The organism is Chitinophaga solisilvae (assembly GCF_009928525.1).
GTDB classification, from domain to species: Bacteria; Bacteroidota; Bacteroidia; order Chitinophagales; family Chitinophagaceae; genus Chitinophaga; species Chitinophaga solisilvae.
Map to the genome: position 1 here is coordinate 406,019 of NZ_JAABOK010000004.1, position 115,343 is coordinate 521,361.

The following is a 115,343-nucleotide window of genomic DNA, read 5'->3' on the forward strand; positions in this document are numbered from 1 at the left end:
GTACATGTCGGCTGTGTAACATTCACCGTAGGTGCAGCCGGTGTTTGTGGTTGCGCGTTTACAACCGAATTGGTAACTGCAGATACGCAGCCCGCTGTATTCTTCACGGTCACCTGATAAGAACCGCTTGCCCCAGTAAATGTAGCTGCTTGTTGGTAATTGGTGCCATCAATGGAGTAGGTGAGGCTTTCTCCCAGTGGCGCGGTGATGGTAATCGTTCCGTTAGCATTTGCACATGTCGGTTGTGTAACATTCACCGTAGGTGCCGCCGGTGTTTGTGGTTGCGGGTTCACAACCGCATTGGTAGCTGCAGATACGCAGCCATCTGTATTCTTCACGGTCACCTGATAAGAACCGCTTGCCGTAGTAAATGTAGCCGCTTGTTGGTAATTAGTGCCGTCAATGGAATAGGTGAGGTTTTCACCCAGTGGCGCGGTAATGGTAATCGTTCCGTTAGCATTTGCGCATGTCGGCTGTGTAACATTCACTGTGGGTGCCGCCGGTGTTTGTGGTTGCGGGTTCACAACCGCATTGGTAGCTGCAGATACGCAGCCCGCTGTATTCTTCACGGTCACCTGATAAGAACCGCTTGCCGCAGTAAATGTAGCCGCCTGCTGATAATTGGTACCATCAATAGAGTAGGTGAGGCTTTCACCCAGTGGCGAGGTGATGGTAATCGTTCCGTTAGCATTTGCACATGTCGGCTGTGTAACATTTACTGTAGGTGCAGCCGGTGTTTGTGGTTGCGGGTTCATAACTGCATTGGTAGCTGCAGATACACAGCCATCTGCATTCTTCACGGTCACCTGGTAAGAGCCACTTGCCGCAGTAAATGTAGCTGCTTGCTGGTAATTGGTGCCATCAATGGAGTAGGTGAGGCTTTCACCCAGTGGCGCGGTGATGGTTATCGTTCCGTTAGCATTTGCACATGTCGGCTGTGTAACATTTACTGTAGGTGCAGCCGGTGTTTGTGGTTGCGGGTTCACAACCGCATTGGTAGCTGGAGATACACAGCCCGCTGTATTCTTCACGGTCACCTGATAAGAACCGCTTGCCGCAGTAAATGTAGCCGCCTGCTGGTAATTGGTGCCATCAATAGAGTAGGTAAGGCTTTCACCCAGCGGCGCGGTGATGGTAATTGTTCCGTTAGCATTTGCACATGTCGGCTGTGTAACATTTACCGTAGGTGCAGGCGGTGTTTGTGGTTGCGCGTTCACAACCGCATTGGTAGCTGCAGATACGCAGCCCGCTGTATTCTTCACGGTCACCTGATAAGAACCGCTTGCCGCAGTAAATGTAGCCGCCTGCTGATAATTGGTGCCATCAATGGAGTAGGTGAGGCTTTCACCCAGCGGTGCAGTGATGGTAATTGTTCCGTTAGCATTTGCACATGTCGACTGCGTAACATTCACTGTAGGTGCAGCCGGTGTTTGTGGTTGCGGGTTTACAATCGCATTGGTAGCTGCAGATACGCAGCCATCTGCATTTTTCACAGTCACCTGATAAGAACCGCTTGCCGCAGTAAATGTAGCCGCCTGCTGGTAATTGGTGCCATCAATAGAGTAGATGAGGCTTTCACCCAGCGGTGCAGTGATGGTAATTGTTCCGTTAGCATTTGCACATGTCGGCTGTGTAACATTCACCGTAGGTGCAGCCGGTGTTTGTGGTTGCGGGTTCACAACCGCATTGGTAGCTGCAGATACGCAGCCATCTGCATTCTTCAAGGTCACCTGATAAGAACCGCTTGCCGCAGTAAATGTAGCTGCCTGCTGGTAATTGGTGCCATCAATGGAGTAAGTAAGGCTTTCACCCAGCGGCGCGGTGATGGTAATCGTTCCGTTAGCATTTGTACATGTCGGTTGTGTAACATTTACCGTAGGTGTAGCCGGTGTTTGTGGTTGCGCGTTTACAACCGCATTGGTAGCTGCAGATACGCAGCCCGCTGTATTCTTCACGGTCACCTGATAAGAACCGCTTGCCGCAGTAAATGTAGCCGCCTGCTGGTAATTGGTGCCATCAATAGAGTAGATGAGGCTTTCACCCAGCGGTGCAGTGATGGTAATTGTTCCATTAGCATTTGCACATGTCGGCTGTGTAACATTCACCGTAGGTGCAGCCGGTGTTTGTGGTTGCGGGTTCACAACCGCATTGGTAGCTGCAGATACGCAGCCATCTGCATTCTTCAAGGTCACCTGATAAGAACCGCTTGCCGCAGTAAATGTAGCTGCCTGCTGGTAATTGGTGCCATCAATGGAGTAAGTAAGGCTTTCACCCAGTGGCGCGGTGATGATTATCGTTCCGTTAGCATTTGTACATGTCGGCTGTGTAATATTGACCGTAGGTGCAGCCGGTGTTTGTGGTTGCGGGTTCACAACTGCATTGGTAGCTGCAGATACACAGCCATCTGTATTCTTCACAGTCACCTGATAAGAACCGCTTATCGCAGTAAATGTAGCTGCCTGCTGGTAATTAGTGCCATCAATGGAGTAAGTAAGGCTTTCACCCAGCGGCGCGGTGATGGTAATCGTTCCGTTTGCATTTGTACATATCGGCTGCGTAACAGTCACTTTCGGCGTATCTGGTAATGGCAGTACTGCCACAGAAATAATATTGCTCGTACTACTGCACCCGGCTGTAACTACTCTCCTGTACCAGGTTCTTACGGAAGCTGTACCCGGTATGTAGTGCTGACCGCCGGATATGCCTGCAGCCGCGCTGAAGTTATTGAGGCTGTCTGTTGTGCTGGACTCCCAAAGGTAGGTGTATATACCGCTACCGCCCGTAGGTAACCCGCCCCGGAGGGTATCTGGTACTGAACCTGCACATACCTGCTGATAAGCGCTGATGGTATTGTTGCCAAGCTGATTGTAAACAGTCAGTGTATCATACTTCATGTTATTACATCCACTGCCTGAAGGAAGCGCATCACATTCTGCTGCCGGATCGGCAGGTGGTGTTGCATCAGGATTTGTGGCATCCGGATCGGTAACATCCGCCGGTCTTAGTATGCTGGCGTTGGTATTCAGCTGCCCGCCCGGTGGAAGTCCTGTTACTGTGCCTCCGACAGTGAAGGTAATCAGAGCGCCATTGTTCATGTCCAGTGTAGCATCATAAGCGCCGCTGCCCGTTGTCTCTCCCGTAACTGTTGCTGTACCTGTGGTAACCGTGTGAGTAACGGTAATACCAGTGAGGTAGGAAGGGAAGGTAAAGCGGAATTTACTGCCGCTGACATCACTCGGACCATTATTCCTGACAGTCACCTGATACGAAATGCGTCCGTTCAGGCATACGCCGGTTTTATCCGGTATGATGGCTGCCACCTCCAGGTCTGCTTCCCGCAGGATAAGGTTAACCTTACCAGTCAGCGGCGCACTGGCAATATAACTCCAGCTGTCCATGCCATTATTGTCACCGAAATTATCTGTCCATTTATGCCCGTTAACGGAACTGCTTTGTCCTGTAAGATTCCGGACAGGCGAAGAGGGTACGCCAATCAACGGAATATCGCTGTCATCCCAGTACAGGGTATCGCCGGAACTGCCATTGAGTTGTGTTACGATGATACCGGAAGGATTTTTTTCAACATCCAGCAATGGAAAATGTACTTCTCCGCCATGTAATTCTACGGTGATACGTGCCCCATTAATAGTGGCTGCTGCTGCCGGTGTGCCGTTGTTCGTCCGCCCGTCCCAGTAAACGGTATTGGTGCCGACATTGGCAAAACCGGTAAGGAGCTTATCTTCCGGATCACTGTCCTCCCCGTTGTTGTTCAGGTCCAGCCCTATCTGGAAGGCGCCTGATACATTGGTGGTGAAAGTGAAATTTCCGCCCAGCGGAGTAGTGCCCATCACATCCGGTGTTCCTTCTATGCCTGTCCATGTTAAATCGGAGAGGGTACGTACCAGCGGTGTACGCAGCAACCATTCGGAAGGGTTTTCGGCTGATCGTGCAGATGCCGGAAGATCTGAAGCTACCGGGTTGAAAAATAGTTTATGGGTAATGTTGGTGGCATCATCCGGCTGGGTAGGATTATGCACCGGAATAGTGGAAAGTGTAGAACCTATGTCTGCAACGCTTTTGTACAGCGCTTTCCCGTTATTGTCAAGGAACCCGTTGTTATTTACAAAGAAGTAGAAGGCCGCTCCCTGCATGCCGTTGGCATTAACAGCATACCGGTAACCATCATTGGTGAGTATGTAAAATATACCGTTGAAAGAGCCATAGTTTTGCCCTACGTTGGAGGTGTTGCCGGTGAAGATATTCATGTATGCTCTTCCCGGAATGAAGCTGCTGTTCGCAATATCCCGCACGGAAACATCTACGGCCGAAATATACCAGCTGTTGGGGTTTTGTACCCAGTTGGCATTGGCTGCTATAACAGGTGCATTGCCGCCGGCTACCTGTGTGTTGGTAGGCATAAAGGTAATGAGCCAGATACCTTCCTGAGCTTCCTGTACAGGAACAATGTATGGCAGGTACCCCGGATCTGCCGGGTTGACACGCGGCCCCGCCACCTCCTCGGCCCTGGAGGCAATCAGCCCGGTGGTAAGGTCACTGCCAGAGCTGCCGGTGGTGCCATCCGGTGCTACCCAGTTAATAGTACCCTGGCCGATTCCCTGCGCGCTGGAACCCATGTACAGCTTTTCGCCTGCACGCGCATATACTTTTACAGTTACCAGGGAAGGAATCGGAAACGTTGCTGTGGTTACAGTACTGCTTCTCCAGAATGCTCTGCTGCCGCCATTTTGAGATAGCTCTTTACTGCCTTCGCCATGAAGGGTAAGTGTAACGGTCAGGAATAAAAACAGGAAGGGGAATTGTAAAAATAGCTTCATATAAGAATATATTGCAATTCACTAGAGGTTGATTTCTTTAACAAAAGGAGATAGGTGTTTGTTTGATTTATATTTTGAAAATGAGGATAAAGATTTTCTGGAGAGAGAGCTGATAAAAGGTAAAACTGCCTGACTTTCTGTGAAGGTATTTAACCCGGATAGCCATCTTTACCCGGCTGGATAAGATAGTCGGCCTGCATGCATTTCTTCCCGGTAAAAGAGTAAGCTGGCTGTATACAGCAGACTTCATGGATAGCAGCCATCAATGCAATATACATTCAGTGGGGTTATGAAATACCTGATTACCGGTATTTGCTGAAACAGTTATTAACGTATCTTTAAACCACTGTAAGAACCCGTTATAAAGGCAACGTGTAGTAAACAAAATAACCCGGCCAGCCGGCCTGCTGTTACCCGGATTTTCTCACCTTAAATATCCGCATTATGAAAAAGACAACACAGAAAAAACTGCAGTTATCCAGGATTAAGATTGCCAGTCTTAACAAAATTAACCGCGGAGCGGCGAAAGAAGGATTTATCTGCCTTACTTCTCTCAACGACAGCAGCTGCCCGACCTGCACCCGCGCTATTTGCTAGTCGCACACAGGTATTTGTCCGGCAAGCTGTAGGCTGTCTGCCTGAAAGAAGCGACAGATACGGTTTGCCGGTATACCACACCTTCCGTAAAATATTTGTTGCATTGCTGTGAATTCTGGTTATCTTACCTGCTGACCTTACTTTGAACAATGAATGATCGCTGCTGTCATCCGCAACGACAGCTCAAACCTTTACGTTAATGAAAAAAACTGCTTACCTGTTGTCCGCCCTGCTGGCATGGACAGTATCATTGTCTGCACAGCAACCTGTTTACAAACACTCCTTCGGGCCAGACAAAAACTACAACACCTGCAAAGGTATTGCCGGTACTGCCTTGAACCTGGATAAAAATGCCGCGCTGCGCAGTCCCCAGGCATTGATCAATCCGCTGAAAGGCTATCAGGGCTCCTATTCCGTGCAATGCTGGGTAAAGGCAGCGCCTTCTGCCAGCAGCTACGTGTTGTTAACTTCATCAGGAGAAAAGTCCGGCCGCTGGGAACTCGGTGTACAGGAAAGCGGCGCCTGGTACTGGCAACATGCTTCCCGGCGGGGTGCTTACCAATACCGGCCGACAGCAGCGCGACAAAGTATCCGGAATAACAAATGGCATCAGCTGACCTATTGCATGGATTCAGCTAAAAAGGAAGTAAGCCTGTATTACGACGGTACACAGGTGGCGGTATATAATACAGAAGATATTGTATCCACCGGTATGCCTGATACGCTGTGGGCCGGCGGCCGCCCGGAAGGGGATCTGGGCCAGTGGAATACCTTTAACGGCGCAATCGACGAGCTGACCCTCTACCGGGAAGTGCTGACGCCCGCCTATATCCGGCAGACAGCCGGCGTCTTTATTCCTCAGCCGCCGGTAGCGTCCTTGGCCGCGGGCAAACAGCTCCGCGTCATGAACTACAACATCTGGCACGGTGGCAATGAAACCGGCAAGGATACCGGCCCGGAAAGGATCGTGGATGTTATTCGTCAGTCTGGCGCTGATATCATCTCCATGCAGGAAACATATGGTTCCGGAGAAAAAATAGCAGACGCCCTCGGCTACTATTTTTATCTGCGCAGCAGCAATCTCAGTATCATGAGCAGATACCCCATTGAAGCCACTTTACCCGGAGCAGCGGCCTTCTATAATGGTGGTGCCTATATCCGGCTGAATAAAAACCAGCAGATTGCTTTCATCACCAACTGGCTCAACTACCCGTTGGATTACTGGGATATGCTGGAGAAAAACATGCCGCTGAATGCCGATACCCTGCTGCTTCAGATGGAAAAGACCAATGGCAGCCAGCTCCGGAAAAACCTGGCAGTAAACCACGAGGTAATCGCCAACGCAGCCACCGTACCCGTAATTTTCTGCGGTGACCTCAACAGCGGCTCTCATCTGGACTGGACAGAAAGCACCAGACATCTGAATAACGGATTAGTGGTGCCTTTCCCGCAAAGTAAAATAATGCTGGAAGCAGGATTCAAAGACAGCTTCCGCGAAATACACCCCGATCCGCTGAAAGAAAGAGGCATTACCTGGTCGCCGCAGTTCCCACACGCATTTAAAGACCGCATTGATTATATTTATTACACCGGAAAGAAACTGAAAGCACTGCAATCATATACAATTACGGAGCATCCGGTGCATTATCCGTCGGATCATGCGGCGCTGGTCACGGTGTTTGGGTTTTAAATTACGAATTACGAATTGCGAATTACGAATGTAGAAGCGAAGATTAAAACGAAGATTTAAGGTGCTACTTAATACTTATCTCCTTTAATCTTCGTTTTAATCTTCGCTTCTACATTCGTAATTCGCAATTCGTAATTCGTAATTCCCGTTTAAATCCCCTATTATGCAATAAACAACCCAATCTGCCCATTAAAATCCACAGCTTAATCTATTGGTATTCATGATATACCGGAATTGCCGGGCAAAAACATATTGGTTTGTTATTTGAACAGAAGGTTGTTATTATTTCACCATGTAAAATCTATTACTATGGCACAGGAGAATAACAGCTTTATGCTGAAACTGAAAGGTAACTGGAATGAGTTTAAAGGTAAGTTAAAGCAGCAGTATGCAGATCTTACAGATGATGACCTGTTGTATGTGGAAGGAAAGGAAGACGAATTGTTAGGCCGTATTCAGAAGAAGACAGGTAAGACGAAAGAAGAAGTGAAGTCATGGATTGATACCCTGTAAAGATTGACTTGTTTGCTGTCCGGCTGCCGGCAGATAAAAAAGCAGTCACTTGACCTAGGTCAAGTGACTGCTTTTTTATTCTGTGCACTTTTGCATCAGTAAAGCGCTTTACAGATCGTTTACAGAAAATATTAAATTCATGAACATGCGTTATCTCAAGGTGCCGGTGATGGCACTGCTGTCATTATTGTTTGCAGGAAAAGTGTCTGCACAGGCGTCACACAAAAAAGCGTTGCTGATTATTGATGTGCAGAATGATTATTTCAAAGGTGGAAAAATGGAGCTGTCGGAGCCCGATGTGGCAGCGGCCAATATCAGCCTTATACTGGCAGAGAGCCGGAAAAAGGGTATCCCGGTTATTCATGTGCAGCATGCTGCCACAGAGGGTTTCCTGGTAGCCAATACCACCGGCGCTGAAATACATGCTTCCGTTCGTCCGGTGGCGGGAGAGAAAATAATCACCAAGCATTATCCGAACAGTTTTCGGGAAACAACCCTGGCGGAGTACCTGAAGGCCGCCGGTATTACGGATCTTGTTATCACCGGTATGATGACACATGCCTGTGTAGATGCAACTACCAGGGCGGCGAAAGACCTGGGTTTTAACTGCACCGTAATTGCAGATGCCTGCGCTACCAGGGATCTGGAAGTAAATCACCAGCTGGTGCCGGCAGCAGAAGTGCAGCGGTCGCTGATGGGAGCATTGGCTTTTTATTATGCAGCCATTGTTAATACAAAAGAATACCTGAACCGTTAGTGGCTGAAGGACAGGAAGGTAACACTTCGGGGGGCATGTGCACCGGTCGTTGCCTTCCTGCGCGGCAGCCCTGTGGAATAGCAATGCCGGCAAAGGTTCCGGCGCGTGCACAGCAGGAACGCTGCAGGAGGCATTGCACCGGCCTGCCATAACTTTGTGTAAAAACCGTCATGAAATGCCTCCTTTTCCTCTTCCTGTGTATGGCCGTCCGGTACGCGTCCGCACAGTTGCCGCATCCGGGCGGCATTCCGGTGGATACCTTCATTACGCAACCAACAGATACCACCGGCATAGATACCCTGATCTATGACCCTGAGCTGGGTGTGAGCATACATAAGAAAACAGTGCCCTGCCTGAGTCTGGGAGTTAATACAGAAGGCTGGATCACCGTTGTTCCTGCCTCCGGCGGGAGAGGCGCTATGATTATCTATACCTATTTATGCAACGGCGTACCCGTAACCGACACCATTAAAAATGCCGGTACCGGGCAGCATCAGATTGTATTGAAGCAGCAGAAGCCCGGAACAGGTACCATCACCAGCCCTGTTATTACGATAAGGCCCGCATCAGGCGGAGAACCGGGAACCGATACCCTGTATCAGCCAGGAGTACCGGTAACGGCAGGACTCAAAACTGCCCGCCCGCAACAGCCGCTGCCATCATTGCTGACAGACGTGATTACCTCTCCCAATCCCTTTGCCGCTCAACTCACACTTTCCTTTACCTGCCATGAAGCGGGGGCCGTAAACATCGGCATGTATAACGCCTCCGGGCGCCGCGAAAGATATATCAATTACCAGGCGCAGCAGGGCGTTAATAAGGTGAATATCTCCGGAGAAGGACTTTCGTCCGGACTGTATTTTATAAACATAAGCAGACAGGATACGGTGGTGACGATGAAGGTACTGAGATGGTGAGAGGACTTGTGAATTACGAATTGCGAATTGCGAATTACGAATGTAGAAGCGAAGAACTAAACGAAGATTAAAAGAGATGTTTAATGCTTATCTCCTTTAATCTTCGTTTAGTTCTTCGCTTCTACATTCGTAATTCGCAATTCGTAATTCGTAATTCTTCAAGGTAAAATTGTATGTAAAAGAGCGAATATCCCGGGAGTTTTAATGCAAACGTTTGCATATTTTAAAGAAAATATTATCCACCAAAATCAACGTTTGTTATATGAAACCCTTTTACACACTACGGCTGCTGCCGTTATTGCTTACCTCATTGTACATAGCGCCCGCACAGCAGGCAGGTGCGCAGACCGGTACTTCCGCCTGGGTGAAGACCGGCAGCAACGGCAGGCTCGTTTACACGCCCGACGCAAAAGGTAATACCATTCCTGATTTCAGCATGACCGGCTACCATTCCGGAGAGAAAGCCATACCGGAGGTACCGGTAGTAAAAACGATCTCGCCGGTTTCAGGTGATAACCTGGCGCATATACAGGCTGCCATTGACGAAGTAGCTGCCATGCCGTTGCAGAATGGCTTCCGCGGCGCCCTGCTGCTGAAGAAAGGAACCTATTCTGTCAGCAATACTTTACGTATAGGCGTGAGCGGTATTGTGCTGAGAGGCGAAGGCCGCGGAACGGCGGATACCCGGCTCATCGCCACCCGCGCGGCCCAGCACACACTGATTACAATACGCGGCGGCAGCGGCCCGTCCGAAACATCCGGTACCCGCAGAAATATTACGGACAACTACGTACCCATCGGCGCGAAAAGCTTTAACGTTGAATCTGCCGCCGGCTTTAATGCCGGTGATCGTATCAGGCTGGTGAAAACACCTAACGACGCCTGGATCACCCTGTTGGGAATGGCGCCCTATGGCTGGACGCCTGCAGGCTATACCATGCATTACTTCCGGACCATCACTGCCGTATCCGGCAACCGGATCACAGTAGATGCTCCTGTAGTTGATCCCATAGACAAAACCTACGGATCCGGCGCCATTTATAAGTATACCTGGGCACAGAAAATAGAAGAGGCAGGAGTGGAAAATATGCGCATCGAATCTGCCTATGCGTCTGAAGAAGATGAAAACCACGGCTGGACGGCCATCACTACCAACAACGTTGAAAATGCCTGGGTACGCGGCGTAGATGCCTACTACTTCGGATATGGTAACGTGGGCGTACTGAGTGGCTCCCTGCGGGTCAGCGTCATCGACTGCAAAATGACGGACCCGAAATCGCAGGCAACCGGCGGCAGAAAATATCCTTTCCTCATAGATGACGGACAGCTGGTGCTGGTGAAAAACTGCTATGCCCGCAATGGCCGCCACGATTACGTTACCGGCAGCACCACGCCGGGCCCTAACGCTTTTGTGAACTGTACCTCCGAACTGCAACGGGCCGATAACGGCCCTCACCACCGCTGGGCTACCGGCGTACTGTTCGACAATATCACCGGCAACGGTGATCTGCATGTACAAAACCGCAAGCAATCCGGCTCCGGCCACGGATGGGCAGGCTCCCAATGCGTATTCTGGAACTGCACCGGCAGAAAATTCATCGTACAGCAGGCCCCCCAGCATTATAACTGGGCCATCGGATGCAAAGGCACCGTCACGGACGATGGCAACTGGCATGATGGCAATCCCGGCGTATGGGAATCCACCGGCACCTTTGTATCACCCCAAAGCCTGTACGAAAAGCAGCTGGAAGACCGCCTCGGCACCGTAACGCCCCCCTGTGAGCCGGTTACCGCCAGCAAACACGATGGAAATATACCGGCCAACGTACTCGATAATAACCTGAATACCCGCTGGTCTGCCAGCGGCAACGGAGAATGGATACAATTCTGTCTGAATGATACTGTAGCCGTCAGCCGCGTTGACATTGCCTTTTACAGTGGTAACACCCGCAGGTCAACCTTTGACATACAGGTAGGCCTGGACGGACAAACATGGACCAATGCGGCTACAGGTTTGCAGAGCAGCGGCGCTACCCTGGCCCTGGAACCGTTTTCCTTTGCAGCGGTAACGGGCAGGTATGTACGAATTGTTGGCCATGGCAACACCCTGAATGCCTGGAACAGCTATACGGAAGTACGCATCAACCCGGCCGGAACTGCGGCTGCATCCGCCGGCACACCGGAAGAAAATACTACCCATCCCGGCGTACCTGTACAGATTTATCCCAACCCGTTCAATGATCATATTGCAGTGAGCCTCCAGCTCAAAGAAGGAGGCACTACTCAGCTGGGCCTTTATGATCTGGCCGGTAAACCGGTCAGCACTATACAGACAAAATATCTGCCTGCAGGAACACACCGCCTGACGCTGGCCTGCAAAGAAGCGCCGGCAGGCATCTATATCCTGCGTGTGATGCATAACGGAAAAGCACTCAGCCGAAAAGTGGTAAAACTGGAAGGGAAATAATTACATCTGCATAAAAATTATCCACAGTTAAAACAAAAGTCTTACATCCTGCATGTAAGACTTTTGTTTTAATATCCGGTCCGCGCAACAATTTTATTGCCGGTACTGTATTAATGCTGCAGAAACATTGTATCTTTTTTCCCTCATGCCCAAAAGTATTATATGAAAAAGGCTTTTATATTTTTCCTGTTATTGTTCCCCGCATCTGTAGTATGCTCCCAGGATGCCGGTCAGCAGGTCATTTCCGTACCGGTTATTTTTCACGTCATTTATTCAGGCCGTACTCATTCCCGGACAGACGGCGGCAATACACAGGAGAATATTGAAACGGCAAAGCTGTTAACTGAACTGAAAGAGATGCAGGAAGATTTCCTGTTGCTGAATGCTGATACGGCCGAAGTAATAGCTGCCTATAAAGGAATCATCGGTAATCCCCGTATCCGCTTTTATCTGGCTGATACGCTCCTGCAACCGGACGGGGAGAAAGGTATCATCAGGGTACTGAGCCGGCGGAACAAACGTAACCTGTCTTCACAAAGCAGGGTAATAGATCCGCGAAGGTACCTGAATATCTACGTCGGCAATATCGGAAGCAGTTTTGTAAATACGAATCCCTGGAACGATCGGGAGACAGACGCCGTTTACCTGGGATTTGACTGGATAGGACAGCACTATCGCCTGCTTACACATGAAACCGGCCATTGGTGCGGTTTGTTTCATATCTACGGCGGAAAAGGATCCGGTAAAGGCGGCGGATGTAAAACAGATGGCGATGATATTGCTGATACACCGGTACAGAAGAAACCAACCGATATGGATTGTATAAAGTGCCCGCCTGCGGTAGCAGACCAGCATTGTGATGCCGGTGTCCCCTCCAACTATAATAATTTCATGGATTATTCCGGCTGCCGGAAAATGTTTACAGCAGAGCAATCTAGACGTATGCGGGAAAATATAACCGTGCACAGACCTGGGCTGCTGCGGTAATGCCTGTTGCCTCAGTCGATAAAGATATAATCGGTTTCTTCAAAAGCGCCGTTGATGTGATCTGTTTCATCCACCTCTTCTGCTTCACAGATATAATCTGCATCATCTTCTCCGGCGGAAGGTGAGATGCCCGTAATGCAGATGAGCAGCGGATGTCCTATATGCCTGCTGCTGAACATGTACAGGTCTGATACTTCGGGCGCTGCATGGGTGGTAACCCTGATGTGATGTGATACCAGTATGCCCATTTCATTCAGTATTTCGCAGTGAATAAGTAGGTGGCAGGATTCCATAACGCACAAATTTAATGAGTAATCGGAGTTTGTTACTAATATAGTAATATTGACTGCTATACCCCTTCCTGTTGCGGTTTACATAAATGTAAGACAAAAGCCTCCCGGATGAGTACCGGAAGGCTTTCCCGTGGCTGACGTATACGCTTATTGCATTTTCTCCAGCACATAACTCAGCTCCGGATCCTTACCCGCCTGGAAATATTGTACAAATGCAGGCAAAGGTATTTCCTGGTCAGGAATAACGCCATGGCCGTTATCCCTGGTGGCATTGAAGAAATAGACCTCTGTTCTTGGTATCGTCAGTATACTCTTGGTGCCTGGCAGCAGGTAATGCAGGAACCAGGAGGCCGTAGTGGATGCCTCACCGCTGCCTGTTTCCTTTCCGACTATAGTGCCGCGTTTGTTCTGCTGCACAAGTGATGCAAAGTAAGTAGCTGCAGATACTGTGCCTCCGCCGGTGAGAATAAATACCCTGCCGTGAAAGGCGTCTTTGTCCGGCGGGAAATTCTCCAGCAGGCCTTCCATCAGGCGGGCATTGCCTTTGTAGAAACCGGAGCTGTCTTTATCAAACCGCTGATAAAAGAAGTTCCTGTTATTGCGTATATCTTCTTCGGATACCCTCCTGTTGTTATTATCCACTACATATTCCGGATAGGCAATGTCAATTGTTTTGGTCCGGTAGTTATAGACATTCCGGAATGGCTGCGTTGCCAGGAAGGAGTACAGCAGCGCTGAAATACCGGGATCGCCGCCGCCGTTACTGCGGATATCGATGATCACCTGTTTGTATTTGCGTTTATTCACTTCCCGGAAAAAAGTGCTGAATTCCTTGTATGCTTCTGTTTCTCCCAGGCTGAAGGTATTGACGGTGAGCAGCCCGGTTTGATCTTTCTCCAGGTAGTCCGCATAAATATTGTACGCCCGTTGCAGCAGATTCAGCGGAAGTGTGCGCTGGTATTTTGTCTGAAAGGCTGTTGCCGGAGAAACGGCGGCCAGCGTATTTCGGCGGATGTCGTTTGAGCCGGGCGTGATGTAGGATACACGGTAAGATGTGACACCGGGGGCTGTCAGGCTGTAGTAAAACTGAAAGTCATCATACATCCGGTCGGTGCCGGTAGAGATATACCCGTCGCTGGCAGAATGGGATGCCAGTTTTTTCAGTATATCCGTTACCGTTACATCGTTGATGCCGGTTATTTCTGATCCGAAGGGAATGGATGCCCCTTTAATGTTTACAAATATGCGTCCTCGTTCTATTATCACCGGCAGCGGGAAGTACTGCAGGGCGGCAAATACTTCCCGGTTATAGTCATTTGACAGGCGCAGGGACAGGTGGGCATCTCTTACCAGATAGTTCGGAAGGTTCGTCAGCAGTGTATAGAAATCTGCGTGTTGCGTAATTGTTTTCCGGAGAGAATCTGTCTGGTGTCTGAAGGTAACGGAATCGGTGAACTTACAGATATTCGGATGTTGCTTTTGAAGAATGCTGACAATCAGGTCAAAGTCTCCCAGGATTTCCTCCCTGGTCAGTTCCGTAAATTTCTTTTCCTGTGCGGCCAGGGGAGACAGGTATAAGATAGTCAGGGCCATGATGCCCGCAAGATAGATCTGCTTCATATACATAGTTTAAATTGGTATTAACGCTGGCATTTGCACCTGGTATTTCCAGGCGTGCTCTCAGATAATGCTGTTGATGGCGGGTTAAATATTGATTTGCTGCTGACGCACTGTTTCACTGTCACATGACTCCGGTTGCAATATTAAATTAATTGCAACACTGTATCAATATTGTCGGGTCAATATTTTGTTAAAATAAGTAAGGAGTGCTGATGATAATTAATCATTGAAGTAGTGCAGAATGATTTTGCTGATAGTGTCTGCTTTGTTGAAAACCATCAGGTGTCCGCCGCCTCTGATACGGTAGTCCGGGTGCAGGCGTCTGCTGGCTATTACGCGGTCGGCGGTTCCATGTATCTGGATGGTTTTTTCCGGCGCGTCTCTGTTGTCCCAGTGAGCAATGCTTTTCAATGCCCAGCGGAAGAAGGGAACATCGGTGTGATGTAGTAATGCTGTCAGTGTTTTTTTGTCTATGCTCGATCGGGCGCCAAAGTAGCTGTAGGTAAGGAAATTGGCCCGTTTTATCAGGGTGCGGGGAATGATGCGGTGTAAGCCTAGTTTCATAAAGAAGAACTGAATTTTGTTCAGCTCGTCTTTTGTTCTGACAGAAGAGATCAGTATCATCTTCGTCACCTGTATTTGTTTGGATACTTCCACGGCAACGATGCCACCGAAAGAGAGTCCGATGATATACGGATCCTGTGTGGTGATCTGGCTTTTAATCCTGCCTGCATATGCAGTGATAGATTCATTGGGTAATGCAGGAATCCAGGAGATAAATACTTTGTGATAACCGGGTAGCTGCAGGTTCATGAATACACTTGAATCTGCCCCCAGGCCACTGAAAAAATAAATTGTCTTTTGCCCTGCTGCGGCTGTATCCCCGTGAACCTGAGAAAACGCAGTGCTGCTGCAACACATCCATAGAACGAAAAAAATCACTTTCACACTTTGCACTATAAAATTTTTCATCATTAAGTACTGACCTTATTAAATCCTTATTGGCGGGGACTGGCATAGTAACAAACAGGACTACATGGGCGTGAGCAGTATATAAGGGATGAGGGCGGCATGATCCGCTGATTCCGTTGCTTTATATATTATATAATGTAATACAAAATGTAAGCATTTTATGAGATAGCAAGAATCAGGCCGGAACATTGGCGCGTAGCTTTACAGCAGGGGTGGAGGAATGATAGAATGATGACAGCGGAAGGAGGGAGGTGTAAAACCGGCGGGATATCTGCCCGATTGAGATGACTCATTGGCTCAATCGGGCAGCTACCGGAGCACTAACAGCTCAGCGAGCAGCTGGTGCCTGCAAAAGTAGGCTGGCAGCCCAGTGAACAGGTAACACCTGCGAAGGTTGGCTGACAGCCGGCTGAGCAGCTGACGCCGGCAAATGTTGCGCCACCGGCAATCTGTAATTGATCCGGGATGGTCAGGCCCGCAATGGTATTTTTCTGCAGGAGTAGTTTTTTGTGAAGGGCAATTTGTTTCTTTTTCATACATGGAAATTGTGAGGGTTAAAAATCAGGCATAGTATTACCAGGAAAAATGATTCAGGTAACGCTCGTGTATCATTAAAGCAATCATCAGGAACGGGTAACATATCCGGTGACATTGGCAACTGTCGTCAGGATAATCATTCAGGGTTTATTCCGGGAAGAACTGCTACAGGATTATATTTGAAAGTTAAGTTACCGGGCTGCAATGTACATGCGCAGCGGATAAATTAACAGCAGTATAATGAACAGATTTTGATATTTATTTTATGTTTAATCTGTTGAGAAGAAATATTTGTAATTTTCACCTTATTGCCGCATCTCTCCGGCAGGAATAACCAGCTCCTGATTTTATCTGTCGGATCACATCAACCGCTTCCGAAACAGGAATATAAAATTCCTGTTTTGTGCAGGATGCTGTTTGATAAGTATACTGCTGGTGTAACGCGCATCAGTAAAGGTGTAGTGCTGTTAAATCCTTTGTAGTAGCGTATTTCGGGGTGGTGTTGTTAGCCGCATAATATGCATGCGCATCGGTTTTTATGTACAAGGAAAGTATACTGTTCCCGTCGTGTATAGCTTTGATGACATTTTTTTTATGAAAATTTGCTTATTAAAATAAAGTTACTATCTTGTCGCTATAGAGAAGATCCATCCTGTAAATGGATATCCTATGCTGATAAATGGAGCACGCACTTAAGTATTCCAATCGCTGTAAATATAATACAGGTAGTTACCTTAGCCAGCGGGTATACTTAAAACGGGACCAAAATAATTGCATGAACAACTGAAAAATAACTGTTGCTGAAATTTAAGTTTTAAGGAAATAGTTGTGTTATAACAAAAGATAACAATTTCTGATACACACCGATAGTGCCTGGCACCAGGTTTAATCTGTCCGGTCACCCCGGAATAGTGCCGGTTAGTTTTATTGTTTAGTTTTAACCATTTCGTCATGATAGTAAGCAATGTTACTTGCTGTAGCGGTAGCTATATCCAGATCTCCCATAATCCTGAAATCTTTCGAAGTTGATCCGTTTGCATAGTAAAAAACTGTGTGAAAAAAGGATTTGCATCTCCTTTGCTTACAAAGGCTAATACCCATTGAATTTAATGTGACCACTAGTTAAACATGGCAGAACCAGCCATGTCATGCTGATCTCATGCCGGTTAGCAGCTGCCGTGCTGCGTTTGTAGGAACCGGAAATTATTGTTGTATTAAAACCCTGATTTATGAGTTTTGTTCCCGGTTGGTACCTGCTTTACACCAAGCCCAAACACGAAAGAAAAGTTGCACTTCAGTTGACCAGAATGAACATCTCCCTGTTCCTGCCGGAATCCAAAGTAGTAAAACAATGGCACGACAGAAAGAAGGTGATTGAAGCTCCGCTTTTTCCATCCTATGTATTTGTGTTTGTTGACAAAATGGAGCACTATTATAATAGTCTCGATTGCGATGGTGTATTGTACTGGGTCAGGTTTGGCAAAGAAATAGCCCGTGTACGGGAAGAAACCATTAACAGCCTCCGCTTCCTGGTCAATGAAGGACGTAACCTGGAAGTATCCTCCGAACGATTTAACCCCGGCCAGAAACTGGTGATTCACCGCGGCGCTTTTTCAGGTCTTGACTGTGAAGTGGTAGAACACCGGAACGATAAGAAAGTACTGGTGCGGATAAAAATACTCAACCGGAATGTGCTGGCTGATCTTTCTCATAGCCTGATAGCCTAGTATCTCTATGCATTACATCCTGTTTATTATTCATCCTGCGAAAGGCCCTCTGAACAGTACTTTCCGGCTGGCGGCCCTGTTTCAGCAGCGAGGTGGTAAAGTAGCCTATGTGGTTCCTGATACACTGAAGGATTTTATCTGCCGCCAGGGATTTGAAGCAATCGTTGCAGATATTGCAGGCGACCCCGAAAGCCTCCTGCGTATATCTCCCCTCAGGAATAACCATGTCAGATGCGCTATACTGGATGCTGACCAGCTAAGCGCCGGCATTCTCCTGTACCGGTATGCCTTCTCCAAAATTGTAGTGAATACTACCTGTTTGTCCGACAAGGCCCCTGGCATACCGCCTTTCTTCTCTTCCATCATTCCTTCCCGGTCGTGGTATTCCCGGCTGCGCATCGCGCTGACCTGGCATATCTGGTTCACCAAAAAGTGGTGGCGTACGCGCATGGGAAAACTCCTGCACAATTATGATCCTTACCATGAAGCGCTGGCGAAGAAATACAATTTCCCGTTCCGGGAATGTATGAGCTTCGACCGCGCCTGGCTGATCGGATTCAGGAACTACCCGGAATTTATACTCTATCCGCCTGAACTGGATTTTCCCCGTAAAATGCAGCCGCCGGATAAATACTTTACCGGTCCGCTGATCTATCATCCAACGGAAGATGCTCCTTTCGACTGGAGCCGCATCCCGGCGGACAAGCCCCTGGTGTACTGTGCGCTGGGCACTTTGGCCCATGTCTATTATCCGGACTATATCAGCTTCTTCCGCAAACTCATCGCCGTATTCCGCGAACAACCGGATGTGAGCCTCCTGCTCTCCGTCGGAGAACATTGCAGAGAGGAAGAACTGGGGGATATTCCTGCTAACGTTCACGTATATACGAAAGTTCCGCAGATGCAGATACTCCCGCGCTGCAGAATGATGATTACCCATGGCGGCAGTAACTCCATCAAGGAATGTATCTATCACGGCGTGCCGATGCTGATTTACCCGCTGGGGGAAATGACTGACCAGCACGGCAACGCGGCACGGATAGTATATCACCGGCTGGGCGTCAGGGCCAATATCCGTAAAAGCAGCAGCTGTAGTATCAAAAACGATATGGCAGCTGTACTGATGAATAAGGATATCAGGAAAAATATCTCCGGCATGCGGACCGTATTTCATGCCTATGAACAACAGTCGGATATCCTCGCAGACCAGATGGAATCATTTATGTAAAAAAATATAATTCTGAGCTTATGACTTTCCCGCTTATATCCTGCCTGTGCGTTTCTGCCAACAGACCAGGACATTTACGCCATGCAATAGCTGTATTTCTTGCACAGACATACCCCAACAAGGAACTGATCGTGCTTTCCGACAGGTACGATGAAATATACGAACAGATTGTAGCCGCCGCAGCAAGCCCGCTGGTGAGCTATCATTACGTTAACGGAGAAACGCCGCTGTCACAGGGCGAACTACGGAATATCTCCCTGGAACTCGCTGCCGGAGAGTATTTCTGCTGCTGGGATGATGACGACTGGTACCACAACCAGCGCCTGGAAATACAACTGAAATACACGCTGGAAAACAAAAAGAAAGGCACCGTATTGCCCTATTGCATTTTTTACGATCAGGCAGAGAAGCAGGCTTACCTTTCGCTGCCCTTCGTACCGCCGGGAAGTATCCTCTGCGCAAAGGATGCTGTACATGCAGCCAGGCTGTATCCGGCTATTAACAAGATGGAAGACTATGAATTCCTGAAGGGATTGTATGAAGATAATGTACTGTTCCCCCTGATAAAACCACTGCTCTATATCTATAACTATCACGGTAACAACACTACTGATAAAGGTGTTTTTCAGGTGCAGTTTGAAAAAGCGCAACGGTTATCAGCGTCTGCCAGTGAGCTGATCGGTAAAATTCTCAGCCAGGAATACTCCTGCGAAAATGGCTCCGCATTGCTGCAAAGTGAAGCGGTACTCAGCGAACTTAACTATTTTAAAATACATGCCAGTTAAGGCCCCCGAAAAATAACCCTTATTATGAAATCATTCTTCCTATTACTATCCGGCAGGTCTAAAGGATTTTTCCTTTTCATCCTGCTGGTTGGGCTGATGAACAGTATTCTGAATACGACCTTTATGGTAATCGTCGGCCGTTTCATATTCGATGCCAATTTTTATGTCTTTAAGGGATTTGACCACATTGGCTTTGTGGTGCTGCTGCTGACATCGCTGCTGCTGAACTTCCTGTTCAATTTTTACATCATCCGCCTGGGCGCAGGTATTATTCATACCGTGGAACTGAACCTGGTACAACGGGTAAAGCGCGCCTCCTTCATGCAGTTTACTACCATGAACAACAGCGAGTTTTATGCTGCGCTGAGTAACCTGCGTATTCTGGGAGAAGCCCCCAGCGTATTTTTTAACCTCTTTAATTCTGTACTGACAGTACTCTGCTGCGTAGGCTATCTCTACTGGATGTCGCTCATGTATGGTATTATCATGACCCTGCTGATCGGTATTCTGATCGTCAGTTACATGCTGCGCGACCGCATCAGCATGCTGAAGTTCGAACGCCTGCGGAAGCTGCAGGTAGAATACTACAAATACATTCATGACCTGCTGATAGGTTTCAAGGACCTGAAGATGAGCCATGTGAAAAACAGCAGGATTTATGATGAACATATCAGAATGAATAAGGAACTGCAACATACTACGGAGGTAGGATTGAAAAAGAATTTTGCTGCCAGTTCCGTCATATCCACCTATACCTGGTATCTGCTGCTGGGCATTGTGCTGTTTATGATTCCGCGCACTGCTTCCGGCGCAGGACAGATTTCTTCCTTTGTGGTGATACTCCTTTACATCATCGCGCCGCTGACATCCATTACCGCTTTTTTTGAATTTTATTCCAGTCTGCGGAATGCGTTGAAGGTACTGGACGCCATCAATGCCAAATTTCCCGAAACAGCGGCTATACCTGAAGAACAACCCTCCGTCGCTTTATCAGGCCCTGTTGCACAGATACGTTTCGACAATGTCTGCTTTGATTATATTGACAGTGAGCATGGCCGTACTTTCTCCCTGGGCCCTGTAAATCTTGAACTGCAGCAGGGAGAAGTCGTGTTTGTTATCGGCGGCAACGGCAGCGGAAAAAGTACTTTCCTTAACCTGTTAACCGGACTGGTAAAGCCTTCCAGGGGTGTCATTCATTTCAACGGACATCCTGTTCTCGATGAGCTGTATGACGAATACCGGAATAAGCTGGCGGTAGTGTTTTATGATGGCTATCTTTTCCATTTCAATTACGAGCAGTTTACATTGAATGCGGATAACGAAAAACTGGCGCGCTATCTCCGCCTGGTGCAGCTGGATGGTATTGTGAACCCTGACTACCTCCTGGAAGACAGGGACCGGCTGTCCAAAGGCCAGCAGAAACGCCTGGCACTTGTACTGGCACTGATGATGGAGCGAAAAGTACTGATACTTGATGAATGGGCCGCCGAGCAGGATCCTGGTTTCAAACAGTATTTCTACCAGGAAATCATCCCCCTGCTGAAAGAAGAAGGCGTTACTGTCATCGCAATTACACACGATGATGAATATTTCTCCTGTGCCAGCCGTATCCTGAAATTCACTGACGGCAGGTTTATATCTACCAACAGCATAAAAGAAGCCGCGTTACTGGTTTCCCGCCTGCCCGAAAACTGATGACATATGCAACAGCCTAAAATATCCTGTCTCTGTATCTCCGGCTCGCGCCCCCATCTGCTTGAAAATACCATCAGATGCTTCGTGGCGCAGACTTATCCGGAAAAGGAGCTGATTATTGTATCCAGGGGAGAAGACCCGGAATATACGCGTATAACAGCTGCATTTGCAGATAAGGGTGTGCGCTATTATGGTGTGGATGCAGCTGCGGAAACAACACTGGGAGAATTGCGCAATATAGCTTTGCAACAGGCAGGCGGCGATTACTTCTGTGTCTGGGATGATGATGACTGGCATCACGCCCGCCGCCTGGAAATACAGTATAACGCAGCAGTAAGTAATGCAAAGCAGGGAACGGTGCTCGCATACAGTCTCCTGTACGATCAGACAAGAGGAGAAGCCTTTCTTTCAGATCCTGTTTTACCTCCCGGTACCATACTCTGTTCCATGGAAGCGCTGACAGAACAGATGAGATATGCGCCCATCAACAGCGGGGAAGACACACATTTCCTGACCAGCCTGGTGGGCGGCAACCTGCTGTTCCCCCTGGTATGCCCCGTGCTCTATATCTATGTGTTTCACGGTTCCAATACCGTTTCTGCCGCACATTTCAGTAAGATGGTATCTACCGCATTGCCCGCAGGCATAAGTGCGGTAATCGGCGATATCATTGCCGGCCGCCGCTCTGTGGAAGACGCTTCTGCATGGTTAAGCAGCAAAGAGGTACTGCGGGAACTGAATTACTTTAATCCACTTGCCAAAATGTAACCCCCTTGAGAACGTATACCATCCTGTTTTATAACACCATGTGGGGACATCTGGGAGATCTGGACGAACTGCAGATACCTCCTGATATCCGTATTGAAAAAGATATTTCGTTGGCGCCGGTAGCGGATGTTATTGTGTTTCACATGCCCACCCTGGAAAGGGCGCCGCTGCTCACCAAACAGCCGGGGCAGCTGTGGGTGTTCTGGACCCTGGAATGCGATCTTAACTACCCCTACCTGTATACCCCGGAAATACAGGCGCTGTTTGATGTGCACATGACATACCGCCTGAATGCCGATATAACGGTGCCGTATATACTACCCGCCTACCGGGAAGACCTGCGGCGGATGTCTGGCCCGAAAGACGGCTTTGTCAATGCCTTTATTTCAAGCGGCATCAACGGCAGCAAACGGAATGAATATCTGCAGGAACTCATGCAGCTGCTGGATGTACACAGCTATGGCAAGGTATTCAACAACAGGAAGATTACAGGCGATAACGGGCGGCAGACAAAACTGGACATCATTGCCCGTTATAAGTTTACGCTCGCGTTTGAGAACGCCGTGGCAACGGATTATATCACGGAGAAATTTTACGATCCGCTGATTGCCGGCTCTGTGCCGGTATATCTCGGCGCTCCGAATATCCGGGAGCTGGCCCCCGGTAACCACTGTTTTATCAATGTAGCTGATTTTAACACGGCATCAGCGCTGGCAGCATACCTGCTGGAGCTGGACCGTAATGAAGATGAATACGGCCGCTTTTTCGACTGGAAAGAACAGGCCTTTGCCCCGGATTTTTCTGCGTTGCTGGATATGCAGGAGATACCCACTTTTATCCGGCTGTTTGACCTCATCAGAAAGATGAAGGAAGCGAATGAACCCCCAAAAATATGATACCATGAATGAGAGATTACCGCTGATATCCTGCACCTGTGTCACCAGGAATAAACCAGCCATGCTGCTGCGGGTAATACACTGCTTTTTACATCAGTCATATCCTGCGAAGGAACTGATAATAGTTTATGAAGATGATGATGTGGCTACCCATACGCTATTACAGGAAACGCCGTTGTCCGGCGATATCCGCCCGGTATGTGTACCACGAAGCTCCGCGGTGAAACTGGGAGAACTACGGAATATTTCTATCCGCCATGCGGCCGGTGAGTTTATCTGCCAGTGGGATGACGACGACTGGTACCACCCCGAAAGATTAAGCGCACAATACAAGGCATTGATGTTTTCCGGAAAAGACGGCTGCATCATGACCCAATGGACACTCTGGAATGCAGTTGACCGGAAAGCATACCTGTCAAACATCAGAACGTGGGAGGGAAGTATCCTTTGCCGCAAAAGCCGTATGCTGGAAGAAGGATACGTGAACATGCATGCCGGAGAAGACTCCGCTACCATTGTAAGCCTGCTGCAGAAAGACCTGCTTCACCTGCTGACAGATCAGCCCCAGCTATATGTGTACAGTTACCACGGTCATAATACCTGGAACTGGCCCCACTGGAAGGAAATATTCGAATGCAGCACGCAGTTTCCCCGTAACGCGTCCCGCATTATTGATGACATCATGAGCGGCAAAGTCGGACCGGTTGAAAGCGGCAGGTTCCTGACAGACCTGGTCAGTTTTTATCAGGCTAAAATTTCAGGATGATACCGAAAGTAATTCACCTTACATATGCGGGCGGTAAGCTGCCGCCCTTATACCGACAGTGTATCAGACGGGCAAAAAAATTGCATGCGGCGTGGCAGTTTAAAATATACGATGACGCTGCTGCCCGGCAGGTGCTGGAGCAGCAGATGCCGGTTCTGCTGCCTGTTTACGACGGGTATCCAACGGCCATCCAGCGGGCTGACATGTTCCGCGTGGTGGTGGTATACCTCTTCGGCGGCTTCTATCTCGATATGGATATGTACTGCCATACACCACTGGATGAACTATGTCATTTTCAGCTGGTGCTGGCAGAAGAAAAGGTGCTCTCCGAAGAGGAGTGCGGTGCATTGGGACACCTGCACCGGTCCAGGATTGCCAACTACATGTTTGGCAGTATGCCGCAGCATCCTTTCTGGCCCACGCTGCTGAATGCCATGATAGCAAGGTACCGGACAGCTGTGAGCAGCGAAAGGGATATACTCGAAACAACCGGCCCCGGACTGCTCACGGATATTTATCATCAGTCTGCCGCCTTAAAGGAACAGATATGGCTGCTGCGCAATCCGGGTACGCCCTGTATCAACGAATGCTGCGGGGGGCTTTCCTGCCATTTCGGAACATATGCTTCCCATTATCACGGCGGCTCCTGGCGATGGCAGCATCAGCAGCAGCACAGGGCTGCCGGTGTGCCCGCCGTTGTTGATACTGCTGCTGCGGCGGCTGTGCTGGAAGAGCACCTGCAACGTAACCTTGACCGGTTCCGGCGGCAGTCCGGGGCGTTATATGTACTCGAGGCCTATACTTCCGGAGAAGGCCACTATGATGGTCTTACCACCATCTACAACCGGGTGAAAAACCTCGGTGAGGTGCTGCCGGATACGCACAACGTCAGCGATCAGAAAATACTCGTATGCGGCATTCCTTTTCTGTATGAAAAGCAATTGTCTGCCGCCAATACCAATATACTTTTCACCACTTTCGAGTCGGACCGCCTCCCTGCTTACTGGATTGAATCCATCAACCGGCACTATCATCACTGCATTGTGCCGCACGAGGCAATTGCGGGCGTTTTCAGGAAGTCGGGCGTACGGGTGCCGCTGCAGGTCATGCACCAGGGATTTACCCGGTATACGCCTATGCCGGCGCAGCAACATACGTTCAACATCGGTTTCATGGGGGTGCCGGTACGCCGGAAGAATCTTTCCCGGCTTTACAAGGCCTGCAAAATGTTACAGCGGAAGAAAATTCCCGGTATACAGCTGCATGTACATGTATCGGTCATGTATGAATGGGTAGATGATCTGGAGTTTGACAGAATGCGTGCAGATCCTATGGTACGTTGGACTACCGGGAAGTACGATCACCAGGAGATGTCGGCATGGTACGCTAACCTGTCCTGCTATGTGTTTCCTTCCAGCGGAGAAGGCTGGTCCTTTACGCCGAGAGAAAGCATGTTCCTCGGAATACCCACCATCATTTCACCGATACCTGTGCACCAGGAATTGCTGGACAGCGGCTTTTGCTATGCGATGCGCCGCCGTGGATCAGAAAAAGCGGCATTCGGTGTGGAGCGTCATGGGAAATGGGCCTGCATCAGAGAAAAAGATATAGCCGCTGCCATCACGCAGGTGCATAAAAATTATGATGCCTGCAGCGCTGCCGCCAGACGGGGCGCCGATTGGATCAGCGGACAATGGAAAAATGAAGAATTACAGGAAGACCTGCGCCTGCTGGTGTCCTCATTAGTGTAAGGCGGCTGATTTGAAAAACTACGGAAAATGATCACTTGTGGAATAAAACTGACGCACGATGCAGCATTCTGCATCATGGAAGATAATCGTTTGCTATTTAGTATTGAAATTGAAAAGCTGCATAACAACAGGCGTTACTCAAAATTTACCGCTACGCTGGAAGAAATGGAGGCCCTGCTGGGGCGTTACAATATCCGTTTCGCTGATATAGACCGCATGGTGGTAGACGGGTGGGGAGTATGGGAAGGTAATACGGTTACTGAAGACAAACCCTCGCTTTCCATGAAGCTGGCAACAGGCCAGCTGAATCTGGAAGTGGCGCCTTACGGCTTCCTGCTGAAAGGCGACCAGGTGCTGGAAAGAAGACACTTTCACAGCAATGGTTTTCCGTTTTCCTACAGCAGCTATCCGCATGTTTCCGGTCACCTCGTGGGAGCCTACGCCAGCAGCCCCTTTGCGGTTGCACAGGAGAATGCCTTCCTGCTGGTATGGGACGGGGCCACGGCGCCGCAGCTGTTTCACTGGGATGTTATCCGCGGGAAGATGGAAGCGCTCGGTGTGCTCATGCCCGTTACCGGCAATATCTACCCCGGCTTTGCTTCCTGTTATGAACCCTTTACCAGGGAAGGCTTTGATGGAAATGAAGAAAAAGGTATTGCCGGAAAAGTGATGGCATATATTGCCACCGGCAGGGTAGCGGCCGATCTGCTGCAGCGTTTTGAAGAACATTACCGCCACCTGCGGCAGCAGCTCCAGGTGATGACACCGGCTTCCGTTGATGCGTTCACCTGGAAGCTGTCTGATGGCTGGAGAAATCTTGCAGCAGCAGGCGGATACGAAGCACCCGATGTACTGGCCACCTTTCATGCTGCGTTGCAGAAACTGCTGATAAGCTCACTGGAAGCGTGTTTGCATAAGCACCCGGTGAAAGGTCCCGTGAACCTTGCCTATAGCGGCGGCTGCGCGCTGAACATCAAATGGAACAATGCCATCCGTAACAGCCGTCTCGTAGATCATATATGGGTGCCGCCTTTTCCCAACGACTCCGGCAATGCTATCGGCATGGCCTGTTGCGAAGTAACCAATGCACTCGGTATAAAACCGTTACGGTGGAATGTTTACAGCGGCCCGGAAATCGTGGCCAGCACTATTCATCCGGACTGGCAGGAGCGGGAAAACTTTACCACGGCACAGCTGGCACGGCTGCTGGCTGTTACCGGTGCTCCGGTAGTATTTCTGCATGGCGCCGCCGAACTGGGACCCAGAGCCCTCGGAGCCAGGAGCATACTGGCTTCGCCGGCATCTCCGTTCATGAAGGGTATCCTCAACGAGGTGAAGTTCCGGGAACATTACCGGCCGGTGGCGCCTGTTTGTATGGAAGAAGAAGCACCCGCTGTATTTGACCCCGGCATGCCCGATCCCTACATGTTGTTTGAACACCAGGTGAGAAAATCATGGATCGAAAGAATACCGGCTGTCTGTCACCTCGACAATACCGCCAGGGTACAGACGGTAAGCCGTACCGGCCATCCCGTGTTATACAGCCTGTTGTCCGCCTTCCGCGATATTACCGGCATCCCGCTCCTGTGTAATACCAGTGCCAACCTCAATGGCAGCGGATTTTTTCCGGATGTGCGCAGTGTGATGGACTGGGGAAGAACAGACTACATCTGGTGCAACGGCAGCCTGTATTACAGGAAACACCTGTCAGCAGAGCAGCATTGGGAAGAGATCTTGCCCGGTTGTTAAAATTTTCTGAAACAGCGGAACAAGAATAAAAAAAGCACTAAATTGTTTGCTTCCAACATCTGAAGTCACTGAGAGAAGACCCGTATTGAAGCATTACTGTTGGCCTGGTTCGCTTTTCATCTGTATCCTTAAAAATCCACTACCTTGATAAAGTTATATTTCAAACTGGCATATAAGAATCTGCAGAAGAACAGGATGCATGCGCTCATCAGCATATTCGGCCTGTCGCTTGGCCTGTGCTGTGGTATTGTATTGTACCAGTTTATCCGGTATCATTCAAGTTTTGACAGCTATCATAAACATGCGTCAGAGATCTACAGGGTAGTAACAGACCTCCACCTGCAGGACGGAAGTGTTGAATACGATCCGGGTACACCTTTACTGATGGTCGATCAGCTGAGGGAGAACTCCCCGGCGATTGTCAACCAGGTGGTGCTGATGTCGAAGAACTCACTCACCGTATCAGACCAGACCGGAGGAAAAGCCCGCATGTTTGCGGAAGATCAGAACGTAGCCTTCACAGATGCACGCTGGTTTTCCATGTTCGACTATACCTGGCTGCAGGGCGATAGGAACACCGCTATGGATGCGCCGAATGCAGTAGTGCTGACACGCAGTCAGGCAAAAAAATATTTCGGTAGTGTCAATGATGCCATCGGAAAGGACCTCATGTTCAATAGTAAATATCTCGCAACAGTGAAAGGGGTAGTGGAAGATTATCCTTCCAATACCGATTACAAAGTAGATATTTTCGTGGCTATGCCGGCGTATAAGTCACTTTATCCTGATCGTGATTCTACCCTGCGCTCCGGCTGGGGCATGATGAGCTCTGCTAACTGGACTTTCGTGCAGCTGCGCCCGGACGCTTCTCCTGCTACGGTAGACCGGCTGCTGAAAGAACTGGCAAAAAGTAATCTCGGAGAACTGGCCGCAAATTATTCCTTTCACCTGGAACCGATGAAGGACCTGCATTATGACCTGCGCTACGGCGGCGTGATACAGCGTTCCATGCTGACAACATTATTCCTGATAGGATTTTTTATTGTACTGATTGCCTGCGTAAACTATGTGAACCTTTCCGTTGCCCAGGTAACCAAACGTGCGCGCGAGATAGGTACGATGAAGGTATTCGGCAGCAGGCCGGCAGATATATTCCGGCAGTTTATGGTGGAAACATCCACGCTCACACTGATTGCTACATTGCTGGCGGTATTGTGGGCGCTGCTCATCGTTCCGTTCCTGAACAAATGGCTGAGTACTGAGCTGAGTCTCTTTGATATTACACTGCTGCCCGCCATTATTATCCTGGTGCTGGTTGTTATCTTTATCAGCGGCGCTTATCCGTCCATGATCCTGAGCCGTTTCACACCGCTCAGCGCCATCAAGGACAAAGCTGCCTCCAAATCGCCGGGAAAGAACCTGGGGCTCAAATTCCTCGTCATCTTCCAGAACTCGGTAGCGCAGATACTCATCATCTGTACCATCGTTGTAACGCTGCAGGTGAAATTCCTGAAAAACACGAATGTCGGGTTTAACAAGGAAGGCGTAGTACTGATACCGGTGCCGGATGGGGCCGGCGATACCCGCTCTTACCTGCGCAACCAGCTTTCCGGCGTACCGGGACTGAAAGGGATCAGCTTCTGTTTCAGACCGCCGTCAGACGAAATCGTGAGAGGCGGATCTATCAAGTATGATATGCGGCCATGGGAAGATTTCTCTGTGAGGTCCAGCTACGGCGATGCCAGCTATATCCGTACTTTCGGATTGCAGCTGATAGCCGGCCGCAACCTGAGTGAAAGTGATTCTACCGGCGAGGCAGTCGTGAATGAAGAACTCGTGAGTAAGCTCGGTATCAAAAAGAAGGAAGATATCATAGGACATAAACTGGTGGTGGGCGACCTGAATGAACGGCCTGTTTCCATCGTGGGCGTTGTCCGTAATTTCCAGGTAAGACCGCTGATGTATGCCATAGAGCCAACGTTGATTACTACCCATAAGGAGTCGTACAAATATATGGCGGTAAGGATTGATGGGCGTGACCCGATGAGCAGCATCAGCGCCATACGCAATGCGTGGGAATCAGCCTATCCGGCCAATGTATTCCGTTTCCAGTTCTTCGACGACCGCCTGGCCTCCCTGTATCACCGGGAAGAGGTGCTCAACCGGCTGATTAATACCAGCGCGGTAGTCGCCATCTTTATCAGCTGTCTTGGCCTCCTGGGGCTCATTTCCATTACTATCGTACATCGTACAAAGGAAATCGGTATCAGAAAAGTAGTAGGTGCATCTGCCTTCAATATTGCCAGCCTGCTCATTACAGATTTCTTCAAGCTCATTGGTATCGCTATCGTGCTGGCATCTCCGGTAGCATGGATACTGATGCATAAATGGTTATCCAACTATGCCAACCGCATTACCATGGAATGGTACATATTTCTGGCAGCTGCCTGTATTGCGGTTATTATCGCCTTCGCAACGATATACTACCAGGTAATGAAAGCTGTCAGAATGAATACCATCAAAAGCCTCAGACAGCGTTAACGAACCTGTTTTACTGCTGTTAACCCTTTTCTCTTCCTGCCGGGAGCAACCCTTTCATGGTAACGGGTAGCTGCCGGCGGCAAATCCTTATTCAATCATTCGGCATGAAAATACCCCGCATTTTCCATCAGACCTGGAAGAACAATGATCTTCCGGATGATTTCCGGCTGTTTATGAATACATGGAAAAAACACCATCCTTCCTGGGAACATGTATTGTGGACAGATGAAATGAACCGTCTTTTCATCAGGGAAAAATATCCCGGCTTCCTGCCGGTGTATGACAGCTATGAAACCAACATTCAACGGGTAGATGCTGTCAGGTACTTTATCATCAACAGTTTCGGCGGTGTGTACGTAGATCTCGACATGGAGTGTGTACAGCCCCTGGAACCACTGCTGGCGGCACATACCTGTGTGCTGGGCCAGGAACCTGCCGCACATTGCCAGTTGCATAACAAACAGATGATTATCAGCAATGCGTTCATTGCGGCAGCGCCGGCGCATCCGTTTATCCGGAAAGTATGTACGGAGATGTTTACCGGTATTGCTGCACCCGATGATCAGAACGACTATATCCTGGAGTCCACGGGTCCCTTCCGTATCACCACTATATACGAACAGATGGAAGCCGCAGGCAGACCAACGCTGGCCTCCTTCGATCAGTTATATCCGCTGACCAAAGATGAACTGCAAAGTTGTCCGAACCGTAAACAGCTTTTAAAAAAATATGCATCGCAACTGAATACCGCCTATGCCATCCATTACTATTGGGGAACATGGTGGAAAGGCGACCGGAAACTACCGCTCCTGGAGCGGATATGGAAACACATTTCTTCCCCGCACCGTACCACAGATTGTTGAACATGAATAAATCAAATTAACGTGAAAACATTTAACATCCTAGCAATTAACTTCAACCATGATGGATCCGCTGTCATCCTCTCCGATGGCAGGATCTCCGCTTTCCTTAATACTGAGCGCTTTTCAAAAAAGAAAAAACATCCCGGCATAAGAGAGGCCGACCTCAACCAGCTCCTGAAGCAGGCAGGGTTGCAACTGGAAGATATTTCCCTGATGATACTATGTAATATTCACAGCATGGATTCAGACGATATTCCAAAGTTATACGGATCTTCCCTGAAGGAGTCCTGGTTCGATTTCTGGGTGAACCAGACTTTAGACAAGGTATGGATCAACGGGCTGGAATTACCCTGCCTGGTAAACCCGGACCATCATCTGCTGCATTGTTCCCTGGCATACTATACTTCTCCTTTTGACAGCGCCGTCTGCTTCTCCTGGGATCCTACCGGCTTCGGTGTTTTCATCGGAAAAGATAATAAAATGACCAAGGTGAGATATGATATTAAAACACACTTCACCTGCTGGTGGTATAATGAAGTGGCCAGCCAGCTGTTTGATACAGGCATCATCGGAGCTGGAAAGGTAATGGGGCTTGCTCCTTACGGCCATCCCGGCAGCCTGCAGAACAAACGCCTGGAGGATTTTGCAGACATGGAAGAATTTTTTGCCTTGTCAGACAACGGCGGTAATCCGGTGATGGTAGAGGCCAACGGCCGCCAGCTCAATGCCACCCTTGCCTATAACGTACAGGCACTGATGGAACAGCAGCTGGGAGATATCATGAACGATCTCTGTAAAATTGCAGCGGATAACGGCGTTGCTGCCAACATCTGCCTCAGTGGCGGCGGCGCGCTCAACTCTGTCGCCAACCAGGTAGCCTTCAGGAATTCAGCATTTGAACGTATCCATCTGCATCCTGCCTGCGGCGACGACGGTACTCCTATCGGAGCAGCCATGTGGTACTGGTTCAATCAGCAGGACCACCCGCGTATTAAGTATACTAACCGTGATATGATGTATTCCGTTACTTCCTATGAAGATAAAATAGAACAGGCGCTCAGCCTGCCGGAATATGAAGGACGTATCAGGGTAGAAAGAACAACGGACTATATCAGGCAAACAGCCAAGCACCTGGCTGATGATAAAATTATTGCATGGTTCCAGGATGGCAGCGAAATAGGTCCCAGAGCGCTGGGCAACCGGAGCATCCTGGCCAACCCCCGCAATACGGACATGAAAGATATTCTGAACAGCAAGGTGAAGTTCCGCGAAGGTTTCCGTCCGTTTGCTCCCAGCGTACTCAATGAGTTTGCAGCAGAATGGTTCGGCCTGAGCGACAGCCCCTTCATGCTGCGCGTATGCGATGTACTGCAGGATAGCATTCCGGCGGTGAGTCATGTGGACAAAACCGCCAGGATACAAACAGTTTGTGAAAAAGATAACCCTGACTACTACACGCTCATCAGCAACTTCCATAGTATTACCGGTATCCCGCTGGTGATCAACACTTCTTTTAATATCAAAGGAGAGTCTATCGTGGAAACGCCGCAGGATGCCATTCATTGCCTGCTCAACACACAGATCGATTACCTGATATTCAGGAATTTTATTGTGTCCAAATGTGCATGATGAATATTCCCGACAGCTATTACTCCATTCAAACCTTGAAATATGTATTATCTTGATTCAAGTCATATCGCATCCCTTCCCCTGGATTGGCCGGCGTTGACAACCACCATCCGCCACGCTGCAGCAGCTGTCAGCAACGGTACCTATGTGCAGCCACTGAAACCCTACCTGCGTTTTGGCGATCCGGTAAACCGCATTATTGCCATGCCCGCCTATATCGGAGAAGGCTTTGATGTGGCCGGTATCAAGTGGATAGCGAGCTTTCCCAACAATATTAAGAAAGGTATCCTGCGCGCCAATTCTGTGACTATTCTGAATGAAGCAGCTACCGGCGTACCGTTCTGTATTATTAATTCGCCGCTTGTCAGCGGCATACGTACTGCTGCTGTATCCGGCCTTATCCTGGAGGAAGTAACCCGGTACAGATCGCCTGAAAAGCGCTTCCGGGTTGGTATTACAGGCTTCGGGCCTATAGGCCGCCTGCACCTGCAGATGGTAGACGCCTTACTCGGAGAAAGAGTAACTGCCTATGACATCTATGATGTGAACGGAGTAGAAACAGACAGTATTCCCGCACATCTGAAAGAGAAGGTGACGGTTTGCCATAACTACGAAACTGCATTCAATGACGCTGATATTTTTATCACCGCCACGGTGGCAACGAAAAGATATATCACCGGAAAACCGGTGCAGGGAAGCCTGCAGCTGAATGTATCCCTGCGCGACTATGACAGCAGTATCCGGCAGCATATCAACCGGATGCTGGTCGACAACTGGGAAGAAGTATGCCGCGAGAATACAGATATTCACTGCATGCACGAAGCCGGATTATTGCAACAGGAAGATACCCTCGACCTGGCGGATATCTTTGGCGGTAACAGGCTGGCAGATCTCCGCCCGGATGAAACAGTTATGTTCAACCCTATGGGCATGGCTATTTTCGACATGGCCATCGCACATTATTTCTATCACTATGCCCGTGAAATGAAAACAGGTATTGCCCTGGGAGAAACCCTGGCAACAGAAGCCTGACCCTTGCCCTGACTGCAGCGGCGAGATGTTTGTTACCCGGTTCCACTGCACACAGCACCCTGATCTCTCATCACCACTTTACCCGGCCATATGCTGCGAAGAACAACCGTTCGGGCAGCATATGCCTTGCCGGATATTATCAGCATTTAATTAAATACAACAAGATGAATCCACTCATACAAAGCCTCGAAAAACTGGCCCCGCGCATCGGTAAATCTCCATTGATGAAACTGGATGCACCTAATATCAACCTCATGGTAAAACTGGAATATACCAACCTGACCGGCAGCGTGAAAGACAGGCCGGCCTATAATATCCTGTACGAAGGCATCCGGAAGGGCCAGATCAACGAGGATACCATTATCATGGAATCCAGCTCCGGCAATTTTGCCATCGCCCTGGCTACCATCTGCCGGGAACTGGGCCTGCGATTTATTCCGGTGATAGATCCCAATATCAATGAAATGAATGAAGAAAAACTCAGGGGGCTGGCATATGATGTGGTGAAAGTACAGGAACGTGATGAAACCGGCGGCTTCCTGCTTACCCGCCTGCGTTACATACATAAATACATGGAGGAGCATCCAGGTATTTACTGGACCAACCAATATGCCAATAAAGATAATTACATGAGCTATTACCATACGCTTGCGCCGGAAATAGCGGAAGAAGCTGCCGGCGTGGATTACCTGTTTGCTGCGGTAAGCTCCGGCGGTACCATCACCGGACTGTCGATCAGACTAAAGGAATTATATCCGCATATCAAAGTGATCGGTGTAGATGTGGAAGGCTCTGTTATATTCGGTTCCCCGCCCAAACCAAGACAACTTTCCGGTATCGGCTCCAGTAAGGTACCTCCCATATTATCCAATGCACTGATTGACGAGGTGATGATTATCTCTGAAGAAGATATCCGCAAGGGCGCCCGTGAGCTGTATGCTACCCACGGCGTTTATGGCGGCGCTTCCTGTGGTGCGGCCTACTTTGCCGTATGCAGCTATTTCCATAACAGGAAATTTTTCCGCTTACCCAATGTAGTGTTCATCTGCCCGGATCACGGACATACCTATCAGCAGGTAGTGTATGAACAGGCTTTGTCCGGAACCGTTTCACTCTGATGATGATGTTATGCACGATATGAAGAACCTCTTTTTTTTAATGTACCCACTGAAAGGGCCGCACTATGCTACCTTCCGGCTTGCCGCGCTGCTGGGCGACCTGGGCTTCAATATTATTTTTATCGCCCCGTCGGGATTGCACCAGCTGATAAACGGGCAGGGCTGGGCAGCTGAGACGCTGGGAACGCAGACCGAAGCGGACGATGAGATAGGAAGCATCAGGAACTATAACAGCCTCCTGGAAAATATAGATGCCGCACGCCCGGAAATCCTCGGTATGATTGGCACACTGGTGAACCGGCATCATCCCGCAGGGGTACTGGTGGATGCAGATATTATTGGATTCGCCCTGCCTTTCTATCATTTCAAAGTACCTGTTGTTGTCATTAACGAACATTACCAGAGTGACAAAAGCACCGCAGCGCCGCCGTTCTTCTCATCTACTGTAGCCGGTAATTCCTGGTGGCATAAGCTGCTGATTCATACTGAATGGATGCAGTGCCTGTATCGCAATAAAGCCCGGTACTGGCGGCAACGCCTGGAGTCCGGCGGAAAAACGGATCTGCAGCATAGCAGACTTGCGCATGTATGCGGTTTCCCCCTGAAACGGTTTGCCCGCTTCGACCGTGCATGGGGCTACCGGCTGACCAACTACCCCGAATATTTCCTCTACCCGCAGGAAATGGATTTCAGCCGCACCTTCCTGCCCGGACAGCTGCTGATAGGCCCTATGGTGGATTTAAACCGCACCGAGCCAGCTTTCTGCTGGGAAAAAATTAACCGGCAGGACAAAATCATTTTCTGTTCACTCGGAACACTGCCGGAAGTCTACATCACACATATTGATACCTTCTTTCAAAAACTGATTAACGCCTGTCGCAATATTGACGGTATACAGCTCATATTGTCTGTGGGCAAGCGTTTGCCGGCTGTTAACATAGATCCCTCCTGGAATAATGTCCACGTTTTTGAACAGGTGCCCCAGATGGAAATACTGAAGCATGCCAGCCTGATGATTAATCACGGAGGCATCAACTCGGTAAAGGAATGTATATGGTTCGGCGTGCCGATGATTGCCTACCCGCTGTCGGAACAGAATGACCAGAAAGGAACGGCCGCCCGGATCGTGTACCGTGGCCTCGGACAGCGGGGGACACTGACTGATGCTGCGGAGAAAATCAGACGCACAATCCTGAAAGTATTGAACAATCCCTCTTATAAGACCAACACGTTGCGCATGCAGGACACCTTCCGTGACTATGCCGCGAAAGAAAATATGTATGCTTCGCAGATAGCAAGGCATTTTGAAAATATCTACTCTCATTATTAACTGCTGAAGAATGGAACCCTTACAGAATTTAATGCTGATGATACATGTTGACAGCTGTACGGATAGTGCATTGTTACATGAAGCAGTCGGTAAGTTGTTTGGCAGGCATGAGCAATTGCGGATGCTGCTGCCGGAGAATACCATGCCGCTCCTATATCATGTTCGCCTGCGCCGCAGCCGCGACCTGTCAACCATACCTGCCCTCCTGGAACGTTTCAGTACCCGTGAGTGGGCTTTAAACCCTGCTGTGCGTTACAGGATTGCGTGGCTTGAATCCGGTGAAGGAACGGGTCTGCTCGCATGTATTTTCGATAGCGCCGTGGTCGATGATTTTTCTCTTCATATCATCAATAAAGATCTGCAGGCATATTTACAACAGCCGGGCAACATGGCGGCAGACAGTCATACTACACCATACACCGCTTTCAGAAAATGGCAATCTGAACTGCCGGAAGAATATATGCAATCGCTGCTTTACTACTGGCGACATGAACTGTCGTCCTGGGAAGGCAGCAGCCTTATCCCCGAATTCCCCGGCAGCCGCAAAACAGGCCGCACCACGGCCTTCTTTGAGCTGCCGGCAGCTGCTACGGCTGCTTTGCGGCAATACAGCCAGACTGCCGGTGTGGAATTGCAGGCCGTATTGCTGACACTCGTCCGGTCTTTTTTGTACCGGCATACTGATAATGATGACAGCATGCTGCTGCTGCCGGTCGATAACCGCGATACAGAAAAACTACAGACCATCGTAGGGCCGCTTCAGCATATGGTTTTATTCCGTACCCCTGTTTCGCAGGAAGATAGTTTTCAGTCGCTGCTGACAGCAGTAACACAGCAGCTGGAGAAAGTAACCGCACATAAAGACCTGCCATACCAGCGGCTGCAGGAAGCATTGGGAGACATGATGCCGGAGGCGGATGTTTATTTCAGTTTTAATGAACGGCAGGCCTCAGCGGCTGCATGGAAAACCCTGTATGCCGGCACAAGCCCCTGTCAGCTCAACTTTATATTCACCCTGTCAGCGGAGCAATTATGCCTGCAACTGGTATATGATCCGGAGGCCTTCTCCCGTGAATTTGTTACACAGGTATCCGATGCGCTGGCATTGCTGGCAGTCACCTGTACCCATCATATCAGCAGCCCTTTATCCCGGCTCTCCCTGCGTGATGAGCTGGAAACGGAAATGCTGATCCGTCAGTATCAGCCGGAAGGCGCTTATCTGCAAGGCGCCACAGTGCCGGGCCTGTTTGCCGCACAGGTATTGCAGCATGGCTCCCGCATGGCGCTGGGCGGCATTGGCGGTGGCATGACCTACCGCGAACTGGATGAGCGCTCCAGCCAGCTGGCACATTACCTGATAAATGAATGCCGGTTGCAGTCAGAACAACTGGTAGGCATGGTGATGGAGCGTGGCCCCTGGCAGGTGATTGCCATCCTGGCCATCCTGAAGGCCGGCGGGGCCTATGTTCCGATGGATCCCGCCTATCCGGCTGAACGTATGGCGTTCATGGCGGATGATGCAGGATTACAGCTGGTGCTGACAGACGGCAGTGCTGCTGCTATTCCGGGTGTGCAGCTGCTGGATGTAAACACGACCGCGTTTTCACACTTGCCGGCATCCTGCCCGGAGGTGAGTATTGCGCCGCATCAGCTGGCGTACGTGATCTATACCTCCGGCACTACCGGTCAGCCCAAAGGAGTGATGGTAGAGCATCGCAACGTGGTGCAGCTGCTGTTCCCCGATAATCCGCTGTTCGACTTTGGTCCGCAGGATGTATGGACCCAGGCGCATTCCTATTGTTTCGACTTCTCCGTATGGGAAATATTCGGCGCCTTGCTGTATGGCGGACAACTGTTGCTGCTGGACCTGGATACCATTCGCAGCGGTCCTTCCATGATGGACGCATTGCAACGGGAAGGAGTAACGGTGTTATGCCAGACGCCCGGCGCATTCCGCAACCTGGCGCAGGATGTCAACCGCCCCCTGCAGGTGCGTTATGTGATCTTCGGCGGGGAAGCGTTGTACCCTTCCATGCTGGCGGACTGGAAACAGTGTTATCCTTCCTGCCGGCTGATTAATATGTATGGTATCACAGAAACTACTGTGCATAATACTTTCAAAGAGATAGGCCCAGCCGAGATTGCATCAGGAGAAAGCCTGATGGGACATGCGCTGCCAACGCTGCGTACGTATGTGCTTGACCGTTATGGTCATCCTGTATTGCGTGGCGGAGCCGGTGAGCTGTATGTCGGCGGCGACGGCGTGGCGCGTGGTTACCTGGGCCGCCCTGAACTGAATGCCGCCCGCTTCCTGCCGGATATGTTCGTCAGCGGCAGTCGCATGTACCGTTCCGGCGACCGGGTACAATTACTGGGAGATGGCAGCCTGCGTTATATAGGTCGGATCGATAAACAGGTGAAGATCCGCGGTTACCGTGTGGAGCCGGGTGAGATAGAACGCGTGCTCGAAAAGCATCCGGCAGTGGATGGGGTAGTGGTAAAATGCCGTGGTGATAAACAGGGTAACAACTACCTGGTGGCCTATGTGCTGTCAGCGGCAAAGGTGGATACCAATGTGCTGCATAACTATGTGGCGGCACAACTGCCATCGTATATGGTACCGTCTTACTTTATCCTGCTGGACAGCTGGCCGCTGACGCGTAACGGTAAAGTAGATGAACGGCTGCTGCCGGACCCTGCACTGCTGCAGGAGGATACGGTAGCGGCAGTAACGGACGAAACAGAACAGCAATTACTGGAGCTGTGGCGGCAGGTGCTGGAACGCAGCCCCAGCAGCGTGCACGATAATTTCTTTGAATCCGGCGGCCACAGCTTGTCTGCCATGCAGCTGCTATCACTGCTGCAACGCACTTTTGAAGTGTCGCTGGAACTACGTGATATTTTCCTTCATACCACCATTGCCTCACAGGCTGCGTTGATACGGAATGCTGCCAGCAGCCGCTATGAGGCATTACAGCCGGCAGAGCATAACAGTTATTACGCGGTATCTTCTCCGCAGAAGCGTTTGTTGCTGCTGCATGAGCTGGACCGTGGCTCACTGGCTTATAACATGCCTTCCGCCATACGGCTGGAAAGCAGCGTCACGCGGGAGCAGGTGCAGGCAGCCTTTGTGGCCCTGCTGCGCCGGCATGAGAATCTGCGCACTTCCTTCTCCGCACAGAACGGTCAGCCTGTACAGCAGGTGGCTGCTGAGGTAACGTTAGTGCTGGAAGAGTATGACGGCGATCTGCCTGTATCTACGCTGTTGGAAAATTTTGTGCGTCCGTTTGATCTGGGACGTGCGCCGCTGCTGCGTGCAGGCTATGCGCCCTGCGCCGATGGCAGCATTTTGCTGCTCACAGACCTGCATCACATCATCGCCGATGGTAACAGTATACAGCTGCTGACAGCAGATTTTCTGTCGGCACTTTCGGGAGAGGCGTTAACGCCGCTGCCACTACAATACAAAGACTATGCAGCATGGCAGGTCTCCAATGCGGGCTACCGGGAGCGTCTGCAGCTGCAGCGCGATTACTGGCTGTCTGTTTTTGCGGAGCCGGTGGAACCGCTGCAATTGCCTACGGTGCGGCCCCGTCCTGCGGAACGTGATTTTTCCGGCGCCGTGTATCGCCTGGTGCTGCCGTCATCAGCAGGGCAGCAGCTGAAAGCGCTGGCCCGCGAAGAAGAGGTGACGTTATTCATGCTGCTGCTGACGCTGTATAATGTGCTGCTGAGCCGCCTGAGCGGTCAGGATGATATTGTCACCGGCGTACCCGTGGAAGGCCGCCTGCATCCTGATACCCGTCAGATGGCCGGCATGTTCGTACATACTTTACCGTTACGCAACCATATCTCCGGAGAACAGTCTTTCAAAAGCCTGTTACAGGAAGTAAAACAGCGTACGCTGTCAGCCTTCAGCAACCAGGACTATCCTTATGAACAGCTGCTGGAAGAATTGTCGCTGGCGCGGGATATCAGCCGTAATCCTTTATTCGATGTGAGCCTGACGGTAGAGGTGGAAACAGCCGCGGGCCGTTCACTGGCGGGCAAAGCAGTACCGGTGTCTTTGCCGGAAACACAATCCAAATTCGATCTCAGCCTGCATTGTCTTGACAGGGAAGGAGAGATGGAATTGAATTTTCAATACAGTACAGCTTTGTTTGACAGCGCTACGATAGCGCTGTACGCTTCGTGTATGGAGCAGCTGATCGGCCAGGTGCTGATAAACCGGGAGGTACTGATAGCTGCGGCAGATATATTGCCGGCGGAAGAAAAAGCTGCTTTGTCGTCATCGTATAACCGTTCAGGTTATGCTGACACGGCTACGCTGCCAGAACTGTTTGCCTCACAGGCATTGCAGCAAGGTTCCCGCATGGCGCTGGGCGGCATTGGTGGCGGCATGACCTACCGCGAACTGGATGAGCGCTCCAGCCAGCTGGCGCACTACCTGATAAATGAATGCCGGTTGCAGTCCGAACAACTGGTAGGTATGGTGATGGAGCGCGGCCCCTGGCAGGTGATCACGATCCTGGCTATCCTGAAGGCCGGCGGGGCCTATGTTCCGATGGATCCCGGCTACCCGGCTGAACGTATGGCGTTCATGGCGGATGATGCAGGATTACAGCTGGTGCTGACAGACGGCAGCGCTGCTGCTATTCCGGATGTACAGCTGCTGAATGTACACACAACCGCGCTTTCACATTTACCGGCATCCTGCCCGGAGGTAAGCATTGCGCCGCATCAGCTGGCATATGTGATCTATACCTCCGGCACTACCGGTCAGCCCAAAGGGGTGATGGTAGAGCATCGCAACGTGGTGCAGCTGCTGTTCCCCGATAATCCGCTGTTCGGCTTTGGTCCGCAGGATGTATGGACCCAGACGCATTCCTATTGTTTTGATGTATCGGTATGGGAAATATTCGGCGCCTTGCTGCATGGCGGACAACTGTTGCTGCTGGAGCTGGACACCATCCGTAACGGCGCAGCCCTGATGGATGTGATGGAACAGGAAGGGGTAACGGTATTATGCCAGACGCCCAGCGCCTTCCGTAATCTGCCGCAGGATGGCTGCCGTCCGCTGCAGGTACGCTATGTGATCTTTGCCGGCGAGGCATTGCATCCTGCTATGCTGGCAGACTGGAAACAGTGTTATCCTTCCTGCCGGCTGATTAATATGTATGGTATCACAGAAACTACTGTGCATAATACTTTTAAAGAGATTGGTCCTGCCGAGATTGCATCAGGAGAAAGCCTGATAGGGCATATGCTGCCTACGCTCACAGCGTATGTACTTGACCGTTATGGTCATCCTGTATTGCGTGGCGGAGCGGGAGAACTGTATGTTGGTGGGGCAGGGGTAACACGTGGTTACCTGGGCCGCCCTGAACTGAATGCCGCCCGCTTCCTGCCGGATATGTTCGTCAGCGGCAGTCGCATGTACCGTTCCGGCGACCGCGTACAGGTGTTGGAAGATGGTAGCCTGCGCTACATCGGGCGTATCGATAAACAGGTGAAGATCCGTGGTTACCGTGTGGAACCGGGTGAGATAGAACGCGTGCTGGAAAAACATCCGGAAGTGGATGGGGTAGTGGTAAAATGCCGTGGTGATAAACAGGGTAACAACTACCTGGTGGCTTATGTGCTGTCAGCGGCAAAGGTAGCTGTCAATGTCCTGCATAACTATGTAGCAGCACAGCTGCCATCGTATATGGTACCGTCTTACTTTATCCTGCTGGACAGCTGGCCGCTGACGCGCAACGGTAAAGTAGATGAACGGCTGCTGCCGGACCCTGCACTGATGCAGGAGGATACGGTAGCGGCAGTAACGGACGAAACAGAACAGCAGTTACTGGAGCTGTGGCAGCAGGTGCTGGAACGCAGCCCCCGCAGCGTGCACGATAATTTCTTTGAATCCGGCGGCCATAGCTTGTCTGCCATGCAGCTGCTATCGCTGCTGCAACGCACTTTTGAAGTGTCGCTGGAACTGCGCGATATTTTCCGTTATGCCACCATTGCCTCACAGGCTGCATTGATACGGAATGCTGCCAGCAGCCACTATGAGGCATTGCAGCCGGCTGAGCATAACAGTTATTACGCGGTATCTTCTCCGCAGAAGCGTTTGCTGCTGCTGCATGAGCTGGACCGCAGTTCGCTGGCCTATAACATGCCTTCCGCCATACGGCTGGAAAGCAGCGTCACGCGGGAGCAGGTGCAGGCAGCCTTTGCGGCCCTGCTGCGCCGGCATGAGAATCTGCGCACTTCCTTCTCCGCACAGAACGGTCAGCCTGTACAGCAGGTGGCTGCTGAGGTAACGTTAGTGCTGGAAGAGTATGACGGCGATCTGTCTGTATCTACGCTGCTGGAAAATTTTGTGCGTCCGTTTGATCTGGGACGTGCGCCGCTGCTGCGTGCAGGCTATGCGCCCTGCGCCGATGGCAGCATTTTGCTGCTCACAGACCTGCACCACATCATCGCCGATGGCAGTAGTATACAGCTGCTGACAGCAGATTTTCTGTCGGCACTTTCGGGAGAGGCGTTAACGCCGCTGCCACTACAATACAAAGACTATGCAGCATGGCAGGCCTCCAATGCGGACTACCGGGAGCGTCTGCAGCTGCAGCGCGATTACTGGCTGTCTGTTTTTGCGGAGCCGGTGGAACCGCTGCAATTGCCTACGGTGCGGCCCCGCCCTGCGGAACGTGATTTTTCCGGCGCCGTGTATCGCCTGGTGCTGCCGTCATCAGCAGGGCAGCAGCTGAAAGCGCTGGCCCGCGAAGAAGAGGTGACGTTATTCATGCTGCTGCTGACGCTGTACAATGTGCTGCTGAGCCGCCTGAGCGGTCAGGATGATATTGTCACCGGCGTACCCGTGGAAGGCCGCCTGCATCCTGATACCCGTCAGATGGCCGGTATGTTCGTACATACTTTACCGTTACGCAATCATATCTCCGGAGAACAGTCTTTCAAAAGCCTGTTACAGGAAGTAAAACAGCATACGTTATCTGCTTTCAGCAACCAGGACTATCCTTATGAGCAGCTGCTGGAAGAATTGTCGCTGGCGCGGGATATCAGCCGTAATCCTTTATTCGATGTGAGCCTGACCGTAGATGTGGAAACAGCCGCGGGCCGTTCACTGGCAGGAAAAGTGGCACAGATACCTTTGCCGGAAACACAATCCAAATTTGATCTCAGCCTGCATTGCCATGACCGGGAAGCTGGTATGGAACTGGAATTTCAATACAGTACAGCTTTGTTTGACAGCGCCACCATAGTGCTGTATGCTTCGTGTATGGAGCAGCTGATCGGCCAGGTGCTGATAAACCGGGAGGTATTGATCTCAGCGGCAGATATATTGCCGGCGGAAGAAAAAGCAGCTTTGCTGTCATTATCGTATAACCGTTCAGGTTATCCCGTTACTGCTACGCTGACGGGGCTGTTTGCTTCACAGGCATTGCAGCAAGGTTCCCGCATTGCGCTGGGCGGCATTGGTGGCGGGATGACGTACCACGAACTGGATGAACGTTCCAGCCAGCTGGCGCATTATCTGATAAATGAATGCCGGCTGCAGTCAGAACAGCTGGTAGGTATGGTGATGGAGCGCGGCCCCTGGCAGATGATTGCCATCCTGGCCATTCTGAAGGCGGGAGGAGCTTACGTGCCGATGGATCCGGCCTATACCGCGGAGCGGCTCTCTTTTATGGCTGCAGATGCCGGGCTGTCGGTGGTGCTGACTGACTTGGAAGAAACAGCCGGAAAGCTGCCGGATACCAGGTGTATTCATATCAACGACATAGCGCCTTCGCTGAACCGTTATCCGCTTACTGCTCCCGTTGTGGAGATCAGGCCGGAACAGCTGGCGTATGTCATCTATACTTCCGGTACTACCGGTAAACCGAAGGGCGTACTCGTAGAACATCGCAACCTTGTGCAGCTGCTGTTTCCGGATAATCCGGCGTTTGATTTCACTCCGCAGGATGTCTGGACCCAGGCGCATTCCTATTGTTTTGACTTCTCCGTATGGGAAATATTTGGCGCCTTGCTGCATGGCGGCCGGCTGGTATTAATATCACGCGATACGCTGTACAACAATGACGCATTTACACAGCTGCTGGAAGAAGAAGGTGTAACGGTATTGTGCCAGACACCCGGAGCTTTCCATAACCGCCAGGAAGCCATACTGGCTTCAAATGCGCGGTTGCAGGTGCGCTATGTGATATTGGGCGGCGAAGCGCTCAATCCTGTTATGCTGGCAGGCTGGCACACACGTTATCCGTTATGTCTGCTGGTAAATGTATACGGCATAACAGAAACAACTATTATCAGTACCTGGCAGAAAGTAGGTATGGAAGAGATAGCCCGGGCCTGGGTATCCATCGGCCGTCCGTTGCCGGGGCAGGCTACGTATGTGCTTGACCGTTACAGATACCCTGTACTGCGTGGCGGTACGGGAGAGCTGTATGTAGCGGGGGCCGGCGTGGCGCGTGGTTACCTGGGCCGCCCTGAACTGAATGCTGCCCGCTTCCTGGCGGATACTTTCGTCAGCGATGGCCGCATGTACCGTTCCGGCGACCGGGTGCAGCTGCTGGAAGACGGCAGTCTGCGCTACATTGGCCGTATCGATAAGCAGGTAAAGATCCGCGGCTACCGTGTGGAGCCAGGTGAGATAGAGCGCGTGCTCGAAAACCATCCGGAGGTAGAAGGGGTAGTAGTAAAATGCTGCCAGGATAAAAAAGGTAACAACTACCTGGCGGCCTATGTGCTGTCGTCCGCTAAGGCAGATACCAATGCCCTGCATAACTATGTGGCGGCGCAGCTGCCATCGTATATGGTGCCGTCTTACTTTATGCTGCTGGACAGCTGGCCGCTGACACGCAACGGTAAAGTAGACGAACAACTGCTGCCGGATCCCGGCCTCCTGGAAGATACTGCGGTGGTGGAAGTAAAAGATGAAACAGAACAGCAGCTGCTGCAGCTGTGGAGTCAGGTGCTGGACCGCAGCCCCCGCAGCGTGCACGATAATTTCTTTGAATCCGGCGGTCATAGCTTATCTGCCATGCAGCTGTTATCACTGTTACGACGCACTTTTGAAGTGTCGCTGGAACTACGCGATATTTTCCGTTATGCCACCATTGCCTCACAGGCTGCGTTGATACGGAATGCTGCCTACTGCCGCTATGAGGCCGTGCAGCCGGCGGAACACAAAACCTTTTACGCGGTATCTTCTCCGCAGAAGCGGTTGTTACTGCTGCATGAGCTGGACCGCAGTTCGCTGGCTTACAATATGCCTGCTGTTATACGGCTGGAAAGCAACTTTTCCCGTGCACAGGTGCAGGCAGCCTTTACAGCGCTGCTGCGCCGCCATGAGAACCTGTGCACTTTCTTCTCCATACAGCAGGGCGAACCTGTTCAGCAGGTTGTCAGCGAGCTGACAATTGAACTGGAGGACTATGACGGTAACCTGCCTGTATCTGCACTGCTGGAAAGTTTTGTGCGCCCGTTTGATCTGGGCCGTGCGCCGCTCCTGCGTGCAGGCTATGCCCCCTGTGAAGATGGCAGCACCTTGCTGCTGACAGACCTGCACCACGTCATTGCCGATGGCGGCAGTATGCAGCTGCTGACAGCAGATTTCCTGTCAGCGCTTTCGGGAGAGGCGTTAGCGCCGCTGCCGCTGCAATACAAGGATTATGCTGCATGGCAGCTATCTAATGCGGACTACCGCGAACGCCTGCAGCTGCAGCGCGATTACTGGCTGTCTGTTTTTTCAGCGCCGGTAGAACCGCTGAAACTACCAGCAGACCTGCGCCGCCCGCGGATAAAAACCTTTAACGGACATACCTGCCAGCTGTCGCTGGACAACCATACCAAAGACCGCCTGCAGGCATTGGCCGGCAGCTATCACACCACCATGTTCTCCGTGTGCTATGCCTTGTTTAATGTACTGCTGTCCAAAATATCCGGTCAGCATGACTTTATCACCGGCAGCCCGGTATCCGGCCGGCATCACCCGGATACGCACAACATGGCGGGGATGTTCGTTAACATGCTTCCGCTCCGCACGAAAATTGATCCGGACAGTCACTTCGGCGCCTACCTGCAACAGGTAACGGATACTGTATTACAGGCCATGAACAACCAGGACTACCCGATAGAAGATCTGATCGGCGAATTGCCGCTGGTGGCCAATGCCGGAAGGGAACCGCTTTTCGACGTTTCCTTCAGCTTTAATGCAGAACCTGCGCCTGTACAACAACCGGGCGTTACACAACTAAAAATCAGTAACAACACCAGTAAATATGATCTCACCGTAATCGGTGAATATGATCATGAACAACTGGTGTTCATCTTCCAATACAATACTGACCTGTTTTCTCCCGAAAGAATCATGTCCTGGATGTCTTATTTCAAGGAACTGATTACACAGGTCATACATGACGATCAGCAGCAGATCGCGCAATTGCACGTCTATGCCGATGATCAGGAAAAAGCCATGTTCACGCCGGTAGCAGCAGCGGTGGAGCAGGAAACAATTACTTCCATGTTTGAAAAGCAGGTGGCCGCAACACCGGCTGCCACGGCACTTGCGTTTGAAGATAAACAACTTTCATACGAAGAGCTGAATGAAGCCGCGAATAAACTGGCGTGGCGGCTGAAAGAAACCGGAGCGGGTCCGGAAACCGTGATCGCCATTATTGCAGAAAGATCCCTTGAAATGATAGTGGCCATGCTCGGTGTGCTGAAGGCAGGCGCTGCTTATCTGCCGGTAGATATCACTTATCCGGCGGAAAGAATACAGGCTATCCTCAGACATGCCGGCGTTACTACGGTATTGGCTACACGGGAAATGCCCGGTATCCGCGAAGGGTATCAGGTGATTGACCTGCTGGAGAAAATAACGCCAAAAAAAGGCAATACCCGCAATCCTGCCGTACAGGGCGGAGCGCAAGACCTGGCCTATATGATCTTTACTTCCGGCAGCACCGGCACTCCCCGCGGTGTCATGATTGAGCATCATTCCATTGTGAACACGCTGAAATGGCGGCAGCACTATTACGGATTCCAGCCGGGAGAAGTTTCCCTGCAGATACCCTCTTTTGCTTTCGACAGTTCGGTAGAAGATATTTTTTCCATGCTGCTGTGTGGAGGAAAGCTGGTAATGATAAAAGAAGAACAACGGCTGGACATGAAGCACCTGCACAGTCTCATCAGCAAACACCGCGTGAATTACCTGCTGATGGTACCCGGCTTGTACAAGGAATTACTGCAATGCCAGTCCGGATACGACCTTTCTTCCCTGAAAGCTGTAACGCTGGCGGGAGACAGCTTTTCGGCCGACCTGGTACAGATTCATTTTGAAAGAATGCCCCGGACAAAGCTGCTGAACGAATACGGCCCTACGGAGAACAGTGTGTGCAGTACCATCTATGAATTTGATAAGGACCATACAGAAGTATTGATAGGTAAAGCGATCAGCGGGGTGGTCTGTCATGTGCTGGATAAGGATCTCCGCCATTGCCCTCCGGGCCTTCCCGGTAAGTTGTACGTATCCGGCGCCGGTTTGTGCCGCGGGTATTATCTGGCTGATGGCAGATTGGAAAAGCCATTTGTAAGGAATCCTTACTTTGAAGATGAGTGGCTGTATCCTACGGGCGATCTTGCAGAGATGCTGCCGTCAGGTGATCTGCGTTTTCTGGGAAGGGTGGATCAGCAGGTAAAGATCAGAGGATACCGTGTAGATGTGCTGGAAGTAGAAGCGGCGCTCAGAGCCATCAGCGAAATCGGTGATGTACTGGTATTGCCGGAGAAGAATAGCAGCGATGAATCAGAGCTGCGGGCCTACCTGAAACTGAATGGAGAGGTAGATATTATGCTGGTGAAAAAAGCGTTGGCAGCCCGGTTTCCATCATTTATGATCCCTTCCGCCTATTATGAAATCGATGCGCTGCCGCTTAATACAAATGGTAAGGTAGACAGGGGTGTGAAAGGGCTGAAGGGACGTCTACTGGAACATGCCCTGCCTTTTGCCGATCCTGTTTCCGGCATGGAGATACTGATAGCAGATGTATGGAAGTCAGTGCTGGGCATCGAAAAAGTAGGCAGGTATGATAACTTCTTTGATGCCGGCGGTAATTCCATGAAAGCGATCAGGCTGGCAAACAGCCTGTCTGAAACACTGGGCCGTGACTTCCCTGCATTGCTGGTATTTGAATACGCCTGTGTGGCCGATATGGCGGGCTACCTGAACGCACACCAGGAAGGAGTGCAGCTGGGAGATAGCCGCGAGCAGGATGCCGGATTACTGAATGATGCAGTAAATAATCTGTTTAACCTGTCTGAATAACTGATGTATGAGTACTACAACGACTGGTCTTGAAATAGCCGTCATCGGCATGAGTGGCGCCTTCCCCGGAGCAGCTGATCTGGAAGCATTCTGGAATAACCTGGCAGCAGGTACAGAGTCCCTTTCATTTATCACGCCGGAGGAAGCATCAGGCAGGGGCGTACCGGCAAACATACTGTCGGACCCCGCATACGTGCCTGCGCTTGGCGGTGTACTGGAAGATAAATATGTTTTTGATGCGGCATTTTTCGGTTATACGGAGAAAGATGCCAGAGAGATGCATCCGCAGATAAGATTGTTCCACGAGCATGCATACAGGGCGCTCGAAGGAGCCGGCTATCCGCCTGCTGCACAGGCAGCCAGGCAGGTAGGCGTTTATGCGGCAGCATCGTCGGGGATACACTGGCAGCTGCTGACAAGCCTGGCCAATACCGCCGGAGGAGTGGCGGCATTTGCAGGCGAGGCCCTCGCCAATAAAGATTTTCTGGCAACACATATTGCGTACCGGCTTAACCTTACGGGGCCGGCGATGACGCTGAATACCGCCTGTTCTTCCTCATTGGTGGTATTACATACCGCCTGCCGCGCACTACTTACGGGAGAGTGCACCATGGCGCTGGCAGGAGCAGTATCGGTCAACACAGACCCCGGCTCCGGCTACCTGCACCAGCAGGGAATGATACTGTCGCCGGACGGGCATTGCCGCACCTTCGATGAAGCTGCCGGAGGAACGGTACCCGGCGAAGGTATCGGCGTGATCCTGCTGAAACGGCTGTCGAAAGCCCTGGAAGATAAAGACACGATTCATGCTGTCATCAGAAGTACCGCGGTAAATAATGACGGCGCATCAAAAGCCGGATATCATGCGCCTGCGGTAGAAGGCCAGGCAGCCGTTATCAGGAATGCCATCAAACTGGCCGCCATTCCTGCAGAAAGCATTACCTATGTAGAAGCGCATGGCACCGGCACCGCACTGGGCGATCCGGTAGAAGTAAAAGCACTTACCGCGGCATTCAACAGTCAGGATACCGGTTACTGCGCGATAGGATCTGTGAAAACAAATATCGGACACCTGGATACGGCAGCAGGCATGGCAGGACTTATCAAAACCATTCTCTGTCTGAAGAACAGGAAACTGGTACCCAGCCTGCACTTCCGGCAAACGGGGCATCAGCTCCGGCTGGATCAGACGCCGTTCTATGTAAGTACGGCACATACCACATGGGAGCCGAAAGGCAATCATCCTTTACGGGCCGGCGTCAGCTCTTTCGGTATCGGTGGCACCAATGCGCATGTAATACTGGAAGCCGCACCGGCGCTGTCTGCACCGGCAACCGCAACCGAAGGCAATGAGCTGCTGCTGTTGTCTGCACATTCCGCTTCTTCCCTGGAAGCCATGTGTGAAGATATCCTGCATTTTATTTCGGAAGAGGAAAAACCCCGTCTGTCAGACCTGGCCTATACTTTATTGCATTACAGACAGGAGCAGGGATACCGCCGGGCAGTGGCCACGGATAGCATAGCCGGACTGAAAGCTGCATTAATACAGCCTTTCACACCGGTAATGCATCCGGGGAAACGGCCTGTGGTATGGATGTTTCCCGGGCAGGGCAGTCAGTACACCGGGATGGGAAAACAACTGTATGTACACGAGCCGGTGTTCAGGGAAAACCTGGATACCTGTTCCCGCCTGCTCGGAATAAATATCGCCGCTATGCTTTACGGCGGAGAAACCGGTGATCAGGATATATCACAGACGCAATGGACACAGCCGGTATTGTTCGCCTTTGAATATTCGCTGGCGTGCCTGCTGCAGCATTATGGGATATCTCCGGACCTGATGATAGGGCATAGCCTGGGAGAATATGTAGCGGCCACTATGGCGGGCGTATTCAGGCTGGAAGATGCGCTGGCGGTGGTACGTATGCGCGGCACGCTTATGCAGCGCACAGCGCCGGGCAAGATGATAGCCGCGAAGATGTCCCGCGAGCAACTTGACCGCCTGCCTTTACAGCAGGTTTCGGTAAGCGCGTATAACACCGCTGCCGATGTCACCCTTTCCGGTAAGGCAGAAGATATTGACAGTATCTGCAGCCTGCTGGACGAAACCGGAAATACCTACGTGCGGCTGCAGGTGTCACACGCATTCCATTCATCTGCGATGGACCCTGTATTGGCGCAGTTCGAAAAATACCTGGAGCAGTTTTCCCTCAGCGCGCCACACATACCTTTTGTATCCTGTGTTACAGGACAGCTGATAACTCCGCAGATGGCCTGCAGCCCGGCCTACTGGTGTCAGCAGCTGCGGCATGCGGTGGACTTCTCGCAGGGACTGCAGCTGGTGACCGGCCTGAAAAATGCCATCGTATTTGAAGCCGGACCCGGCCAGGTATTAGGGAATTTTCTGAAAGGAGCTTCACCGGATCATAGCACCTTCTCTTATTTCAATCTTATCCCGCATGCAAAAAGCCGGGAAGATGATCAGCGTTGGTTCCTGGCGCAGCTGGGCCGGTCCTGGGCAGAAGGAGGGACAATACGCCGGAAAGCCTTTGCTGCAGTAGATTGTATGCGCCTGTCATTACCTCCGTACCGCTTTGATAAAACAGTGTATGATATCGACCGGTCTGTAGCCGCCGCCGTACAGGCACAGGTGGAAAAAGAAATGCATGCCTGGCAACGGAAAGCACCGCAGGAATGGTTTTATATACCACTGTGGGAACAATCAGTAATGCCCGCTGTGACTAAAACATGGCAGCATACACTGTTGGTATTGCCTGGAGACACAATGCCATGGCCATTTCTCAGTAGGCTGTCTGCAACAGTTACCTCGCTGGCAGACATGGAAGCCCGGCTGGAAATAATGGAACAGCAACATACTTTTCCGGACCGCATTATCTATTGCTGTGATCACGAAAATATAGCAGACCCTTATGGGCCGGTCTGCCGGCTGCTGACCGCCATTCAGGTGGCAGGCCGCGCCGGCAACGGACGTGCATTGGATTTCTGTGTAACAGGCATGCATCTATTCAATGCTACCGGTATGGAAAATGTGCCGCCCGCACTGGCAGCGCTGACAGGAGTAATGAAGGTTGCCACTACAGAATATTCCGGTATCACTTTCCGCATGATAGACACAGATGGAGTTGATACCGACCTGCTGGTATATGAGTTGAATGCTGCCCCGAAAGACTTACTGGTGGCTTGCCGGGGCCGCAGGAGAATGTTGCCTGTTTTCAAACCGTTTACACCGGCTGCAACAGAAAATCCATCCCTGTTATACAAAGGCATGTGCTGCATCATTACCGGTGCTTTTGGCGGCATGGGCGCGGCCATCGCCGGATACCTGGCAGCTGAATATGCCGCCAGCCTGATACTTCTTGTAAGACCAGGGTTTCCGCCGGAAGAACAATGGGAGAACGTGATAGCAGACGGCGATGCCGAAGCTGGCCGCAGAATAGCACAGGTACAGGAATACCGCAGGCTGGGTGCTTCCGTTGTTGTCATCGCTGCAGATATGACGGACTCCCAACTGATGGCTGCAGAAATCGCGGCCGCAGAGAAAACACTCAAACCGGCAGACGGCATATTTCATTGCGCAGGATTGCCCGATTACGAAGGCGTTATACAAAGAAGAACCGGAGAGAGCATCGTCAGGATAATGGCGCCAAAGGCAGGCGGATGGCTTACCCTGGAGCATATATTCCAGGGCAGGGATCTCCGCTTTGTGATTAATTTTTCTTCCCTTGGAAATGTTGTATACCAACACAAATACGGACAGGCAGGATATAACTGCGCCAATGAATTCCTGGATGCCTGCACGGATCATCACCGTTTCGGAAAATCCACTTTTGTATCTGCTATCAACTGGGACGACTGGGCCACAGCAGGTATGGCGGTTACAACAGTGAATGAACGCGTGCAGAAAGGTACGCTGGAAGCTGCCGCAGCAGACGGCCTGCTGAAAGACGGACTCCGTAATGAAGAAGGACTGTATGTACTCACCACGGTCATGGAGCAACGCCTCGCGAGGGTAGCAATATCTACTACCAGTCTTGCTCATCGTATACGCAACGTGGAAACAGCCGCGGACCAGTCGGCCGTTATACCGGGCGCAGGAGAAAAACCGGTAACGTTCCTGAAAGGCGCAGCCGCCGGAAATACCGTGGCAGCCGTATTCTCCCATCTTCTGGGAATAGTGCAGCCTTCAGCTGCCCTCGACTTTTTTGATGCCGGTGGCGACTCGCTGAAGGCTATTCAGTTACTGGCGCTGATAAAGGAAAAATGGCAGGTGGTGATACCGCTGGAATATTTTTTCAGCCATCCTACGATCAACGGTATTACGGACTTTATCGGGAACTGTACGCCGGACAATGCCTCGCCGGTATCAGCACCAGTTGCGTTTAATGACGGTGCGCCATATCAGCTGTTCTGTTTTCCGCCTGCTGTAGCATATGGTATCGCGTATAAGAAACTGGCCGGCTGTATGCCTGATACAACACTGTATGCATTTGATTTTATTGCCGGAGAAGACCGCTACGAAACATACACCACACAGATAATGGAACGTCAGTCTGCCGGGCCTTACGTCCTGTTTGGCTATTCAGCGGGCGGCGCACTGGCCTGGGAAGTGGCCAGGAGGCTGGAAGAAAAAGGCGCACAGGTTGGCGGAGTCATTATGCTGGATACTTACCGCTACCGGCATATGGATCATGCAGATGAAGTATTGCAGGCCCCCTTCATACAGGGGATAGACGACTACCTGCCTGCTGCCGGTGCTGACGCTAAAGCACAGGTGCTGCAAAATATCCGTGATTATTACATCTTCAGCAATACGCTCATCAGCAAAGAGCCTGTCAACGGAGCACTGTTCCTGGTAACCGCTACCGACCGGAACGAAAAGCAACAGGAAATAGCTGACCGGATACCGGCCGCGAAAGCCGTATACTATCCTGCGTTCCACGACCTGTGCGCACAGTATGCAGAACATACCGGCGCCGGTGGTCACGATCAGATGATGGAATCGCCTTACCTGGAAAAAAATGCTTCCATCATCCGTTCCCTGCTGTCAAAGATCTTATCTACCTGATAAATTTTTATTCATTTAATAAAACCCTTTTTATATGATTACGCATATTGATGAAATATCTGTACAGGAATTCAATGCCAGGCTGTTCGATAAACAGTACTTTATACCAGGCAAACCATTGATCGTACGTAACTTCTTTATCGAAGAAGATAAATACGCCAGATGGACACCGGAATTTCTGATGAACGCTGTCAAGGGCGATGACCGTCCGGTGGGTATGTCTGTTTACACGATGAGTGAAGATAAACATGAGCAGTTCTTCCGTTCCGGCGTGCGGGAAGATCATGGCCTGCAGGAAGCCATGGCATTGGCAGTAGCCGATCCTGAAGGCGGCAAATATTATAACCTGCTTGAATCTTCTATCCCTGCACTGGTAGAGAAAGTGGAGATCCCTGCCTTCCTCACCGACAAAACCAACAGCAGTGAAGGTTACCTCTGGATTGGCAACGGTAACATCACCCCGCTGCATTTTGATGCACCCAACAACTTCTATTTCCAGATCAAGGGTTCCAAGATATTCCACATCTTCGAACCTTCTCATTATTTCTATCTGTATCCTTCCGGCTCCAATGCCAGCGCCATCTCAGATGTTGAAACCATCGACCAGCAAAAATATCCGCTGGCAAAGCATGTAAAACCGGTGGTGGTGCGGCTTGAACCCGGCGACTTCCTGTATCTCCCGCCGTTCTGGTGGCACCAGGTAGAATCGGCAGGCGCTTATATTTCCCTTAACTACTGGGGGTATCCGCGTGTGGAACAGTGCCTCTGCTATCCCGGATTCTATGAACTGCTGCGGCACTTTGAACTGGGCATACTGATACGCATGTACGAAAGAACAAACAAGCATGGCGCTGAAGACTTTACCATCAGGGAAGTAGTACAAATGTTGCTGGCCCGCGGATACAACTGGGCTGCCTATATCTTCGGTATGGCGCTGTTTCAGGACCGGCTGTATGAAATACTGGAAGATGCCGGTATCAGTCCTTCTGCAGATATTATCTCCCGTACAGAGGAATTCTTTGCCAGAATGGATCGCCAGGAAATGAACCTCGACAATATCAGGTATGAAACCCTGGGAGAGGACCGCTTTTATGATGCCAGTCGTCTCCTGCACACCCATGAAGTAGTATCGCGCGAAACGGCAGACCGTCTATATCGTTTTGCTTCCTTCCTTAAACAGGCCAAATCACTTGACAATGTAACGGTGTCACCGCAGCTGGTGAACGATATGATGGATTTCCACGAAGAGCTGGCCACCTATGATGTGAGAGCAGTACAGGCATAGCGCAGATACACCGGATTTTGATTCACCTAATTTCTTTTAAAATGAAGTATATATCCAGAGAAACATACTGGCAGCAGATATTACGGCAGGATATTCCGCTCCTGCAGATCCCTGCAACTGCGCCTGTGGATAAAGAACCGGTTTCAGTAAGTGTTACTGTAAGTCCGGAGCTGAGGGAAAGGATTACCGCCGTGACAAAAGCGCAGCCCATGGGAAAATATATCTTCTACCTCACCTGTTTCAGTGCACTGATCGCAAAGTATACAGGTGAAGAAGTGATTGCCCTGGTAAGCCCGCAACTTCCCGGCTACAGCGATATGCAGCAGGAGGGTGTTAACCTGATTATCGCGCAGATGGATGCCGGCGCCACCGGCAGACAACTGCTGAACGGGATGAAAGAAAGAATAACGGAGATGTTGCCCTTCCAGGGAATAACACCTCCGTCCGGTACCGGCACTTTTGCCTTCATTGATACAGCCATGCAGGAGCCGGTACCGGCATTGAACAGCCGGTTCCTGCTTTGTGTGTCCGGCGATAGCCTGGAACTGACCTGCACCGGTGGTCATAGCCGTGCATTCATCGCGCAGCTGCTCCGGCATTTCTGCCGCCTGGCGCAGCTGATACTGGAACAACCGGATCAGCCGGTAGCTGAGCTGGAGGTAACCGATGAGGCAGAACGCCTTTACCTGGCCGACAGTGCCGGGAAATACGACAGCGGTGTGGTGGCAGACGGACATTTCCTGGATCATTTCATGCAGCAGCTGCAGCGTGTACCACATGCGCCGGCGGTAAAGTTCAGGAATAAAACACTCAGCTACGCTGAACTGGAGCGTAAAAGCAACCAGATAGCCGGTGCACTGAAAGCGCGCAACGTAGGCTACGGGAACAGGGTGGTAGTAGTAATGGACAGGTCTGACAAGCTGCTGGCGGCCATGCTGGCGATCTGGAAACTGGGTGCGGTATATGTTCCCGTAGATCCGGCATCTCCCAGAGAGCGCGTCATGAATATTGTCAGAGATGCTGCCGCCCGCCATATCGTCCTGGAATACAAGCACCGCCTGCTGCTGGAATACGATGAGCAGTCCGATCACATCCTGGCAGAAAGCATTGACAATAACAGTGATGAATATACGCAGGCAGAACCGGTTGCAGGCAGTCTGGCCTATATCATCTATACCTCCGGTTCTACCGGTAATCCCAAAGGGGTGATGGTGAATCATAAAGGCATGCTGAACCATCTGCTTGTCAAAATAAAAGATCTCGCCATCAATGCGGATAGCGTGGTAGCGCAGAATGCATCACAGGGATTTGATATTTCCATATGGCAGTTTTTGTCAGCCCTGATGACCGGCGGATGTACCAGGGTTTACAGTAATGAAGATGTAAAGGATGTTACGGGTTTCCCCGAAAAAGTATATGCCGATGGTGTAACCGTACTGCAGGTAGTGCCTGCCTATCTCCGCGCGTTATATGAAATGAGGGGAGAGGAAGATATACAGCGTTTTTTCGGAGCGCTGTCATACCTGGTAGTAACGGGAGAGGAGTTTCGTCCGTCGCTGGCGAACCGCTGCTTCCGGCTGCTGAAAAACACCCACATCGTCAATGCGTATGGTCCAACAGAAACTTCCGATGACGTAACGCACTATACGATGACCAGCCTGTATCCCGAAGCGCTGCTGCCTATAGGCGTCACCCTGCCGAACATTTTCATGTATGTGACAGATGGTAATGGCCGCCTGTGTCCTGACGGTATGAAAGGAGAGATCTGGATATCCGGCGCCGGCACGGGGGACGGATACTGGAACGATCCGCTGAAAACCGCAGCGGCCTTTATGCCTGATCCGTTCGTGCCTGCCAGGGGTATGTTGTTCAAAAGCGGCGACCTTGGCTGCCGCCTGCCGGATGGCAACTTTATCTTCTTCGGCAGAAAAGATGACCAGGTAAAAATCAATGGGTGCAGGATAGAACTGAGGGAGATAGAAATGCATCTCCTGAAGATGGAAATGATACAGGATGCTGTTGTGCTGCCGGCAAAAACACCCGCGCAGGAACAAAGCCTGCATGCATTCCTGCTTTGCCCTGCAGCAGAGCAGCCCGATGAAACCACGGTGCGAGAATTCCTGAAAACCTTGCTGCCGGCATATATGGTGCCTTCGGGTTTTACATTCCTGGAATCTTTTCCAACACTGCCCAGCGGCAAGACCGATAAAAAGTCATTGCTGGAAAAACAATCAGCCGCACCATCCGTCAGCACAACTGCTGCTATGACCCCAACCGAACAGCAGCTGATGCAGATATGGGAAACGGTACTGGGAACCGCTATACCCGGTAAACACGCACATTTTTTTGAGCAGGGTGGTAATTCGCTGCACGCTTTACAGGCAGTAGTAGCGATTAATAAAAACTGGAACGTAACACTGGACATACAGGAGATATTTGATTATCCTGTACTCGGGCAGCTGGCCGCCAGGATACCTGCAGACAGCGGACTTGCCGGAACAACCCACCCCGCCGGTACAAAGATCACCGTAGAAATTTAACAGAACAGATATGCACTACCCGGATATTGAGCAGCTAGTAGCCACTTTAAGGGAAGAAAGGGTACACCTGTACCTGGAAAATAATAAACTGAAAGCCGATCTTCAGCAGGGCAGCCACGTGGCCCTGCTGGAAAGGATCAAAGCCAGCAAGGAAGATCTCATCGCCCATATCACACAACTTCACCGGGAGATAGACCCCGACGGCGCACTGCAGCTCATACCATCTGCAGGAACGCTGCTGACAGATAATCAGCAGCAGCTCTGGAAAGTATCGAAGCTGGACGGCGGCGCTGCTGCCTATAACATTGTGCTGGTGCTGGATATCAACGGTGTCCCGGATGTTGGCCGCTTCCGGTCTGCCCTCCGCGCGCTGGTGCAAAAACATGAGGCGCTGCGAACACTTATCTTTGAACAGGAACAACAACCGCTTGCCTTTGCCGTAAGCCCGGCATCTGTGACCCCGGTCATGGAAACAGCCGATCACCGCGGTAGTACGGATGAAACTTCGCTGATAAATGCCTGCATCGAAACCGAAAGGACAACAGCTTTCAGCTTTGGCCGGCAGCCCCTTTACCGAACCGTTTTGCTTTCCTTTGCCGATGACCGCCACTGCCTCCTGTTTACCCTGCACCACCTGGTGTGTGACGGCGTTTCCCTGAATATCATCCGCGAAGACCTGTTATCACTTTATCTTTCCGCAGCAGCGCCTGTATTGCCGGCGCCGGCCTTCAGCGAGATAATGGCCGCCGCCAGGTGGCAGACTGACAGCCGTAAAGCTGCTGCCGCTTTCTGGCAGGAGCTTTACAGCACAGACGTTCCCGCAGCAGGATGGCCGGACGATTTTCAGGCGCCTGCAAAACCGGTATTCTCCGGTGGCGTGGTAAGCAACATCATCGCCGCCGGCGACCTGGAACAACTCCGGAAAATCTGCCTCAGCAAATCACTTACCCTTTTTCATGGGCTGTTCGCCATCATCAACACCCTGCAGTACCTGAAAACAGGGCAGCACGACCTGGTGACAGGTACCGTGGCTGCCGGCCGCACGGATGCTGCCGCACAGCGTGCCGTAGGGCTGTTCGTCAATACGCTGGCCGTACGCCAGGTGATAGATCCGGAAGAATCCTTCGCGGACATGCTGCTGAAAACCGGCCACCTGCTCCGGCAGGTTATCTCGCATCAGCACACACCCCTCACGGATATACTGAGCCACATGAGAAAGAACGGGATCAGTTTCCCGGCCCCCCTGTTCAATATCATGGTAGTGCTGCATAATCATACCAGCGAAACAACGGCCAGGTTTGAAGCTGCCGGCCTGCAGCTGGCAGACCGCTCCCCGGTGCAGTTCAACGGAGATTTTACCTATACCTTCAACTTTACGGAAACAGCAGCAGGGCTTAATATAGACCTGGAATATAACACCACGCTGAACACAGCAGCTACCGCGCAGGAAATGCTCTCACATTTCACACAGCTGCTTCATGCAGTAGCAGAAAATATACAATCGCCCCTGAAAAAACTTTCCTTCCTCACGGCAGCAGAAGAACGGTTGCGGCTGCAGGAATGGGCCGGACCGGTTTATCCGCCGACAAATGATACGACCATACAGCTGTTCCTGCAACATGCACAGGAACATCCGCAACAGGTGGCAGCCGTTTTTGAAACGCATCAGGTAACATACGGCGCTTTGGCTGCTACCGCTGCCTTCCTGGCAAAGACGTTACAGCAGAAATTCGGTGTAGCAAAAGATACGCGGGTAATGGTTATTGCAGACAGAAGTCATCATATGCTGATGACCCTCACCGGAATACTGATGGCTGGCGGTGCGTATGTACCGGTATTGCCTGACTGGCCGGTAGAACGGATCGTCTATCTGGCCAGGGACACCGCTCCGCAGGTGATACTGGTGGCAGAAAAATACCGTCATCTCCTGGCAGATACCGGTTTACCGGTCATGATAACAGAAGAGCTGCTGGCAGCTGCAGCCAATGCTGCGCCGGTGGCGGCAGACAGCCACGCACAGGGCGAAGATCTCGCCTATATCATCTATACATCCGGTTCTACCGGCGCTCCGAAAGGAGCCATGATAGAGCATGCCGGGATGCTGAATCACCTGCTGGCCAAAATGGACTGTCTGCTGCTCAACGAAACATGCAGGATAGCACAAACGGCTTCAGCAGCATTTGACATCTCTGTATGGCAGTTTTTTGCTCCGCTGATAACCGGCGGTACCTGCGTTATCTATGAAGATGATATTGTCAGGAATCCCGGCGCACTGGCCGCCCGTATCGCGCAGGACAGTATTACCATACTGGAGCTGGTACCGTCTTACATACCGCTGCTGCTCGAAGTGCCCGGCGTGGAGAAGATGTTGTCATCCCTGAAATTTATGATGGTTACCGGAGAGGCCCTGCATGTATCCACGCTGGTAAGCTGGTTTGCCATGTTCCCGCACATACCTGTAGTAAATGCCTATGGCCCCACAGAGGCCTCAGACGATATTACGCATCACATTTTTTATGCGCCCCCGGCAGATCTCCGCGTGCCGCTGGGCCGCCCCGTCAGGAATCTTCGTTTATACGTTGCCGATAGCTGGGGCGCCCTGATGCCAGCAGGTGTAAAAGGTCAGATACTGGTCTCCGGAATAGGCGTAGGACGCGGATACCTGAACGATAAAGAGAAAACCGCACGGGCATTTTTCCCGGATCCCTATGCCGTAGATGAGCCTGGCCGCAGAATGTATGCCACAGGAGATATCGGCCGCTGGAATAAGGATGGTACGCTGGAATTCTTTGGCAGAAAAGATGAACAGGTAAAGATCCGCGGTTACCGCATAGAATTACAGGAGATAGAAAAGAATATGGCAGAACTCCTGGATACCGGGATGGTGGCCGCCGGCATCAGGAAAGACCATACGGGTACAGACAGAATCACTGCCTACATAGAAAAACAGTCGCTGACCCTGTCGCTGCAACAGCTGCAGTCAGCGCTCCGTAACAGGATCCCTGCCTATATGATCCCTTCCTGCTGGATCCTGGTGGATACCATGCCGCTTACGCCAAATGGAAAGACAGATAAACGTTCACTGTCTGCCATACCGCTGGAGCAGGCAATAGGATTACATGCTGAATTGTCTTCCGCGATATTGTCAGATAAGGAAAGGGAAGTAGCGCTGATATGGTCGGCACTGCTGGGAGAAGAACGGCGCTTTACTGCCGGCAGTCATTTCTTTGACGAGGGCGGAGATTCATTTACAGCTATTCAGCTGGCAGCGAAGTTAACGGCTGCCTTTAAAGTGAAAATAAACGTAGATGAGATATTTGCGCATCCCATGTTGCAGGAGCAGGCATTGCTGGCAGAGAACAGCACAGAAGATACGCCGGGCCTGTGCAGTGTAACGGAAGATGGAGCCAGTTACCCGGTATCTGATTTACAACGGGGCATCTATTTTAACTGCAGGCTGCAGCCCGACAGCATAGCCTATCACCTGAATTTCGCTTTCCGTGCACATGGTAGAATTGATCGTGTAAAACTCACCGCTGCAGTGAACAGTCTGGCTGTGCGGCACAGTATTTTCCGCACTACCTTTTATGAGGAGAAGGGAGTTGTTTACCAACAGGTGCATCCGCATACCGGCATTGTCATAAAAGAAGAAAAGATGCCCGCTGTTCCTGCATTTCCGCCGGTACATTTTGATCTTTCCCTCGGACCGCTGTTTTCGTTGACGGTATGGCATGATGATAATAACAACGAGTGGCTGATATTACAGTTACATCACATTATCTGCGACGGCTATTCACTAGGGCTGATTATGAGAGAACTGCAGCAGCTCTACACCGGCGTAGCATTACCGCTGCCGCCATATCAATATGCCGACTATACCCGCTGGCAGCAGGAACAGGGGCGGGCGGAAATGCAGCGACAGCTGGATTTCTGGCTGAAGAAGTACCTGCATTTCCAGGTAAGGCCACTGTTCCCGGAAACGAGACCAACCGCCATAAAATCAACGGAAGCTGCCGTCATACAAAAGGAAATATCTGCGGCTGACAGAGAAGCACTCCTCCGTTTTGCCGCACAGTCGGGCATCACCATCCCGAATATCCTGCTCGGCGCCTGGCTGGTGGTATTGACGAAATATACCGGAGAGAAGGATATCACCATCGGTATGCCTGTATCAGGAAGAGGGCGGCACGAATGTTTTGGTATAGCAGGCCCGTTTGCCAACATCGTGCCTTTCTCCCAATCGCTGGATAATAATACCCGCCTGACTGATCTGCTGCAGGAAGTACAGCAGCAGTCCATTGCAGCGCTGGGGCGCCAGGAATTTTCCTATGTCAGCTTCAAACATCAGTCTGGCCTGCTTTTCTCGGATGATGACCATACGCTCTTTGATGTGGCCTTCTCCTGTGAATACAGTCATGCTGCCCGGAAAGACGATACCGTGATCGCATTCGGAGAAGAGCTGATACTGGAATATACCGATATCCCGCAGCCGATGGAACTCAAGTACAAGTTGCATTTCAGAAGCATGGTATTTGCCGATGCCGTCAGCCTCCGTCTTGAATTCAGGAGCGCCACAATTGCACCGCCGCTGGCCGGAAAGCTGATGGAAGGCATGCTGCAGGTAATTCATTACATCACAACAGGAACAACAGGTACGGTAGGAGAGGCAGAGCTGCTGCATGTGCTGCCGTCGCCGTCGGCTGTACCTGACCAGGTACCCTTTAATTTTTAGTATGATTAATATAGATGAAAGACAACTGGTGCTGACCTCTGCGCAATTTGCGGAGGCGCGGCATTACTGGGAAGCTGTTAGCAGCGATATAGCAGCATGGGATATGCAGGCCGCGCGGTTGCCATGCTCCGGCAGCCACCACCGTAATGTGTCTGCAGCAAGAAAATGTATGGCGAGAGAGCTGTCTCCTGCAATAGCGGAACGTGTGGCCCGGCTTTCGGCCGGTTCTTCCACTAATCAGCTGGCTGTCTGGTTAACAGTAGTGGCCGCACTGATGAGGATCTATACGGGAGAAGATCATCTCATCCTGGGTATACCGCTGTATCCGCATTCCGGAACATCATACGGCCCTGAAAACGGGTTACTCAGCTGCACCTGCAGCATGGATAAAGCAACCACTTTCCGTACGCTGTTAACAGCCACTGCGGAGAAGATAACCAGGGCCCTGCAGTTCGGGGATTTTCCCAGCGACCGGCTGCTGCCTGCGCAAAAGGTGCCTGCTGTACTGGTAACGCCGGGTAATCCGGAGCAGCCGGATCCCGCCTGGCCGCCGCTGCAAATTATCTTCGGGTATGAATGCACCGCACATACCGCAACGCTGTACGCCAATTACGAAACAACATATCTCTCTGAGGAGGAGATATGTCATATGATGGAATATGCGGAGCTGCTGCTGGCAGGAATGCTCTCCGGACCTGACCAGCCGCTTGCAACTATCAGCATCGTACCTGCGGCCTTCCGGATGCAGCTGGAACAACTGCATGCTGCCTCCGTTCCGGTAGCGACAGCACAACATCTGTCGGATGCCTGGTCTGAAGTAGTAAACCGGTACGGAGAGCATACGGCTGCCTGCGATATGCAGCAAAGCTATACCTATGAAGCGCTGAACAGGCACGCCGCTTCGCTGGCAGCACAGATGCGGCAGGCCGGCGTGAAACGGGGCAGCCGAGTGATACTGATGCTGCCTCCTGCCGTTATCTTACCACTCAGCATACTGGCATGTTTCAAATGCGGTGTGGCCTTTGTGCCCGTGGATCCTGATATTCCAGCGGAAAGACTCCGGGAGATCACAGCTGAATCAGCGGCGGTATGCCTGCTTACCACCAGTGACCTGAACCGGGAAATGCCGGAAGGACTACCCGTGTTAAGGGCCGACGAATTGCATGCCGCACCGGCCGTACTCACTGAAGAGCCGCCAGGCACGCCGGACGATGAAGCATATGTGATCTTTACTTCCGGATCAACCGGCACGCCCAAGGGAGTAGTCATCACACACCGCTCGCTGCACAACTACATTCATTTCCTTATCAGACGGGCAACGCTGACATCCGCTGATGCTACGGTGCTCACTTCGTCGTATGCATTTGACCTGGGATATACCTCGCTGTTTCCCATCCTGTTTGCAGGAGGCGTTCTGCACCTGCTGCCGAAAGAAATTTACCTGGATACCAGCGTATTCCTTCCGTATGTGCAGCAACATGCGGTCACCTTCCTGAAGGCAACGCCTTCCTTTCTGTTGCTGCTTTCAGGAAACCGGCAGCTGCTGCGGCAATACGGGCAGTCGCTCCGCCTCATCGTATCCGGAGGAGAACAGTTCAATATGCATGTGCCGGATAACTTTTTTGCTTCCCTGGAAAACGTGCAGCTGATGAACCACTATGGTCCTACGGAAACAACGATAGGTATTCTAACGGAGATGGTTACACGCTCCTCTCTGGAGCAGTTCCGCATGCAGCCTGTGCTGGGTGCTCCCATAGCCGGCACACAGGTATTTGTGGCCGATAAATACCTGAATATGCTGCCGCCGGGCGTGCGGGGAGAGCTGTACGTATCCGGCGAATGTCTTTTCAAAGGCTATCTGAAAGCAGTACATACCACAGACAAATTAATTCCTCATCCTTTTATACCGGGACAATTATGTTACCGCACCGGTGACATAGTATCCTGGACTGATGACTTTCGTCTGCAGTTCTGGGGCAGGAATGACAGCCAGGTAAAGCTGCATGGTTACAGGATAGACCTGAAAGAAATAGAAAAACATCTGCTGCTGTATCCCGGAACAGACCAGGTGCATGCAGCCGTTGTATCCGCGGGAAATACTTCCGCCATAGAAGCCTGGTATACAGCGGCTGTAAAAATTCCTGCGGCAGCCATCAGGGCATTTCTCTCGGAGCGGTTGCCATTCTATATGATACCGGCTGCCTGCACACAAATCGAAAAGTTTGAACTGACCTTCAACGGAAAGATTGATACCCGGCAACTGGCCGGTAAAGGTATTGATGCCGCTGCAACGGATATTGCGGCTATCTGGATGGGGGTGCTGGGCCTCGGCGACACGCCGCCGGATCCTGCTGCCAGCTTCTTTTCCTGCGGCGGGCACTCTTTACAGGCCATCGAGCTGATCGGCCGGATAAAAGAACAGCTGCACCGCACTGTCACCATCGGAGATATTTACAGGTATCCGGAACTCGGCAGGTTTACTGCCTTTGTAAACAGCCTGCCCGACGAAGCCACGCCGCAACTGTATCACGCCGAAGAAAAGGAATACTATCCATGTACGCACGCACAAAGAAGAATGTTTGTGCTGCAGGCTATGGAACCCGCCAGCTGCGCCTATAACAAACCGGTTGTCATGCAGCTGAACGGCGCATTTGATATAGCCAGGTATCAGGAGGCGATAGATAAACTGATTGAACGCCACGAATGTCTGCGTACATCCTTTCACGTTATGGGAGATGATATCTGTCAGCAAGTACATCCTCCGGCATCCTGTGCGGTGCGTGTAAAAGATGTAACAGGCACAGACGCCGGTTTTTTCCTCAGGGGGCTGGTACGTCCGTTTAACCTGGAACAGTCGCCGCTGGTGCGTTCCACGGTGCTGCAAACAGGCAGCGAAGCGTATCTGCTCTTCCTGGATGTACATCACATCACATCCGATGCATTGTCTACACAGTTGCTGATAGAAGAACTTTTTGCGATATACAGCGGATCAGCTGTTCCTGCGCCGGATTTTCAGTTCAGGGACTATGCTGTATGGACAAACAGTGAAGACTATCAGCATAAACTGGCATATCAGCGTAATTTCTGGAAAGAGTACCTGCAGGGCGCCAGCCGCACGCCTCTTCCTGGTATCCTGCCCGGCAGGCCGCCAAAAGCCGGAGGAAAGGCGGATGTGCGGCACGGTTATATCGACGGCGAACTTTTCTCCCGGATCAGCGACTTTATCAGAACGAAGCAGGTAACGCTGTTCAGTTTTATGCTGGCAGGTTTCCAGGCGCTGTTATACAGGCTTACAGGCGCTATGGATATACTGGTAGGTTCTTCTGTAGATGGCAGAGATGCCTCGTGGCAGAAACATATTGCAGGCATCTTCATCAATACCATTACCATCCGTCAGGCTGTTCAACCCCGTCAGTCTTTTAATGATTTTCTGGAAGATGTAGCTGCGAATATGGCCAGCGTACTGCAACACCGGCAGTACCCGTTTGATCTGCTGGTAGAAGACCTGCAGGAAGTACCGGTGCCGGGCCGGCATCCGTTTTTTGATGTGTTCTTTGAGCAGCTGCCTTTTTCGCGGGAACTCCCCGAACTGCAGGACCTGCGGATAGCATTCCGGCCATCCGATGTGGCTGCTGCCAAATTCCCGCTGGCGGTATACCTGCTGCCTGCTACAGATACACTGAGGATAGACATAGAGTGCGATCAGGGCATATACCCTGATGACTTTGCCAGCAACTTTCTTACGCAATATATCAGCCTTATCCGGCAGGTATGCCAACAACCGGATATAGCCATTGATGCGTTGTCAGCCGATAAATAATATTCAAGTCAAGATCATGGAGAACAGAACAGTACAGGATATTATCTGTGGAATGTCCCTGCCACAGCAAGATATATATTATGAGCACCTGCTGGTGAACGACCCCGTAAAATTCAACATAGGCGCGAAAGTAGTGATTAATGGCACGCTGGATGAAGACCGCCTGCGGAAGTCGCTCGATATACTGATCCAACGCAACGAAGCACTGCGCATGTCTGTGCTGACTGTGGACGGTAATCCCGCCGTGAAAATACATCCGGTAGTAAACGGCACGCTGGGGTTCATCAGCATGGAGCAGGAACCTGACCCTGAAGCCGCCGCCGGCGCGCTGATCGACGATGAATTCCGTAAAGGATTTGAACTGGATCCGGAGCAGCTGCTCTATCGTTTTACCTTGCTGAAAATCAGTGCCGTAAAATATTTTCTCGTGGCAAGGTATCATCATATCATCGTTGATGGCTGGGCCACTTCACTGATGTATCAGCAGTGGACTACCATCTACAATACGCTGCTCACCGGTGAAGATACCGGCCGGCAGCAGCTTTTCCGCTATACGGATTATATCAGGGAGAGCACCGCCTATCCTGCATCGGCAGCGTATCAGGCTGATAGCGCTTACTGGGAGCAGTATTTCAGCAATCCCGGTACGCCCGTGTTTGAGCCTGATGAACAACATCTTCACCTGCAGCCGGCAGAAAATTTCCGGAATAACTCTTTCCTGGCAGACAGAAAAGAATATGATGCCATCGTAAAATGGTGTGAACAGCAGAAGTGTTCCATCTTTCACTTCTTCATTGCCGTCATCTCGAAATATGCTGCTGGGCTGAGCGGCCGGAAAGACCTGGTAGTAGGGCTTCCGATATTGAACAGGTCAGACTTTGCCGCAAAACATACCATCGGGCTGTATACAATGATTACACCTTTGCGTATCCGCGATACTGACAGCATGGACCTGTCTGCACTGATGCAGCAGCTGAAAGCAGACCTGAAGGCATCGTACCGGCACCAGAAATTTCCGTTACGCGGAATCATGAAGCAGGAAGGAGCTATCGCCGACCTGGGAAGAACGATCTACGATGTGTTTTTCAGTTATGAAAAACATGATTATGATTTTGCTTACGGAGAAAGCGGATGCCAGGTAATACCGCTGGTCAATGCCAATCACAGGTGCCCTGTTTGTGTATATGTAAGAGAGTTTGATGCTGCAGGTCCTGTAAAGATAGACATCTCGCTGGATACTGCTTATTTTCCGGAAGAAGTGCTGGCCCTGGCCACCAGCCACCTGCACGGCCTCATGCAAAAACTGGCGGCACAGACAACAACGCCGTTAAAAGATATCTCCCTGCTGGCCGCCTGGGAAGAAGCCCGGTTATTGCAATGGGGAAAAGGAGAGGAGGTAGTAATGCCGGCAGGCGGATTAACAGACTGGCTGCGGGCTGCAGCCGATGCCTCTCCGCAGGCCATCGCTGTACGCGCAGCAGATGCAGACATTACCTATGCAGCCCTGAAAAGCTACACTGCTGCTATCAGTAATTATCTGCAGCAGCATATCATACAGGGAGAGAACAATATCATCGCTGTGCTGCCAGCGCGCGACAGCCACCTGCTGCCGGTCATGTCGGGTATCATGGATGCCGGTGCTGCCTATCTGCCGTTAGACAGTAAAATGCCGGTGGAAAGAATCCGTATCATGCTGGATGACAGCGGGGCCGTAGCTTTGCTGGCAAGCAGAAAATATACGGCGCTCATTCCGCCTGCCTGTAAAGGGCAGGTAATTTTCATAGAAGACCTGCAGGCGCTCGCTGCAGCATGTACTAAACGGGAGGCTGTATCTGCCGCAGCGGCAGACAGGCTGGCATATATCATCTACACTTCCGGCTCTACCGGTAAACCCAAAGGCGTAGAAATAGGCTATCGTTCGCTCGGTTATTTCCTGACAGCACTCCGGCAGATGCAGTTTCTCGGAAAAGGCGATGTGTTGCTGGCACATACATCAGTAGCCTTTGATATTTCTATACTGGAATTATTTTTCCCGCTGATACAGGGCGGCATGATTGTACTGGCAGATGATGAAGTAGCGACTGACCCGTTGCGCCTGAAAGAACTGTACTATGCGGAGCAGGTGAATGTTATGCAGGCAACACCGAGTATGTGGGCGCTGTTGTATGAAGCCGGCTGGAAAGGCAGCAGCGGCCTTACGATACTGACGGGAGGAGAGGCGCTGCCGCAGCATCTCGCCGTAAACCTGGCGGGCTGCGCCAAAGCAGTATGGAATATGTATGGCCCTACAGAAACAACTATCTGGTCTGCCGCAGGACTTATCACAGATGCAGCCCATATACATATCGGCCGCCCGATTGCCAATACGCAATGTTATATCATGAAAGGCGAAACGCTGGCGCCTGCCGGCTGCCGTGGAGAACTGGTCATTGGCGGGGAAGGTGTGGCGCGGGGATATAAAGGACAGCCCGGCCTTACCGCCGAACGCTTTGTTCCTGATCCTTACAGGCCGGGTGCATGGCGCTACAGAACCGGCGACCTGTGTAGCTGGAACCCGGATGGCACACTGGCCTATCACCGGAGAAATGATTCGCAGGTGAAACTTCATGGCCACCGTATTGAATGCGCCGGGATAGAACAGATAATGATGAACATCCCGTATATCTCACGCGCGTATGTGGATGTTATTCAGTTGTCTGCCTCCGGTAAAGCCCTGGTGGCTTTTATATCATCTGATATTACTGTGGAAGAAAAAAATATCAGGGAGATACTGGAGCAGCAGTTGCCTGCGTACATGGTGCCATCCGTATTTATAGCGGTAGCTGCCTGGCCGCTGATGGTAAGCGGCAAGACAGATAAGCAGCAGCTAACAGCTCTTTACCGCAACTCGCTGCAGGAAGAAGTAACCACCGCTCTTCCGCTTTCAGAAAGAGAACAGGAAATATTAACAATATGGCAGGAAGTGCTGGAAACCAGACAGGCCGGGATGGACGACAGTTTCTTCCGGTACGGGGGAGACAGCCTTAAAGCCATCAGGTTACAGACACGCCTGTACGAAAAGTTCGGTGTCCGCACCGGTATCCGGTATATCTTTTCGCATCCTACACCCCGACTGCTATGCCAGGGTTTACAGCATACACTGCATGATCCGGCAGAAAAAATACTGCCGGCCGGAGGAGGGCCATACTACCCGCTTTCCGGTGCTCAGCAGCGCATATGGCTGATGAGCCAGACTACCGCAGGGTCGCTGGCGTATACGATGAGAGAAGCCTTTCACCTGAAGGGCGCAATAGACTTTAACGTACTGGAAGCCGCGTTGTCAATGCTGGCGGAAAGAACACCCTCTCTCCGGACTGCCTTTATACAAAGGGAAGGCGGTTATTTCCAGCAGATAATACCGCATACGTCCGCTGCTGCCTGCATCGAAATAATACCGGTGAACGCAGCTGCTACCTGGATAGAAGAAAAAGCTGCTGAACCATTTGACCTTTCCCGCGTACCGCTGCTGAAAGTACAGGTGCAAAGCCCTGCTGCCGGCGAACATATTTTCCTGCTGTCTGTACATCATCTCGTGGCAGATGGCCTGTCATTGAAAATATTGGTAAACCGGCTGTTTGATCTCTACAGAGATATCGCAGCAGGGAAAAAAACGGCAGCAGATGATAGCGGGATCGATTATAAAGATTATGCCGTATGGTATCAGCAATGGCTGCAACGCGGGATACCGGAAACGGTGGCCGCTTTTTGGCGCAGACAGCTGAACGGCGCTCCCGCAGCGTTGCAGCTGCCCGGCATGAATACCCAACATCATACTGGCGGCGGAGCTGGCGGCAGAGGGCTGATGACCTTTACGGTGCCGGGTAAACATACTGCAGGCATCAGTAATTTTTCAGCGCAGCATCACACTACTGCCTTCGCTGTTTATCTGTCGGTATATACATTGGTATTAAGTAAGATTTCCGGCAATAAAGATTTCATAACCGGTATTGTGACAGCAGGCAGGGATCATCCTCAGCTGCAGGCGCTGGTAGGAAATTTTATCAACTTCCTGCCGTTCAGGGTGCAGCCTGCAGAAGATCTGTCGCTGTCTGACTATATCGCACAGGTAGCTGCAAAGCTGCAGGAGACGGATCAGTACAAGGATTTCCCGGCAGAGATGCTGGCGGAAGAATGGACCGCCGCCGGTCATTATGGTCAGCCGCTGTATAATACCGCTATGGTATTTCATACCGATAATACACTGGCACAGCTGAAACAGCATGCACGTTGTCAGGGCTGGCGGCTTTCCCCTTTAGCGCTGCAAACGGGAGTAGCGACACTGGATATAAAACTGGATGTGCTGATGCATCATCGGGGGAGGAAGACGGTAGTGAGACTGGAATACAATCCGGATAAGGTTCCGCAGGAACTGGCCACAAGACTGCGTGACGGGTTGCAGCATGCCTTCGGATGGCTGGATCAGCCGGCCACACTGATTTCCGCGCTGCAGCTGCCGGCTGATAAGCTTTATACGGCAAAGAAAAAAACAACGGAACGTTTGCAGGTGCTGGCCTCATTTTCAGCAGAGCCGTTGTTAAAATCACTGGAGGCATGTACGGCCGCCATGGGTATCCGTATGGATATTTCCCTGGCGCCTTATAATCAGTATCTGCAATACCTCGCTGCTTCCCTGTCAGAAAAGGATCAGCTGACAGTATTGTTGTTCAGGCCGGAAGATGTGTTGCGGCAATCTCCCGCAGGAGGTATCGCTACTGTTACCGCCATCTGCAACAGCATCACGGCATTGCTGGCAGCGCTGCCACCGGGTGCGGTCTGTATGGTAGGTATCTGCCCGGCCGGTGAAAATGATATGCTTGCCGGACAGCGTTCCCGCTTTTATACCCGCATACAGGAGCTGGCAGCGCAACATGCCGGAATTAAGCTGCTGCAGCTGGAACAGCTGGGAAAATATTATCCCGTCAGCGAAACATTTGACCGGTTTGCAGACAGGCAGGCGCATATTCCCTACACAGAAAATTTCTTTACCGCCCTTGCGATGGAAGTAGCCCGGAAGATATTTTCCAGGATACATCCAACGTTCAAGGTGATAGCGGTAGATTGTGATAATACTTTGTGGACAGGCGTTTGCGGGGAAGATGGCGCAACGGGAGTGCGTATAGGCAGTGGCAACAGGTTGCTGCAGGAATTTTTACTGAAGAAAAGGGAAGAAGGTTTTTTGCTGGCCATCGTCAGCAAAAATAATGAGCAGGATGTATGGGATGTTTTCGATCATCATCCGGATATGCTGCTGAAGAAAGCTGCTTTTACCACCTGGAAAATCAACTGGGAAAGAAAATCGCAGAACATCGCTGCAATAGCCGCAGCGCTGGGCTTCCGGGAAGATGCTGTTCTGTTGCTGGACGACAGCCTCACGGAATGTATGGAAGTAAAAACGGCTAACCCGGACATCTGCGCACTGCCGGTGCCGCTCTCCGCAGCAGAGATGCCCGCCTTTCTCTATCATCTGACAGGCACAGAGGCATGGAGCGTGACAGAAGAAGACCGCAGCCGTCCGCTGTTATATGAGCAGCAGCAGGCAAGGGAACAAAGTCTGGCCGTTGCTTCCTCCATGGAAGCGTTCCTGCAGAAACTGGATTTAAAGGTGAGCCTGAATAATACGTTGCCACAGGAAGCAGACAGGATATCGCAGCTTTCTCTGCGCACCAACCAGTTTAACTTGTCCGGACAACGGTTTACCGCTGCGGAAATAACCACGCTGGCAGCAGATGGTACGCCATGCTTCAGTATAGAGGCCAGAGATGTTTTTGGCGACTACGGACTGGTAGGCGCTGTAATAGCCGGGATACAGGAAGAAGCCCTGGTGGTAACCTCCTTTCTGCTCAGCTGCCGCGCACTGGGCAAAGGGGTGGAAACAGCGGTGCTGTCAGGTTTGAAACAATATGCGGAGCAGCAGCAGTTGCCGCTGATAAGATACTGTTTCCGCCGGCTTCCGAGAAATAAGCCTATACAGGAGTTCCTGGAAAAATATGCTACACTTCAATCCCGCGAAGGAGATATCACTTATTACGAGATCGCTGTTGCCGATATCAGAGAAACCGCGTATGTCACCCTGCTGAGGGGAGAGCGGTTCCCTCCGGCAGTTGCGCCGGCAGCGCCGCAGCAGTGGCAGCCTTTGCAGGAAACGCCGCCCGCAGAAATGGAAAGCAGTGCCGCCTATATCCCTGACAGCGCGTATTTCAATGCCATCACCCCGGCAGATAAACACTACCGGGTGTATAAACATTTTATAGAAGTGCAGGACCGTTCCTCCCCGTTGTGGGATAGCAACGGGGCCGGCAATGCATTATCACAGCACAGCGGGGACCAGTTGTTTCAGGAGCTGCATATGCTGTACAGCCGCTTTGTGGCGCAGGATCCTGCAGATCCGGCAGCAGATTATTTCCGCCTCGGAGGAGACAGCATTAAAGCCACGCGGTTATTGTCGGCCGTCTACCGGCAGTTCGGAAAAGAGGTCAGCCTGGCTGCATTTTTTGCCCGGCCCACGCTTTATGCATTGTATGATATTGTCAGAGAAAAAGACGTAACGGAAGCGCATCAGGTAAGCACAGACCAGGCATCGGTGACAGTTGAATTATCTGATGCACAACAGCAGATATGGATGCTCGCCGGTATGCGGGGCGGCAATGCAGCCTATAACCAGGCTGCTGTCATCACGCTCCGCGGCACATTTGACATCGGGCGGCTGCGTGATGGTTTCCAGTGGCTGACTGACCGCTACGAAATACTCAGAACAGGGATGGTAGCGGCGGCGGACAGCCTTTTCCCGCTGCAGCAGATATTGCCTGCGGGTACGCACCGGTTTGAAATAGAACGGATAGATGTTTCCCGCTGCACAAAAGAAGATATAACGGAGATGACTATACGGGAATCGCGGCGTGAATTTGACCTGTCACAGGCTCCGCTGCTCAGAGCTGTATTACTGGAATCGTCGTCGTCAGACAGTATACTGATATGCTGTACGCATCATATTGTTGCCGAAGGGTGGTCGCTGCAGCTGATCGTGGAAAAGCTGATCCGCCATTACAGCGGTGAAGCAGAAACCGCATGGCCGCAGGTGCAGTACCGGGACTGGGTAAAATTCAGGCAGGAGCACCGGCATTCAGCAGCATACCTGCAGGCGAAGGATTACTGGCTGCAGCTGTTTGGTAACGGCGCCGTTGCTACTACGCTGCCGTTTATGCTGCCGCATAAAGGACATCCCGGTTTCTCCGGAAAGACATACTCCCTCCGTTTACCCATGGATACGGCAGATCTCAAAGACAGGTGTGCGCAGGCAGGCGTAACGCCATTCATCTGGTTGCTGACAACGGTAAAGATTTTACTGGCTCACCTGGCCGCTACGCAGGAAGTCATCGTGGGAACCATAAGCGCAGGCCGCGGCGGCCATTATGCCTTCTTTGACCAGGTCGGACTTTTTACGCAATCCCTGCTGCTGAAAACGGATATCCCCGCTGACCGCTCGTTCCGGGAGCTGCTGGAAGCCGTCAGAACATCCGTTGTAAAAGCCTATGAACATGAATCATATGGCTATCACGACCTGACAGGAGAGTTGCGCCGGCAGAAAATTGCGCAGGTACCCGCTATGAACATCATGGTGATTATGGACGAATTTTCAGTACATCATATACAGGTAAATGACGCGCTCGGACTTACCATTGAAGCAGCAGATACCTGCACCAGCCGCTTCGGGCTGTGCTTTGTATGCTCAACGGAAGGACCACAGCCTTTATTGAAACTGATCTATAACACCGCCGTATTCCGTGAGCAGGACATTAACATGATAGCGGCTGCATACCAGGAGATATTACAGTGGCTGTCAGCACATCCGGATCAACCTGTTGCAGGGCTTACTGCCACAGCATCTGCAGGTGTCAATATGGACAGCGTTTCATTTGATTTTTAACTTTTCCAGCAAAAAATAGTTTATGCAACTGAACCTCAGAGACAGGACGATCAATGTATTCTCTGTTATCTACAGGGATGAGGCTATTCAAAGTTATGATGCCTCTTTTATTGCCGATTTTGTGCAGGCAACCAGGGAGCATGGTTATAGCGGGTTATTGCTTTTTGAGGCCAACAGGAGTAACCTGGATCCCTGGATCACCGGGCAGCATGTGATGATGAACGGAATGGTGCCTTTTATTGCCATCAACCCGGTTTACATGCATCCCTTTGCGGCTGCCCGGAAAATAGCAGCCCTGAGCCGGTTATACCAGAACCGGATCTTTATCAATTTCATCACCGGTACCTCAGACAGCGACCTGTTGAACCTCAATGACAGAACGCCTCATGATGAACGCTACGACCGGCTTTCGGAATATATTCTTATCATGGATCACCTGATGCGCAGCGCCGTTCCGCTTACATTTGAAGGAAAGTACTATCAGGTGAGCAACCTGCTGCTGTCTGCCAAACCCGCGCCGGAACGCTATCCTGTGTTTTTTGTAGCCGGTGCTTCTGCCGGTGTGGCGAAGATCAGTGAAAAGTTCAGTGTATTCCGTGCATCCATGGGAAAGGATGTGGCTCCCCTGCAAAAAACAACCCTGCTGCCTGCAACGGGAAATGCCATTCATTTCGGCATTATCACCGCACCTACACGTACCGGAGCAGTTGCCTGGATGGATAACTGGATCGGCGAAACGAAAGTATCCCATGAGCTGTTTACGCATGCCATGGGAAATACCGCCAGCCGCTGGAAGAAACTGCTGGAACAGGCGCCGGAAGGAAACGACGGCGTATTTTCCCTGGCGCCGTTGCGGCACCTGAAGGCCGACTGCCCCTATTATGTGGGCAGCTACGAAGAAATTGCAGAAGTGATCGTTAAGCTGGTCATGAACGGATATACCACCCTCATGCTGGAGACGCCTGATTTCCCCGACGGCTATCAGCACATTGCCCACGCATTCAGTATAGCCGAAGCCGAACTGGATACGATATACGAATTACAGCAACAGCATCAGTTTGATTTTAAATTTTAACCCTATGCATGAAGAGATAATCTCACGCCTGAAAGAAATCTGGAAAGAAGTACTGAAAACCGATCACGCAGAACCAACCGATACCTTTGTTGCTGCCGGCGGATTTTCGCTGAAAGCTGTGCTGCTGACCAACCGTATCAGAAATGAATTCCGTACGGATGTAGCAGTAACGGAACTGTTCAATGGCCTTACCATACAGCTGCTGGCAGAAAAGATCGCGGCTAATGAACAATCCCCTTTTTATGGATTGGGCGCAGCACCGCTGAAAGATGATTATGTACTGTCCTACAACCAGCGGAGTATGTTGCTACGCATCATTGCAGACGGAACAGATACTGCCTATAACCTTGTCAGTACTTTTATCATGGATGGTCAGCCGGACCTGAACATACTGAATACTGCTTTCTTTGCACTGACGGAAAAACATGAAGTGCTGCGTACGGCTATTGTATGGAAAGACGGTACTCCTTACCAGCGTATCAGGGAGCAGGAGGAAATGCCGTTTGTCATATCCAGGGAAACAGCTGCCGCCGGTGTGCTGGATGCCCTGGAGCTGGAGGAAATGCAACGGCCTTACGATCCTGAAAAGGAGCTGCTGTTCCGCCTGCGCCTCCTGGCACTCGACGATGGCAGGTATGCGTTGCTGTTTTCTATCCATCACCTTATCTGCGATGCCTGGTCGCTGGTGATATTGCAGAAAGACCTGTTCCGGTATTATGAACTGTTTTCCCAAAAACAGTACCCCGACAATGCTCCCCTGGCAATACAATATAAAGACTTCTCCGAATGGCAGCATCGGATGCTGGAAGAAAAGGAAGACGTACTGAAAGCATTCTGGTCATCGGCGATACCTGTATTGCCGGCGATGAATGCCAGAAACAGGGCAGTACCTGCCGGCAACACCCTGTTCGATGGCGCAGCGGAGCGGGTGTATCTCTCCGAAAATCTTACCGCCGGTATCAGCCGGCTGGCAAGAGACAGGGAAGCCACGCCTTTTATCGTGCTGCTGACACTATCTGCTGTACTGCAGCATTACCGGCAGGGAGAAAATGAAGTGCTGTATGGAACCGTGCTCGCCGGCAGGGACCATGCCTATCTGGAAGAACAGGTAGGGCTATACGTAAATACATTACCGGTTTTTGCGCGGATATTCCCTCATATGACTTTCACGGAGGTGCTTGAAAATATGAAGGACTATATCCTGCCGGCATTCTCCCACCAGTTGTATCCGCTGGAACGCATACTGGAAGACAGGTTGCCGGGGCAGCGGCAGGGAGGGAAGGCTCCTTTCCATACCGTATTCCAGTTCCTGTCTGCCGGCGCCTATCCGGAAGATACCGTACCGCAAGTGGGCGGACTGCAGATCACCAGGAAAAACACTTCCCTGATCCGCTGCAAGTTCGATCTGCAGTTTAATGCATTTGAACAGAACGGCGGCATTGTGCTGGAAGCAGTATACCGGAAGGCTTTGTATAACAGCAGTGAAATAACTGCCCTGTTAACGTTGTTTGTCCGCATGACAGAACGCGCTGTCAACAATCCTGCGTTGACAATACACAATATTTGTACGGGAGAAATCTACCGGCAACAGTTTTCACGACTATCCTGATTCTATGAAATGTTTTTTCCTATTCGTATGCAGTCTTTTCAGCTTTATGACAGTGACTGCCCGGCAAACGCCGCTGCAGCGCTGCCATTCCTTTTTCCCGGACAGAAAGGAACTGCAGGATGATGCTATTGACTACTACCTGTTTACCGTGCCTGAAAACTACGGGCAGGCAGACACGCGGCAGATTCAGCTTGCTGTAATGGTATTGCACAGCTGGTCGCAGACGCCTCTCAAAGACCCTGTACTGTTTATCCAGGGTGGGCCGGGAGCGGCTGCATCCGCGGATATTGGCTTTTGGCAGGACCATCCTTTCCGGGAGAACAGGGATATTATTCTGGTAGATCTACGGGGCACCGGTTGCTCCGTTCCTGCCTTATGTACCGGTGAAGGCGCCCGTATGATAGGGTTGCTGGCAGCAGATAGCAGGGATACCACGACCACAGGTAAAACCAGGGTGGTAGAGGGTTGTATGGCACAAATGAAAAAGGATTCCGTGGATTTATCCGCTTACAGCAGCCGCGCCGTTGCCAGAGATCTTCATGCACTGAAGGCTGCGATGGGATACCCGCAATGGAATATCTACGGTGTTTCTTATGGTACACATATAGCCATGACTTACCTGGAGATGTTTCCCACGGATGTGAGAGCCACCGTACTGGATGCGCCGGTAGCGCCTATGTCCGGCTACTACAATCACCTCACGGGTAATTTTGCCCGTAGCCTGCGGCTGTTTTTTGACCACCTGCGCAACGATAAAACGGCAGCTGTAAATTATCCCGGCCTGGAAACGCTTTTTTACCAGACACTGCATGACCTGGAAAAACAGCCGCTGGAAGTAGCGGCAGACAAATCAATCCTCTCTTCCGGAAAATTCATATTAAACGCGGATGATATGGCCCTGATTGTACAGCAATGCCTGTACGACCAGCAGCTTATGCAGGTATTGCCGTTGATGATAACAGCATTCCATGACCGGAACAAACCTATGACGGAAGCGCTGGTAAAGGCTTTCAGTAATCGTTTGTCTATGGCGTACGGCGCTTTTTACTGCATGCTGTACAATGATATCCTTTGCCATAACAGTCTGGAAGGATACCGGCAGGACGCGGCGCGTTATCCTGATTTGCCGCTGCACTATTTCGAATCCGATATGCAGGCTGCAAAGATATGGCCCGTCGGTCCGAGGCAGGAAGCCTTTGCTGCCGGTGTATCCCTCGCGCAGCAGCCGGTGCTGCTACTCACCGGGGAAATGGATCCGCTGATTGCTCCCGCTGATGCCGCCCAGCTGACCACGGTTTTTCCGCATGGTTTCCTGATTACCTTGCCGGGCGCCGGGCATAAAGCAGGATACAGCGAAGAGGGGATAGGACTGGCGCAGCAATTCATGGACCGGCCGGAGCAGCGCCCTGATACCAGCGGGCTCGCACAGAAAGGACAGATCCGTTTTGTTGCCGGCGTAAAGGTTAGCGGCGGAACCGGCAGACTGGCAGCGGATCTGATGCAACTGAGACTGCCGGTACTTATTCCGCTGGCGCTGGCGTATGTATGGTTGTTACTGATGCTCATCAGTGTAATCATCCGGAGTTGCAGGATGCCGGTAAAATTCCTGCCCTGGAATCTGCTGCTGTGCACTGCCATGATAATGGCTTTCCTGCTGCCCTGGGGGCTGTATACCGCCATCAGGCAGACAGCAGGAATCAATCCCTATATACTCGCAGTGGGGCTGCCCGGAGCATATAGCTGGACCATTACGCTGTGTCATGTGCTGACAGCGCTTACCGGCGTATTGCTGCTTGTCTTTCTCTTTATTTTCACACGGTTGCCCTACAGGAGGCTGTATACCAGCAGTATGCTGGCATTGGTAGCCGTGATGGCCGCATATTTATATTGGGGACTTTAATAAAAAGCCAGGATCATGAAATGGACATTGTTTAAAAGAAAAGAAGTAATCATACCACTGGGCTGCGATTGCCATCCGGCCTATGTGCTCGCCCGCCTGGGCCACCGGAAGAGGAGCCTGCCTTTCGACTGGATAAGCCTGCATCCCTTGACAGCGCTGGCATATGTGCATGAGAATATCATCACGGACTTCAGATATTTTCTCCATTCCCTGCAACGGAATGAAGAGGGGCATGTATATGCAGAGAGATTCCCGGAAACTACCTTCTATCATCATGGCGATATTATCGATAAAAAAAAGACATACCGGGCATTTGTAAGAAGAGGCCGCCGTTTTATGAAGTATGTCAGGAAAAGACGATGCACCTATCTCTATAATATTGCCAGTGTAAATGTAGACAGCCCGGAAAGTGTGCAGCAGTTAACCGCCGCTGCCGTGCTTTTCTGTAATGTGCTTAAAAAAGATGACCGTTGCTGGATCTACATCAGGTATGATGAAAGCTATGAAGAAAACCGCCTGTACTGTGATATGCTGTATGAAGCACTCCGGAAAACCGGCCGTATAGCGGTGGTACGTTATATCAGGTATAAGGAAAAATTTGATATCTGGGGCGATGAAACGGCTTATCAGCAGCTGCTGGACAGCTTTCTGGAACAACCATAGCACCGCAGCCAGACCGGAAGAATATTCCGCCATCGTGTTTGAACCATTTATAATAAAAAGCGTTATTACATCATCCGTTCTGACGGAAATAACCATTTACCTTCAAAAACCATAGCACATGAAACAACCTATTGAATCCACCTTAATTAATGCCATCAGCCATTCCGCCGGTATTCCGGCGAATGCCATCAACCCGGCTCAATCGCTGGATGACCTGGGAATGAACTCTATCCTGGCTGTACAGCTTTTGTCTCAGATGCAGGACCAGCTTGGTATAAAGGCAGATCTCAGCGGCTTGTCCACCAGTAATACAATAGGAGAGATCGCGAATTATCTTGAAAGTAAAGCGTGAGCTATTTAATTACGAATTACGAATTGCGAATTACGAATGAGGAGCGAAGATGAAAGCGGATAAAGAATTTACTTCTTCGCTTTCATCTTCGCTCCTCATTCGTAATTCGCAATTCGTAATTCGTAATTTTTAAAAGAGCAATCATGATAAGTTTACATCTTTAAAACACATTTCTGTTCTTTTCGGAATGAAATTTGCTAGGAGCAGCCCATATCTCATATGCCTTCAGAAAAACCACAACGACAGAAAGGAAATTCAGACAGGCGTTGTAATAATAAAATAAGGACTTCATGCAAATTCCATTAAGATCAGTTCTGCTGCTGATATTGCCACTTGCCAGCTTTGCACAGAAAACAGTTTTACCCGGACATCCGGACATCAGCACCAAGCGTTTGACTCCCGGAAAATCGTTGTTTACGATCTATTATGTAAAAGGTAACGACTGGAAGAAAAAAGGATCCTATATCCATGATTTAGCCATTTCAGCAGATGAAATGAGATTTGTAACCGACTACAAGGATGAAAATGAAAAATGGTACAGAAAGAGAATTTCTGTAGCAGATCCTAAAACATTCAGTCCGGTCAGCTATAAGTCTGAAGGGCTGAAAAACTCCCTGGAGCTGACTTTCGGTAACACTGTGACGGGTAAGTCCCGTGCAAACGGGGAGAAAGACAAGCCTGTAACGATAAAGCCATCCGGGAAATTTGTTGATTATAACCTGGCGGAGCTGCTCTTTACCACACTGCCCCTGGATGTAGGCTATAAGGCCACCGTAACAGAATTTTATTATGGTAGCAGCCCTGACAGCGTATTGTCCAATTACGTGATAAAAGATGTAAAAAGCTATATACATCGCTCACCTAAAACCGGTAGCCACGAAAGCTGGCTCATGAATGTACTGGAAGAATCTACCGGCGCAGTTTACGCCTATATCATAGATAAAAAGGATCACAGGATCTGGCAGAGAGAAATGCCCGTGGGCGGAGGAACTACAGAAATCTGTGTAAATGAGGAACTGGATTACCAGCCGATAGAAAGCAGATTTGACAAGGACGAAAATCTGCGAAGACTGGAAAAAGGAAACGGCGTAATTGTAGGTACCGCCTTCGCAAGAGATCACGGTAACAGCAGGTTGCAGGTAGTCAATATTAACCGGGCACAATTTGCGCCAAGAGGTACGGTAGTCTCTATACTACCTAATTCAGCCTATATCGAAGAATGGAAGGAAGTGAACAAAAAAATCAGGAAACGCAGGAAGCTGCCCGAAGTTCCTATTGATCCTAACGTGGCCGCCTGTATTAAAAAAACAACAGTATATGACGACAAAGGACATTTTGAATTCACTAACCTGATGCCGGGTGAGTATATTCTGCTTACCTCCTTTGGGTATACACACCGCTATTCTTACACCTATCAGTCCGGAACTTCCAGCCTGGTTCATCCGAGCGGAACAGTGTTATCCTCCAGTCCGATTTACAGCTCCGGTAGCGGAGCCACCGGTATGACCGCGGAAATAGAAATGAAAGTGACGATCCGCAATGATGGCGATAAAGTGAATGTGAATCTGAAAGACGTACGATAAAAGATAGCGCCTGCCGGGCTTTTTAACGAAAGTATATAAGGAAGCCTTCCGCCTGTTACCGGTGGAAGGCTTCTTCGTTTAGCCGGGATGTGCCCTTGAGAACAGGTATCCCGGATATCAAGTTAACATTGCCGGATAATGACTATTTTAGTTGCAGCTGTTTGATAGCGTTACCAATTATGCGTAAAACAGCAGCAAGGTGAGTATATGATGGTACAGGAACTCAACATACAGGAAATACTGGCAAGGTTTAACCATGCCCTGGAACAGGAAATACTAATGCGTAAGGTAAAGCTGCCATACGCATGTTGCCTGTCAACGGAAGGAACAGATGGCTTCCCCAATGCGCGTTTTGTATCGCTGAAGGAAATCAGGGATGAACATTTTATCATCACCGGCACACTGACATCCCGGAAAGGAGTGGAAATCAGTAATAATGAGAAAGTGGCCCTCACCTTCTGGTGGCCTGAAACCCAGCAGCAGGTGCGTATTCAGGGAGTTGCCCGGTTGCTTGCCGGCACATGGCCGGATCATTATTTCAGCGAGCGGAACAGAGAAAGTCAGATTGTTTCAGTTGTGAGCAATCAGGGAGAAGAGCTGACAGACCCGGAAGAACTCACCCGGCGATTTGATGAAATAGCCGGGGATATTACCGCTCAGGAAGTGAAAAGGCCGCAAAACTGGGGGGCATATGCGATTGAGCCCGTTCGTATTGAATTCCTGGTTTTCAGTGAATCAAGGTTTCATGACCGCACCTTATTTACGTTGCATAATGGCCGGTGGTCAGCAATAAAACTGCAGCCATAGATATGCTGGCAGATCAGCATAGGCTGTATCAGTATTATGCTGATACAGCTTATTTTTTGTCCGGAGTATAGCAGCTTTCTGATTAAAATACGATGTGTTTTGTATAAAATACTATCACTGTAGTGTGGGATTTTTTTTTATATTTAGTAGGAGCAATGAAAATGAACCATAGCAGGAAACCGCTGCTATTATAGTGTTTACACTAATCAGCCAAAAAATGCAGCCATTTGAATAAGGTTTATTTTGTACGCCGGCTGTTAGCCTGTTGTCTCCCGGTTATGTGCGCTTGGCCCGTCATGCCCCTCTCTTACAGGCAGGGAGCCGGTAAGTAGTTTACAGCCCCTGCATTTAAATGAATATACTATCTGTCCAAAACCGTAATTCTTCACCTAAAACAGTAAACAATGACCAAAATCTTTCAATTCCTGGTGGTTACCACTGTGCTGGCAATGATAATGACCAGCTGTCAGAAACATCCTGAGCCTGCCGCACCGCAGGATGCAGATACTAAAAAGCCGGACGTGGCTACAGAAGGCATTGCCAATGGCACCTATATGCTGAACGTAGTTTATTTTGTTCCATCCGACCTGGATACTGTGCCGGGCTACAAAGCCAGGCTGAACGGTGTATTCCTCTACATGCAGAACTTTACGACCAAATGGATGAATCAATGGGGATACACCGGCAAGACCATAGGATTGCAGACAGATTCCGGCGGCCGGCTGAAAATAACACTGATCCGCGGGCAACAGGGTAAAAGCAGCTACCCGTACGAAGGTGGCGCCAATGCTGTTATGAATGAAGTAAATACCTACTTTGCAGCCCATCCCACGGAGAAAAAAAGTGATCACATCATGGTGGTTATTCCCACATACTCCTACGGCGCTAACGGGGATCCCAGCGGAGGTCCGTTCTATGGTATCGGACGCTGGTGCTTTGCACTGGATTATACCGGTCTGGATACCATCAATCTTGGCAAGCCGGATGATAAATTTTCTACCAAATGGATTGGCGGCATGGCGCATGAAATGGGCCACGGTATTAATCTTCCGCATAATGGCGGCGCCCAGTCACAGAATAATCTGTATGGCACCACGCTGATGGGCTATGGTAATGGCACCCTGGGAAAATCACCTACCTACTTTTCCCCGGCAGATGCCGCGATACTCGCCAACGGGCAGATATTCAGTACCGTTACCAGAACAGACTGGTACGCAGATCCCGGATGCCAGGTTAAACGCGTGTACGCCGATTATAACAGTAGCTCCGCCAGCATAATTGTTTCCGGTAAATTTACGGCTGTAAAAGCGGTGAAGGATATTGCCTACTATAACCGCAATACCGGCAATGATAACGGAGGATATAATTCAGTCACATTCGCTTCCAAGCCAATTGGTACCGACAGCTTCCGTATCGTCATGCCTGTCAGTGATTTCAGGGATAAGGGAAACACGAATTATGAATTCACCATCAGGCTTGTGCATGAAAATGGCAGCATCTCCAGTTATGTGGCTTCCTACAGTTTCGTAAATGATGTTCCTGTGATCACCTTCGGTGATAAGGTGGTATATGATAAAACCGGATGGACGGTAGCCGCCTACAGCTCTCAGGAAACCGCCAGTGAAAGCGGTGCTGCAGCCAATATCATTGATGGCTCCGGCAGCACTTTCTGGCACTCCCGCTGGTCTTCCAATGCCACCAGCTACCCGCACTATATTACCGTAGATATGGGCCAGGCGCTGGATGTAAACCGTTTTACATTTAAGCAGCGCGACAGCAGAATGGTGAAAGTGGTAGAAATCCTGACCAGTAACAACAATGCCACCTGGACCTCCCTGGGCGATTTTACCCTGGCACAATCCACCAACCCGCAGAATATAGTGCTGTCATCAGTCAAAAATTTCCGCTACTTCAAACTGAATATGAAAAGTTCGTACGACGGTCAGCAGTTTGCTGCCATGTGCGAAGTAGGGACATATAAAGATTAGCACAACGATATTGCAGACATCGATCCTCTATGTTCAGCATACATAATCCGGGTATTCTTACCCGGATTTTTTTTTGATGTTTTGTTGCAGCAGAATAGGTAAATAATCACTATATTCGGACTGGAAGCAGATAAGTATACCCCAAAAACGCCTCCGTAAATAAGGAAGCAGCTATACTTACAGATCAGATATCATACAACAAATCATACATTCCAGGTCATGTGGAAAAAGCAGCGGAACGATAATACAACCGGCACTTGATGCCTGTCATGTTACCATTATCCCTGATGATCCCCTTCTCAACCCCTTTAATAATTGTCTATGAATAATGCACAACCGGTTTATGTATCCAATGCCGTTTTTCAATTGGGAAAATCTAAAAACTGGAGCAGCATACTCGTGCTGGAGTATGTAAATGATATGGCGAGGAAAGGGAAAGTCCTGTCTGCCCAGGATATACAGAAAATAAAAAATGCAGCAGATAAAATTTACTCGGCTGAATATCCGGCATACAGGGAGAAAAAATTTGACTCGGAATGGGTACAGGCGAGATACGATTTTTACCAGGATATCAGAAAAGTAGGATTTGTTGGTGCTGACTACCTGGGAGATTATTTCAGTAAAAAGATTGAAGAAGTGTATGAAGCATCTGCACTTAATGTAACGAAGGACATCAATCTCCAGAAACAGAGTGAATTCAGCAAGGGTATTGACAATGCGGAACGGGTACTGAATGAAACATACAGCATCGCTGCAACTGATCCCGCATTTAAGGAAAGCATCGATAATGTATTTTCCCATGAGTTTAACAGCCTGCTGGACAACAGTGAAAAGGAAATACGAACGGCCAATGCTGAATTTGACAGCTTCCTGAAGGTGAACGGGCTGGTGAAGGCAACCGGAGAAATATTATCCGGCGATGCGGAGCTTAAATCCGTTATTAATGCAAAGCTGGAAAGCGTACTGGATGCCGTGCAGTCCGGACAGGAGGAAGTAGTGAAGAAAATAGACCGCATAGGCGCGAAGGTGGAAGATATGGGCAGTAAAGTAGATTATCTGTTTGAAAAAATAAGAACAGAACAGGAAGAGAAAAACAGGATTGCCCTGCAGAACTGGGAAGACTATTCGGTACAGTCTATCATTTCACTGGCGACGAATATTATCGGAGATCCTAATTTAACGAAAGGAGTAACGGCAGTTGCCAGTGCAGCTTTCCAGATTAAGAGCCTGTCGGCCCAGTATAACAGCATTCAGCAGATGTCCGCTTTAGGCTCCCTGGGACTCATTTCCGGATATGCAGGCGTTGCGCTGTCGCTGTATAATGCATTCAACGCACCTGAACAGCAGAATGCCGACGCCATTATATTACAGAACCTGCAGAAAATTTCCGAACAGATAGAAGCACTCAGAAAACAGGTGATGGAAGGCATATCCATTCTTGATAAGAAAATCGATGCCTATTTTGAGATAACAAATGAGAATATAAAGTATATCATCCAGTTCCTGCAGGGAATGGATGTAGATCTGGACAATGTTGGCGATTCGCTGAAGAACATCTCCCTGCAGATAAATCTTTATTGGAAAGATGTAAAAACAAAGCTCGATTATCTCATTAATGATGATATAGAAGATTTAAAATCCGATATCGAAAATTTTAAATCTACCTACGACAGAGAAATGACCGTGGATGAATACAAGGCATACATGCTGCGGGTATTTAATGTATATGAAGAGTCGAAAAAGGCAGTATTCACCGGTAATAAGGAGGCTATCGGCAATGAACGTCAGTTGTTTGTTGAGATAGAAAATAAAGGGGCAGCGGAACTGATTAATCTGTTAAGAGCTATTATCAGCGCCAACTCAGAGTATAAACTTTTCAAAGAAAGAGTTAACCCCGACCGGTTAAGCATTTGCATGAACCTGTTAACAAGACTGGCAATAGATAACCCCCATACCTTCAGGGAAATCAAGCCAACCAAATACCAGGAGCTGTATGAAGAATTCAGGATACAGAGAAAAGAAATAGCAGAGATCAGGGCTAATAAGAATAATAGCCTGGTAAGTGTATTTAAAAGGCTGATCGCCGGCTACCTGCAGTCTGTAGAAGATTTCCAGAAAGAGATAATGAAGATATACAGGGAAGAACTGATAAAAAATGCGGACATTAAAGATAAGTCGAATGCTAATCTGATAACCAATGTGCTGGAAATCTATTTCGAGTTATCCAATTTTACCCCGGGAGGATTTAACATGGGGATGATAGACAGGTATATCCGAATGGCTTTGGATAAGCTGACGTTTATGGAGTTTGAGCATGCTCCCTATTCCGACTGGCGTATTTTTATCAATGCCGGTAATGGTACCGTTGATTTTTCCTTGCCGGAAGCCTATATAGAGAGTAATAGCCGCTACAGGGGCAATGCAGGTTTCCCGAAAGTATTTCTTACAGAAAATCCCTCCAGGGAACTGCTGGATGCAATGCCGTCCTTAATATTATTGCTCAGCTTTGATGCGCTTAACCTGGAAAGGAAGTACTTTGCTTCCTATGTAAATTTTACCAAAACTATAGTGAGCGCCCCGGGAGTAAGTATCACCCCTTATGAAAAAGGGAAACCGGCAATATATTACAGGCTGCTCTGGAATGGCATGTTACTGGGAAAACCGGAAATAGTATCGCCGGTAATCAATTTTATCAGCCCCGCATATATGGGGCAGGAGCAGTCAATTACCAGTCTGAAGGATTTATGTACCAACTATTACTTCTGGTATTATATTCCCGACAGCGGTAGTAACTTCCCGGAATTTGAAGTTCACAGGAAGGAACTAAATGACCGGTTAACATCTATTGTTACTGCTTATCTGTTGCAGGTACAGAGCCGGGTACTGCATGATTTAAACGACATGAGTACCGATCTGTTCAGGATGGTTGCAGGTATTGAAGGGAATGCCAGCCTGATTAAATTAATGCTTAACTACCTCTTTAACGGTATTAATGATGACCTGCTGAATTATCTGACAGGAGATATAAGAACCCGCTTTGATATTAATGAATTCAAGTTCACCGGGGGGAATGGATTAAATTATCTCCCGTTGCTGAATGCGGAATATATTCAACTGATTATTTCATCTCTCAGTATAGATAAATCGGATGTTTTCGGCTCCTTACTGGGACGTGATTTTCAGTTGTTCAACACTGATTTTGAAGAGAAATGCAAAGAAACTACAGAAGTAATGGTGGCAGAAATCCAAAAATACCTGACAGCGGATACGCTTAATTCATTTCAGCAGATAACCGATAATCAGGTATTATTTGAAATGTTGCTTGCCTCAAAATGAGGACTGTTACCGGGAATAACCTTATATCCCGGTGAACCGCTTTCTGACTGCCTGTAATTGTTTTGCATTCATGCGGGAAGTTTTTTCGAGTACCTGGATAAAATAATCGACTTCTTCTTTTTTGGAAGGGCAGCCTACATTTTCAAGTTTTCCTTCCGGTGATTTCAGGCGGCTGTCCGCCAGCAGTTTTCCGGAAGCGTCAAATACCAGCCAGTAGGGAATACCTGAGTTGCCTCCGTTATACCTGGCGAGCATCTCTGCGCCGCCTGGTGTTTCGAGCGCCTTCTTCTCTTTGGACTCCATTACTGTGATGTGCCGGATTACAAAGTTATCGTCAAATGCTTTCCTGCAGGATATATCATTCATGGCTGTATCCATTTTATGGCACCAGCCGCACCAGGAAGCATGGAAAATAATGAATACGTTCTTCTTCGATTTAGCTGCCAGTGTGGAGGCTTCCTTCAGTGTTTTGTCTGCAGAGGCAGGCTGTTGCGCCCGCGCAGCCGTGAAGGAGAGGAACATCATGACAAATAATAATCTGATTGGTTTCATATGGCAACGGTTTTATAACAGGATTTTAAAGTGGATGGTAAGATAAAGAAAAGTTAGGATTTGGTAAGTTTCCGGTTGGCCGGGAACAAAAAAGCCTTACAATGATTCATTGTAAGGCTTTTCAGCATATTGGAACAGTACGGTCAGCGTTTCTTCTTTGCTTTTGTCACCGGATATTGAGCAGCAGATATCGCGAAGCTGAAATCCCCGAAGATATTATTGTTTACGGAATCAGCGGGGAAAGGTGCAATGGTGCTGAATTTATGACAGCTATAGCAGGTGTTGGTATTTTGTACATAGCTCTCCATGGTAGTATTGGCTACTATATGAGCGCCGCTCAGCATAGCAGAGATGTTTAGTGGAAACGGCGCCTGAATGGGTGTTGTCTTGTCTGGCTGTAATGTTTGCGACCAGATGACATCTACCAGTTCATAGTACTGGAAAACAGACTGGGGGTAAAATCTCCTGATATTGTTTTGCATGCTGTCATTGATGGGCGAAGCATCCGCCTTGTCAATGGCGTTGGATCTGGTGAGCTGTATGGGTACGGGAGCCGCCTGCGACAGGTAATAAGGAGGGGAGGTGTTGGGCGTACAACCTACGGTAGCTGTGCCTCCTCCGTTTAAGTTTACCTGCCGGGCAGTACAGGCCCCGTTGTAAAAATTATACCCGTACGGGGGGGCGGGCCTGCTGTCGTCCGGCACATTATCTATCTGCTCAAAGGTAGCCCATACCCAGGTAGGTTGATTCTGTGTTTTGTGCAGGATATGCAGGCCAACCAGTGCTACATTCGTTTCTCTTAAATTTCCGGAAGCAGAATCATATACGGTGGCTTTGGAGAGTTTATAACGTTCCCATTTGGGCGAATTGATGTTGTCCACCTCCATCCAGGCGGCTTTTATCTCTATAGCGCCTTCAGGGCCATTATACTGACCTTGCGGAAAATTAATGGGAACACCCTTCCGCACCGAATCATGTTGTGTAATGGCGTTGTAGTAGCCGTTTTTGATGACAAAATCATAATAGTCCTTATTCAGTTTAATCTCATACCATAAATTGGTATTATTCTGTGCACCGAGCCAGTTGGGTTTGTCCATAGGCGCTGCCTGGTCCGGATTCAGCCTGAAAGTGGAGTCAACGGCAAATTTGGTCGTGAAGGTTAACAGTTTCGTATCTGTTAAATTCATCACCAGGTCCTGCGTTTTAAATTTAGCGGCGTATTTCGGGGAAACGAGTGTACCCCATCCGGAGGGGTGTACGCCTCCTGGTTGGAACAGTACATCCAGCGGCATATATTTCTCCCAGCCTACAGGTGAAAAATCTCTGGGAGCGCCAAAATATGCAGCTGTGTCAACCGGCCAGTTTAAGGTAATGAACTCCTGCCAGGCAAAGCAGTCTGCCTGCGATTGATTGTTAAATGCGGGAAGATCTCCCGGTACCTTGTTATTGAAATTGATAACCACCTTATAGAGCGGAGAACTGGCGTAGCAGTTGCAGCTGTTGGTTGATACCGGCCGCTGACGGTTTCCGTTACCCGGTTTGAAGGCTGTAATGATAAACTGACTGATGAGCAGGGCGGTACATGTAATAACGATGATAGATAAGGATCTTTTCATTTTTGCATGGTTTAAATGAAGTGGTGCTGATATGCAAGAGGCACATATAAGTAATATGTACCTCTTGCATGTATTTGGTCTGACACTGATGTTTGGCTGTAATCAGCTTACATCAATTGTAACAGAGACAGCTCCTATATTATCAGTTAATCCGGCGCCGTATTGCTTGTTCAGGTCATCATTGATGCACAGCTGTAATTCTCCGCTGAGGTTAGGAGGAACAGTTGCCTCGAGGCCAACCATGAAAATGGTATTGCCAACTCTGCCAACGAGAGCGCCGATGTTTTGCCCTGCCATCGGATAGCCCGGAGGGGCGGCGAAAAAGCTGGGGTTACCTGCTGCATTGTACAGTTTACCTCCGTTATCGGCCGGGTTGGCAGTCCATAGGCCCGTGGTATATTTTATAGTAGCCCTGTTACCGGCGTTAAGTACCACGCCGGTATTCTGCCAGGCAATGGTGGACTGAACGGTTACAGGGGTTACTGACAGCAGCGCGGGCATCGCTACTGAACGTGGCTGCCCTACATTGGTGACATATACGCCATGCAGCCCGGCCCTGGCATTGTTGCCAACGGCTACCGTGATATATATGGCCTTGTAGGTGCTGGGTTGGCTGTTCCCCGGTACGGCGTAGCTGATATTATCCTTTACGGCAGTTACCTGCGCTGTAATATTGGAATCATCAAAGGTTACCGCAGGATAGGTGCCTGGCTGGCCGGGCTGCGCGGTGCAGGTGTCCACTATCAGCACCATGCTGGCAGCTGTAGCCCCCATGTTGATAACAGCAGGTATATAGGTACTGTTACTTAATAAAGGAATGGGGTGATTTACCGGGTTAGGCACCTGTGTATTGTATAAAGTATCAAAGTAGTCCTGATAGAATAACTGAACCGGTTGCGCGTAGGTTGCATCCGGAGGTGTACTGTCAACGGGTTCATAACCCTGAGGAACGGTGCCGGTGAATGCACTGGCTACAATCTGCATTTTGAAGGTGTATGCCACCTGGGAGCCCCAGTTAATGGGCTTCCCGGAAATAGTAATATCACTTACGGTATAACCCTTATCGGCAGGCACTTCATAGACGGCGTGCAGAATAAAATTCCCCGGCAACGGATTTCCATCCTGATCTTTCAGCGTTTTACTGCCACGCTTAATAGTCCAGAAAGTAGACGCATCCGTTTTATCAGGGGTCTGGTAGTTGGAAAAGTCAGGCATCTGAATGTACAGTCCCGGAGGGTCTGCCAGTGTCACCACCATTCCCTGGGTAACGAAATAATTTACCGCACCACCGATATTAGGATCACTGTTGCGGTACCGCTGACCGAACTGGCCTACGCAGATTAAATCATTGTATTGCGACGATGGCCACATTGTATTTGTAGTAGCCGGAGGGGGAGGAGGGTTGAAGCGTTGAATGGTAGATGTTGTGGCCAAGCCTATCTCAGTCTGTATGGTGTTAGGCGTACTGGTCAGGTGAATAGCGCCTCCGGAGCCAGCACCGGATACCGGTCCGCTGTTCCATTTGTTTAAGGGGTTGTACACCGGCTGGTTGGTAACGGGATCCACTATGCCGGGTACAGACAGATCTTCCAGGGTGATCTGCGGCTTGTCCAGGATAGACTGATACAAAGCCAGCACCTGGTTAGGGTCTACTGACCATAGGGTGTTCCAGTATTCAGGGTTTTCGCAGGTGAAATCGATGCGCGTAATTTTTCCTGCATCATTCCTGGTTACCGCCCATTCACAATATTCGTCTTGCCAGCCTCTCGGACCATAGGGGAAATAGGCAACATTTTGTCCTGTACCGCATGGGTCATTGGATATTTGTCCGGGCATTGATCCGGTATCAGCCATTTCATACAACTTATCCTGTGATTCGCCGGGGAAATTGTATTCGAGTCTTCCCGGAAAGGCCAGCCATTGAATATTGGCTGCATTGCTCGGAGGGTTGTTGTCGATCGGGTTGTAATAATTTGTAGGCGGTGGCGTATTGATAGAATTCCAGGGATTATTTAACATGCCCTGTTGGGTGAATCCATTGAGGTGGTTACTCCAAAGACTATTCATCAGGGCTTGTTTGGGCGGATTGTTCGCAAAATCCTGGATGTCGGCCGGCGTGCGGAAATGAAATCCGGAAGTGGCCGCAGCGGCTTTTTTGTCTGGGGCAGTTTTTTCTACGCTTTGCATTTCGATTTGTTTTACATGGTTATTTAATGAGAGAGAACACGCGTATGTGAGGGCATTCGGATAGTTTGAGGGAATAGAGGAGTGCCCGTTAGTAGTGGCAAAGGTAGAGGATCGTTAAATGAGCGGACCGGGGAAAAATACCCTTTTTGAACAGGAGTATTTTTAGTATATTAACAGGTCGTGAAAAAATATAATGGAAGATGTGTGAAAATGTTTTTAGTATGGAATCCTAAGTAATTAAATGTGCTGAAGTGTAGGTGCGTCTGTGTGTGATGATGGCCAGCCGGATAAGCCCTGGATTTTTATTTTCTGCCTGTGGTAACCGGCTTGTCCGGGGTCGGTAACCTCATCATGTTTTAGTCTGCCACTACATACCTGGCGGTAAGTTCACTCCATACTTTATGGCCTGTAATCATATATTGTATACTTTTTACGTATCCGGCCACTGCATCGTTATAGCTCCCGAAATCCGGCGGATGGGCAGCAGTCTGAATGAGATGCGCAATTTCCTTATTATGCAAATGAACTGCCGCATCCATGGCTGCCGGTAGGTTGTCTCCATTTTCCCGTGTCATCAGCAGCACCAGATTGAATATTTCTCCTTCCCGCAGCTCTTTGGGGTAAGAAACAATATCATTCAGCCAGCTCATGGCCAGTACAGCACTCTTACGAAGGGTATGAATGAAGGGAGAGCTGATAATACCGGCCGGAAGAAAGGTCTGATTGGCAGGTTCAAGCAGGTCTGTCATCTGATGAAGCCCTACCAGTTGCTCCCGCATTATTTTATAATACGACACCGACGGAAAGATACCGGTTCGGGTAAAGTAGGCTTCACTTATCATCGATGTAAAGTATTGTTTTATGTTGTTGATATATCGCTGAAGCCATGCTTCATTTGCGTTTTCCAGAAGTAGCCGCCGCAGCAATGAAAATTCCCTGATAACAGCAGAAGTGCTGTTGGTCGTATGCCCCTGCAGATGATGAATAGCCTGGTCGGCATGGAGCTGCAGCACCTCCGGATCCTGGTTGGCATATAAATCGTCGAATGCAAAAAAAAGCAGCAGATGCAGTGCCGCGGCTTCCAGAACAGCTCTGCCGGCAAATGGATAAAAACGTGTTCCCAGATTTCCCAGCTGCGATTTCCGGTACCTGGCAACGATGTGGTCTGGTAACTGCAACCGGTCTATCCAGGTGGTAACGAAGTCCTGTATGGCTGGGGCATACGGACTGTCGGCATGTGGAAATGGATAATCCAGCCTTTGCAGAATTGTTGTCATCATAAGTATTTCAGTTATTCCTAAAGAAATATGCGATTGAAGAACAGTCAGTAATGCTGCTGTTTATGTTGCAGGAATTATGCTGATAAGATATCAGCACGAGGTATTGCCGGATGGTAGTCATTGATTTACATCCTACAGGGATAATGAAACAACTGATCAGGACTTTTGTTATTTTAATATTTGTTATGAGAAGTCTTTACTTAATTGATGATACCTCATCCTGTCTTGCCGGGCAGGAGGGATGAGGTATAATGCAGATTGATATTGATAAGGAAGGTACTTCTTACTTATATTCTGTGGTGAAATTATAAGGACCGTTATGTCCTATGAGATTTACCTTGGCGCTGTATTGAACAGAAATATTGAACCCAAATGATGCTGAGGTAGCAAATGGCTCATATCTTGCCCAGTAATTATTGGGAGCACCGCTTTCCGTTAAAAACTGATCAGCAAAGTTAAATTGGGCAGATAATAATCCCAGCGTAGGTACACTGTTGTTTTTTAATCCGGAGGAGGCAATGGCTACAATCTCTGCGTCCTCACTGGTAGAGTTTTGCCAGTTCTTCCCTATTGCCCATATGGTAGATCCTATAGGCCAGCCTCCTGATGTATAAAGAGGTTCACTCAGGTACTTATAACCATCGACGGCCAGAACTACGTTTTGATTAACATACGAATGCCCCAGACCTGTCGTTTCACCTCTGCGCAGAATGCCCAGAAAGTTGCGGTACTCAACCCATAAATGAACGGAAACAAACCCCATGTTCTGATTATTGATAGAAGCATTCCATAGTCTGTACTGAACATAGCCATAAATATTCGTACCGGCATCCTGCGTGATAGTTCCCTGACTCAGGCTGAAACTTGCTGGGGGAGGGGCGCTTCCATAAATTGTCTTGTTGGTGTTAGTCCGGGAAAGCTGGGATTTATATTCCTGACGATAGGAACCTTTATGAGACTTTTTCCAGATGACAGTTTCCGTACCAGTTCCCCTGGCGTTCTTGTCAGCACTAACAGGCGTTGACTTTATCATGTCTTCCCGGAAGCTCAGTAAATTGTCGCCTACCCTGACATGGCCGTCAGCATTTACGACGGAAGATTCCATGATGCCGCTGCAGTTAATCTGGTAAGAGCTGTCTGCATACCATACAGCGATGTTCCTGTATTTATCTCTTACTGCATAGAATCCGGCTGCATCACGGATGTCTTCCATCTTATTCAGTTCCCTGTTTAGTTCCTCATATTTACTTCGCAATGATGCAAAGCCTGTTGATTTTTCCCATGCTGCTCTTTGGGGAGCCGGCAGACTGTTTATAACCAACATGGTCTGGATGAATTCCTGATTATCCTTAAAGTGAATGATGCCGTTTTCTACCTTTAGTTTAGGTGTTGAAGCAGGAGAGGAGTCGGGTTGTGTTGTTATTGTATCCTTTTTGCAGGAAACCAATGTGATTAAAGCCATCATAGTGGCTGTCATGGCGAGTTTAAATGTCATATTGCTACGTTTTAAAGAACAGAATTCCGGGTTATCTATGGTTGAATAATTGTCTGATAAATATATTCCGGGCCGATGCGGTAATGAAGCACAGGTAATTTCTTTGCGTATAAGCAGCGTCTTACTACATTTCTTTTGATCTTGTTTTAATGGCTGTTTTATTGGTTGTCATTAACTAATTTTATGGCGCGGCAGCGATGGAAAGGGGGCTTGCAGGCTATCATCCCTTATATTGTTGTCAAGTGGTTTTATATTTATACCGGAATTTTATGAAAGATTTATCTCAGGAAGAAAAACAGATTCGTTATGTCGCAAGTTTTCAAGATCTTGTTGCTACGCCTTTCTGTGGCGTAATGAATGCCATTTGCTGGACCCGTAATCTGACAGGTGATTTTGCTGAGATTGTGAAAAAGGTAGTGCAGAGTGGCAATATAACGGAGATTGAACCGGAAGAACTTCAGGCGCTGCAGTTGAGTGAACAGGGAAACCTGGCCCGTGAGATCCTGTTAGGGGATTTCGCGCTATTGACGGCTCATGGCGCACAGCCCAGCCTTAATGTGATCAGGAACTATCATCAGGATGATGACTACCCGTTTTTTCCGACTGATGTATATTCTTTTCATGTAGATCGTTCTCCAATACCCACCAGTACCTTTTTATGTACCTATTATGGCGAGTCGAGCGACATCCTGCCCAATGCGCAGGGCCGGCAGAAAGTGCTGATTCCGGAAATACGTGATGAACTCAGGAGGTTATATGGTGGTGCTGAAGAAGGGTTTGAAGCATTCCTGACAGAAAATTTCTTTGATCTGCACTACCAGGCTGACCCTGATGCGCATGTAATGAGTTTGGGTACTGGTAACCTGTGGCGGCTGGCAGTAGATCATCCCGGAAGCCAGGTGCCGCCTTGTCTTCACCGTGCGCCAAGGGAGAAGCCGGGTGAGAGCCGGTTGCTGCTGATTTGCTGAAAAGAAGTTTTTAATAATGGTATGAGAAATCTCAGCAGAAATAGGAATTACTGAGGATTTGATTGCTGCAAAAGGTGTAATAGGATATACGGGCCCCATATGCCCTGCATCCTGTCCTGCTCAGCGCGCCCGCGCCTGGACAACAAGCCGGATAAAACGATGGTAAACTCCGGAAGATTCCTGTTCTTCTTCTCCGCTATTCTCCTGAGAAAAATATCTTCAGAAATATTTTTCTCCCTATGACTGGAATACGAAATATTCATTTATATTTATAACGTTGAGCGCGTAAGCAGTATCCCTTTTCTTTAGAACGTCAGATGTATTATTCCCCTGTGTCAGGAAGGCCAGGCCAAACCAAAATCACTGTAGTTAATTCTTAATTCCGGTACCAATGAAATCTGTTTTTCATTCCATCTTTTTATTGTTAATCAGTTGTTCCCTGTTCGCCCAAAACAAATTATCCATACAGGGCAAAGTCACCGATATATCCGGAGCCGTTATTCCTGATGCATCGCTGAAACTGCAGCCGGAAAAGGGACAGGAGCTGATGATACATAGCAATGCAGCTGGCATGTTTTCCTTTGAGAATCTGAGCGACGGGGTTTACAAACTCACCGTTTCGCATATAGCCTATCAGACGGTAGCTTCACAGACGCTCACCCTGAAAGCCAGCATCACCGGCATGAAGATAGCCATGACGCCCGCCACATCGCAACTTAAAGGTGTAGAAGTTACCTCTGCCCGGAAACTGCTCACCATGCAGGGCGACAAACTTGTATACGATCCGGGCGTACTCCCCGGTGCAGATAACGACAACTCCATCGAAATACTCAAAAAGATACCAGGCTTCTGGGTAGAGCAGAATGAAGACATCCGCCTTAACGGGAGCGGAGATGTCACCATCCTGATCAACGGTGTTAAGCAGAACCTCGTAGGCAACCAGGTGGCCGGCCTGCTGAAATCTATTCCCGCCAACGCCATCAGCAAAATAGAAGTAGTAACCGGCGGCGCAGCACGATACGATGCCGCCGGTGGCTCCGTTATCAATTTTGTACTGAAACAGCGCACACTGGACGGCTACAACATTAACTTCGCCAACAATGTGCTGATAGACAGATACGTCAGCAATAACCATAACCTCTACGCCATGCTGCTCACCGGAAAACTGCAGAGCAGCACCTCCGTCAGCTTTGCCAGCAACCATAGCTACTACAACGAAGATGGCCGGATCAGTTATGACCAGCAGCACGCCAATACTGCTGACATCGGCTACCAGCGCAACTCCCATACACGTTCCTCCGGCCCGGCCCTGTATGAAAACCTCAGCTACGCCATCAGTAATAAGAGTAAAATTATGCTGGACATCAGCTCCACCTGGAAAAACAGTCAGAGCGACTTCACCGATACCAGCCACTTCGGCGCTCCGCTGAACTACCGCCAGCAGTATAAAAGAAACGACGAAATAAAGAATAACCTTACCTCCGCCAACCTGATTTACCAGTTCAGGCCTGATACTGCCGGCTCCCTGCTGGCTGTCAACTACGGCTATATCAACGGCTACATCCGGCAACGGCAGGATATTGAAAACAGCAGATCGCCGGCAACAGGCTATGGCAGCATACTACAGGCCGGATACCTGCCGCTGCAGGGGTATCAGCATATCATTAAGGCAGACCTGGAAAAAAATTTCCGTCATTGGGTACTGGAAACAGGTGTCAAATACAGCGCCGGCCGCATTGACAACAACGCCCGCTATGATACCATCAAACCAACAGGACCGGTGTTCGACAAACAACTTTCCAATACCACTTCCTATGATGAGAAAATCAGCGCGGCCTATGCCACACTCAGATATACGCGTGGTCGCATCGGATTCATAGCCGGCGGCCGCCTGGAACATACGGCAACCGCTACTGTTAACGGTATGTCGGGCACTATCCGTCAGGACTATACGAATTTTCTGCCCAACGCGGCCATCACTTATCAGCAGCCCGGCTATTCAGGTATGCTGAAGCTGAGTGCAGGACTTTCCCGCCCGGACTACCAGCTGCTCAACGACTACCGCTACTATATCAGCGAATATAAATATCAGGAAGGCAATCCTTTCCTGAAACCATCTACCAGGTACACCATCTCCCTGGAAAATAACATCGCCGGTTTTCTTACGGCCAACATTGGTTATATACGCCTGAATGACCAGGTACAGCTTGCCGGCACACAGCTGAACAACTCTCCCTACACCGCCATACGGCCGGAAAATGCGGTAAACGTCAATGATTATTATATCAGCCTGTCTGCAGCCTACAGCCTCCTGCAACATAAGCTGGAAGGTAATCTCAACTTCTACGGAGAAATGTTCCGTTATTACAGCAACGGCAAATTTCCGCTGCAGGGCGTGAATCAGGACCTGTCAAAATACTTTACCATCAGTTGGAGCAACAACTACTTCATCACCCGGAAGCTGGTGCTGGAAACATCTGTCTTCTACAGATCTACCGCCTATTTCTATCAGATAACACAGGGCGACCGCTGGCAGGCAGATGCCGGCCTCACCTATTATCTCAGCAAAAAATGGAACTTCGGCGCCAAGTACCTGGATATCTTCAATACCTATGAATACCGCTATACCAATTTCTACGATAATTACCTTAACACCTATCTGCGTGATCTGAATGTGAACAGATTCCGCCTGACCGTAAATTACCGCATCAGCGGAGGGTTGAAGAAAGTAAGCAAGCCTGCGGCGGATAATAATGCAGAGAATATGAGCAGGTTTCAGAATCAATAATCAGTAATCAGTAATTACGAATTACGAATTGCGAATTACGAATGTAGAAGCGAAGATTAGCGTGAAGATTTAAGTGGATGTTTAATAGTTGTCTCCTTAAATCTTCACGCTAATCTTCGCTTCTACATTCGTAATTCGTAATTCGCAATTCGTAATTATTTAACCCAAGTGGGTTATAAAAAAAACCGGTTAGCATATATATGCTAACCGGTTTTTTCAGGTGGCTCGTAAAGGAATTGAACCTCTGCTTCAAGAAAGAAAATCTTGCGTCCTAACCTCTAGACTAACGAGCTGTATAAGTAATACAGTAAAGAGATATACTGAATTCTTATGTAAACAAATATATGTAATAAGTGATGAAAAAACAAAGTTTTTGATGAAGATTTTTTTACTTTTTTTCTCATTTTTATCCAGTTGATTTTTGTTGCCTGATCATGCTGCAATCAATTAGTATTTTCTGATAGTACTACCCGGATAGAGTTCTTTCAGCACTTCAAAAAACCAGTAGTCTAACTCCGGTTCCCAGTAGTCCGTCATATAAAAACAGGAGAAGAAAATTTCCTTGTCATCGTATACCACTACTTTATCTTTTTTATCCGCGAAGGCTGCTTTCGCGCCTTCGGCGCCCTTTGCCACACGTTTGAGGGCCCAGAACCAGATATGATACAGTCTGAATAATTCCTTGTCGCGCTTAGAGGGATTGTCTGCCGTATAAAACACCACCTGATTCCGGCGCAGGTATTCCAGTCCTTTAAACACAATAGTAGCAGCTATTTTGGGGTCGTGGGCATTGCTGACAATATTCCATCTTTCAAATGTCATTTCACAGATGCTGATTCGTTCCCCGATACCGGGCAAATAGCCGGAGCTGCCCACCCAGTGCTCTTCAAACTTTATACAGTACTGGTTGCCCAGTTCCGTAGCAAATACGAAAGCATTTTCATTTATTTGAGAACATTCATATCTTTCCAGTATCATATACCTTATTTTAAATGTTATCATCCCTCCACCTCCGTCAACTGCAGCAATGGAATCAGTATCTGCAACCGCATCTTCCTTTTTTCAAAAGGTTCGATGTTTCCTATGGTAAAAGTGGTATCGCGCTTTTCTATCTGTACAAGTATAAACTCTTGCAGGAAGCAGCTGACCTGGCTGCATTTCATGAGCTGACAGCTGCCGCAATTGAACAGATGACCACTATGGCCAGTAAGGACCAGTACTTTATTCAGCTTACCGAGCTGGCGTTCTTTCTGCGGCTGTACCAGGAAGAAATCAGTAGCGGACAGGATATTACTGAACTGCTGGAACATACAGACGATATGCTCGTGAAAGCTGCCACGATACAACTGCAACAGCAGCAGCTGGACGGATTCTCCGGCGCCGGGTTCCAGATATACTACCTGTTGTATACCGGATCGCGGCATCCGTTGATCAATACCTTCATAGAACAGATCGCTGCACGCGTTCAGCAATCAGGCAGTTATGCTGTTTCGCTTCAACCTGGTCAGCCGGCGCAACCTGGTATTATTCACGGTATATCTTTTCTGTTGCTGATCCTTGCCGGTTGCCTGCAACAGCATATTTTGCCGGATACCTGCCGCAGCCTGCTGCAAGGCTTCAGCACCTATCTGCTGTCGCATCAGCAGGAAGAGGCCGTACATCATACTTACTTCCCGCATGCCTTCGGTCATCCTTCTTTTTCGCGGCTCAATATCTGTTACGGTGATGCCGGTATCTTCACGGCGTTGTTGAAGACAGCGCAGGCCACGGGCGACTTGTCTTTGCTGCAGTTTGTTGAGCGCGGCATACAGTTCAGCGCGGGCAGGCAATCGGCAGACCGTAACGGTATCGATAATAATGGCATCCTGTATGGGTACAGTGGCATCTGTCTGTGGCTGCAACGCATGCAACAGCAAGGTATTGCCATCAGCGCCGGCGATATATTATGGTGGCAGCAACAGCAGGAATCAGGTGTTGCCGCCCTGAACATATCATCACCGGAAACGCCCGCCAGTCAGCTGAAGCCGCTTACCTTCGCGGAAGGCGCCACCGGTGCATTGGTTGCCCTGATGAGCCGGCATCTGCAGGATGACAGATTCTGCTCCTTCCTGTATCTTCCTTAAACGGCCGTCTCCTGCAGGATCATATCCCGGTGAAGATCTACCAGCAGCACGATACGTGTTTCGTCTGTTTTGTTCCACGCTTCATGCGTGTAGCTGTCATCAAAAATCATCAGTTCTCCTTTCTTCCAGCCTCTTTCGATGTTGTTGATTTTAATACCGCATTCACCTGCAGGAATATGCAGCCCCAGGTGAGAGCGCAATACATTGTGCGGCCGCATCCTGTCGAAATGCGGGTAAATAATGGTTCCCGGCTTGAGGGAGGAATACGCGATGCTGTAGATGTATTCATCATACTTTGTGAGCAGCGTATATAACCCCGCGCAATGTTTTTTCACGACCTCGTTGATGAAGTTGTTACCTTCATAACGCAGGCCCAGCACCTGCCATCCCTGATTGAAGATGTGTTTGTTGTACCAGTCCAGGAAAAAGTTATTGCGGTATATTTCCGCAGACTCCTGGTAGAAGACTTCTGTATTCTCCAGCACATAATCAAATATTTCATGTTTTACATCATAGAATTCCTTGTAGTCATTCATATGCTTAACAGATTTTTAAGTAAGGTAATTTTTGTATGTTCCTGTATGTAGATGATACCATTCATATTTTTCCGGCGTAGCAGCAGCGTATCCGGCTGCAGCAGCCGTACCTGGTAGCCATCGCCGGCGGCGGACCGTTGCTTTACGGTTAACGGAATGAAATAGTCCCTTCCGTTGGCAGTTACTTTCAGATTGTAATGACGGGCGCTGTCCAGCTGCAAGGATCCGGTATGTAACAGACCGGTTGTTCCTTCGGTGGTCTGTATCACCACTGGATGCGGCATCATCCTGGAAGGATGATAGAAAAACAGCAGCAGCAGCATACCTGTTCCGGCCAGCAGATATACCAGCCATGCGATGATCAGCAGGTTGCGCGGATTTTGTTGAATTACGGCGTCTTGCTTCATTCTTCTATAGTTTGCAGTTGTTGTCGGATCAGTTTGTAATAGGCTGCCTTGTTTTCCAGCAGCTGGTCATGCGTTCCGGATTCAACAATTCTTCCGTTATCAAAGACCACGATATTATCGGCAAACCGGATGGTACTGAGACGATGCGCTACAATGACGAGGGTTCTGCCCTTAGCGAATTGTTTCAGGTTAGACATGATCACCAGTTCGTTTTCTGCATCAAGCGCATTGGTGGCTTCATCCAGCAGCAGCAGTTCAGGTTCCCGGTATACGGCGCGGGCAATCATCAGCCTTTGCTTCTGTCCCTGGCTGATACCTTTTCCATCTGCGCCGATCATCATATCCCATTTCAGCGGCAGGGCGCAGACATACTCATAGATATTGGCAATTTTAAGCGCACGTTCCAGCCGCTCCATATCTACTTCATCCGATAAGGCAATGTTTCTGGCGATGGTTTCATTGAAGATGTAATTCTCCTGTAAAACCGCCCCTATATGGTTACGCCAGTCTTCGATGTTAACGGTGCTGAAATCCGTATTACCTACCGTTATCCGGCCGGAATAGCCGGTATAGTATCCCATCAGCAGTTTGAGGATGGTGGTTTTACCGCCGCCGCTGGGTCCTACAATGGCGGTAGTTTTACCCCGGGGAATATGCAGGCTGAGATTGTCGATAGTGAAATCGGCGTCCAGCTTCGCATGCTTGAAGGTGACCTCTTCGAAATAAATATCTTCCTGGTGGCTTCCCTTTACCGTATGTTGTAAGCCGGCTTCTTCCTTTTTCATCCAGATATCAAAAATCCTGTCGAAGCTCAGTTTGGCTTCTACGCCGTTCAGAATAGAGGATACAATATTCTGTACCGGCCCTACCAGCTGTCCGATAATAAACTGTATGGACAGCATGGCGCCCAGCGTGAGCTTATTTCCGATGATGAGCTTAGCGGAATAGTAGATGATGAAAAGCTGTGTGATCTCAAAGATGATTGTAGCGCCGGTTTCCTGTATCTGCCCGATGCGCAGCGACCGGAACAGGGTACCGTTATACTTTTCCTGGTTGTGTTTCCATTTGGAGATAAAGAATTCGGAAGAGTTGTAGATCTTCAGGTCCTGGATACCGCTGACCAGCTGGGTCAGGATGGTCTGGTTCATCGACAGTGTTTCAAATCTTTCCCAGTCATTCTTCTTTCTTACTTCTATGAAGATGAATATCCACAACAGGTACAGCAGGGCTGAAACACCAAACAGCAGGAGAAATACGCTGTTATAGATATACAGCACCGTGGTAAAGACTATCAGGGACAGTACCGAAGTGATGAAGCTGAGTACATACCGCGTGATGAATACTTCCACCCGCTGGTGATCCCGTACGCGTTGCAGGAGGTCGCCTATTTTTCTTCGTTCAAAAAAAGTGACCGGCAGCCGGAACAGCTTGGAGAGGAAGCTGTGTACCAGCGAGAAGTTCACTCTTATACTGAGATGCGTAACAATCCAGCCCCGCAGTATTTCGAAAGTACTCTTGCTCAGGATCAGCACCAGCTGGGCCAGCAGCAGGTATTGCACCAGCTTCAGTTCTCCGGAGGCAATGCCGCCGTCGACCAGGTTTCTGGTAAGAAACGGCAACAGAAATTGCATCAGCATCGTTACTATCAACCCTGTGATGAGTACGATGAAATAGATGCGTTTGTGCGCAAGCTGCCGCCGCAGAAAGGCCATTCTGGGTTTGAAGGTAGAGGGATCGCTTTCCTGCTCAAAGAAGCGTGCTTCCGGCTGCAGGCTCAGCACATAGGCCTTCCGCGAACCCGGATTGCCGGCAAAGCAATGATCATAGAAGTCTTCCTTGCTCATCACTACTATGCCCCTGGCCGGATCTGCAACGGTAACATTCCGTTTGCCGATCTTTTTCAGTACCACAAAATGATTGCCTTTCCAGTGTACGATACAGGGCAGATCGCCCTGCAGCTTTTCTATGTCCGGCAACTGCTGCAGTACGAGCCCTTCCGCGTTAAAACCCAACAGGGCAGCACCTTCGCGCAGCAATGACATAGACGTACCTATATTGGCGGTATCTACGATACCGGCGAGGCGGTCTGCGGAGAATTTTCTGCCATAATAGCTGCAAACCATTCTCAGACAGGTAATTCCGCAGTCGCTTGCATTTATCTGATGATAAAACCGTAACCTACTTTTCTTGAACAATCGCATCAGAGATATTTATACGCTTTGCAATAATTGATTTGTAGTACAACTCCAGTAAAGAGTATATCGTATACTCGTGCATCCTGTTTTTGGCCAGCAGGAAACGCAGGAGGAACATGTGCATAAAACTGCGCATGGGACCTATCTGCTGGTGGCTGTCAGGATATGCGGCAAGTACCAGCCCGCGCAGGTTCCGGCTGTAATCTTCAATAACGGCAGCTATCTCCGGGGCATTGGTGAATGGCAGTTTCCGGTCCCTGAGTGCCTGCTCGAGCAGCGTGAAATGTTCCCGGTACTTCGTTCCCATTTTGCGGCGCTGGGCTTTGTTGGCTCTGAATTCAACCGCAAACCAGTCCCTGCTCTCCGTTACGTACTGATGTTTCTGTTGCAGATTCAGGGAGAAGGCATCCATGTACACATCAAAAATTACGACGGCCGGCAGCCAGTTGAGTGCCGGATGACCGCCCTTGTCCAGCAACTGTAATATGTCCACAGATACTTCGCTGTCCAGGCAGAAAATCTGTTCCGCCGCCGCAATCCTTTCCGGGCCGCCATAGCGTTCAATTTCACGTTTGTAGGTATCCATGGATATTCTGTCGATAAAGTCGTTGTTCATGAACGGCCCCACTACCTCGTAGAAGAGGCGGAACAGCTCTCCGTAGCGGCTTACATCGCGCAGATGAAAGCGCAGCCTGATATGCGACTCCGGATCATGGAAACGCAGAAAGAACCAGGTGGATATAAGTCCGGCCTGCTTCATCCGCGCTGTCATTGCCGGCAGGTACTCCCGTATCAGTTTATCTGCGTTGGTAACGCCTGTATAAATCTTGATATATATCCATTCAGAGCCGGGGGGGAAGTCTCTGCTTACTTTCGGGAATACGGTAGCGTTCAGGTGCAGGTATTCCTGCTTACTTTCCAGGAGATGCTGATTTTTGAAAGGAATAATGATCTCATGCAGGTAGTTGCCCTGTTCATTGCGGATCAGCTGCTGATCCGCGCCGGCGTACAGGTTCTCTTCTATTATCAGGATGGCATTTTTAGCGAGCATATCTGCCAGCACCATCACTGACGGGTACGGACATTTTTCCATGTCAATAAACAACCTGTTATCGCCGGCGAAGACAAAGAAGTTATCCGGAATATTTTTCTCTTTCAGTACAGCCCTGATTTTTTCCAGCCTGCCTTCAGGATTCAGGTCCCAGAGGTCGGTGAATTCGCGCTGGTAGATGGACCAGGAGGCGGGCCTGAAAATATAGTTCTCGTACCTGATGCGGGGTACATGTTCCAGTATTTTATTGATAGGTCCCAGATTGAGGCTCATGTAGCGCACCCCTTCCATATGCTCGTTCTGCAGGTCGTACAGGAATTTATACAGTGGCAGGATGTGCTTATTGGTATTATGTGCATTGGAGAGCACCGGAATGATCCGCTCATTCCTGTCATTGTAGAGATAGAAGACTTTGTTTTCCAGTCTGACATACAGCTGATCTACGCGGATGATGCCGGGCGCGGTGCTGTTGGATTTGGTGATATATCCGATCTCATGATCGCGCAGGCTGGACCTGGTGGTAATATTTCCCAGGCGCGGATCTGCGAGGTGCGTGATCTCTGCTACTTTAAACTGTTGTCTGCTGTAGCAGGCATTTTCAAAGTCCGCAATCTTCCGTGTTACTTCCTGCATCTCTTCATTCATGATAGAGAAGCGGCCCAGTAAGGTCAGCGCCGTATCAGATCCCCAGTCTCTGAAGTGAACGAGCGGCTTCCCGGATCCGGTTGGTACAATACTGACAAAGGCATTCAGCGTGGGCGGAATTTTATCCATGTCAAAAGTAAACTGCTCCAGTTCCGCCGGAGTGATGACTACTTCGTGGCTTTGCTGTTGCTGTGCGCGCTGGATCTTGCGGAACAGGAACGTGTGGAAGCGGTTATCCCACATGAGCGGCGTAACCCCTGTTCCGGCGGGTCTTTCGTTCACCGGCACATCATCTACCAGTGGCGTGTGATAGAGTAGGCTTTCCGACAGGGAATTATAGGCGATGCCATATTCCGGGTCCATCAGCTCCACCAGTTTGACGGACTGCTGTTCGTAGCGCGCTTCAAATTTCTTTTTAAAGGCGTCGAGTGACTCAGCGCCGCGGCTTATTCCGGCGAGTTTGAAAAGGTATTTCACTCCGTTTTTCACATTGATGACTGCGTCGTAGGAGAGGTTGGCTGCGGCCTCTGCTTCCGCATCCATCTGGAAATAGTCGGTGCTGGAAAATTTAAGCGGGAATTTTTCTGCTTTTAGCGCCAGCTGCCGGAAGATTTCCACGTTGTTGTCCGATGGCTGTAAAGCGGCTGTAATGTCGTTTTTTTCTTTCAGCAGGTTCCATACATCGCGGAAGCGCTGTTCAGATGGCAGGTCCGGGATACCTGCCTGCAGTTTCTTTCCGATCAGCTCCAGCAACTGATCTTCGTATCTCGCGCCTACCAGCCAGGGTTCAAACTCGGAGATCAGAATTCTTTCATTGATCAGCTCATGCAGGAATTCAGCCGCATCGTCCGGGGTTATATCATCGTCTGTAATGGCGGCTGCCAGCTCATTGAAAGACGGCCCTGCCGCGGCAGCTTCCAGAATTACCGACAGGTATTTGTTCATCCGGAAGGTAGACAGGGAGTAGTTTCTTCTGCCGGCGCTGTCATAGTTGAATTCAATATACCGGTGTATATCGCTGACACAGTAAATGCTGTTGTTGGGGAAGAAACGGATATACGGCCTGTTTTCCGGTTCATCCGTCAGCGCTTCCATGACAGACAGTAAAAAGGCTGTATCCCAGTAAAGGTGTTCCTTTAAAGCTGCTTTGGGGGCTATATGATCAGGCTCCTGACTAAGCGTACCGATGCCCAGCCCGGCGAAGCTGCCAAAAGGTGTGCAGCGTGTAGCCATTCTGTTCAGGTATTTCAGCGCGGTCATCTGGAATCCCTGCATGCGTTTGAAGTCCTTTTCATCGATGCCGCCTTCCAGGAAAACAGTAACTTCCTTCAGGAAATTATCTGATGCAAAAAACAGTGCGTTCTGGACTTCAGCAGAGGCCAGTATATCTTTCAAATAACTATTGATATCCGGGTATTTGCCGGCGTCCAGGTACTTTTCCAGCGGGAACTGCGGGATTCTGTACATGAATTTACCAAAGCTTTCTACGTTAAATTTCATATGGCAGTTATTTGATAATGCTTTGTAAATAGTAAAGGGATTCCAGGCGGGCGGTATTATCCAGCAGGAGATCAAAGAACATGAATTCATCCACGCCGAATGCTTCCCTGTACTGGTTAATCCTGTCTTCAAACTGTGGCAGGGAGCCAATAAAGGAGTTCACAAAATTACCGGTGCTGGCAGTTTCAGCGAGATGCTTCGCTTCTTCCTCCGTTTTTCTGCAGACGCCGGAGAAAGCCACAATGACCTGTGGCAGGCGGCCGTGCACGTTGTAATAATCTTCCTTGTATCTGGCAATTGTGTCCCGCTCATATTCCACCGGCTTTGTGCTGTGAAACATAGAGCGGGCGTAGTTCATGCGGTATTCGATGGCAGTGGCCGTATGACGGAACGAAGATCCCAGCATAAAGGTATCCGGTACCTGTCCTTTATAGGGAGGTATCACCACCTGGTATTTCTCTACCATCTGTTCTTCATGGTTAAAGAACTGATGCAGGGATTTCATCTTCTCCGCCATCATATCCGGTATTTTGTTCCGTTTGCGATGCAGCATGAATTTACCTACCTGTACGGGAGGGGTGCCATTGGCAATACCGAGATCCAGCCGGCCGGGGAAGAGGTTTTCCATTAGTTTGAAATGCAGTGCGATTTCGTAGGGAGAATAGTAATTCAGCAGCACACCGCCTACGCCTATTTTAATTTTGCTGGTAGACTGCAACAGGATAGGCACCATCATCAGCGGTGAACTCCAGGCGTCCATGTTGGAATAATTGTGATGTTCACTGATCCAGTAGCGGGAGAAGCCCATCTCGTCAGCCTTTTCCGCATAGTCAATTACATCCAGCACTTTACCCATACTACTGAGCGTAGTGGTTCTTCTTCCGAAGTCGAGTAATCCGAGTTTTACAGCCATTGTTCAAAAGTTAAGCAGAAAAATATCGTTCCATCCGGCAGCTTCAGGCGCCTGCGCCGTAAGCAGACTTAACACTATACCGGCGCGGCCTTCCAGCAATCCGGCATTATTTTCATCCGCCCATTGCTCAGGAGGATGTGCGTCTATCTTTTGCAGCAGCGTTTCTGCCCATGCGAGGGAGGCGTCTTTATACATCTGTTCACCTGTAGCGCGGTAGATGGTATCATATACGTTAATCAGCCCGCTGTATCCATGGCAAAAGAAGAGGTTCAGCTTATCCGTCTTATACAGGTCGTTGCTCAGTGTCAGCGAGGCAATCTCCTTTGCGGTGGCAATATATTCCTCCTTCTTCAGCACCTTCCCCATTTTCAGATACATCAGTGCCTGGTTCAGGTCCCCATAGCACCAGGCCAGCCTGCTGGTATAAAAATCCAGGTTTTGTTCATCCATATTCTCCATCTCGATATAACTGGTAGGGTAGTACGAATTTCTGCCGGTCGCCTCCAGCGGCCGTCGCTTCCCTTCGATAAAGCGCATGCCTTGTTCGATAAGGTAGCTGACCTGCGTTTCAGCGATACCTTTATCTTTCAGTTCCGCAAGGATCATCAGTTGCCCCGCCAGGCCGTGTGCCAGGCCCAGGTCGAATTCTATCTCTTCTCTGCCCAGCAGTACCGTGTTCATCATCCGCATCCCGCTATCGTCAATCCGCGCTTTCCCCTGATATGCCGCCAGCATTTCCATAATCCATGGCAGCATCTTTTCTTCGGGTAACCGCCGGATGAAGTAATAGAGTATCCCCATGCCGCCGTGCAGGTAGTCAGACTTCCCTACCTTCAGGGACTTCAGCCCTATGTTAAAGAGAAATTCTTCTGTATCCCCGAAGCCGTCATTGATATCGAACGACAGAAATTTCTTTTCATTCAGATGGCAGAACAGGTAACATACACCTGCCAGGCCGTTACAGAAGGAAAAGAGATTTTGAAGCTTATAGGTGTTGTTGTTGATGGTATCGATGAGAAGGTCGCAGCATTCGTGCCCTTTACGTGTGTAATGCGGATCGTTCAGATAGCGGCCGGCATAGAAATTACAGAGGGTAAGCCCGGCCAGCCCCTGCATGAGTGATATATTCCGTTCTGTATCCTCTGTCTGTACCGCGTTGTTGAGCGCGTCCAGCATATGCCTGATTCTGTTTTCCATAGCAACAATATTTATGATTTACATAACATGGTTTTTTCTGCTGCTTCCTGTATGGGCACCACGGTAGTCTGATATAAGGTGTTCAGTCCTTTCAGCAGCAGCGCTTCTATCAGTTCCCATTGATCTTCCGGCGTATATCCGCTGTATCGGGAGCGGCAGATGGTAATGAGCGCCGGCCTGATATTTTTATGATGGAGCAGGGCAATAAATTCATCCATACGTGCGGCTATTTTTTCCGGCGTCACCTTCCGCGGACTGGGCAGCATGGTATTGTAATAGTTGACAACCAGATAATAGCGGCCGTTTGCGGTCATGGCTTCTGCGCGGTGTACCGCAAATTTCAGCGGATGATATTGCTGCTGCAAAAATTCTTCGTATTGTTCTGGTGTTACTTCCAGTATCACTTCATTCCTGGTTTCAGGATTTGTTTCACAGGAGAAGTAATCCAGGTCTATATCCAGCAGGATGTCTGCGGTTTTCTCCGGATGAAACAGGGCAGGCTGTGTGCGTTCGTAGGTGAGCTGCTGCCAGGCAGATTGCAGCAGTGGGGCAGAAGCCTTATTCAGCGGGCCTGCCAGGATATTTTTATGGTTGTTGTTATAAGAGGTAATGTACATGTCAGAAGTACCGGTACGGGACATATCTGTCTGTATCCAGGAAACATGCCTGATGAAGCCGGTGAATCCCGCTGCCAGGATGAACGACGCAATATCCAGTTCGGTATAGGTGAAATCCCGGATCTCTTCATAGGACCAGCTTTCTGTTTCCTGCAACGGCTTGTTCAGTTTTGGAACGGACATATCGGAGTGATCGTCAAAATGATAAAGCACATGTTCCTTATCTGGTATGATGCCTGATTTAGCCGCCAGCATCCATGCGAGGAATGCTTCATGATGTTCTTCCAGTATGTAAACAGGGATATTCATATACAAGGGTATTTATGCTGATAACGGGTATCCGGAAGCCTGTGCGTGGGCAGAGAGGAAATATCCAGGATTGAAAAACAATCCCGGATATTTCCATTGAGCGTCAGCCGGTCGCTTACTTGTTGCAGGATCTTCTGCAGCAGGAGTCAGCACCTTCAGCTACCAGCGCATTTTCTTTCTCCTGAGCAGGTACATCTACGGTGTTACCGCAGGCAACGCCTGAATCAGTAGTCTGACCTTCAGAACCCAGCAGGGCTTTCATCTGATCGTCCTGAAGACGCAAGAGGGTTTCTTTTTCTAATCTGATTTTGTTTTTCTTTTCCATTTTTTAGGATTTAATACGACTGATAAAATGTTGATGATAAAGAGAACCGGCAGTTATTATTTGCCATTGCAGGACCTTCTGCAGCAGGAGCCTTCTGCAAGTGCGAGCTTGGCAGTTTCCTCCGGGAAGTCGATGGTGTTACCGCAGGCAACACCTGAATCGGTGGTCTGTTGTTCAGCGCCCAGTAAGGCTTTCATTTGATCGTCCTGGAGACGTAACAGGGTTTCTTTTTCTAATTTGATTTTTTTCTTTTCCATTTTTCGGATTTTGGTACGATTGATAAAATGTTAATGAAAGGTGTGGAACTGCACTATTTTTTCGTATTGCAGGACCTTCTGCAGCAGGAGCCTTCTGCAGCATATTCCAGCTTAGCGTCTGACTCAGTAGGTACGTCTACCGTGTTGCTGCAGGCAACACCGGAATCGGTAGTCTGATCTTCCGCTCCCAGCAGGGCTTTCATTTGATCGTCCTGGAGGCGCAGCAGGGTGGCTTTTTCAAGATTGATCTTCTTTTTCTTTTCCATTGTGAAAGGTTGAAGGATTTAAAAAATAGGAATTCCAGGCCGAGCGTTGTGCTCAGCATATGCCAGGCTAATGCATAGAAAGTTCTCTCGCGGCCGCTTAAACTTCATAGCAGAAGCAATGTGCCAGGGTAAAAGGCTCAACAAAAATTAAAATAGCAGGGAAATAGCGTATAGGTCCATACTATTGGAAAACTGCAAATCCGGTAATTTTTTTAAAGAATAATAAATGGGAATTACTGCTCCCGGCTATCCTGTCAGCGACAGTGCCGAGTACAACTCAACAGACTAAAACATAACTAAAAACAAACTGAAATACAGTCAACAGAACAACACACAAGATGGAATTACACACTGTTACTCACTTTGCATCAGGGAAAAAATGGTGCGTCCAGCATCATAGGTACAACAAAATTAAAGGTAAAGGCAATCAACAATGTTTCTTCTTATCAGATTCTGGTGATACTATCGTATGGATACAAATAAACATGAAAGAAATAATAATTACAAATATTTTTTTCTCTTTTTTTATTTTTTAATCTCTGCCCAGCGCTATTCTAATCATGTGAAGTGCAGGAAGTACAGCAGTGTCGGCGCTTGACGGGGATCGGTTATCTTTTTTATTTTCCGGAAGCTGCATTAATATTTCAGAAATGAATTTTATCAGGAAGGTGTAATTGTAATAGTTAGCGGTGCTACCAAAAGGGAGTGCCTGAATACAGATGGTCTTCAGGTGCATGGGCTTAGATTTTGGTAAGCACAGCAGGGATAGACATGTAAAGTTTATTCCGGCCGGAATTAACAGTAACCGCTTTGACCCGGTATCAAAGCGGTTCAAATCCGCTGGTTTAAATTATTGGCTATAAAGTTATTTTCTAATTTATTTACTTTTAAAGTCCGTGATGGTCTTTCCATCATAACGACGCACCCCAACCCCGGTTCCAAACCAGATACTTTCATCGTCAGCTTCCAGTATTCCCAGAAAATCCATTCTTCCCCCGGACATAATTTCGCTTACAACAGGCTTTTTGTTGTACACGGTCTTTTGATCATAACGGGAAAGTGCCCAGGTCTTCGGGTTTACTTCACCAGTAGTCCAGATGTTTCCTTTTTTATCTTCCATTATGGCATAAGCACCTCTCTGTGAAATCTTAGTAAAGGTGCTGCCGTCATAGCGCCAAAGCCCATCAACGTCGCCGAACCAGATGTTCCCTTTTTTATCTTCGATTATTGACCAGACGTTGTGAAAGGGTTTGCCGTCCTTGTTTTTGAAAATGGTAAATGTCTTTCCATCATAATAACAGGCGTCGCCTCTTGTACCAAACCATATTTTTCCTGTTTTGTCTTCCATGATGGAATTAATATCATTATTGGGCAGCCCGTCCTTCGTTGTGAAATTTCGAAAGGACTTCCCATCATAACGGCTGACGCCACCTATAGTGCCGAACCAGATATTGCCGGCTTTATCTTCATAAATATGAAGCGCTGAATTACTGCCAAGCCCATCCCTTGTTGTAAAATGCTGAAAGGATTTTCCATTGTAATAATAGGCGCCCGAGTCCTTGGTGCCGAACCAGAGATTTCCTTTCCGATCTTCCAGAACATCCCAGAAGCTGGAGAATCTGGGCGAAATAATTTCACTTGTTAGATTGGTAAAAGATGTTCCATCGTAGCGAAATACGCCTAAGTAGGAAGCGATCAAAATGTTGCCGTTCTTGTCTTTCCTTACATTCCGGACCATACTCGCAGGCACCTTGAAGGCGACTGCCTCTTTAAGCTGAGACTCGGAGTAGTGTCCTTTACTAATATTATCTTGTGGTTTGTTTTTGGCGTTTTGTTCACAGGAGATGTGAAAAGCAAACACCAGGAGCAAAGCATATACCCGTGCGTATTTCATAGTTTTTCTTTTGTATGGGCTTACCATCATTTTCAGTAAACATAGCTTATCTTTAGAATAAGTGTATGTTAAAGATCGATCTGTCCTAATCTTCCGTAGGCCGGTAGCTGGGGAAGCTCGCATTACTCTCTACCAGTGCCTTGCGGTACTCTCTGGGTGATTTACCCTGATAAATCTTGAACTGCCTGTTAAAGTAAGAAATATTGTCAAAGCCACAGGCATAACATATCTCAGAAATACCATCTTCTGTACCTATCAGCAACTTTGTAGCATGACTGATCCTCGTTTCGTTCACAAACTGTGAAAACGTTTTCTTGGTCCTTCTTTTAAAATAGCGGCAAAATGCCGATTCATTCATACACGCCAGGGAGGCGGCAGTCTTACTATCTACATGATGAAGGTAATTTTCCAATACATACTTAAATATGGATGTTAGCTTTTTTGAATCATCCCCCTTATAATGTATCTTCCTTGGATCATCGGTTAGCAACAGCAGATTTTCCCTGTTTCGGAGAGACAGCTCATCCAGTATCTGTAACAGTATGATCAGGTTTTTCATTTGCTGGTTTGCCTGCAATTGGAAGAACAGGCTATTGACGGACGGTGATACGTTCTCAAATTTTATTCCGTATGCAGACAGCTGCATCAGTTCTTTTATCTTCCTCAGCTCCAGTTTGTCAAAAAATTCTTTACCAAGACAATCCTCTGTAAACTGCACAATGAGGGCATGGGCCATTTCCGCTGTACTTCCGGAAGTATTGTCATTGCAAAAACAATGCACGAGCCCAGGACCAAACATATAGATCTCTCCTTCGCTGAAGTTCATCACCTTATTTCCTGCATATACCTTACCGGAACTTTTTACCATCAGGATCAGCTCATGCCCATGATGAAAGTGAAATGTATTGGTGAACCGGGGCTGGCAAAATTCCTTAATTGAAAAGCTGGCATCCTCTGGTGTTGAAATATGTCGGTAAGAAACTTTCATAACAATAGTTTTAGTGTTTTTAGTACACTATTTATTTTATATGGTATGAATCTGTGATTATGGTAAATATAGTATTGATATTTTGCAATTTAAGTACTTTTATTTCAACGGAAGACTGAATAAGTTTGTGAGGAGAATGAATTTTTAGTATAGGTTCCGGTTATGAATGACAGATGCCATGCCATCAGCTTTATTTTCAACGTGAACAATATACAGGCTGTCCGCAAAGAATATTAAACCACATTTATACATTAAAGCGTTATGGAACTAGCAATACACAACTGGATGCGGTCCGAAACTATAGAAACTACTATAAGGAGGGTGTCGGCGCTTGGATATACCCGGCTTGAAATTGCCGGAACCCCGGAGCAATATGATACAGGAAGCATCAGGAGGCTGATGAAAGACGCTGGCCTGTCCTGCTGGGGATCAGTAACACTGATGCTGGGAGAGCGAAACCTGCTGGCCAGGGATGAAGCGCAAAGGGCAAAATCCGTACAATATGTGAAGGACGTTATAAAAATGGTGAAGGAACTGGAAGGCCGTATGGTTTCCGTAGTTCCTGGTACCGTTGGGAAAATTGTACCGGACGGCAGGCCGGATGAAGAGTGGGAGTGGGCTGTTAACTCAATGAAGGAGATCTATAGCTATAGCGAGTCTTCGGGCATATTGCTGGGAATAGAACCCATCAACCGGTTTGAAACCTACTTCATCAACAGGGCTGATCAGGCACTGGCATTGGCGGAAGCTACCGGGCCTAATTGTGGTGTATGCCTGGATACCTTTCACATGAATATCGAGGAGCCGGATATGTTTGAGGCGATCAGAAAGGCAAAAGGAAAACTGACAGGCTTTCATGTTGCAGATAACAACAGGATGGCGCCGGGAATGGGGAACCTCAATTGGGAAAAGATCATAGATACCTTAAAGGAAATAAATTATGATGACGTGCTTTCAGTAGAATTTTGTTCGCCGCTGGACCGTACGCCCGCCAATCCGTATCCGGGCTCCATTGATGAAAACCCTGAGAATCTGTCACCAGAGCAGGAAAAGTTTCTGCTCGATCATGGCAGCACTGCTGTTACGGAAGAGTTTTATACCATGCTCACTACCCGTTCATTTAATACCTTATCAAAACTTATTAAAAAGAAAGTCAACTGCTAACAGATGAAAATAGCTAATGTAGAAGCATTTTGGTTGCGCTGTCCGATTCCTGAAGAAAAACAACATATTTCTGATTATGGATTATTGACCAATTTTGATATGACACTTGTTGTTATAACTACGGAAGATGGCATGCAGGGATTTGGAGAAGCAAAAGCAGCAGTTGGGTCTTCAGGGGCATGTGCTTCCATCGTACATTGTATTGAAAATGATCTGAAGCCTGTTTTATTAGGTAAGGATGTTAAAGATATTACCCGTCTCTGGGAGGAAATGTATAATGGCACACGCGATCATTATGCATTGGCAAAAGGGAGGAAATTTCCGGTCCTGGGCAGAAGAGGGCTTACCATATCTGCTATGAGTGGCATTGATATTGCCCTGTGGGACCTCAAAGGGAAAATGCTGAATGCTCCGGTAATGGACCTCCTCGGAGGCGCCTGCAGAAATGAAATGCCGGCTTATGCAAGCGGTGGCTGGGCAGATGTAGATAACATCGGTGCACAACTGAACGGCTATGTGAATAAAGGCTTCAGAGGTGTAAAGATGCGCGTTGGCGTGATGGACAAAACCGTACAAAACAGCATCGACAGGGTGAAAGCTGCCAGGGCCGCTATAGGCCCGGACATTAAGCTGATGGCCGATGCACACGGTACCTTCAGTGTTCCGGAAGCCAAACAATTTTGCCATGGCGTACAGGATTGTAATCTGTACTGGTTTGAGGAACCGATCAGCCCTGATAATAAGCGTGGAACGGCAGAAGTGCGAAGGGCCACACATATTCCTATCGCCGCAGGTGAAAGTGAATACACCAGTTTCGATATCAATGAATTGCTGGAATTGAGAGGAATAGATGTCGTACAACCGGATGCAGCCATCATTGGCGGTATTTCAGAAACAATGCGCGTAGCGCATCTGGCCAGTGTACATCAGC

Annotated in this window: 67 protein-coding genes and 1 tRNA gene (1 of these 68 cut by a window edge); 43 read left to right on the forward strand and 25 right to left on the reverse strand. The window is 49.5% G+C overall.

Going from position 1 to position 115,343, the window contains the following annotated elements; genetic code table 11:
* Both GWG06_RS10225 and GWG06_RS30690 read right to left on the reverse strand, forming a co-directional pair.
* Nucleotides 1-4,835, reverse strand: a 4,835-nt coding sequence (locus GWG06_RS10225) for a beta strand repeat-containing protein (protein WP_202182986.1), incomplete at its 3' end; no start/stop codon positions are given.
* 149 nt (nucleotides 4,836-4,984) lie between these two features.
* Nucleotides 4,985-5,113, reverse strand: coding sequence for a hypothetical protein (locus GWG06_RS30690; RefSeq protein ID WP_262888683.1), 129 nt, complete (start codon nucleotides 5,111-5,113; stop codon nucleotides 4,985-4,987).
* Nucleotides 5,114-5,279: 166 nt separating this feature from the next.
* Here GWG06_RS30690 and GWG06_RS10230 point away from each other — a divergent pair, with 166 nt between their 5' ends.
* The 7 genes from GWG06_RS10230 (at nucleotide 5,280) to GWG06_RS10260 (ending at nucleotide 12,763) form a co-directional block, all read left to right on the forward strand.
* Nucleotides 5,280-5,432: a hypothetical protein gene (locus GWG06_RS10230; RefSeq protein ID WP_158631676.1), complete on the forward strand. Its 153-nt coding sequence runs from the start codon at nucleotides 5,280-5,282 to the stop codon at nucleotides 5,430-5,432.
* 199 nt (nucleotides 5,433-5,631) lie between these two features.
* Complete coding sequence (locus tag GWG06_RS10235; protein ID WP_160713039.1) at nucleotides 5,632-7,122, forward strand: endonuclease/exonuclease/phosphatase family protein; 1,491 nt, start codon at nucleotides 5,632-5,634, stop codon at nucleotides 7,120-7,122.
* Between the two features lie 309 nt (nucleotides 7,123-7,431).
* Nucleotides 7,432-7,635, forward strand: a complete 204-nt coding sequence (locus tag GWG06_RS10240) for a CsbD family protein (protein ID WP_235938259.1) — start codon at nucleotides 7,432-7,434, stop codon at nucleotides 7,633-7,635.
* A 145-nt stretch (nucleotides 7,636-7,780) separates the two neighbouring features.
* On the forward strand, nucleotides 7,781-8,392 hold the full coding sequence (locus GWG06_RS10245; RefSeq protein ID WP_202182987.1) for a cysteine hydrolase family protein: 612 nt from the start codon (nucleotides 7,781-7,783) through the stop codon (nucleotides 8,390-8,392).
* A gap of 170 nt (nucleotides 8,393-8,562) precedes the next feature.
* Nucleotides 8,563-9,309 (forward strand): T9SS type A sorting domain-containing protein, encoded by a 747-nt coding sequence (locus tag GWG06_RS10250; RefSeq protein WP_160713041.1) that lies wholly within the window; start codon nucleotides 8,563-8,565, stop codon nucleotides 9,307-9,309.
* Nucleotides 9,310-9,571: 262 nt separating this feature from the next.
* Complete coding sequence (locus GWG06_RS10255; RefSeq protein WP_160713043.1) at nucleotides 9,572-11,776, forward strand: discoidin domain-containing protein; 2,205 nt, start codon at nucleotides 9,572-9,574, stop codon at nucleotides 11,774-11,776.
* 162 nt (nucleotides 11,777-11,938) lie between these two features.
* Nucleotides 11,939-12,763, forward strand: coding sequence for a M43 family zinc metalloprotease (locus GWG06_RS10260; RefSeq protein WP_160713045.1), 825 nt, complete (start codon nucleotides 11,939-11,941; stop codon nucleotides 12,761-12,763).
* Between the two features lie 11 nt (nucleotides 12,764-12,774).
* Here GWG06_RS10260 and GWG06_RS10265 read toward each other — a convergent pair whose 3' ends face one another.
* The 4 genes from GWG06_RS10265 to GWG06_RS10280 form a co-directional block, all read right to left on the reverse strand.
* The gene (locus tag GWG06_RS10265; protein ID WP_160713047.1) at nucleotides 12,775-13,056 is read right to left on the reverse strand and encodes a DUF5952 family protein; all 282 of its coding nucleotides are present in this window, start codon (nucleotides 13,054-13,056) and stop codon (nucleotides 12,775-12,777) included.
* Nucleotides 13,057-13,203: 147 nt separating this feature from the next.
* The gene (locus GWG06_RS10270; protein WP_160713049.1) at nucleotides 13,204-14,676 is read right to left on the reverse strand and encodes a S41 family peptidase; all 1,473 of its coding nucleotides are present in this window, start codon (nucleotides 14,674-14,676) and stop codon (nucleotides 13,204-13,206) included.
* 219 nt (nucleotides 14,677-14,895) lie between these two features.
* Nucleotides 14,896-15,489, reverse strand: a complete 594-nt coding sequence (locus GWG06_RS10275) for an alpha/beta fold hydrolase (protein WP_160713051.1) — start codon at nucleotides 15,487-15,489, stop codon at nucleotides 14,896-14,898.
* Between the two features lie 479 nt (nucleotides 15,490-15,968).
* On the reverse strand, nucleotides 15,969-16,184 hold the full coding sequence (locus GWG06_RS10280) for a class I lanthipeptide (RefSeq protein WP_160713053.1): 216 nt from the start codon (nucleotides 16,182-16,184) through the stop codon (nucleotides 15,969-15,971).
* A gap of 1,230 nt (nucleotides 16,185-17,414) precedes the next feature.
* Here GWG06_RS10280 and GWG06_RS10285 point away from each other — a divergent pair.
* The 31 genes from GWG06_RS10285 (at nucleotide 17,415) to GWG06_RS10435 (ending at nucleotide 87,139) form a co-directional block, all read left to right on the forward strand.
* Nucleotides 17,415-17,912, forward strand: coding sequence for a UpxY family transcription antiterminator (locus GWG06_RS10285; protein ID WP_127036183.1), 498 nt, complete (start codon nucleotides 17,415-17,417; stop codon nucleotides 17,910-17,912).
* A gap of 7 nt (nucleotides 17,913-17,919) precedes the next feature.
* The gene (locus tag GWG06_RS10290) at nucleotides 17,920-19,140 is read left to right on the forward strand and encodes a glycosyltransferase (RefSeq protein ID WP_160713055.1); all 1,221 of its coding nucleotides are present in this window, start codon (nucleotides 17,920-17,922) and stop codon (nucleotides 19,138-19,140) included.
* Nucleotides 19,141-19,160: 20 nt separating this feature from the next.
* On the forward strand, nucleotides 19,161-19,925 hold the full coding sequence (locus tag GWG06_RS10295; RefSeq protein WP_160713057.1) for a glycosyltransferase family 2 protein: 765 nt from the start codon (nucleotides 19,161-19,163) through the stop codon (nucleotides 19,923-19,925).
* A 24-nt stretch (nucleotides 19,926-19,949) separates the two neighbouring features.
* Nucleotides 19,950-21,620, forward strand: coding sequence for an ATP-binding cassette domain-containing protein (locus GWG06_RS10300; protein WP_160713059.1), 1,671 nt, complete (start codon nucleotides 19,950-19,952; stop codon nucleotides 21,618-21,620).
* A gap of 6 nt (nucleotides 21,621-21,626) precedes the next feature.
* Entirely contained in the window at nucleotides 21,627-22,388 is a 762-nt protein-coding gene (locus GWG06_RS10305; protein ID WP_160713061.1) for a glycosyltransferase family A protein, read from the forward strand.
* A gap of 5 nt (nucleotides 22,389-22,393) precedes the next feature.
* Complete coding sequence (locus GWG06_RS10310) at nucleotides 22,394-23,284, forward strand: glycosyltransferase family 10 domain-containing protein (protein WP_160713063.1); 891 nt, start codon at nucleotides 22,394-22,396, stop codon at nucleotides 23,282-23,284.
* A gap of 4 nt (nucleotides 23,285-23,288) precedes the next feature.
* The gene (locus GWG06_RS10315; protein ID WP_158631374.1) at nucleotides 23,289-24,050 is read left to right on the forward strand and encodes a glycosyltransferase family A protein; all 762 of its coding nucleotides are present in this window, start codon (nucleotides 23,289-23,291) and stop codon (nucleotides 24,048-24,050) included.
* Complete coding sequence (locus tag GWG06_RS10320) at nucleotides 24,047-25,801, forward strand: glycosyltransferase (protein ID WP_160713065.1); 1,755 nt, start codon at nucleotides 24,047-24,049, stop codon at nucleotides 25,799-25,801. Before GWG06_RS10315 ends, GWG06_RS10320 begins: the two co-directional genes overlap by 4 nt.
* A gap of 27 nt (nucleotides 25,802-25,828) precedes the next feature.
* A complete protein-coding gene (locus tag GWG06_RS10325; RefSeq protein WP_160713067.1) occupies nucleotides 25,829-27,550 on the forward strand; it encodes a carbamoyltransferase N-terminal domain-containing protein in 1,722 nt (573 codons plus the stop codon).
* Between the two features lie 144 nt (nucleotides 27,551-27,694).
* Nucleotides 27,695-30,091 carry an ABC transporter permease gene (locus tag GWG06_RS10330; RefSeq protein ID WP_160713069.1) on the forward strand — a complete coding sequence of 799 codons (2,397 nt, stop codon included), beginning with the start codon at nucleotides 27,695-27,697 and terminating at the stop codon, nucleotides 30,089-30,091.
* Between the two features lie 104 nt (nucleotides 30,092-30,195).
* Nucleotides 30,196-30,954: a glycosyltransferase family 32 protein gene (locus GWG06_RS10335; RefSeq protein ID WP_160713071.1), complete on the forward strand. Its 759-nt coding sequence runs from the start codon at nucleotides 30,196-30,198 to the stop codon at nucleotides 30,952-30,954.
* Nucleotides 30,955-30,975: 21 nt separating this feature from the next.
* A complete protein-coding gene (locus tag GWG06_RS10340; protein WP_202182988.1) occupies nucleotides 30,976-32,583 on the forward strand; it encodes a carbamoyltransferase family protein in 1,608 nt (535 codons plus the stop codon).
* Between the two features lie 42 nt (nucleotides 32,584-32,625).
* Entirely contained in the window at nucleotides 32,626-33,615 is a 990-nt protein-coding gene (locus GWG06_RS10345; RefSeq protein ID WP_160713073.1) for a 2,3-diaminopropionate biosynthesis protein SbnB, read from the forward strand.
* Nucleotides 33,616-33,779: 164 nt separating this feature from the next.
* Nucleotides 33,780-34,733, forward strand: a complete 954-nt coding sequence (locus tag GWG06_RS10350) for a pyridoxal-phosphate dependent enzyme (RefSeq protein ID WP_127036209.1) — start codon at nucleotides 33,780-33,782, stop codon at nucleotides 34,731-34,733.
* A gap of 40 nt (nucleotides 34,734-34,773) precedes the next feature.
* A complete protein-coding gene (locus GWG06_RS10355) occupies nucleotides 34,774-36,063 on the forward strand; it encodes a glycosyltransferase (protein WP_160713075.1) in 1,290 nt (429 codons plus the stop codon).
* Nucleotides 36,064-36,100: 37 nt separating this feature from the next.
* Nucleotides 36,101-48,400, forward strand: coding sequence for a non-ribosomal peptide synthetase (locus GWG06_RS10360; RefSeq protein ID WP_235938261.1), 12,300 nt, complete (start codon nucleotides 36,101-36,103; stop codon nucleotides 48,398-48,400).
* Between the two features lie 7 nt (nucleotides 48,401-48,407).
* Complete coding sequence (locus GWG06_RS10365) at nucleotides 48,408-53,486, forward strand: type I polyketide synthase (protein ID WP_160713079.1); 5,079 nt, start codon at nucleotides 48,408-48,410, stop codon at nucleotides 53,484-53,486.
* Nucleotides 53,487-53,520: 34 nt separating this feature from the next.
* A complete protein-coding gene (locus tag GWG06_RS10370; RefSeq protein WP_160713081.1) occupies nucleotides 53,521-54,771 on the forward strand; it encodes a cupin-like domain-containing protein in 1,251 nt (416 codons plus the stop codon).
* A 41-nt stretch (nucleotides 54,772-54,812) separates the two neighbouring features.
* Nucleotides 54,813-57,311 (forward strand): non-ribosomal peptide synthetase, encoded by a 2,499-nt coding sequence (locus GWG06_RS10375; protein ID WP_160713083.1) that lies wholly within the window; start codon nucleotides 54,813-54,815, stop codon nucleotides 57,309-57,311.
* Between the two features lie 10 nt (nucleotides 57,312-57,321).
* Nucleotides 57,322-62,043: a non-ribosomal peptide synthetase gene (locus GWG06_RS10380; RefSeq protein ID WP_160713085.1), complete on the forward strand. Its 4,722-nt coding sequence runs from the start codon at nucleotides 57,322-57,324 to the stop codon at nucleotides 62,041-62,043.
* A 1-nt stretch (nucleotide 62,044) separates the two neighbouring features.
* Complete coding sequence (locus tag GWG06_RS10385) at nucleotides 62,045-65,863, forward strand: non-ribosomal peptide synthetase (RefSeq protein ID WP_160713087.1); 3,819 nt, start codon at nucleotides 62,045-62,047, stop codon at nucleotides 65,861-65,863.
* Between the two features lie 16 nt (nucleotides 65,864-65,879).
* Nucleotides 65,880-73,826: a non-ribosomal peptide synthetase gene (locus GWG06_RS10390; protein ID WP_160713089.1), complete on the forward strand. Its 7,947-nt coding sequence runs from the start codon at nucleotides 65,880-65,882 to the stop codon at nucleotides 73,824-73,826.
* 22 nt (nucleotides 73,827-73,848) lie between these two features.
* A complete protein-coding gene (locus GWG06_RS10395; protein WP_160713091.1) occupies nucleotides 73,849-74,901 on the forward strand; it encodes an LLM class flavin-dependent oxidoreductase in 1,053 nt (350 codons plus the stop codon).
* Nucleotides 74,902-74,905: 4 nt separating this feature from the next.
* Complete coding sequence (locus GWG06_RS10400; RefSeq protein WP_160713093.1) at nucleotides 74,906-76,510, forward strand: condensation domain-containing protein; 1,605 nt, start codon at nucleotides 74,906-74,908, stop codon at nucleotides 76,508-76,510.
* 4 nt (nucleotides 76,511-76,514) lie between these two features.
* Nucleotides 76,515-78,410, forward strand: a complete 1,896-nt coding sequence (locus GWG06_RS10405) for an alpha/beta fold hydrolase (protein ID WP_160713095.1) — start codon at nucleotides 76,515-76,517, stop codon at nucleotides 78,408-78,410.
* 15 nt (nucleotides 78,411-78,425) lie between these two features.
* A complete protein-coding gene (locus tag GWG06_RS10410) occupies nucleotides 78,426-79,073 on the forward strand; it encodes a DUF1796 family putative cysteine peptidase (RefSeq protein WP_127041131.1) in 648 nt (215 codons plus the stop codon).
* Between the two features lie 118 nt (nucleotides 79,074-79,191).
* Entirely contained in the window at nucleotides 79,192-79,425 is a 234-nt protein-coding gene (locus GWG06_RS10415; RefSeq protein ID WP_160713097.1) for an acyl carrier protein, read from the forward strand.
* Between the two features lie 290 nt (nucleotides 79,426-79,715).
* Nucleotides 79,716-81,008, forward strand: coding sequence for a DUF3108 domain-containing protein (locus tag GWG06_RS10420; RefSeq protein ID WP_127042756.1), 1,293 nt, complete (start codon nucleotides 79,716-79,718; stop codon nucleotides 81,006-81,008).
* Between the two features lie 207 nt (nucleotides 81,009-81,215).
* On the forward strand, nucleotides 81,216-81,815 hold the full coding sequence (locus tag GWG06_RS10425) for a pyridoxine/pyridoxamine 5'-phosphate oxidase (protein ID WP_202182989.1): 600 nt from the start codon (nucleotides 81,216-81,218) through the stop codon (nucleotides 81,813-81,815).
* A gap of 404 nt (nucleotides 81,816-82,219) precedes the next feature.
* The gene (locus GWG06_RS10430) at nucleotides 82,220-83,803 is read left to right on the forward strand and encodes a discoidin domain-containing protein (RefSeq protein ID WP_160713099.1); all 1,584 of its coding nucleotides are present in this window, start codon (nucleotides 82,220-82,222) and stop codon (nucleotides 83,801-83,803) included.
* A 321-nt stretch (nucleotides 83,804-84,124) separates the two neighbouring features.
* The gene (locus GWG06_RS10435) at nucleotides 84,125-87,139 is read left to right on the forward strand and encodes a hypothetical protein (protein ID WP_160713101.1); all 3,015 of its coding nucleotides are present in this window, start codon (nucleotides 84,125-84,127) and stop codon (nucleotides 87,137-87,139) included.
* A gap of 21 nt (nucleotides 87,140-87,160) precedes the next feature.
* On the opposite strand, the gene GWG06_RS10440 is transcribed toward GWG06_RS10435, so the two are convergent.
* The 5 genes from GWG06_RS10440 to GWG06_RS10460 form a co-directional block, all read right to left on the reverse strand.
* Nucleotides 87,161-87,691, reverse strand: coding sequence for a thioredoxin family protein (locus GWG06_RS10440; RefSeq protein WP_160713103.1), 531 nt, complete (start codon nucleotides 87,689-87,691; stop codon nucleotides 87,161-87,163).
* Between the two features lie 143 nt (nucleotides 87,692-87,834).
* A complete protein-coding gene (locus GWG06_RS10445) occupies nucleotides 87,835-89,307 on the reverse strand; it encodes a cytochrome c family protein (protein WP_160713105.1) in 1,473 nt (490 codons plus the stop codon).
* A gap of 102 nt (nucleotides 89,308-89,409) precedes the next feature.
* The gene (locus GWG06_RS10450; protein WP_202182990.1) at nucleotides 89,410-91,494 is read right to left on the reverse strand and encodes a hypothetical protein; all 2,085 of its coding nucleotides are present in this window, start codon (nucleotides 91,492-91,494) and stop codon (nucleotides 89,410-89,412) included.
* A gap of 356 nt (nucleotides 91,495-91,850) precedes the next feature.
* Nucleotides 91,851-92,774: a terpene synthase family protein gene (locus GWG06_RS10455; protein WP_160713107.1), complete on the reverse strand. Its 924-nt coding sequence runs from the start codon at nucleotides 92,772-92,774 to the stop codon at nucleotides 91,851-91,853.
* 283 nt (nucleotides 92,775-93,057) lie between these two features.
* The gene (locus tag GWG06_RS10460; RefSeq protein ID WP_160713109.1) at nucleotides 93,058-94,269 is read right to left on the reverse strand and encodes a hypothetical protein; all 1,212 of its coding nucleotides are present in this window, start codon (nucleotides 94,267-94,269) and stop codon (nucleotides 93,058-93,060) included.
* Nucleotides 94,270-94,538: 269 nt separating this feature from the next.
* On the opposite strand from GWG06_RS10460, the gene GWG06_RS10465 reads away from it, so the two are divergent.
* Nucleotides 94,539-95,237 carry a DUF1826 domain-containing protein gene (locus tag GWG06_RS10465; protein WP_160713111.1) on the forward strand — a complete coding sequence of 233 codons (699 nt, stop codon included), beginning with the start codon at nucleotides 94,539-94,541 and terminating at the stop codon, nucleotides 95,235-95,237.
* 391 nt (nucleotides 95,238-95,628) lie between these two features.
* Nucleotides 95,629-98,025, forward strand: a complete 2,397-nt coding sequence (locus tag GWG06_RS10470) for an outer membrane beta-barrel protein (RefSeq protein WP_160713113.1) — start codon at nucleotides 95,629-95,631, stop codon at nucleotides 98,023-98,025.
* A 221-nt stretch (nucleotides 98,026-98,246) separates the two neighbouring features.
* Here GWG06_RS10470 and GWG06_RS10475 read toward each other — a convergent pair.
* Both GWG06_RS10475 and GWG06_RS10480 read right to left on the reverse strand, forming a co-directional pair.
* Nucleotides 98,247-98,317 (reverse strand) — tRNA-Glu (locus GWG06_RS10475).
* Nucleotides 98,318-98,472: 155 nt separating this feature from the next.
* The gene (locus tag GWG06_RS10480; RefSeq protein WP_160713115.1) at nucleotides 98,473-99,003 is read right to left on the reverse strand and encodes a hypothetical protein; all 531 of its coding nucleotides are present in this window, start codon (nucleotides 99,001-99,003) and stop codon (nucleotides 98,473-98,475) included.
* 14 nt (nucleotides 99,004-99,017) lie between these two features.
* On the opposite strand from GWG06_RS10480, the gene GWG06_RS10485 reads away from it, so the two are divergent.
* Nucleotides 99,018-100,148 carry a lanthionine synthetase LanC family protein gene (locus GWG06_RS10485; RefSeq protein WP_160713117.1) on the forward strand — a complete coding sequence of 377 codons (1,131 nt, stop codon included), beginning with the start codon at nucleotides 99,018-99,020 and terminating at the stop codon, nucleotides 100,146-100,148.
* Here the strand turns inward: GWG06_RS10485 and GWG06_RS10490 are convergent.
* The 12 genes from GWG06_RS10490 to GWG06_RS10545 form a co-directional block, all read right to left on the reverse strand.
* A complete protein-coding gene (locus GWG06_RS10490) occupies nucleotides 100,145-100,684 on the reverse strand; it encodes an aspartyl/asparaginyl beta-hydroxylase domain-containing protein (protein WP_127040882.1) in 540 nt (179 codons plus the stop codon). The genes GWG06_RS10485 and GWG06_RS10490 overlap by 4 nt on opposite strands.
* Nucleotides 100,681-101,091, reverse strand: coding sequence for a hypothetical protein (locus GWG06_RS10495; protein WP_160713119.1), 411 nt, complete (start codon nucleotides 101,089-101,091; stop codon nucleotides 100,681-100,683). Before GWG06_RS10495 ends, GWG06_RS10490 begins: the two co-directional genes overlap by 4 nt.
* Nucleotides 101,088-103,292, reverse strand: coding sequence for a peptidase domain-containing ABC transporter (locus GWG06_RS10500; RefSeq protein WP_160713121.1), 2,205 nt, complete (start codon nucleotides 103,290-103,292; stop codon nucleotides 101,088-101,090). Before GWG06_RS10500 ends, GWG06_RS10495 begins: the two co-directional genes overlap by 4 nt.
* Nucleotides 103,270-106,482, reverse strand: a complete 3,213-nt coding sequence (locus GWG06_RS10505) for a lantibiotic dehydratase (protein WP_160713123.1) — start codon at nucleotides 106,480-106,482, stop codon at nucleotides 103,270-103,272. The genes GWG06_RS10500 and GWG06_RS10505 overlap by 23 nt, the downstream gene beginning before the upstream one ends.
* Before the next feature lie 7 nt (nucleotides 106,483-106,489).
* Nucleotides 106,490-107,395: an LLM class flavin-dependent oxidoreductase gene (locus GWG06_RS10510; protein WP_127040894.1), complete on the reverse strand. Its 906-nt coding sequence runs from the start codon at nucleotides 107,393-107,395 to the stop codon at nucleotides 106,490-106,492.
* Between the two features lie 3 nt (nucleotides 107,396-107,398).
* Complete coding sequence (locus GWG06_RS10515) at nucleotides 107,399-108,592, reverse strand: lanthionine synthetase LanC family protein (protein WP_160713125.1); 1,194 nt, start codon at nucleotides 108,590-108,592, stop codon at nucleotides 107,399-107,401.
* 11 nt (nucleotides 108,593-108,603) lie between these two features.
* Nucleotides 108,604-109,518: a peptide arginase, FlmR/OhkR family gene (locus GWG06_RS10520; RefSeq protein WP_160713127.1), complete on the reverse strand. Its 915-nt coding sequence runs from the start codon at nucleotides 109,516-109,518 to the stop codon at nucleotides 108,604-108,606.
* A 115-nt stretch (nucleotides 109,519-109,633) separates the two neighbouring features.
* On the reverse strand, nucleotides 109,634-109,843 hold the full coding sequence (locus GWG06_RS10525) for a class I lanthipeptide (protein WP_127040903.1): 210 nt from the start codon (nucleotides 109,841-109,843) through the stop codon (nucleotides 109,634-109,636).
* 56 nt (nucleotides 109,844-109,899) lie between these two features.
* Nucleotides 109,900-110,100, reverse strand: a complete 201-nt coding sequence (locus GWG06_RS10530) for a class I lanthipeptide (protein WP_127040906.1) — start codon at nucleotides 110,098-110,100, stop codon at nucleotides 109,900-109,902.
* A gap of 53 nt (nucleotides 110,101-110,153) precedes the next feature.
* Nucleotides 110,154-110,366: a class I lanthipeptide gene (locus tag GWG06_RS10535; protein ID WP_127040909.1), complete on the reverse strand. Its 213-nt coding sequence runs from the start codon at nucleotides 110,364-110,366 to the stop codon at nucleotides 110,154-110,156.
* A gap of 877 nt (nucleotides 110,367-111,243) precedes the next feature.
* Nucleotides 111,244-112,260 carry a ligand-binding sensor domain-containing protein gene (locus GWG06_RS10540; protein ID WP_160713129.1) on the reverse strand — a complete coding sequence of 339 codons (1,017 nt, stop codon included), beginning with the start codon at nucleotides 112,258-112,260 and terminating at the stop codon, nucleotides 111,244-111,246.
* An 85-nt stretch (nucleotides 112,261-112,345) separates the two neighbouring features.
* Nucleotides 112,346-113,248 (reverse strand): AraC family transcriptional regulator, encoded by a 903-nt coding sequence (locus tag GWG06_RS10545; RefSeq protein ID WP_127040915.1) that lies wholly within the window; start codon nucleotides 113,246-113,248, stop codon nucleotides 112,346-112,348.
* 261 nt (nucleotides 113,249-113,509) lie between these two features.
* On the opposite strand from GWG06_RS10545, the gene GWG06_RS10550 reads away from it, so the two are divergent.
* A complete protein-coding gene (locus tag GWG06_RS10550) occupies nucleotides 113,510-114,412 on the forward strand; it encodes a sugar phosphate isomerase/epimerase family protein (RefSeq protein WP_160713130.1) in 903 nt (300 codons plus the stop codon).
* Nucleotides 114,413-114,511: 99 nt separating this feature from the next.
* Nucleotides 114,512-115,343, forward strand: the 5' portion of a protein-coding gene (locus tag GWG06_RS10555; RefSeq protein ID WP_202182991.1) for a mandelate racemase/muconate lactonizing enzyme family protein. The gene runs 239 nt beyond the window's last position; 832 of the gene's 1,071 nt are visible here — the first part of the coding sequence; it begins with the start codon at nucleotides 114,512-114,514; its stop codon lies beyond the right edge, outside the window.

Bases quoted from the DNA above. Each gene is read 5' to 3' on its own strand.
- GWG06_RS30690 (WP_262888683.1), bottom strand. From the start codon at position 5,113: ATGTATATTGCATTGATGGCTGCTATCCATGAAGTCTGCTGTATACAG.
- GWG06_RS10230 (WP_158631676.1), top strand. From the start codon at position 5,280: ATGAAAAAGACAACACAGAAAAAACTGCAGTTATCCAGGATTAAGATT.
- GWG06_RS10235 (WP_160713039.1), top strand. From the start codon at position 5,632: ATGAAAAAAACTGCTTACCTGTTGTCCGCCCTGCTGGCATGGACAGTA.
- GWG06_RS10240 (WP_235938259.1), top strand. From the start codon at position 7,432: ATGGCACAGGAGAATAACAGCTTTATGCTGAAACTGAAAGGTAACTGG.
- GWG06_RS10245 (WP_202182987.1), top strand. From the start codon at position 7,781: ATGCGTTATCTCAAGGTGCCGGTGATGGCACTGCTGTCATTATTGTTT.
- GWG06_RS10250 (WP_160713041.1), top strand. From the start codon at position 8,563: ATGAAATGCCTCCTTTTCCTCTTCCTGTGTATGGCCGTCCGGTACGCG.
- GWG06_RS10255 (WP_160713043.1), top strand. From the start codon at position 9,572: ATGAAACCCTTTTACACACTACGGCTGCTGCCGTTATTGCTTACCTCA.
- GWG06_RS10260 (WP_160713045.1), top strand. From the start codon at position 11,939: ATGAAAAAGGCTTTTATATTTTTCCTGTTATTGTTCCCCGCATCTGTA.
- GWG06_RS10265 (WP_160713047.1), bottom strand. From the start codon at position 13,056: ATGGAATCCTGCCACCTACTTATTCACTGCGAAATACTGAATGAAATG.
- GWG06_RS10270 (WP_160713049.1), bottom strand. From the start codon at position 14,676: ATGAAGCAGATCTATCTTGCGGGCATCATGGCCCTGACTATCTTATAC.
- GWG06_RS10275 (WP_160713051.1), bottom strand. From the start codon at position 15,489: ATGAACCTGCAGCTACCCGGTTATCACAAAGTATTTATCTCCTGGATT.
- GWG06_RS10280 (WP_160713053.1), bottom strand. From the start codon at position 16,184: ATGAAAAAGAAACAAATTGCCCTTCACAAAAAACTACTCCTGCAGAAA.
- GWG06_RS10285 (WP_127036183.1), top strand. From the start codon at position 17,415: ATGAGTTTTGTTCCCGGTTGGTACCTGCTTTACACCAAGCCCAAACAC.
- GWG06_RS10290 (WP_160713055.1), top strand. From the start codon at position 17,920: ATGCATTACATCCTGTTTATTATTCATCCTGCGAAAGGCCCTCTGAAC.
- GWG06_RS10295 (WP_160713057.1), top strand. From the start codon at position 19,161: ATGACTTTCCCGCTTATATCCTGCCTGTGCGTTTCTGCCAACAGACCA.
- GWG06_RS10300 (WP_160713059.1), top strand. From the start codon at position 19,950: ATGAAATCATTCTTCCTATTACTATCCGGCAGGTCTAAAGGATTTTTC.
- GWG06_RS10305 (WP_160713061.1), top strand. From the start codon at position 21,627: ATGCAACAGCCTAAAATATCCTGTCTCTGTATCTCCGGCTCGCGCCCC.
- GWG06_RS10315 (WP_158631374.1), top strand. From the start codon at position 23,289: ATGAATGAGAGATTACCGCTGATATCCTGCACCTGTGTCACCAGGAAT.
- GWG06_RS10320 (WP_160713065.1), top strand. From the start codon at position 24,047: ATGATACCGAAAGTAATTCACCTTACATATGCGGGCGGTAAGCTGCCG.
- GWG06_RS10325 (WP_160713067.1), top strand. From the start codon at position 25,829: ATGATCACTTGTGGAATAAAACTGACGCACGATGCAGCATTCTGCATC.
- GWG06_RS10335 (WP_160713071.1), top strand. From the start codon at position 30,196: ATGAAAATACCCCGCATTTTCCATCAGACCTGGAAGAACAATGATCTT.
- GWG06_RS10345 (WP_160713073.1), top strand. From the start codon at position 32,626: ATGTATTATCTTGATTCAAGTCATATCGCATCCCTTCCCCTGGATTGG.
- GWG06_RS10350 (WP_127036209.1), top strand. From the start codon at position 33,780: ATGAATCCACTCATACAAAGCCTCGAAAAACTGGCCCCGCGCATCGGT.
- GWG06_RS10355 (WP_160713075.1), top strand. From the start codon at position 34,774: ATGTACCCACTGAAAGGGCCGCACTATGCTACCTTCCGGCTTGCCGCG.
- GWG06_RS10360 (WP_235938261.1), top strand. From the start codon at position 36,101: ATGATACATGTTGACAGCTGTACGGATAGTGCATTGTTACATGAAGCA.
- GWG06_RS10365 (WP_160713079.1), top strand. From the start codon at position 48,408: ATGAGTACTACAACGACTGGTCTTGAAATAGCCGTCATCGGCATGAGT.
- GWG06_RS10370 (WP_160713081.1), top strand. From the start codon at position 53,521: ATGATTACGCATATTGATGAAATATCTGTACAGGAATTCAATGCCAGG.
- GWG06_RS10375 (WP_160713083.1), top strand. From the start codon at position 54,813: ATGAAGTATATATCCAGAGAAACATACTGGCAGCAGATATTACGGCAG.
- GWG06_RS10380 (WP_160713085.1), top strand. From the start codon at position 57,322: ATGCACTACCCGGATATTGAGCAGCTAGTAGCCACTTTAAGGGAAGAA.
- GWG06_RS10385 (WP_160713087.1), top strand. From the start codon at position 62,045: ATGATTAATATAGATGAAAGACAACTGGTGCTGACCTCTGCGCAATTT.
- GWG06_RS10390 (WP_160713089.1), top strand. From the start codon at position 65,880: ATGGAGAACAGAACAGTACAGGATATTATCTGTGGAATGTCCCTGCCA.
- GWG06_RS10395 (WP_160713091.1), top strand. From the start codon at position 73,849: ATGCAACTGAACCTCAGAGACAGGACGATCAATGTATTCTCTGTTATC.
- GWG06_RS10400 (WP_160713093.1), top strand. From the start codon at position 74,906: ATGCATGAAGAGATAATCTCACGCCTGAAAGAAATCTGGAAAGAAGTA.
- GWG06_RS10405 (WP_160713095.1), top strand. From the start codon at position 76,515: ATGAAATGTTTTTTCCTATTCGTATGCAGTCTTTTCAGCTTTATGACA.
- GWG06_RS10410 (WP_127041131.1), top strand. From the start codon at position 78,426: ATGAAATGGACATTGTTTAAAAGAAAAGAAGTAATCATACCACTGGGC.
- GWG06_RS10415 (WP_160713097.1), top strand. From the start codon at position 79,192: ATGAAACAACCTATTGAATCCACCTTAATTAATGCCATCAGCCATTCC.
- GWG06_RS10420 (WP_127042756.1), top strand. From the start codon at position 79,716: ATGCAAATTCCATTAAGATCAGTTCTGCTGCTGATATTGCCACTTGCC.
- GWG06_RS10425 (WP_202182989.1), top strand. From the start codon at position 81,216: ATGATGGTACAGGAACTCAACATACAGGAAATACTGGCAAGGTTTAAC.
- GWG06_RS10430 (WP_160713099.1), top strand. From the start codon at position 82,220: ATGACCAAAATCTTTCAATTCCTGGTGGTTACCACTGTGCTGGCAATG.
- GWG06_RS10435 (WP_160713101.1), top strand. From the start codon at position 84,125: ATGAATAATGCACAACCGGTTTATGTATCCAATGCCGTTTTTCAATTG.
- GWG06_RS10440 (WP_160713103.1), bottom strand. From the start codon at position 87,691: ATGAAACCAATCAGATTATTATTTGTCATGATGTTCCTCTCCTTCACG.
- GWG06_RS10445 (WP_160713105.1), bottom strand. From the start codon at position 89,307: ATGAAAAGATCCTTATCTATCATCGTTATTACATGTACCGCCCTGCTC.
- GWG06_RS10450 (WP_202182990.1), bottom strand. From the start codon at position 91,494: ATGCAAAGCGTAGAAAAAACTGCCCCAGACAAAAAAGCCGCTGCGGCC.
- GWG06_RS10455 (WP_160713107.1), bottom strand. From the start codon at position 92,774: ATGATGACAACAATTCTGCAAAGGCTGGATTATCCATTTCCACATGCC.
- GWG06_RS10460 (WP_160713109.1), bottom strand. From the start codon at position 94,269: ATGACATTTAAACTCGCCATGACAGCCACTATGATGGCTTTAATCACA.
- GWG06_RS10465 (WP_160713111.1), top strand. From the start codon at position 94,539: ATGAAAGATTTATCTCAGGAAGAAAAACAGATTCGTTATGTCGCAAGT.
- GWG06_RS10470 (WP_160713113.1), top strand. From the start codon at position 95,629: ATGAAATCTGTTTTTCATTCCATCTTTTTATTGTTAATCAGTTGTTCC.
- GWG06_RS10480 (WP_160713115.1), bottom strand. From the start codon at position 99,003: ATGATACTGGAAAGATATGAATGTTCTCAAATAAATGAAAATGCTTTC.
- GWG06_RS10485 (WP_160713117.1), top strand. From the start codon at position 99,018: ATGTTATCATCCCTCCACCTCCGTCAACTGCAGCAATGGAATCAGTAT.
- GWG06_RS10490 (WP_127040882.1), bottom strand. From the start codon at position 100,684: ATGAATGACTACAAGGAATTCTATGATGTAAAACATGAAATATTTGAT.
- GWG06_RS10495 (WP_160713119.1), bottom strand. From the start codon at position 101,091: ATGAAGCAAGACGCCGTAATTCAACAAAATCCGCGCAACCTGCTGATC.
- GWG06_RS10500 (WP_160713121.1), bottom strand. From the start codon at position 103,292: ATGCGATTGTTCAAGAAAAGTAGGTTACGGTTTTATCATCAGATAAAT.
- GWG06_RS10505 (WP_160713123.1), bottom strand. From the start codon at position 106,482: ATGAAATTTAACGTAGAAAGCTTTGGTAAATTCATGTACAGAATCCCG.
- GWG06_RS10510 (WP_127040894.1), bottom strand. From the start codon at position 107,395: ATGGCTGTAAAACTCGGATTACTCGACTTCGGAAGAAGAACCACTACG.
- GWG06_RS10515 (WP_160713125.1), bottom strand. From the start codon at position 108,592: ATGGAAAACAGAATCAGGCATATGCTGGACGCGCTCAACAACGCGGTA.
- GWG06_RS10520 (WP_160713127.1), bottom strand. From the start codon at position 109,518: ATGAATATCCCTGTTTACATACTGGAAGAACATCATGAAGCATTCCTC.
- GWG06_RS10525 (WP_127040903.1), bottom strand. From the start codon at position 109,843: ATGGAAAAGAAAAACAAAATCAGATTAGAAAAAGAAACCCTCTTGCGT.
- GWG06_RS10530 (WP_127040906.1), bottom strand. From the start codon at position 110,100: ATGGAAAAGAAAAAAATCAAATTAGAAAAAGAAACCCTGTTACGTCTC.
- GWG06_RS10535 (WP_127040909.1), bottom strand. From the start codon at position 110,366: ATGGAAAAGAAAAAGAAGATCAATCTTGAAAAAGCCACCCTGCTGCGC.
- GWG06_RS10540 (WP_160713129.1), bottom strand. From the start codon at position 112,260: ATGAAATACGCACGGGTATATGCTTTGCTCCTGGTGTTTGCTTTTCAC.
- GWG06_RS10545 (WP_127040915.1), bottom strand. From the start codon at position 113,248: ATGAAAGTTTCTTACCGACATATTTCAACACCAGAGGATGCCAGCTTT.
- GWG06_RS10550 (WP_160713130.1), top strand. From the start codon at position 113,510: ATGGAACTAGCAATACACAACTGGATGCGGTCCGAAACTATAGAAACT.